The 112,156-nt window shown below is 70.5% G+C and carries 117 protein-coding genes (1 of these 117 running past the window's edge); 44 read left to right on the forward strand and 73 right to left on the reverse strand.

Features of this window, described 5'->3' with window-relative positions:
* Nucleotides 1–159: 159 nt before the first annotated feature.
* The 3 genes from EV186_RS17955 to rimO form a co-directional block, all read right to left on the reverse strand.
* Nucleotides 160–669, reverse strand: a complete 510-nt coding sequence (locus EV186_RS17955; RefSeq protein ID WP_424982882.1) for a CinA family protein — start codon at nt 667–669, stop codon at nt 160–162.
* Nucleotides 666–1,268: a CDP-diacylglycerol--glycerol-3-phosphate 3-phosphatidyltransferase gene (pgsA, locus tag EV186_RS17960; protein WP_133851322.1), complete on the reverse strand. Its 603-nt coding sequence runs from the start codon at nt 1,266–1,268 to the stop codon at nt 666–668. The genes EV186_RS17955 and pgsA overlap by 4 nt, the downstream gene beginning before the upstream one ends.
* Before the next feature lie 170 nt (nt 1,269–1,438).
* The gene (rimO, locus tag EV186_RS17965) at nt 1,439–2,857 is read right to left on the reverse strand and encodes a 30S ribosomal protein S12 methylthiotransferase RimO (RefSeq protein WP_133850484.1); all 1,419 of its coding nucleotides are present in this window, start codon (nt 2,855–2,857) and stop codon (nt 1,439–1,441) included.
* A gap of 41 nt (nt 2,858–2,898) precedes the next feature.
* Between rimO and EV186_RS17970 the strand changes: the two genes are divergently transcribed.
* Entirely contained in the window at nt 2,899–3,414 is a 516-nt protein-coding gene (locus tag EV186_RS17970; protein ID WP_133850485.1) for an amino-acid N-acetyltransferase, read from the forward strand.
* Nucleotides 3,415–3,568: 154 nt separating this feature from the next.
* Here the strand turns inward: EV186_RS17970 and EV186_RS17975 are convergent, their stop codons facing one another.
* Nucleotides 3,569–3,988 (reverse strand): hypothetical protein, encoded by a 420-nt coding sequence (locus EV186_RS17975; RefSeq protein WP_133850486.1) that lies wholly within the window; start codon nt 3,986–3,988, stop codon nt 3,569–3,571.
* Nucleotides 3,989–4,024: 36 nt separating this feature from the next.
* Complete coding sequence (locus EV186_RS17980) at nt 4,025–6,541, reverse strand: FtsK/SpoIIIE family DNA translocase (protein ID WP_133850487.1); 2,517 nt, start codon at nt 6,539–6,541, stop codon at nt 4,025–4,027.
* A 105-nt stretch (nt 6,542–6,646) separates the two neighbouring features.
* On the opposite strand from EV186_RS17980, the gene EV186_RS17985 reads away from it, so the two are divergent.
* Entirely contained in the window at nt 6,647–7,474 is an 828-nt protein-coding gene (locus EV186_RS17985; RefSeq protein WP_208115670.1) for a lysophospholipid acyltransferase family protein, read from the forward strand.
* Here the strand turns inward: EV186_RS17985 and EV186_RS17990 are convergent.
* Nucleotides 7,449–8,498 carry an ABC transporter substrate-binding protein gene (locus EV186_RS17990; protein ID WP_133850489.1) on the reverse strand — a complete coding sequence of 350 codons (1,050 nt, stop codon included), beginning with the start codon at nt 8,496–8,498 and terminating at the stop codon, nt 7,449–7,451. The genes EV186_RS17985 and EV186_RS17990 overlap by 26 nt on opposite strands.
* A 3-nt stretch (nt 8,499–8,501) precedes the next feature.
* On the reverse strand, nt 8,502–8,651 hold the full coding sequence (locus tag EV186_RS38960; RefSeq protein ID WP_166659224.1) for a hypothetical protein: 150 nt from the start codon (nt 8,649–8,651) through the stop codon (nt 8,502–8,504).
* Nucleotides 8,652–8,737: 86 nt separating this feature from the next.
* Here EV186_RS38960 and EV186_RS17995 point away from each other — a divergent pair, with 86 nt between their 5' ends.
* Nucleotides 8,738–9,685, forward strand: a complete 948-nt coding sequence (locus EV186_RS17995; protein ID WP_133850490.1) for a GlxA family transcriptional regulator — start codon at nt 8,738–8,740, stop codon at nt 9,683–9,685.
* A gap of 294 nt (nt 9,686–9,979) precedes the next feature.
* Here EV186_RS17995 and EV186_RS18000 read toward each other — a convergent pair whose 3' ends face one another.
* Nucleotides 9,980–10,798: an alpha/beta fold hydrolase gene (locus EV186_RS18000; RefSeq protein WP_133850491.1), complete on the reverse strand. Its 819-nt coding sequence runs from the start codon at nt 10,796–10,798 to the stop codon at nt 9,980–9,982.
* 63 nt (nt 10,799–10,861) lie between these two features.
* On the opposite strand from EV186_RS18000, the gene EV186_RS18005 reads away from it, so the two are divergent.
* Nucleotides 10,862–11,332 (forward strand): MarR family transcriptional regulator, encoded by a 471-nt coding sequence (locus EV186_RS18005; RefSeq protein WP_133850492.1) that lies wholly within the window; start codon nt 10,862–10,864, stop codon nt 11,330–11,332.
* The gene (locus tag EV186_RS18010; protein ID WP_424983165.1) at nt 11,295–12,233 is read left to right on the forward strand and encodes an EamA family transporter; all 939 of its coding nucleotides are present in this window, start codon (nt 11,295–11,297) and stop codon (nt 12,231–12,233) included. The genes EV186_RS18005 and EV186_RS18010 overlap by 38 nt, the downstream gene beginning before the upstream one ends.
* A 167-nt stretch (nt 12,234–12,400) precedes the next feature.
* Here EV186_RS18010 and EV186_RS18015 read toward each other — a convergent pair whose 3' ends face one another.
* The 6 genes from EV186_RS18015 to thyX form a co-directional block, all read right to left on the reverse strand.
* Nucleotides 12,401–14,035, reverse strand: a complete 1,635-nt coding sequence (locus EV186_RS18015) for a ribonuclease J (protein WP_133851323.1) — start codon at nt 14,033–14,035, stop codon at nt 12,401–12,403.
* 62 nt (nt 14,036–14,097) lie between these two features.
* Nucleotides 14,098–15,111 (reverse strand): 4-hydroxy-tetrahydrodipicolinate synthase, encoded by a 1,014-nt coding sequence (gene dapA / locus EV186_RS18020; protein WP_133850494.1) that lies wholly within the window; start codon nt 15,109–15,111, stop codon nt 14,098–14,100.
* Nucleotides 15,112–15,362: 251 nt separating this feature from the next.
* Nucleotides 15,363–15,989, reverse strand: a complete 627-nt coding sequence (locus EV186_RS18025; RefSeq protein WP_133850495.1) for a TIGR03085 family metal-binding protein — start codon at nt 15,987–15,989, stop codon at nt 15,363–15,365.
* Between the two features lie 20 nt (nt 15,990–16,009).
* Complete coding sequence (locus EV186_RS18030; protein ID WP_243754121.1) at nt 16,010–17,527, reverse strand: serine/threonine-protein kinase; 1,518 nt, start codon at nt 17,525–17,527, stop codon at nt 16,010–16,012.
* A gap of 63 nt (nt 17,528–17,590) precedes the next feature.
* On the reverse strand, nt 17,591–17,980 hold the full coding sequence (locus EV186_RS18035; protein WP_133850497.1) for an ACT domain-containing protein: 390 nt from the start codon (nt 17,978–17,980) through the stop codon (nt 17,591–17,593).
* A complete protein-coding gene (thyX, locus tag EV186_RS18040) occupies nt 17,977–18,729 on the reverse strand; it encodes an FAD-dependent thymidylate synthase (RefSeq protein ID WP_133850498.1) in 753 nt (250 codons plus the stop codon). The genes EV186_RS18035 and thyX overlap by 4 nt, the downstream gene beginning before the upstream one ends.
* Before the next feature lie 140 nt (nt 18,730–18,869).
* Here thyX and EV186_RS18045 point away from each other — a divergent pair, with 140 nt between their 5' ends.
* Nucleotides 18,870–19,424 carry a toxin-antitoxin system HicB family antitoxin gene (locus EV186_RS18045; protein ID WP_133850499.1) on the forward strand — a complete coding sequence of 185 codons (555 nt, stop codon included), beginning with the start codon at nt 18,870–18,872 and terminating at the stop codon, nt 19,422–19,424.
* A gap of 12 nt (nt 19,425–19,436) precedes the next feature.
* Nucleotides 19,437–20,384, forward strand: a complete 948-nt coding sequence (locus EV186_RS18050) for a DUF4097 family beta strand repeat-containing protein (protein ID WP_166659225.1) — start codon at nt 19,437–19,439, stop codon at nt 20,382–20,384.
* Nucleotides 20,385–20,576: 192 nt separating this feature from the next.
* Here the strand turns inward: EV186_RS18050 and EV186_RS18055 are convergent, their stop codons facing one another.
* Nucleotides 20,577–21,812, reverse strand: a complete 1,236-nt coding sequence (locus tag EV186_RS18055; protein ID WP_243754122.1) for a winged helix-turn-helix domain-containing protein — start codon at nt 21,810–21,812, stop codon at nt 20,577–20,579.
* 61 nt (nt 21,813–21,873) lie between these two features.
* Between EV186_RS18055 and EV186_RS18060 the strand changes: the two genes are divergently transcribed.
* Together EV186_RS18060 and EV186_RS18065 are read left to right on the forward strand one after the other, a co-directional pair.
* On the forward strand, nt 21,874–22,431 hold the full coding sequence (locus EV186_RS18060) for a GNAT family N-acetyltransferase (RefSeq protein WP_133850501.1): 558 nt from the start codon (nt 21,874–21,876) through the stop codon (nt 22,429–22,431).
* An 85-nt stretch (nt 22,432–22,516) separates the two neighbouring features.
* Complete coding sequence (locus tag EV186_RS18065; RefSeq protein ID WP_208115734.1) at nt 22,517–23,035, forward strand: hypothetical protein; 519 nt, start codon at nt 22,517–22,519, stop codon at nt 23,033–23,035.
* 37 nt (nt 23,036–23,072) lie between these two features.
* Here the strand turns inward: EV186_RS18065 and EV186_RS18070 are convergent, their stop codons facing one another.
* From EV186_RS18070 to EV186_RS18080, 3 genes are read right to left on the reverse strand one after another with little or no spacing between them, the layout of a single operon-like run.
* The gene (locus EV186_RS18070) at nt 23,073–23,879 is read right to left on the reverse strand and encodes a MauE/DoxX family redox-associated membrane protein (protein WP_208115671.1); all 807 of its coding nucleotides are present in this window, start codon (nt 23,877–23,879) and stop codon (nt 23,073–23,075) included.
* A 9-nt stretch (nt 23,880–23,888) separates the two neighbouring features.
* Nucleotides 23,889–24,494, reverse strand: a complete 606-nt coding sequence (locus EV186_RS18075; RefSeq protein ID WP_133850502.1) for a cell wall protein — start codon at nt 24,492–24,494, stop codon at nt 23,889–23,891.
* Between the two features lie 14 nt (nt 24,495–24,508).
* On the reverse strand, nt 24,509–24,940 hold the full coding sequence (locus EV186_RS18080; RefSeq protein ID WP_133850503.1) for an RlpA-like double-psi beta-barrel domain-containing protein: 432 nt from the start codon (nt 24,938–24,940) through the stop codon (nt 24,509–24,511).
* A 399-nt stretch (nt 24,941–25,339) separates the two neighbouring features.
* Between EV186_RS18080 and EV186_RS18085 the strand changes: the two genes are divergently transcribed.
* Entirely contained in the window at nt 25,340–25,846 is a 507-nt protein-coding gene (locus tag EV186_RS18085; protein WP_208115672.1) for a hypothetical protein, read from the forward strand.
* A gap of 3 nt (nt 25,847–25,849) precedes the next feature.
* Here the strand turns inward: EV186_RS18085 and EV186_RS18090 are convergent, their stop codons facing one another.
* The 14 genes from EV186_RS18090 to EV186_RS18155 form a co-directional block, all read right to left on the reverse strand.
* The gene (locus EV186_RS18090; RefSeq protein ID WP_133850504.1) at nt 25,850–27,097 is read right to left on the reverse strand and encodes a hypothetical protein; all 1,248 of its coding nucleotides are present in this window, start codon (nt 27,095–27,097) and stop codon (nt 25,850–25,852) included.
* Complete coding sequence (locus EV186_RS18095) at nt 27,094–27,687, reverse strand: RNA polymerase sigma factor (RefSeq protein WP_243754123.1); 594 nt, start codon at nt 27,685–27,687, stop codon at nt 27,094–27,096. Before EV186_RS18095 ends, EV186_RS18090 begins: the two co-directional genes overlap by 4 nt.
* A gap of 42 nt (nt 27,688–27,729) precedes the next feature.
* Entirely contained in the window at nt 27,730–28,161 is a 432-nt protein-coding gene (locus tag EV186_RS40020) for a cytidine/deoxycytidylate deaminase family protein (protein ID WP_133850506.1), read from the reverse strand.
* Nucleotides 28,154–28,792, reverse strand: a complete 639-nt coding sequence (locus EV186_RS40025; RefSeq protein ID WP_133850507.1) for a RibD family protein — start codon at nt 28,790–28,792, stop codon at nt 28,154–28,156. The genes EV186_RS40020 and EV186_RS40025 overlap by 8 nt, the downstream gene beginning before the upstream one ends.
* Complete coding sequence (gene dapB, locus EV186_RS18110) at nt 28,789–29,553, reverse strand: 4-hydroxy-tetrahydrodipicolinate reductase (protein ID WP_133850508.1); 765 nt, start codon at nt 29,551–29,553, stop codon at nt 28,789–28,791. The genes EV186_RS40025 and dapB overlap by 4 nt, the downstream gene beginning before the upstream one ends.
* A 16-nt stretch (nt 29,554–29,569) precedes the next feature.
* Complete coding sequence (locus EV186_RS18115) at nt 29,570–30,886, reverse strand: M16 family metallopeptidase (protein ID WP_133850509.1); 1,317 nt, start codon at nt 30,884–30,886, stop codon at nt 29,570–29,572.
* A gap of 107 nt (nt 30,887–30,993) precedes the next feature.
* Nucleotides 30,994–33,228: a polyribonucleotide nucleotidyltransferase gene (locus tag EV186_RS18120; protein WP_133850510.1), complete on the reverse strand. Its 2,235-nt coding sequence runs from the start codon at nt 33,226–33,228 to the stop codon at nt 30,994–30,996.
* A gap of 238 nt (nt 33,229–33,466) precedes the next feature.
* The gene (gene rpsO, locus EV186_RS18125) at nt 33,467–33,736 is read right to left on the reverse strand and encodes a 30S ribosomal protein S15 (protein ID WP_133850511.1); all 270 of its coding nucleotides are present in this window, start codon (nt 33,734–33,736) and stop codon (nt 33,467–33,469) included.
* A 138-nt stretch (nt 33,737–33,874) separates the two neighbouring features.
* On the reverse strand, nt 33,875–34,381 hold the full coding sequence (thpR, locus tag EV186_RS18130) for an RNA 2',3'-cyclic phosphodiesterase (protein WP_133850512.1): 507 nt from the start codon (nt 34,379–34,381) through the stop codon (nt 33,875–33,877).
* A complete protein-coding gene (locus EV186_RS18135; protein ID WP_133850513.1) occupies nt 34,382–34,861 on the reverse strand; it encodes an XRE family transcriptional regulator in 480 nt (159 codons plus the stop codon).
* A gap of 121 nt (nt 34,862–34,982) precedes the next feature.
* A complete protein-coding gene (locus EV186_RS18140) occupies nt 34,983–35,924 on the reverse strand; it encodes a bifunctional riboflavin kinase/FAD synthetase (protein ID WP_133850514.1) in 942 nt (313 codons plus the stop codon).
* Nucleotides 35,925–35,989: 65 nt separating this feature from the next.
* Nucleotides 35,990–36,835, reverse strand: a complete 846-nt coding sequence (gene truB, locus EV186_RS18145; protein ID WP_243754202.1) for a tRNA pseudouridine(55) synthase TruB — start codon at nt 36,833–36,835, stop codon at nt 35,990–35,992.
* 124 nt (nt 36,836–36,959) lie between these two features.
* Nucleotides 36,960–38,270: an MFS transporter gene (locus tag EV186_RS18150; RefSeq protein ID WP_243754124.1), complete on the reverse strand. Its 1,311-nt coding sequence runs from the start codon at nt 38,268–38,270 to the stop codon at nt 36,960–36,962.
* A gap of 62 nt (nt 38,271–38,332) precedes the next feature.
* Nucleotides 38,333–39,625, reverse strand: a complete 1,293-nt coding sequence (locus EV186_RS18155; RefSeq protein WP_243754125.1) for an MATE family efflux transporter — start codon at nt 39,623–39,625, stop codon at nt 38,333–38,335.
* Between the two features lie 71 nt (nt 39,626–39,696).
* Here EV186_RS18155 and EV186_RS18160 point away from each other — a divergent pair, with 71 nt between their 5' ends.
* Together EV186_RS18160 and EV186_RS18165 are read left to right on the forward strand one after the other, a co-directional pair.
* On the forward strand, nt 39,697–40,209 hold the full coding sequence (locus tag EV186_RS18160; protein WP_133850516.1) for a CGNR zinc finger domain-containing protein: 513 nt from the start codon (nt 39,697–39,699) through the stop codon (nt 40,207–40,209).
* 48 nt (nt 40,210–40,257) lie between these two features.
* On the forward strand, nt 40,258–40,827 hold the full coding sequence (locus EV186_RS18165; protein ID WP_133850517.1) for a Uma2 family endonuclease: 570 nt from the start codon (nt 40,258–40,260) through the stop codon (nt 40,825–40,827).
* Here the strand turns inward: EV186_RS18165 and EV186_RS18170 are convergent.
* The 3 genes from EV186_RS18170 to EV186_RS18180 are packed head-to-tail and all read right to left on the reverse strand — an operon-like array spanning nt 40,810 to nt 43,557.
* On the reverse strand, nt 40,810–41,772 hold the full coding sequence (locus tag EV186_RS18170) for a DHH family phosphoesterase (RefSeq protein ID WP_133850518.1): 963 nt from the start codon (nt 41,770–41,772) through the stop codon (nt 40,810–40,812). The two genes, EV186_RS18165 and EV186_RS18170, sit on opposite strands and share 18 nt — an antisense overlap.
* 1 nt (nt 41,773) lies before the next feature.
* Nucleotides 41,774–42,673 (reverse strand): alpha/beta hydrolase, encoded by a 900-nt coding sequence (locus tag EV186_RS18175; protein WP_133850519.1) that lies wholly within the window; start codon nt 42,671–42,673, stop codon nt 41,774–41,776.
* Between the two features lie 26 nt (nt 42,674–42,699).
* Nucleotides 42,700–43,557: an alpha/beta hydrolase gene (locus tag EV186_RS18180; RefSeq protein ID WP_133850520.1), complete on the reverse strand. Its 858-nt coding sequence runs from the start codon at nt 43,555–43,557 to the stop codon at nt 42,700–42,702.
* A 117-nt stretch (nt 43,558–43,674) separates the two neighbouring features.
* On the opposite strand from EV186_RS18180, the gene EV186_RS18185 reads away from it, so the two are divergent.
* The 3 genes from EV186_RS18185 (at nt 43,675) to EV186_RS18200 (ending at nt 46,951) form a co-directional block, all read left to right on the forward strand.
* Entirely contained in the window at nt 43,675–44,565 is an 891-nt protein-coding gene (locus EV186_RS18185; RefSeq protein WP_133850521.1) for a hypothetical protein, read from the forward strand.
* Nucleotides 44,565–46,310, forward strand: a complete 1,746-nt coding sequence (locus EV186_RS18190; protein ID WP_133850522.1) for a CocE/NonD family hydrolase — start codon at nt 44,565–44,567, stop codon at nt 46,308–46,310. The genes EV186_RS18185 and EV186_RS18190 overlap by 1 nt, the downstream gene beginning before the upstream one ends.
* A gap of 221 nt (nt 46,311–46,531) precedes the next feature.
* Complete coding sequence (locus EV186_RS18200; RefSeq protein ID WP_133850523.1) at nt 46,532–46,951, forward strand: NUDIX hydrolase; 420 nt, start codon at nt 46,532–46,534, stop codon at nt 46,949–46,951.
* Nucleotides 46,952–46,971: 20 nt separating this feature from the next.
* Here EV186_RS18200 and EV186_RS18205 read toward each other — a convergent pair whose 3' ends face one another.
* Both EV186_RS18205 and lpdA read right to left on the reverse strand, forming a co-directional pair.
* Complete coding sequence (locus EV186_RS18205; protein WP_166659226.1) at nt 46,972–47,709, reverse strand: restriction endonuclease; 738 nt, start codon at nt 47,707–47,709, stop codon at nt 46,972–46,974.
* Between the two features lie 577 nt (nt 47,710–48,286).
* Nucleotides 48,287–49,687 (reverse strand): dihydrolipoyl dehydrogenase, encoded by a 1,401-nt coding sequence (gene lpdA, locus EV186_RS18210; RefSeq protein WP_133850525.1) that lies wholly within the window; start codon nt 49,685–49,687, stop codon nt 48,287–48,289.
* 295 nt (nt 49,688–49,982) lie between these two features.
* Here lpdA and EV186_RS18215 point away from each other — a divergent pair, with 295 nt between their 5' ends.
* Nucleotides 49,983–50,300, forward strand: a complete 318-nt coding sequence (locus EV186_RS18215) for a hypothetical protein (protein WP_133850526.1) — start codon at nt 49,983–49,985, stop codon at nt 50,298–50,300.
* Between the two features lie 55 nt (nt 50,301–50,355).
* On the opposite strand, the gene rbfA is transcribed toward EV186_RS18215, so the two are convergent.
* The 6 genes from rbfA to rimP form a co-directional block, all read right to left on the reverse strand.
* The gene (gene rbfA / locus EV186_RS18220; RefSeq protein ID WP_133850527.1) at nt 50,356–50,805 is read right to left on the reverse strand and encodes a 30S ribosome-binding factor RbfA; all 450 of its coding nucleotides are present in this window, start codon (nt 50,803–50,805) and stop codon (nt 50,356–50,358) included.
* Between the two features lie 23 nt (nt 50,806–50,828).
* Nucleotides 50,829–51,125 carry a DUF503 domain-containing protein gene (locus EV186_RS18225; RefSeq protein WP_133850528.1) on the reverse strand — a complete coding sequence of 99 codons (297 nt, stop codon included), beginning with the start codon at nt 51,123–51,125 and terminating at the stop codon, nt 50,829–50,831.
* Nucleotides 51,126–51,204: 79 nt separating this feature from the next.
* Nucleotides 51,205–54,297 carry a translation initiation factor IF-2 gene (gene infB, locus EV186_RS18230; RefSeq protein ID WP_133850529.1) on the reverse strand — a complete coding sequence of 1,031 codons (3,093 nt, stop codon included), beginning with the start codon at nt 54,295–54,297 and terminating at the stop codon, nt 51,205–51,207.
* Between the two features lie 85 nt (nt 54,298–54,382).
* The gene (locus EV186_RS18235; RefSeq protein WP_243754126.1) at nt 54,383–54,742 is read right to left on the reverse strand and encodes a YlxR family protein; all 360 of its coding nucleotides are present in this window, start codon (nt 54,740–54,742) and stop codon (nt 54,383–54,385) included.
* A 21-nt stretch (nt 54,743–54,763) separates the two neighbouring features.
* The gene (nusA, locus tag EV186_RS18240; protein WP_133850531.1) at nt 54,764–55,789 is read right to left on the reverse strand and encodes a transcription termination factor NusA; all 1,026 of its coding nucleotides are present in this window, start codon (nt 55,787–55,789) and stop codon (nt 54,764–54,766) included.
* Nucleotides 55,786–56,328 carry a ribosome maturation factor RimP gene (gene rimP / locus EV186_RS18245; RefSeq protein ID WP_243754127.1) on the reverse strand — a complete coding sequence of 181 codons (543 nt, stop codon included), beginning with the start codon at nt 56,326–56,328 and terminating at the stop codon, nt 55,786–55,788. Before rimP ends, nusA begins: the two co-directional genes overlap by 4 nt.
* 154 nt (nt 56,329–56,482) lie before the next feature.
* On the opposite strand from rimP, the gene EV186_RS40030 reads away from it, so the two are divergent.
* Nucleotides 56,483–56,983 carry a hypothetical protein gene (locus EV186_RS40030; RefSeq protein ID WP_243754128.1) on the forward strand — a complete coding sequence of 167 codons (501 nt, stop codon included), beginning with the start codon at nt 56,483–56,485 and terminating at the stop codon, nt 56,981–56,983.
* Nucleotides 56,983–57,450 (forward strand): ferritin-like domain-containing protein, encoded by a 468-nt coding sequence (locus EV186_RS40035; RefSeq protein WP_243754129.1) that lies wholly within the window; start codon nt 56,983–56,985, stop codon nt 57,448–57,450. Before EV186_RS40030 ends, EV186_RS40035 begins: the two co-directional genes overlap by 1 nt.
* Nucleotides 57,451–57,469: 19 nt before the next feature.
* Here the strand turns inward: EV186_RS40035 and EV186_RS18255 are convergent, their stop codons facing one another.
* Both EV186_RS18255 and EV186_RS18260 read right to left on the reverse strand, forming a co-directional pair.
* On the reverse strand, nt 57,470–58,231 hold the full coding sequence (locus tag EV186_RS18255; protein WP_133850532.1) for a hypothetical protein: 762 nt from the start codon (nt 58,229–58,231) through the stop codon (nt 57,470–57,472).
* A 34-nt stretch (nt 58,232–58,265) separates the two neighbouring features.
* Nucleotides 58,266–59,285, reverse strand: coding sequence for an aminotransferase class V-fold PLP-dependent enzyme (locus EV186_RS18260; RefSeq protein ID WP_133850533.1), 1,020 nt, complete (start codon nt 59,283–59,285; stop codon nt 58,266–58,268).
* Between the two features lie 23 nt (nt 59,286–59,308).
* Here EV186_RS18260 and EV186_RS18265 point away from each other — a divergent pair, with 23 nt between their 5' ends.
* The 4 genes from EV186_RS18265 to EV186_RS18280 are packed head-to-tail and all read left to right on the forward strand — an operon-like array spanning nt 59,309 to nt 62,423.
* The gene (locus EV186_RS18265) at nt 59,309–59,719 is read left to right on the forward strand and encodes a secondary thiamine-phosphate synthase enzyme YjbQ (protein WP_133850534.1); all 411 of its coding nucleotides are present in this window, start codon (nt 59,309–59,311) and stop codon (nt 59,717–59,719) included.
* 31 nt (nt 59,720–59,750) lie between these two features.
* Nucleotides 59,751–60,455, forward strand: a complete 705-nt coding sequence (locus tag EV186_RS18270; protein WP_133850535.1) for an HAD hydrolase-like protein — start codon at nt 59,751–59,753, stop codon at nt 60,453–60,455.
* A 49-nt stretch (nt 60,456–60,504) separates the two neighbouring features.
* Complete coding sequence (locus EV186_RS18275) at nt 60,505–61,539, forward strand: DUF8017 domain-containing protein (RefSeq protein WP_133850536.1); 1,035 nt, start codon at nt 60,505–60,507, stop codon at nt 61,537–61,539.
* Nucleotides 61,536–62,423 carry a DUF8017 domain-containing protein gene (locus EV186_RS18280; protein WP_133850537.1) on the forward strand — a complete coding sequence of 296 codons (888 nt, stop codon included), beginning with the start codon at nt 61,536–61,538 and terminating at the stop codon, nt 62,421–62,423. Before EV186_RS18275 ends, EV186_RS18280 begins: the two co-directional genes overlap by 4 nt.
* 1 nt (nt 62,424) lies before the next feature.
* Here the strand turns inward: EV186_RS18280 and EV186_RS18285 are convergent, their stop codons facing one another.
* Nucleotides 62,425–64,182 (reverse strand): proline--tRNA ligase, encoded by a 1,758-nt coding sequence (locus EV186_RS18285; RefSeq protein WP_133850538.1) that lies wholly within the window; start codon nt 64,180–64,182, stop codon nt 62,425–62,427.
* A 127-nt stretch (nt 64,183–64,309) separates the two neighbouring features.
* On the opposite strand from EV186_RS18285, the gene EV186_RS18290 reads away from it, so the two are divergent.
* Nucleotides 64,310–64,675 (forward strand): VOC family protein, encoded by a 366-nt coding sequence (locus EV186_RS18290; protein ID WP_243754130.1) that lies wholly within the window; start codon nt 64,310–64,312, stop codon nt 64,673–64,675.
* Nucleotides 64,676–64,681: 6 nt separating this feature from the next.
* On the opposite strand, the gene EV186_RS18295 is transcribed toward EV186_RS18290, so the two are convergent.
* Nucleotides 64,682–65,641 carry a GNAT family N-acetyltransferase gene (locus EV186_RS18295; protein ID WP_133850539.1) on the reverse strand — a complete coding sequence of 320 codons (960 nt, stop codon included), beginning with the start codon at nt 65,639–65,641 and terminating at the stop codon, nt 64,682–64,684.
* Nucleotides 65,638–66,591 carry a GNAT family N-acetyltransferase gene (locus EV186_RS18300; RefSeq protein WP_133850540.1) on the reverse strand — a complete coding sequence of 318 codons (954 nt, stop codon included), beginning with the start codon at nt 66,589–66,591 and terminating at the stop codon, nt 65,638–65,640. The genes EV186_RS18295 and EV186_RS18300 overlap by 4 nt, the downstream gene beginning before the upstream one ends.
* A 68-nt stretch (nt 66,592–66,659) precedes the next feature.
* Between EV186_RS18300 and yaaA the strand changes: the two genes are divergently transcribed.
* The 4 genes from yaaA (at nt 66,660) to EV186_RS18320 (ending at nt 71,142) form a co-directional block, all read left to right on the forward strand.
* The gene (gene yaaA, locus EV186_RS18305) at nt 66,660–67,412 is read left to right on the forward strand and encodes a peroxide stress protein YaaA (protein WP_133850541.1); all 753 of its coding nucleotides are present in this window, start codon (nt 66,660–66,662) and stop codon (nt 67,410–67,412) included.
* Nucleotides 67,413–67,415: 3 nt separating this feature from the next.
* The gene (locus tag EV186_RS18310) at nt 67,416–68,228 is read left to right on the forward strand and encodes a J domain-containing protein (protein WP_133850542.1); all 813 of its coding nucleotides are present in this window, start codon (nt 67,416–67,418) and stop codon (nt 68,226–68,228) included.
* Nucleotides 68,229–68,445: 217 nt separating this feature from the next.
* Complete coding sequence (locus EV186_RS18315; RefSeq protein ID WP_133850543.1) at nt 68,446–69,417, forward strand: serine protein kinase RIO; 972 nt, start codon at nt 68,446–68,448, stop codon at nt 69,415–69,417.
* Between the two features lie 342 nt (nt 69,418–69,759).
* Nucleotides 69,760–71,142, forward strand: coding sequence for a DEAD/DEAH box helicase (locus EV186_RS18320; RefSeq protein ID WP_243754203.1), 1,383 nt, complete (start codon nt 69,760–69,762; stop codon nt 71,140–71,142).
* A gap of 248 nt (nt 71,143–71,390) precedes the next feature.
* Here the strand turns inward: EV186_RS18320 and cobA are convergent, their stop codons facing one another.
* The 3 genes from cobA to EV186_RS18335 all read right to left on the reverse strand — a co-directional run bounded on the left by cobA (nt 71,391) and on the right by EV186_RS18335 (nt 74,609).
* The gene (gene cobA, locus EV186_RS18325) at nt 71,391–72,611 is read right to left on the reverse strand and encodes a uroporphyrinogen-III C-methyltransferase (protein ID WP_133850544.1); all 1,221 of its coding nucleotides are present in this window, start codon (nt 72,609–72,611) and stop codon (nt 71,391–71,393) included.
* Between the two features lie 104 nt (nt 72,612–72,715).
* The gene (locus tag EV186_RS18330) at nt 72,716–73,504 is read right to left on the reverse strand and encodes a S1 family peptidase (RefSeq protein WP_133850545.1); all 789 of its coding nucleotides are present in this window, start codon (nt 73,502–73,504) and stop codon (nt 72,716–72,718) included.
* A gap of 298 nt (nt 73,505–73,802) precedes the next feature.
* A complete protein-coding gene (locus tag EV186_RS18335; RefSeq protein ID WP_133850546.1) occupies nt 73,803–74,609 on the reverse strand; it encodes an SAM-dependent methyltransferase in 807 nt (268 codons plus the stop codon).
* A gap of 73 nt (nt 74,610–74,682) precedes the next feature.
* On the opposite strand from EV186_RS18335, the gene EV186_RS18340 reads away from it, so the two are divergent.
* On the forward strand, nt 74,683–75,843 hold the full coding sequence (locus EV186_RS18340) for an 8-amino-7-oxononanoate synthase (protein ID WP_133850547.1): 1,161 nt from the start codon (nt 74,683–74,685) through the stop codon (nt 75,841–75,843).
* A 108-nt stretch (nt 75,844–75,951) separates the two neighbouring features.
* On the opposite strand, the gene EV186_RS18345 is transcribed toward EV186_RS18340, so the two are convergent.
* Both EV186_RS18345 and EV186_RS18350 read right to left on the reverse strand, forming a co-directional pair.
* Nucleotides 75,952–76,392: a GNAT family N-acetyltransferase gene (locus EV186_RS18345; protein ID WP_243754131.1), complete on the reverse strand. Its 441-nt coding sequence runs from the start codon at nt 76,390–76,392 to the stop codon at nt 75,952–75,954.
* Nucleotides 76,355–77,164: a S1 family peptidase gene (locus tag EV186_RS18350; RefSeq protein WP_133850549.1), complete on the reverse strand. Its 810-nt coding sequence runs from the start codon at nt 77,162–77,164 to the stop codon at nt 76,355–76,357. Before EV186_RS18350 ends, EV186_RS18345 begins: the two co-directional genes overlap by 38 nt.
* Nucleotides 77,165–77,291: 127 nt before the next feature.
* On the opposite strand from EV186_RS18350, the gene EV186_RS18355 reads away from it, so the two are divergent.
* Nucleotides 77,292–78,191, forward strand: coding sequence for a M15 family metallopeptidase (locus EV186_RS18355; protein WP_341815145.1), 900 nt, complete (start codon nt 77,292–77,294; stop codon nt 78,189–78,191).
* Between the two features lie 98 nt (nt 78,192–78,289).
* Here the strand turns inward: EV186_RS18355 and EV186_RS18360 are convergent, their stop codons facing one another.
* The gene (locus tag EV186_RS18360; RefSeq protein ID WP_133850550.1) at nt 78,290–79,318 is read right to left on the reverse strand and encodes a M48 family metallopeptidase; all 1,029 of its coding nucleotides are present in this window, start codon (nt 79,316–79,318) and stop codon (nt 78,290–78,292) included.
* 129 nt (nt 79,319–79,447) lie between these two features.
* Between EV186_RS18360 and EV186_RS18365 the strand changes: the two genes are divergently transcribed.
* The 6 genes from EV186_RS18365 to EV186_RS18390 all read left to right on the forward strand — a co-directional run bounded on the left by EV186_RS18365 (nt 79,448) and on the right by EV186_RS18390 (nt 85,389).
* Nucleotides 79,448–79,945: a GNAT family N-acetyltransferase gene (locus EV186_RS18365; protein ID WP_208115674.1), complete on the forward strand. Its 498-nt coding sequence runs from the start codon at nt 79,448–79,450 to the stop codon at nt 79,943–79,945.
* 29 nt (nt 79,946–79,974) lie between these two features.
* Nucleotides 79,975–81,087 carry a VanZ family protein gene (locus EV186_RS18370; RefSeq protein WP_133850551.1) on the forward strand — a complete coding sequence of 371 codons (1,113 nt, stop codon included), beginning with the start codon at nt 79,975–79,977 and terminating at the stop codon, nt 81,085–81,087.
* The gene (locus EV186_RS18375; protein ID WP_133850552.1) at nt 81,084–81,617 is read left to right on the forward strand and encodes a YbhB/YbcL family Raf kinase inhibitor-like protein; all 534 of its coding nucleotides are present in this window, start codon (nt 81,084–81,086) and stop codon (nt 81,615–81,617) included. The genes EV186_RS18370 and EV186_RS18375 overlap by 4 nt, the downstream gene beginning before the upstream one ends.
* 73 nt (nt 81,618–81,690) lie before the next feature.
* Nucleotides 81,691–83,067: a mycothione reductase gene (locus EV186_RS18380; RefSeq protein WP_133850553.1), complete on the forward strand. Its 1,377-nt coding sequence runs from the start codon at nt 81,691–81,693 to the stop codon at nt 83,065–83,067.
* Between the two features lie 64 nt (nt 83,068–83,131).
* Nucleotides 83,132–83,797: a FadR/GntR family transcriptional regulator gene (locus tag EV186_RS18385; protein WP_133850554.1), complete on the forward strand. Its 666-nt coding sequence runs from the start codon at nt 83,132–83,134 to the stop codon at nt 83,795–83,797.
* A 305-nt stretch (nt 83,798–84,102) separates the two neighbouring features.
* Nucleotides 84,103–85,389 carry a cytochrome P450 family protein gene (locus EV186_RS18390; protein WP_133850555.1) on the forward strand — a complete coding sequence of 429 codons (1,287 nt, stop codon included), beginning with the start codon at nt 84,103–84,105 and terminating at the stop codon, nt 85,387–85,389.
* Here the strand turns inward: EV186_RS18390 and EV186_RS18395 are convergent.
* Complete coding sequence (locus tag EV186_RS18395; RefSeq protein WP_243754132.1) at nt 85,346–86,914, reverse strand: cobyric acid synthase; 1,569 nt, start codon at nt 86,912–86,914, stop codon at nt 85,346–85,348. The two genes, EV186_RS18390 and EV186_RS18395, sit on opposite strands and share 44 nt — an antisense overlap.
* Before the next feature lie 49 nt (nt 86,915–86,963).
* Here EV186_RS18395 and EV186_RS18400 point away from each other — a divergent pair, with 49 nt between their 5' ends.
* On the forward strand, nt 86,964–87,671 hold the full coding sequence (locus EV186_RS18400; RefSeq protein WP_133850556.1) for a hypothetical protein: 708 nt from the start codon (nt 86,964–86,966) through the stop codon (nt 87,669–87,671).
* A gap of 47 nt (nt 87,672–87,718) precedes the next feature.
* Here the strand turns inward: EV186_RS18400 and map are convergent, their stop codons facing one another.
* From map to ispG, 4 genes are read right to left on the reverse strand one after another with little or no spacing between them, the layout of a single operon-like run.
* A complete protein-coding gene (map, locus tag EV186_RS18405; RefSeq protein WP_133850557.1) occupies nt 87,719–88,576 on the reverse strand; it encodes a type I methionyl aminopeptidase in 858 nt (285 codons plus the stop codon).
* 47 nt (nt 88,577–88,623) lie between these two features.
* Nucleotides 88,624–90,417, reverse strand: a complete 1,794-nt coding sequence (locus EV186_RS18410; RefSeq protein ID WP_133850558.1) for a penicillin-binding transpeptidase domain-containing protein — start codon at nt 90,415–90,417, stop codon at nt 88,624–88,626.
* A 19-nt stretch (nt 90,418–90,436) separates the two neighbouring features.
* On the reverse strand, nt 90,437–91,291 hold the full coding sequence (locus EV186_RS18415) for a GNAT family N-acetyltransferase (protein ID WP_133850559.1): 855 nt from the start codon (nt 91,289–91,291) through the stop codon (nt 90,437–90,439).
* Nucleotides 91,292–91,339: 48 nt separating this feature from the next.
* Nucleotides 91,340–92,500: a flavodoxin-dependent (E)-4-hydroxy-3-methylbut-2-enyl-diphosphate synthase gene (gene ispG / locus EV186_RS18420; RefSeq protein ID WP_133851336.1), complete on the reverse strand. Its 1,161-nt coding sequence runs from the start codon at nt 92,498–92,500 to the stop codon at nt 91,340–91,342.
* 838 nt (nt 92,501–93,338) lie between these two features.
* Between ispG and EV186_RS18425 the strand changes: the two genes are divergently transcribed.
* Nucleotides 93,339–93,695, forward strand: coding sequence for a hypothetical protein (locus EV186_RS18425; RefSeq protein ID WP_133850560.1), 357 nt, complete (start codon nt 93,339–93,341; stop codon nt 93,693–93,695).
* Nucleotides 93,696–93,735: 40 nt separating this feature from the next.
* On the opposite strand, the gene EV186_RS18430 is transcribed toward EV186_RS18425, so the two are convergent.
* On the reverse strand, nt 93,736–94,959 hold the full coding sequence (locus tag EV186_RS18430) for a M50 family metallopeptidase (protein WP_133850561.1): 1,224 nt from the start codon (nt 94,957–94,959) through the stop codon (nt 93,736–93,738).
* A 1-nt stretch (nt 94,960) separates the two neighbouring features.
* A complete protein-coding gene (dxr, locus tag EV186_RS18435; RefSeq protein WP_243754133.1) occupies nt 94,961–96,181 on the reverse strand; it encodes a 1-deoxy-D-xylulose-5-phosphate reductoisomerase in 1,221 nt (406 codons plus the stop codon).
* Between the two features lie 90 nt (nt 96,182–96,271).
* Here dxr and EV186_RS18440 point away from each other — a divergent pair, with 90 nt between their 5' ends.
* Entirely contained in the window at nt 96,272–96,538 is a 267-nt protein-coding gene (locus EV186_RS18440; protein WP_133850563.1) for a DUF2631 domain-containing protein, read from the forward strand.
* Nucleotides 96,539–96,729: 191 nt separating this feature from the next.
* Here EV186_RS18440 and EV186_RS18445 read toward each other — a convergent pair whose 3' ends face one another.
* The 6 genes from EV186_RS18445 to EV186_RS18470 all read right to left on the reverse strand — a co-directional run bounded on the left by EV186_RS18445 (nt 96,730) and on the right by EV186_RS18470 (nt 103,044).
* Entirely contained in the window at nt 96,730–97,902 is a 1,173-nt protein-coding gene (locus EV186_RS18445; protein ID WP_133850564.1) for a hypothetical protein, read from the reverse strand.
* A 26-nt stretch (nt 97,903–97,928) separates the two neighbouring features.
* Nucleotides 97,929–99,710 (reverse strand): hypothetical protein, encoded by a 1,782-nt coding sequence (locus EV186_RS18450; RefSeq protein ID WP_133850565.1) that lies wholly within the window; start codon nt 99,708–99,710, stop codon nt 97,929–97,931.
* 104 nt (nt 99,711–99,814) lie between these two features.
* A complete protein-coding gene (locus EV186_RS18455; protein WP_133850566.1) occupies nt 99,815–100,435 on the reverse strand; it encodes a toll/interleukin-1 receptor domain-containing protein in 621 nt (206 codons plus the stop codon).
* 133 nt (nt 100,436–100,568) lie between these two features.
* Nucleotides 100,569–101,642 (reverse strand): helix-turn-helix domain-containing protein, encoded by a 1,074-nt coding sequence (locus EV186_RS18460; RefSeq protein ID WP_133850567.1) that lies wholly within the window; start codon nt 101,640–101,642, stop codon nt 100,569–100,571.
* Nucleotides 101,639–102,430 carry a hypothetical protein gene (locus EV186_RS18465; protein WP_133850568.1) on the reverse strand — a complete coding sequence of 264 codons (792 nt, stop codon included), beginning with the start codon at nt 102,428–102,430 and terminating at the stop codon, nt 101,639–101,641. Before EV186_RS18465 ends, EV186_RS18460 begins: the two co-directional genes overlap by 4 nt.
* Nucleotides 102,431–102,450: 20 nt before the next feature.
* On the reverse strand, nt 102,451–103,044 hold the full coding sequence (locus EV186_RS18470) for a TetR/AcrR family transcriptional regulator (RefSeq protein WP_208115675.1): 594 nt from the start codon (nt 103,042–103,044) through the stop codon (nt 102,451–102,453).
* 72 nt (nt 103,045–103,116) lie between these two features.
* Between EV186_RS18470 and EV186_RS18475 the strand changes: the two genes are divergently transcribed.
* Together EV186_RS18475 and EV186_RS18480 are read left to right on the forward strand one after the other, a co-directional pair.
* Complete coding sequence (locus EV186_RS18475; protein WP_133850569.1) at nt 103,117–103,875, forward strand: SDR family NAD(P)-dependent oxidoreductase; 759 nt, start codon at nt 103,117–103,119, stop codon at nt 103,873–103,875.
* A 28-nt stretch (nt 103,876–103,903) separates the two neighbouring features.
* Nucleotides 103,904–104,515 carry a hypothetical protein gene (locus EV186_RS18480; protein WP_133850570.1) on the forward strand — a complete coding sequence of 204 codons (612 nt, stop codon included), beginning with the start codon at nt 103,904–103,906 and terminating at the stop codon, nt 104,513–104,515.
* Here the strand turns inward: EV186_RS18480 and EV186_RS18485 are convergent.
* Nucleotides 104,503–104,919, reverse strand: a complete 417-nt coding sequence (locus tag EV186_RS18485) for a nuclear transport factor 2 family protein (RefSeq protein ID WP_133850571.1) — start codon at nt 104,917–104,919, stop codon at nt 104,503–104,505. The two genes, EV186_RS18480 and EV186_RS18485, sit on opposite strands and share 13 nt — an antisense overlap.
* Nucleotides 104,920–104,972: 53 nt before the next feature.
* Here EV186_RS18485 and EV186_RS18490 point away from each other — a divergent pair, with 53 nt between their 5' ends.
* Complete coding sequence (locus tag EV186_RS18490; RefSeq protein WP_133850572.1) at nt 104,973–105,608, forward strand: TetR family transcriptional regulator; 636 nt, start codon at nt 104,973–104,975, stop codon at nt 105,606–105,608.
* A 249-nt stretch (nt 105,609–105,857) separates the two neighbouring features.
* On the opposite strand, the gene EV186_RS18495 is transcribed toward EV186_RS18490, so the two are convergent.
* Together EV186_RS18495 and rlmN are read right to left on the reverse strand one after the other, a co-directional pair.
* Entirely contained in the window at nt 105,858–106,103 is a 246-nt protein-coding gene (locus EV186_RS18495) for a FitA-like ribbon-helix-helix domain-containing protein (protein ID WP_133850573.1), read from the reverse strand.
* Nucleotides 106,104–106,151: 48 nt separating this feature from the next.
* Nucleotides 106,152–107,255, reverse strand: a complete 1,104-nt coding sequence (gene rlmN / locus EV186_RS18500) for a dual-specificity RNA methyltransferase RlmN (RefSeq protein WP_133850574.1) — start codon at nt 107,253–107,255, stop codon at nt 106,152–106,154.
* A gap of 109 nt (nt 107,256–107,364) precedes the next feature.
* On the opposite strand from rlmN, the gene EV186_RS18505 reads away from it, so the two are divergent.
* Complete coding sequence (locus EV186_RS18505) at nt 107,365–108,135, forward strand: PadR family transcriptional regulator (protein WP_133850575.1); 771 nt, start codon at nt 107,365–107,367, stop codon at nt 108,133–108,135.
* A 35-nt stretch (nt 108,136–108,170) separates the two neighbouring features.
* Here the strand turns inward: EV186_RS18505 and EV186_RS18510 are convergent, their stop codons facing one another.
* On the reverse strand, nt 108,171–108,920 hold the full coding sequence (locus EV186_RS18510; protein WP_243754134.1) for a class I SAM-dependent methyltransferase: 750 nt from the start codon (nt 108,918–108,920) through the stop codon (nt 108,171–108,173).
* Between the two features lie 92 nt (nt 108,921–109,012).
* Between EV186_RS18510 and EV186_RS18515 the strand changes: the two genes are divergently transcribed.
* A complete protein-coding gene (locus tag EV186_RS18515; RefSeq protein ID WP_133850577.1) occupies nt 109,013–109,864 on the forward strand; it encodes a VOC family protein in 852 nt (283 codons plus the stop codon).
* Here EV186_RS18515 and EV186_RS18520 read toward each other — a convergent pair.
* Nucleotides 109,861–110,436, reverse strand: a complete 576-nt coding sequence (locus EV186_RS18520) for a TetR/AcrR family transcriptional regulator (protein WP_133850578.1) — start codon at nt 110,434–110,436, stop codon at nt 109,861–109,863. The two genes, EV186_RS18515 and EV186_RS18520, sit on opposite strands and share 4 nt — an antisense overlap.
* Before the next feature lie 89 nt (nt 110,437–110,525).
* Here EV186_RS18520 and EV186_RS18525 point away from each other — a divergent pair, with 89 nt between their 5' ends.
* A complete protein-coding gene (locus EV186_RS18525) occupies nt 110,526–111,233 on the forward strand; it encodes an SDR family oxidoreductase (protein WP_133850579.1) in 708 nt (235 codons plus the stop codon).
* Nucleotides 111,234–111,277: 44 nt separating this feature from the next.
* On the opposite strand, the gene EV186_RS18530 is transcribed toward EV186_RS18525, so the two are convergent.
* Nucleotides 111,278–112,156, reverse strand: partial view of a phosphatidate cytidylyltransferase gene (locus tag EV186_RS18530; protein WP_133850580.1) — the 3' portion only. Its footprint extends 3 nt past the window's final position; 879 of the gene's 882 nt are visible here — the last part of the coding sequence; its start codon lies beyond the right edge, outside the window; its stop codon occupies nt 111,278–111,280.

Genomic DNA, 112,156 nt, shown 5'->3' on the forward strand with positions numbered 1-112,156 from the left:
TTCTCCGACGGGCCCATGAGCCAACGTTACCGACCGAGCACGTCCGATCGCAGCGACTTCGCCGCGCGTCCGCCAAGGGCGAACGAGCCCGGGGGCGCCGAAGTTCCCTGCTGACCTGATGCCCCCACCATGAACAGCCGGTCTGGACTCTCGCTGGAATCACCCTGTCGGCCCAATGATCACGCTGCTCAGGAGCATGATCGCCGCGTGCACGCAAGCTTGCCGTACCGCCTCTCGGCCCCCTGGTACGTGCAACGTTCGGCCGATCGTGGAATTCCCGTTCGGGCTCGGGCCGGTGACCGCTATGTGGACTGTTCCAGGCGCCACACCGTCCTGCGGGTCGGGTCCCGCGACCCCGGTCAGGCCGATCCCCCAGTCCGCGCCGCAGCGCTCCCGCGCGCCCCGGGCGAGCTGGCGGGCCACTTCGGGGTGCACGGCGCCGTGCTCGGCGAGCAGGTCGGGGTCCACGCCGGCGAGCCGGGCCTTGAGCTCGGTCGCGTACACGACGAGCCCGCCCCGCACGACGGCGCTGGCGCCCGGCACGCTGGTCAGCACGGCCGTCACGAGGCCCGCGGTGAGCGACTCGGCGGTGGCGACGGTCTGATCGCGTTCGCGCAGCAGCGCGATCAACGGAGCGGGATCGACTTCGGAAAGGTCGAGCAGGCTCACGAGGCGACCGCGCGCTTGCCCCGGGCACGCAACCGCACCGCCCGCACCACGTAGTCCAGCCCGGTCACGACGGTGAGCGCGACGGCGATCCCCATGATCACCACGGCCACGGGGTGGAACCAGGCCGGGAACGGCAGGATGTACGCGCCGATCGCGATGATCTGGACCAGCGTCTTGAGCTTGCCGCCCGGGCTCGCCGGGATCACGCCGTGGCGGATCACCCAGAACCGCAGCAGCGTCACGCCGATCTCGCGGACCGCGATCACGATCGTGACCCACCAGGCCAGCTCGCCGAGGACGGAGAGCCCGATCAACGCCGAGCCGGTGAGCGCCTTGTCGGCGATCGGGTCGGCGATCTTGCCGAAGTCGGTGATCAAGCCGTGCTTGCGGGCCAGCCGGCCGTCGACGTGGTCGGTGATCGAGGCGACGGCGAAGATGCCGGCAGCGATCAGCCGCCAGCCGGTGTCGTGCCCGTCCTGCACGAACAGGGCGAGCAGGAACACCGGGACCAGCACGAGCCGGGACACGGTGAGCAGGTTCGCGGCGTTGAGCAGCGGCACCGGCGTCGGCTCCGGCAGGACCGGCGGCCGGTCGGTCATCGCCTCCGCGGTCTCCGGGGCCTCCCGGGTCTCCGGCGGCAAACTCTCCGGCGCCAAACTCTCCAGCGGCGGACTCTCCAGGGGCGGACTCTCCAGCGGCGGACTCTCCAGCGGCGCCGGAACAGCGGGCTCGGCGGGAGGCCCGTTGAGGTCGTCCGCCGGGGCGGCACTCACCGGGTGCCTCGGGGGAGGACCTCCAGCGGCCGCACCACCAGGTCGACGCCCTCGGAGTCCTCGACGACACCGCGGACGAGCTCGCCCACCGCGATGCCCTCGGCGTCGAGCAGCACGCACTCGCCGTCGACCTCGGGGGCCTGGTGCGCGGCGCGGCCCACGCAGTCGGACTCGTCGTCCTCGGCGTGCTCGACCAGCACCACGACCTCGTCGCCGATGCGGTCCTCGGCGCGTTGCGTGGTCAGCTCCTCGACCAGCACCGACATCTTGGCCACCCGCTCGGCGATCAGGTCGGCGTCGAGCTTGCCGGGCAGCGACTCGGCCTCGGTGCCGTCCTCGTCGGAGTAGCCGAAGACGCCGACCGCGTCCAGGCGCGCGCCGGTGAGGAAGCGCTCCAGCTCGGCGAGGTCCTCGTCGGTCTCGCCGGGGAAGCCGACGATCACGTTGCTGCGGATGCCCGCGCGCGGCGCGAACGAGCGGATCTGCTCGACCAGCCCCAGGAAGGAGTCGGTGCTGCCGAACCGGCGCATCCGCCGCAGCACCGGCTCGGCCGAGTGCTGGAAGGACATGTCGAAGTAGTCGGCGACGCCTTCAGTGGTGGCGATGACCTTGACCAGCGTCGGCTTGGTCTCCGCGGGCTGCAGGTAGGACACCCGCACCCGGTCGACCCCGGGCACCGCGGCCAGCCGGGGCAGCAGCCGCTCGAGCCCGCCCAGCTCGCGCGGCAGGTCCTTGCCGTAGGACGTGGAGTTCTCGCTGACCAGGAAGAGCTCGCGGGCGCCCTGCTCGGCGAGCCAGGCGGCCTCGGCGACGATCTCGTCGGGGTGGCGGGAGACGAACGCGCCGCGGAAGGACGGGATCGCGCAGAACGAGCAGCGCCGGTCGCAGCCGGACGCGATCTTGAGCGCGGCCACCGGGCTGTCGTCGAGGCGCTTGCGCAGCGTGCGCGGGCCCCAGCCGTGGCCGGGCACCTGCCGGTCGGATTCCTGGCGCTCGACCGGCGTGATCGGCAGCAGCGTGCGGCGGTCGACCGGCACGTGCGACTCGATCTTGTGGCCCGACACGACGTCGCCGAGCCGCTCGGCGAGGTCCGGGTAGTGGTCGAAGCCGAGCACGGCGTCCGCCTCGGGCATGCTCTCGGCCAGCTCGGCGCCGTAACGCTCGGCCATGCAGCCGACGGCCACGACCTTCGCGCCGGTGTCGGACGCGGCGAGCAGGGTGTCCACCGAGTCTTTCTTGGCCGACTCGACGAAGCCGCAGGTGTTCACCACGACCACGTCGGCGGCGTCATCCGCGTCGACCAGCTGCCAGCCGCCGTCGGCGAGGCGCCCGGCGAGCTCCTCGGAGTCGACCTCGTTGCGGGCGCAGCCGAGCGTGAGCAGGGCAACACGTCGAGATGTGGTGGGAGAGGACACGATGCACAGGGTAACCGCCGGGGGAGGATAAGTTGCTTCGCATGGACACGGCCGCTGGTGAAGAACTGGTCGTGCGGCGGGCGCGCACCCGGGACGTGCGGGGCATCAAGGCCCTGATCGACGGGTATGCGGGCAAGGTGCTGCTGGCCAAGCCGCTGGTCACGCTGTACGAGGACATCCAGGAGTTCTGGGTGGCGTCGCTGGGTGAAGAGCTGGTCGGCTGTGGGGCACTGCACGTGCTGTGGGAGGACCTGGCCGAGATCCGAACGGTGGCGGTAGCCCCCGCGGCCACCGGGCGCGGGGTCGGCGCGGCCCTGGTCCGGCGGCTGGTCGAGGTCGCCCGGGAGCTGGGCCTGGTCCGGATCTTCGTGCTGACCTTCGAGACGGCGTTCTTCGCCCGCCTCGGGTTCCGCGAGATCCACGGCACGCCGGTGACGCCCGAGGTCTACGCCCAGATGCGCCGGTCGATGGACGAAGGCGTGGCCGAGTTCCTGGACCTGCCGTTCGTGAAACCGAACACGCTCGGCAACAGCCGCATGCTGCTGGAGCTTCAGTAGCCGCGCCCCACCACGCGTGTCCCCTCTTCCGGCAGGGTGTGTCCCCCGCTCCCGCCCGGCGTGTCCCCCGCTCCCGCACGGCGTGTCCCCCGCTCCCGCACGGCGTGTCCCCTGTTCCGGCGGGGTGTGTCCCACGTTTGGAACGCGCGTGAGGTCAGGCCTTGCTGACCACGATGGTCGCTTCCCCGCCGTCGGCCGACAGCGCCACCAACTGCACCCGGTACCCCGACGCCGTGGCGTCGTGCGGCTTCACGCGTTTGCTCGTGTGCAACGCGACCGCCTTGCCGCCGACGGTGAGGTTCACCGTCGCGTCGCCTTCCCAGACGCAGTGCTGGCCGGGCTTGCACCGCGAGTCGTCGGAGACGGAGTCGAAGGTGACGTGGACGTCGCTGCCGCTGATGGGCAGGTCCGAGTGCGCGGCCATCTCGAACTGCTTGCCCAGCTCGATCGCCGGGCCGCTGCCGGTGGGTGTCGAGCCGCCACCGCCCGGGGGCATCTCGGCCGCGGGCGTGCCGCACGCGACCGCGCAGAGCGCGACGACGGCCAGTGCTGGTCCGATCCGGTGGTTCCTCATGGTTCTAGGACGAACCGGACACCCGGGCCGGTTGCATCAGTCGTCGTCGCCGGAGTCGCCGAGATCGCCGGGGTCGCCGCCGCGGATGGACCACAGCAGCCCTTCGAGCTCGTCCGGCTTCACCAGCACGTCGCGGGCCTTCGAGCCCTCGGACGGGCCGACGACCCCGCGGGTCTCCAGCAGGTCCATCAGCCGGCCCGCCTTGGCGAACCCGACCCGCAGCTTGCGCTGCAGCATCGACGTCGACCCGAACTGCGAGGTCACCACCAGCTCGGCGGCCTGCAGCAGCACGTCGAGGTCGTCGCCGATGTCGGGGTCGATCTCCTTCTTCTCCCCCGCCTTCGCCGCGGTGACGCCCTCCGTGTAGTCGGGCTGCGCCTGCTCCTTGGTGTAGGCGACGACCGCCTGGATCTCCTCGTCGGAGACGAACGCGCCCTGCACGCGCACCGGCTTCGACGCGCCCATCGGCAGGTACAGCCCGTCACCCATGCCGATCAGCTTCTCGGCGCCGGGCTGGTCGAGGATGACCCGCGAGTCGGTCAGCGACGACGTCGCGAACGCCAGCCGCGACGGCACGTTGGTCTTGATCAGGCCGGTCACCACGTCCACCGACGGCCGCTGGGTGGCCAGCACCAGGTGGATGCCCGCGGCCCGCGCCTTCTGGGTGATCCGGACGATCGCGTCCTCGACGTCGCGTGGCGCGGTCATCATCAGGTCGGCCAGCTCGTCGACGATCGCCAGGATGTACGGGTACGGCCGGTATTCGCGCTCCGATCCGGGCGGCGCGGTGATCTCCCCCGACTTCACCTTCTTGTTGAAGTCGTCGATGTGGCGCACCCGGTTGGCCTGCATGTCCTGGTAGCGCTGCTCCATCTCCTCCACCAGCCAGGTCAGCGCGGCGGCCGCCTTCTTCGGCTGGGTGATGATGGGGGTGATCAAGTGCGGAATGCCCTCGTAGGGCGTCAGCTCGACCATCTTCGGGTCGATCAGGATCATCCGGACCTCGTCCGGGGTGGCCCGCGCGAGCAGCGACACCAGCATCGAGTTGACGAAGCTCGACTTGCCCGAACCGGTCGAGCCCGCACACAGCAGGTGCGGCATCTTCGCCAGGTTCGCGGTCACCATGTGACCTTCGATGTCCTTGCCGAGCCCGACCACCATCGGGTGGGTGTCCTTGATCGCGGTCTGCGAACGCAGCACGTCACCCAGGCGCACCATCTCGCGGTCGCTGTTGGGCACCTCGATGCCGACCGCGGACTTGCCGGGGATGGGCGCGAGCAGCCGCACGTTGTCGGTGGCGACGGCGTAGGCGATGTTCTTGGTCAGCGCGGTGATCTTCTCGACCTTCACGCCCGGGCCCAGCTCGACCTCGTAGCGGGTGACCGTCGGGCCGCGGGTGAAGCCGGTGACCTGCGCGTCGATGGAGAACTGGTCGAGCACGCCGGTGATCGCCTCGATCATGGCGTCGTTGGCCTTGCTGCGGGCCTTGGGCACGTCGCCGTCGGCGAGCAGGTTCGGCGGCGGGAGCTCGTAGTCGCCGTCCACGACCCGGGTGACGGTCAGCCCGTCACGCTTGGGTTCCTCGGCCGGCTTGTTGGCCTTGACCTGCGCGGGCTTGGGGCGCGGGGTGACCGGGACGACCGGCGCGTCGATCGGCAGCTCGGGCTGGTCGGGCTCGACCATGCTGCCCTGCCGGCGCCGCGGCGCACGCCGCGTGGGCGGCTCCTCGTCCTTCTCGTGGTCGTAGGGCTCGTCGGCAGCGGCCATCGCGCCGACCCTCGATGCCCGCGAACCACGCCGCTTCGGCGGCAGCGGGAGCTCCGGCTCGGTCTGCTCGGCGCCGTCCAGGCCGTCTTCTTCGTCCTCGAGGCCCATGGACCGCAGCCGGTTCGGCAGCTCGCGGATCGGCGTGCCGGTGAACACCAGGGCGCCGTACCCGATGGCGAGCACCAGCAGCGGTGCGGCGACCCACGGCGTGACGCCCTGAGACAGCAGGCCGCCGGAGACGTAGCCGAACGCGCCGCCCGCGTACATGCGGCCGTCGTTGTCGTCGGGCAGCCTGCTGATCACGTGCAGGATGCCGAGCAGGCCAAGGGTGATCAGCAACCCGCCGATGACGAACCGGGGCCGCTTCTGCGGCGTCGGGTCCGAGCGCATCAACGCGATGCCGATGACCAACAGCACGACCGGCAGCGCGACCGACGCGGCGCCGATCACCGAGCGCACCCCGATCTCCAGCCAGCGCCCGACGGGGCCGCCGGCCTTGAACCACGCGCTCGCGGCGACGATCACGCCGATGGCGATCAGGGCGAAACCGACGCCGTCGCGGCGGTGCGCGGGGTCGAGTTCCTTGGTGCGCCCGACCGCGCGGGCAATGCTCCCGACGCCCTTGGCCAGCAGGTTCCAGGTGCCCTTGACCACGCCGTTGGACTTCTTGGCCTGCGGCTTCTTCGCAGGTGCCTTGGCAGGTGCCTTCGCCGGCGCCCGCCCACCACCCGACCTCGGCTTGCTGGTCGAGCGCGTGGAACGCGACGTCGGGGTCCGGCTGGCCATACCCCACACGGTAGCGCCTCTCCAGCCCCAGCAGTCACTGGTGCACCTGCCGGTTTACCTGGCCTGCTAGCCGCCGCTGACCTGGGGCATGCCATGCTCCGCCCCATGGTTGCGCTGTACCGGGACCGTGACGAGGCGACACGCCGCAGGGCGCCGGCACCGGTGCCGTTGGTGTGGCGGGTGCTGAGCACGCTTGACCAGGGATTCGTCCGCATGATCGGGCGCCTGGAGATCACCGGCGAGTTCCCGGACGAGCTGCGCGGCCGTCCGGTCCTCGTCGCGGCCAACCACATCGGCATGCTCGACCCGTTCGTGCTCATCGCGGCGTGTCGCAAGCTCGGGGTGACGCCCCAGTTCATGTTGACCGCCGGTCTGCTCGACGCGCCGGTCATCGGGTTCTTCCTCAGCCGCAGCGGGCACCTGCGGGTCGATCGCGGCAAGAGCAACGTGGCCGAGGCCTTCCACCGGGCGACCGAGGCGCTGCGCACCGCCCGCGTCCCGCTGCTGGTCTACCCCGAGGGACGCATCAGCCACGATCCCGGCCTGTGGCCCGAACGCGGCAAGACCGGCGTGGCGCGGATGGCCCTGGACGGCGACATCCCCGTGATCACCATCAGCCAGTGGGGCGCGCACGAGGCCATGTACTGGGGAACGCCGTCGGTGACCGGCCCGGCCGACCTGAAGCCGCTCGTGACGTCGTTATTGAGCGCGATCCGCAAGCGGCCGACGTTCAAGGTCCACTTCGGCGGGCGGGTGGACCTGAGCGGGCTGAGCGCGGCCAAGCCGGGTGATGCGATGCGCGCGCACAAGCGGATCATGCAGGCGATCACCAAGGATCTCGTGCCGCTGCGGGCGGATCAGCCCGACGAGCCGACCTTCCACGACCCGACACGCCCACTCGACTCGGTCAGTCCGTGGAAGCCGCAGTCCTGACCCGGAAGCGCTCGGGATCGGCCGGATCGCGGTCCACCACCTGGACCGGCGCCCAAGCCCATTGCCACACGCCAATGCCGGGCATGCGGGCGAACCGGATAGGTCCGCGGGTGCCTTCGACGGCGACGTCCGCCCAGGATCCGGCCGAGCGCAACACCTCGGCCAGGACGGCGATGGTGTCGTAGCCCTCGAACGCCACGAACGACGGCGCTTCGGCCAACCGCACACGCAGGGCCGCCTCGACTCGGACACCGAGGGGCCCGAGCCGCGCCGGCAGGTAGCGCAGGAACGGGATCGCGGCGCCTTCGCCACCCAGCCGCGCAGCCCATCCGGGGAACTCCGGTTGCCCGGCCGGAGCACCGATCACGACCTCGGCCAGGCGGGGATCACGGCGGACCGCGCGGACGATCGACACCGCTGGTTCCGGGTACCCGGCCAGCAGGAGCAGGGCGGTCGCGCGGGTGGCGGCAAGTTCGTCGCACACGGCGTCCGGCGCGAGTTCGATCACCGTGCCGCCGCGCGGAGCGAGGTAATCCCGCAGGATCTTGGTTCCCGTGGCCCAGTACACGCTCGGCTCGGCCACGACGGCGATCCGGCGGTGTCCTGCGCCGAGGAGGAAGTCCGCGTAGATCCGCCAGCCGTGGGACTGCGCCGGGGCGAGGCGAGCCACCCGGTCGGTCGGTTGTTCGGTGAGCGTGTCGAACACGGCCGACGAGCAGAGGAACGGCAGGCCGAGCGCGTCGGCCCGGGCGGCAACGGCGCGCGCCACGACGCTGTGGTACTCCCCCGCCAAGGCGGCCACGCCCAGGCGAGCCAGGTCGTCCACCGCCGCCGCGGCCTTGCCCGGATCGGCCGCGGTGTCCCGCACCACCAGTTCGAGTGGCCGGCCAGTGATCCCGCCGGCGTCGTTGACTTCGTCGACGGCCAGTTCGAGCCCGGCGAGCAGGTGCCGGCCCGCCTCGACCCAGCCGGGCGGGCTCAGCGGGGCGAGCACACCGATGCGAACGGATGAGCTGTCAGTCATGGATCAGTATCGGGCGCGCAGTTCCATGCGCATGCGGTCGGCGTCGCGGTCTTCGACGTCGTGGGCGCCGGGCCAGCCGCCCTCTGGGCGGGTGTGGCGCAGGGCGAGGAGGGTGATGGCCAGGACCAGGAGGAGGATCGTCAAAGTCGTCATGGCAAGAAGTTTGCGCTCGTTCAATTGGTGACACGAGTGGCAGAACTGACCTTGTGCATCAAAATCCCGCCACGTACGGTGGGGTCATGCTCAAGACCGTCGCCATCGCGCTCATCGAGGACTTCGAGCCGTTCGAGTTCGGCGTCGTGTGCGAGGTGTTCGGGACCGACCGGCGCGACGACGGCGTGCCGCTGATCGAGTTCCGCATTTGCGCCGAGCGCCCCGGCGAACCCCTCAGCACGACCATCGGCATGCCGGTCATCCCGCCGCTGGGCCTCGACGCGCTCGAGGGCGCCGACCTCGTCGTGCTGCCCGCGCACCGCGAACGCGAGCACTACCCGCCGGCCGTCCTGCAGGCGGTGCGCGACGCCCACGCTCGCGGCGCCACCCTGCTGACGGTGTGCAGCGGTGCCTTCATGCTCGCCGAGACCGGCCTGCTCGACGGCCGCCGGTGCACCACCCATTGGCGCCACGCCGACGACTTGGCCGCTCGCTTCCCACTGGTCAAGGTCGACCCCGACGTCCTGTTCGTCGACGACGGCGACATCATCACCAGCGCCGGCACGGCCGCGGGCATCGACGCGTGCCTGCACATCGTGCGCCGCGAACTGGGCTCCGAGCCGGCCAACGCGATCGCGCGCCGCATGGTCGTCCCGCCGCAACGCGACGGCGGGCAGCGGCAGTACGTGGACCTGCCGGTGCCGGAGTGCTCGGCGGACAGCCTCACGCCGGTGCTGCAGTGGATGCAGGAGAACCTGGCGGACGAGCACTCCGTCGCCGAACTCGCCGCGCGGGCGATGTTGTCGGAACGCACCTTCGCCCGCCGCTTCGTCGCCGAAACCGGCACGACGCCGCACAAATGGCTGACCATGCAACGGGTCCTGCACGCCCGGCGACTGCTGGAGCAGACCGACCTCGCGGTCGAGGACGTGGCCGCCCGCAGCGGCTTCGGGACGGCCGCGTTGCTGCGCCACCACTTCCACAAGGTGATCGGCGTGTCCCCCGCCGACTACCGCAAGACTTTCGCCCACTGAGCCCACTGAGCTTGCCGCGCCTGGTCGAGTTCGGTTGCGGCACAAGCGGTCCAGCCTGCCGCTCGGTTGCGCCGCCTGCGAGCTGGCGCGCTCCCCAGCCGCACGGAGCCGGGGCTGAGCAGCTCACCGCCCTTGCCCACTGGTGGGGTTTTCCACAGGCGCCCGTTTGTCCACAGATGCCGCAACGCCCCGTTCCGCGCCCGTCGAATCGATAGAATGGACCTGGGGCGCCCCGGGACGGGTGAGGGTTTGGCTTACGCGAGGCGCGCCCGGATCGACGGCCCGGCAAGCGGTTCAGGGGTTGCCCACCAGGTGCTTGAAGCGGGCGGCGAATGCGCGGGGATGCGTCAGATTTCCGTTGTGGGCACCGGGAAACTCCGCCACCGGGACGCCGAGGGCCGAACCCAGCAGCACCGCACACCGGTGGTCGAACATCGACGGGTTCGTGGCGGCGCCGGCGGCCGGGATCACGCGGGTCGACAACCCGGCCAGGTCGGCGGCCGTCATGTCGTTGGCCAGCAACGAAGAGCAGTCCTGGGTGAAGAACCAGTCGAAGTTGGCGGCCCGGTGCCCGGCGAGCGGCGACTGCGGCGTCAGGTCCGGCTCCCGCTCCTGGCTCGCGGGGTCGATGTCGAGCAGTTCCTGCAGCAACGGCACCACTGCCTGCCACCCGGCTGCGCGGTGAACCTCTTGCAGCCCAACCAATCGAGCCTCGACCGCAGCCCGCTCGTCCGCGGGCAACAACCCCAGCACCGACGGCTCGTGCGCCACCAGCAACCGCACCGACGACGGGTGGTCGACCGCCACCCGCAGACCGATCATCGCGCCGAAGCTGCAGCCGAGCATCAGGGCCGGCTCGGCGGTCACGGCCGCCAGCACCGCGGCCGCGTCGCGATCGTGCTCGGCCACGCTGACCGGACGGGAAGGATCGTCGACCGTGCTGCGGGACAGGCCGCGCCGGTCGTAGGTCACCACCGTGAACGAGTCCACCAGGTGGCGCACCAGGTCCACGCTCCGATCGGCGTCCCCCTCGCCGCTCTGCGCGACGAGCAGCACCGGCCCCGCGCCCTCGACCTGGTAGTAGAGCTTCGCGCCGTCAACCTCGAGCCACATGACAACTCCATCCGTTTAGATACATCTGTATAGATACATCTGATCCGATGTAAAGTCCAGGGCGTGAACGGAGTGGAGTTGTTCCTGCTCGGCCGCACGCTGATGAAGCTCGGCGAGGACGCCCTGCCCACCGAGGGCCTCGGCCCGCAGCCCGGCAGCACCCGTACGGTCCTGATCGTGCTGGTCGACCTGGCCGAACACGGCGAGAGCTCGGTCGGCGACATCGTCAAGCGCACCGGCCTGCCACAGAGCCAGGTCTCCACGGCCGTGGCCCGGCTGCGCGAGGCCGAACGCGTCGACACCGAGCCCGACCCGGCCGACCGCAGGCGCACCCGGATCCGCCTGCGAGCCGAACCCTCACCCCGCGCCGTGGCGGTGGCGGAGAGCTCCATCGACGCCACCATCGCCGAAGCCCTGGGCGACGAGAATGAGGCAAAAGCCGTGGTCGCGAGCCTGGAGTCCCTGGCTGCCTGCCTTGTCGGTCCCATCCGGCAAACTGGACGCCGTGACCACCGAAGTCCAAACGCGGGTTAGCCCGCACCGCACCCGCGGCGTCCTGCTCGTGCTCGGCGCGGCCGTCGGGTTCGGCAGTTCGGGACCGTTGGCGAAGCCGGTCATGTCGGCCGGCTTCACCCCGCAGCAGGTCGCCGCCGTGCGCGTCGGGTTGGCGGCGCTGGTGCTGCTCGCCGGGGTCGCCGCGGTGCGGCCGCGGTTGCTGCGGGTGCGCAAGGACCAGCTCCCACTGCTGTTCGCGTACGGGCTGCTCGGCGTGGGCGGCGTGCAGCTCTGCTACTTCGCCGCGATCGGCCGGCTGCCGGTCGGCATCGCCATGGTGCTGGAGTTCACCTCACCGGTGCTGGTCGCGTTGTGGGTGCGGTTCGTCCGCGGCACGCGCATGCCCGGGCCCGCGTGGTTCGGCACGGCGATGGCGATGCTCGGGCTCGCCATGATCGCGCAGGTCTGGCAGGGCCTTCGGCTCGACGCGATCGGCCTGCTCGCCGGGCTCGGCGCCGCGGTCTGCTCGGCCGCCTACTTCCTGCTCGGCGAGCGCGGCGCGGGCGCGCACCACCCGCTCGGCCTGGTCACCTGGGGCATGGTGATCGGCGCGGTGTCGATCTTCGTGCTGGTGCCGCCGTGGACCTTGCCCGTCGGAGCGCTGGGGCACGGCACCGAGCTCGGCGTTCCCGTGTGGACCCTGCTGATCGCGGTCGCCCTGTTCAGCACCGCGATGGCCTACCTGCTCGGCATCACGGCACTGCGCTTCGTACCGTCCACTGTGGCCAGTGTGCTCGGCCTGGCCGAACCGGTGGTGGCCACGGCGCTGGCCTGGCTGGTGCTGCACGAGTCGCTGAGCCCGGTGCAACTGGTGGGAGCGGCGGTCCTGCTCAGCGGCGCGGCCGTCGTCGAACTCGGCGCCCGCGTCCCAGTGGCCTGAGCACGGGCGGCCGCCACGTGCTCGCAGCACACGCGACGACCGCCCGCTCTTCGCCGCCGGCAGCGCCGCTCGGGCGCGCGGAGCCCTTGAGAGGCGCCGACCGGCAACGGGAACTCCACCAAAGCCCGCTCAACGGACGCTGGAGGTGCCTTGGACGGATTGAGCGCTCAGACCGGGATGACCGTCGGCACGATCATGGGACGGCGGCGGTAGGTCGCCGCGACCCACCGGCCCACGACCCGGCGCACGGACTGCGCGATCCGGTGCGTGTCGGTGATCCCCTCGGCCTCCGTGCGGGAAAGTTCCATCTCCACCAAGGAAACCACGTCGTCCAGCGCCTTCGGGTCGTCGGAGAAACCGCGCCCGGACACGGCCGGCACGGACACCGCGCGCCCGGACTGCGAGTCCACGGCGACGGTGATCGCGATGAACCCACCCTCACCGAGCACCAGCCGGTCGGACAGGGTCGACTCGCCCACGTCGCCGACCGAAAGCCCGTCGACGTACACGTGCCCGACCTCGACCCGCCCGGAGATGCTTGCCTTGCCGTCCACCAGGTCCACGACGACGCCGTCCTCGGCGATCACCACGTGGTCGGCCGGAACCCCGGTCTGCACGGCCAAAGCGGCGTTCGCCCGCAGGTGCCGCCACTCGCCGTGCACCGGCATGACGTTGCTCGGCCGCACGGCGTTGTAGAGGAAGAGCAGCTCGCCCGCGGGCGCGTGCCCGGACACGTGCACCTTCGCGTTCCCTTGGTGCACAACGGCCGCACCCAGCCGCACGAGCCCGTTCACCACACCCCAGACCGCGGTTTCGTTGCCGGGGATGAGCGAACTGGCCAGCACCACGGTGTCGCCCTCGCGGATGCTGATCTGCCGGTGTTCGCCACGCGCCATCCGCGACAAGGCCGACAGCGGCTCGCCTTGCGACCCCGTCGACACGAAGAGCACTTCGCGCTCGGGCAGGTTCATGGCCTCGTCGAGGTCGACGAACAAGCCCTCGGGCACCTCGAGCAGCCCCAGCTCGGCGGCCACGCCCATGTTGCGCACCATCGACCGGCCGACCAGCGCGACCCGGCGGCCGTTGCGCTTGGCCACGTCGAGCACCTGCTGCACGCGGTGCACGTGGCTGGCGAAGCACGCGACGATCACGCGTTGCGTCGCGGCGCCGATCACCCGGTCCAGCACCGGCCCGATTTCCCGTTCGGGCACGACGAACCCGGGCACCTCGGCGTTGGTCGAGTCCACGAGGAACAGGTCGACGCCCTCGTCGCCGAGCCGGGAGAAGCCCGCGAGGTCGGTCAGCCGGCCGTCCAGCGGCAGCTGGTCGAGCTTGATGTCACCGGTGTGCAGCACGAGGCCGGCGCCGGTGCGGATGGCCACGGCGAGCGCGTCCGGGATGGAGTGGTTGACCGCGAAGAACTCGCAGTCGAACGGCCCGAACGTGCGCCGCTCACCCTCCACGACCTGCACCAGCGTCGGGTTCAGCCGGTGCTCACGGCACTTGGCGGCCAGCAGCGCGAGGGTGAACCGCGAGCCGACCACGGGCAGGTCCGGGCGCTGGCGCAGCAGGAACGGCACCGCGCCGATGTGGTCCTCGTGGCCGTGGGTCAGCACGAGCGCGTCGACCTCGTCGAGCCGGGACTCGATCGCCCGGAAGTCGGGCAGGATCAGGTCGACGCCGGGCTGCTGGTCCTCGGGGAAGAGCACCCCGCAGTCGACGATCAGCAGCCGGTCGTCGTGCTCGAAGACGGTCATGTTGCGGCCGACCTCACCCACTCCGCCGAGCGCGACCACACGCATGCCGCCTTCGGGCAGAGCGGGAGGCCGCGAGCGGGAGGGCTGCGCGGCGATGGGGGAATCGGTCACTGATGCACCTGTCCAGCACTGGTGTGGGTGGTCGGGTAAACGTAGGCGGCGGCCGCGTCGGCGTGCGCCACCCGGGCGGTGGCCACGTGCGACGCGGGCACGGTCGCGAGCGGGACGCCGGCTTCGGCGAGGTCGCCGGCGATGGCGGTCACCTGTTCGGCGGTGGCGGGCGGCAGCGGCAGCCTCGGGTCGCCGCAGTCGTGGCCACGCAACCGGAGCGCGGTCTTGGAGAACACCACGCCGCCGACCCGGCCGAACGCCCGCAGCACCGGCAGGAGTCCATTGTGGATCGTGCGGGCGGTGGTGACGTCGCCGCGCTCGTAGTTGTCGAGCATGCTGCGCAGCCGGCCGGCCACCACGTGGCCGATCACGCTGACGTAGCCGACGGCGCCGATGGACAGCCACGGCAGGTTCAGCCCGTCGTCGCCGGAGTAGTAGGCGAGGTCGGTGCTGGCGATCACCTGGCTGCCCGCGATCAGGTCGCCCTTGGCGTCCTTGACCGCGACGATGCGCGGGTGCTCGGCCAGCCGGCGCAGGGTGTCCACCTCGATCGGCACCACCGAGCGCGGCGGGATGTCGTAGAGCATCATCGGCAGCCCGGTCGCGTCGGCGACCGCGGTGAAGTGTGCGAGCAGCCCCGCCTGCGGCGGGCGCGAGTAGTACGGGGTGACCACGAGCAGCCCGTGCGCGCCCGCTTCCTCGGCCTGCTTGGCCAGCTGCACGGTGTGCGCGGTGTCGTAGGTGCCGACCGAGCCGATCACGGTCACGCCCTCGCCGACGGCCTCGCGCACGGCACGGATCAGGTCGGCCTTCTCCGCGTCGGTGGTGGTCGGCGACTCCCCGGTGGTCCCGTTGACCACCAGGCCGTCGTTGCCCAGCTCGACCAGGTGGGTGGCCAGTTCCTGGGCGCGGTCCAGGTCCAGTGCGCCCTCGGCGTCGAACGGCGTGACCATGGCGGTGAGCACGCGGCCGAACGGACGTCCCGGCGCGGCGGTAGGCGGAACGGTCATACGCTGACGCTACCTCGTGCGGTACCTGCGTGAATCGCCCGGTTCGCCGCCGCAGCGCCGATGGCGTGTCCCCCGTTCAAACCGGGTGTGTCCCCCGCTCAGGTCGGGTGTGTCCCACACTCGGAGCAGGTGAGTTCCACATTCGCCCCGTCTGGAGCGGGGGACACACCCGACGCGAACGTGGGACACACCCGACGCGAACGTGGGACACACCCCGCGCGAGTGTGGGACACGCCCGGGGTCGGGCAAGGTCAGATGCCGCGCTTGAGGCCCTGCACGCGGGCGATCGCGGCCTGGTCGCCCTCGAAGTCGAGCTTCGCCTCGTCGCGGCCGAAGGCGAACATGACCAGCTCCCCTGGTTCGCCGGTGACCGTCACCGTGTCGGGACCCCGCTTGGCGGCGATCTCCTCGCCGGACGGGCGGTGCAACGCGATGCCGACCGGGCTGGACCGGAACGACAGCTTGGCCATCCGCGACAGGACGCGCCACAGCGTGTCGTCGCGGGCCGGGTCCGGCTCGCGCGGCGTCCAGCCGGGCGCGCCGCGGCGGACGTCCTCGTGGTGTACGAAGAACTCCGCGCCGTTGACGAGCTCGTCGACCGCGCCGATCGAGGTCGGCGAGAGCCGCGGCGGACCCGTGCGCACGAGCTCCACCAGCTGCGGAAACGGCTTGGCCGCGTACTCGCGCAGCACCCGCTCGGTGTAGCCGGCCAGCGGCTTGACCACGATGCCCACCGCCGTGTCCGGCCGGCGTTCGCGGATCACCAGGTGCGCCGCCAGGTCCTTGGTGCGCCAGCCTTCGCACAACGTCGGGGCGTCCGGCCCGACCTCGGTGAACAGGTCGGCCAAGCGGGCGCGTTCGTCCCTCGCGAGTCCCATGGCACCAACCCTACCGAGGGTCAGTTCCCGGCGACCGACTCGCTCAGCTGCTTCCCGTCGGCGGGCAGGGCCAGGCAGTACGCCACCCGGTAGCGGTTCTCCTTGCCGCTCTCCTGCTGCTGGGTCCACCCCTGTTCGGTGGGGACGACCGCCCGGTAGTGCAGCGTCGCCTGGGCCTGGACGGGCACCCACGACTGGACGAACATCGCGCAGCGCGCGGTCGCGGCCGCGGCCAGCTGGTCGGCGCCCGGGAACCGCATGTCCGGGTCCTGGCTGCTCGGGTACGGCCGGGGGTAGATCTCCCAGGCGTTGAGCACCTCGAAGTCGTGTGGCTTGTCGCAGTCGGTCTGGCCGCTCTCGCTGGTCAGCGAGCGGCCCGCGGTGAGGTCGCCGACGCCGCAGTTGCCGTCGCCGATGTCGAACTCGGCGAGCGTGCCGCCCGGGCCGTAGGTCACCGCGGGCTCCTGCCCCGTCGGTGTGGCCGGCCCGGCCGACGAGGTGAACAGATCACGCCCGAAATAGCCGCCGACGAGGCCGAGCAGCAAAGCGACCACGACCAGGACCGGGGCGAGCCAGCCACGCTTGCGCGTGGCGCTCGGCCTGGTCGTGCCCGGGTTCGGCGCCTGGTACATCGCGGTGCCGTTGCCCGGGTAGCCCATGCCGCTGACCGGCGTCGTGAGGTCGGAGTTGGCGAACCCGGCGCTCGCCTGCTGGAAGAGCACGCGGGCCTGAGCGGCGGTCAGCCGGCCCTGCGGCGAGCCGACCATGAGCCCGTTGATGGCCGCGGCCAGGGCGCCGCCGACCTTGGTCAGGTACGGCACCTCGTTGAGCACGGCGTGCATGGTGGCCGCGGTGGTCTGGCGCTCGAAGGGCGTGTAGCCCTCGACGGCGTAGAACAGCACGGCGCCCAGCGCCCACAGGTCCGAGGACGCCGTGGCTTCCTCGCCGCGGATGCGTTCGGGCGCCATGTAGGTCGGGCTGCCGATGAGGATGCCGGTGGTGGTGAGCTTCGGGTCGTCCATCGTCTGCGCGATGCCGAAGTCGGTGAGCTTCACGTGCCCGTTGCGCAGCAACATGATGTTGGCCGGCTTGACGTCGCGGTGCACCACCCCGGCGGTGTGCGCGGCCTCCAGCGCCGAGAGCAGCTGCGTGGCCACCCGCAGCACCTGGTCGGGCGCCAACGCCCCCTGCTGGCGCACGACGTCGGAGAGCGTCGGCGCCTCCAGCAGCTCCATCACGATGAAGGTGCCGCCGTTTTCCTGCACGACGTCGTAGACGGTGACGATGCCCGGGTCGTTGAGCCGGCCCGCCGTGCGGGCCTCGCGCAGCACGCGCTGCTCGACCACCGAGCGCTCCTCGGCCGGCACGCCGTCGGGCAGGTGCAGTTCCTTGACCGCGACCTTGCGGCCGATCATCTGGTCCTCGGCGAGCCACACCACGCCCATGCCGCCACGGCCGATCTCGCGCTGCACCGCGTAGCGGTTCGCGATCACCCGGACCTGCTGTCCTGCGGCCTGCTCCTGCTGTTCTTGCGTCACCGGTGCACCTCCCTCGCGCGCGCACCCTAGTCGGACCGGCATCGCCGCGTGAGGGTTCCCCCGTTACGCCTCGTGGACGTCGTGGCCGGCCTCGCGCAGGGCCGCGGTGGCCCGCTCCAAGTCGGACTCCTTCACCAGGACGTGGTCGGTGTCGTAGGTGGACAACGCGAACATCGACACGCCCGCACCGGCCAGCGCGCCCGAGAGCGCGGCCATGATCCCGGTCAGCGTGAACTCCAGCGGCCCGCGCGCGGTGAGCACCCGCCAGCCGGCCTCGGACTGCTCGGCGGGCGGCAGGTCGGCCTCGCGGCACACCACCGACAGCTCCTCCTCGGTGCGGCTGACCGAGACGAGGCCGGACGCGTCGAGCAGGCCGGGCGGCACCGGGGTGTCCGCGGGATAGCGGCCGACGGCGTACCGGTCGGGCCGCACGTCGATGACGAGTCGCTTCATCCCTCGGTGACCAGGGGGCTCGCCGCTACCTCGGTGCCGTCGGGCAGCGTGGAGATGGTGAAGTCGTCGAAGGCGTTGGCGGCCGCTTTGTGCAGCTGCCGCAGGCATTCCACGGCCAGCGCGCGGATCTCGACGTCGGCGTGCTCACTCGCGCGCATGGCGATGAAGTGCCGCCACGCCCGGTAGTTGCCGGTGACCACGATCCGGGTCTCGGTGGCGTTGGGGAGCACGGCACGGGCCGCCTGGCGCGCCTGCTTGCGGCGCAGCGTCGCGTTCGGCACGTCGGCGAAGCGCTCCTCGAGCCCGGCGAGCAGGTCGGTGTAGGCGGCGACGCTGGCCTCGGCGGCGGCCAGGAACTTGGCGTGCAGCTCCGGGTCCTGCGCGATCACGTCCGGCTCGACCATCGCGGCGTTCTTCTCCGGCACGTAGCGCTGGGACAGCTGCGAGTACGAGAAGTGGCGGTGGCGGATCAGCTCGTGGGTCAGCGACCGGGAGATGCCCGTGATGTAGAAGGTGACGCTGCCGTGCTCGAGCACGGAGAGGTGCCCGACCTCGAGGATGTGGCGCAGGTAGCCGGCGTTGGTCGCGGTGGCCGGGTTCGGCTTCTTCCACGACTGGTAGCACGCGCGGCCCGCGAACTCGGCCAGCGCCTCGCCGCCCTCGGCGTCGGTGGACCAGGGCACGTCCTCCGGCGGGAAGAACTCCGTCTTGGCGATGAGCTGCACCTTCGGCGACACCGTCTCGGCCACGGCACGTCCCCTTTCTGCTGGTTGGCGTGCTGGTCGCAGCCTAACCGGCAGCCGCCGAGCTCCCAGCTCGACATCCCGTGACATCATCCGTGACACCACTTTTCCTTGCGTGACATCACCGGTGATGTCATAGTGGCGTCATGGATCTCACGCCGTACATCGCCTCGCTTCGCGAGGACCTGACGACCACCGCGTCGGCCGGGGACGAGAGCACCCGGCGCAGCGCCGCGGTGCTGGCCGCAGCGCTGGAACCAGCGGTGCGGCTCACCTTGATGACCGCGCTGTCCGACCTCGCCGCCGAGGTCACCGCCGCCCTGGAGGACCAGGTCGTGGAGGTGCGCCTGAACGGCCGGGAGGTGCAGGTGGTCGTCACCGACACCAGCCGGCCCCACAGCGAGGAGCAGTCGACACCGCCGCCACCGCCCCCGCCGCCGACCGGCGAGGGCAGCGAGAACATCAGCCGGATGACCGTGCGGCTGTTCGAGGAGCTCAAGGGCCGGGCCGAGCAGGCGGCGCAGGCGCAGGGCGTCTCGCTGAACACGTTCGTGCAGCAGGCGTTGCAGGGGGCCGTGCACAACCACCCGAAGTTCCGCGCGTGGACCGAGGGCCAGGGCTGGTCCACCGACACCGAGTCGGGTGGGCGCAAGCAGGACAAGGGCGGCGAAGGCCGCCTGCGTGGCTGGGTCACGGGCTGAGGGGGCGCGACGATGACCGAGGAGCAGGAGAACGTGACCGAGAACGCCGCTGGAGACGACACCGGAGACGCCGGCGAGGTGCAAGGGCCGCCGGTGCGCGTGGAGAACTTCACCGTGGACGGCCCGATCGACCTCGATGTGAGCGTCGGCGCGGGCAAGGTCTCGGTGCAGCTGACCAACGAGCCGGGCGCGAGCGTCGAGGTCCGGCACGACCCGGGTGAGCAGAGCCCGTGGGCGCAGGGCCTGTCGAGCCTGATGAACTGGGTCAACGACCAGTTCACCGAGGCGTCCGTGGAGACCTCGCCGACCGCCGCCGTGCACCAGACCCGCATCGACCTGACCGGCGGGCGACTGGTGGTCCGGACCCCGAAAGCGTTGCCACTGCGCGGGATCCCGCTCGCGGTGACCGTGCGGGCACCGGCCGGGTCGCACGTGACCGCGCGCAGCGGCACGGCCCCCGTGACGGTCACCGGCTCGGCCGGGCGGCTGGACGTGACGAGCGGGTCGGGCGACATCGCCGTCGACCGGGCCGACAGCAGCGCCGCCGTGTCGACGGGGTCCGGTTCCGTGCGGCTGGGCCCGATGCTGGGCGGCCTGCGGGCGCGCACCGGCAGTGGCGACATGGAGGTGTCGTCGCTCGCGGGGCCGACGTCACTGCACACCGGGTCCGGGGATGTGTGGCTGGGGGCCGTGGCCGGGGATGTCATGGCCCGCACCGGCAGCGGCGACCTGACGGTGGCCGACGCCGGCTCGGGGCGGATCGAGTTGATCACGGGGACCGGGGAGATCCGGGTCGGGATCCGCCAAGGGGTGACCGCGGAGGTCGATCTGACATCCGGCACCGGGAAGGCGACCAGTGAGCTGGAGGTGCAGCGGGACAAGCCATCTGGGGAGGTGGCGGTTCAGCTGCGCGGCCGGACCGGTGCGGGCATGGCGATCGTGACCGCCGCGGTGGAGTGAGGGGATAGGGGGTTCCTCCCACAGGGGGTGTGGGAGGAACCCTCCCCACCGGGCTGGCCGGCTTCGGTCTCTGGTCCGGGGATCTGTGGCGTGGGTTCGCTTGCCTGGCCTTGTCGACTGGCCGTTCGGTTGGGGGTTCGTGGCGATGAGTTGGCCGTGCCGGTGGGTGCGGGTGGCCTGCTGGATCGCGTGTCAGCCGCAGAGGGCCGAGAGCGCGGACGACAGGTCGCCCTTGTCACCGACGGCGACGCCGTCGAGTTCGAGCCAGTCGGCCATCAGCTTCAGCTCTTCGGACAGTTCCAGGGCCACGCGGGCGTGGTCGGTGCCCGGTTCGGCGAACGCGCCCGGCACCCGCAGCACCCCCGCGGCCCGGTCCGCCTTCACGTCCACGCGCGCGACCAGCTCCCCGTCCAGCAGGAACGGGAACACGTAGTAGCCGTGCACGCGCTTGGGCTCGGGCACGTAGATCTCGATGCGGTAGTGGAAGCCGAAGAGCCGCTCGGTGCGTTCGCGGAACCAGACCAGCGGGTCGAACGGGCACAGCAACGCCCTCCCCCGCACCGCCCTCGGCACGCGCGCCTCCGGGTGCACGTACGCGGGCAGGCGCCAGCCCCGCACGTGCACGGGTTCCAGCTCGCCCGCGTCCACCAGCTCCGCCAGGGCGGGCTTAGAACGCTCGGGCTTCAACCGGTAGTAGTCGCGCAGATCCGGCTCGGTGCCGATGCCGTGCGCCAGGGCGGAGCGGCGCACGAGTTCGCGCACCGCGGTTTCCGCGTCGGGCGCGGGCGCCGCGTAGATCTCCGGTGGCACAACGCGTTCGGGCAGGTCGTAGCGGCGCTCGAAGTTGACGCGCGCGCCGGTGGTGAGCACGCCGATCAGGAACAGCCACTCGCACACGACCTTGACCTGCGAGCGGTTCCACCAGCCGCCCTTGGGCTTGCCACGCCCGCCGCCGCTGCCACCGAGGACGTCCTCGAGCTTGCCCGCGCCGATCGGCCCGTACTCCTTGACCACCGACAGGATGTCCTCGACCAGCGCCGGGTTCGCGTCGGCGATGGCGGCCCAGTGCCCGCCCGAGCGCTCATAGTCCTGCATGCGCCAGCGCATCAACGGCCAGTCCTCGACCGGCAGCAACGCGGCCATGTGGGCCCAGTACTCCACGAGCAGCCGCGGCCGGCGCGTGGAGTGCGACCACGCCGCGTCGTCGACCAGCGCGCGGTCGTAGGCGCCGAGCCGGGAGAACACCGGCATGTAGTGCGCCCGGACCGCCACGTTCACCGAATCCAGCTGCAGCACCTGCACGCGGTCGAGCGTCTTGCGCAGGTGCCGGCGAGTGGGCGGCCCAGACGGCCGCTTGTCGGCGAAGCCCTGTGCGGCCAGCGCGATCCGCCGGGCCGTGGCCGGGGTCAGGGAGCGGGATTCGGTCACGCGAACACCTTGGCACAGGCCACCGACAATCCCGGACGCCCAGCACGTTAGGTTGCCGGACATGGCCCAGGCCGACGTCCGCGTCGCGGAACCCGCAGACGCCGCCGAGATCGCCCGCATCCAGCTCGACACGTGGCGCGCCGCGTACGCCGATCTCCTGCCGCCGGATGTGCTGGCCGGGCTCGACGCGTCGAATGCGGAGCAGAGCTGGCGCGCGGCGGTGGACGACGACGCGACCACCCTCTACGTCGCCACCGAGGGACCGTGGATCGTCGGGTTCTGCGTCGCGGGACCGGCCCCGGATGGCGAGATGGCCCTGGCCGACGGCTCGGTGCCCGAGGACGCGGCCACCGTCGGGATGATCGGCACCCTGATCGTGGAGCCGCGCTGGGGTAGGCGGGGGCACGGCGGCCGGTTGCTCGGCACGGCCGCGGACGGGCTGCGCAAAGCCGGGATGACCAGGGGGATCACCTGGGTTCCGGAGGCCGACGTGGTGTCCGGCGCGTTCTACCGGCGGGCGGGCTGGGCCCCCGACGGGACCCTGCGCACGCTGGACACCGGCGGCGGCACGATGCGTGAACTTCGGCTGACCGGGACCGTGGAGCTCACGGTGCGCTGAGGACGAGTTCGACCGAAGACGCAATGATCCGTCACCGGACTTCGATACCCTCGTGACGAAGTCGAGACCTTGGGAGAGCGGATCGGTGCTGGGTTGGTGCTGTCTGAGCGCGGGGATCGCGTTCGGCTCGGCACTGCTCCCGTTGCTCAGCGTCGAGATCTTCGTGCTGGGGCTCGTCACCCGCGAACCCGGTCTCCCGTGGCTGGCCATCGGCGTGGCCGTGGCGATCGGGCAACTCGCCGGGAAGCTGCCTTACTACCTGGCCGCACGCGGCTCGCTGCACCTGCCCGCGTTCCTGCACCGGCGCCCCAAGGACGAACCGGTGCTGACGCCGCGCCGGGAGCGGTGGCGCCGGCGGACCAAGCGGATGCGGTCGTGGGTCGAGGCCGTCACCGAGCGCTGCCACCGGCACCCGCACTGGATGTTCAGCACGTACGCGGTCAGCTCGGTGGTCGGGCTGCCGCCGTTCATGGCGACGTCGGTGCTGGCCGGGCTGGCCCGGATGTCGCTGGCCACGTTCCTGGCCACGGGCCTGATCGGGCGGTGCATCCGGTTCAGCATCCTGGCCGCGTCACCGGCGTTGATCAGCCACTGGGCGTTCTGACGAGACGGGCGGCCCGGGGTGGGCCGCCCGTCTCGACTCACGCGGCGACGGGTTCGTCCGCGGGTACCAGCACGGCCTTGATCTCGCCGTCGCCGGCGAGGGGTACCGCGAACACCGCCGTGCCGTGCTCGTCGCCGTTGCGGGCCGCGAAGGTGACGATCCGCCACGTCCCTTCGTCCCACCACTCGAGCACGTCGGAGCGGATCAACCCGACCGCGGAGCGGTACTCCGCGCTGCGGTACAGGATGTCCATGGTGGACTCCAGCGGGATGCCCGGAACGAACTTCCCGAGCGGGTGCGACAACCGCACCCGCAACCGCCGCAACGGAACCAGCCAGTAGCCGTCGAGCTCCGCGGAGAGCGCCGAGGCCAGCGCGAACCAGCCGGCCAGCAACCCGACCGTCGCAAGTGGACGGTCAGCGATCGCACCCAGCCAGTAGCCGGGTGCGCCGAGCGCGACGGCCGCGGTGACCAGCATCAGCGCCGCCCGCGCGAACGAACGCCACCGCACCGGGGCCACCTTCTCGCTTAGGCACCCGCACGACGAGTCCGGCGCCTTGAGCCGGGCGTAGCCGAGGTAACCCAGCAGCCCGGCGCACGCCGCCGTCGCCACCGCGGCCTCGACCACCGACGACGGGGGCAGCACCAGCAACGCGCCGAGCACCAGCTCACCGGCCCCGACCGCGCGGTAGGCACCCACCACGCGCTCGTCGCCGACCAGCTTGCGCAGGGCCGAGCGCCGGGCCACTTCCGGGGTGTTCTTGCCCAGCAGCTTCACGCGACTGGCCAGCAGCAGGAGCACACCGACCGGCAACGGCGCGAGCGCCGCGAGGGTCTGCAGCATTCCGACTCCTCAGGCCGCGGCCGCGTAGACGGTCGCTATGTCCACTTCGTTGGTGTCGGGCCGCCAGGCGCCGATGACCTGGGCGTGCTTGCCCACCTGCAGCATCGACAGGTCGCGGACGGCGGGCGTGCCGTTGTAGACCGCGGCCGTGGTGCCGGGCACGACGTGACCGACCAGCCGGTTGCCGTTGTGGTCCAGGTGCAGCACGTTCGTGCCCATCGAGACGATGTGCGCCTCGAGGTTCACGATGTTGAGCCACAACGCGTCCGCGGCGAGCACCCCGTCGGGCATCCGCACGCCGCGGGCGTAGAGGCCGTCGCCGACCTTCGCCTGGTCCATTGTGGTCGGACGCAGCTTCCACACCGACGTGGCCTTGGTCAGCTGGATGCGGTGGAACGAGCGGTCCGACGCGGTGACCATCAGCATGCTGCCGTTGATCGCCGTGATCCGGCCTTCGGCGAAGTTCGGGTCGATGCCGTTCTTGTCGAGCTTGGGCATCGGCGCCGCGACCGCTTCGGGTGCGAGGGATCCGAGTGCGGTGGCTCCGGCCACGACACCGGCCGAGCCGAGCACGGCCGAGGTCAGGAACCGGCGCCGGTCGAGGGGGTTGTTCATGATCGTCGCCTCCTTCAGCTGTGCACGGAGATGGGCATGATGCCGCTGGACAGGTTGCCGATCGCGCTGTACGCGGCCGGGGTCAGGTCGAGCAGCCGGTCGGTGGCGCAGTTGCCGCTGCAGCAGGACCGCTCGCCGCACCAGTAGTTCGTGTGCGGGCCGCAGTCGGCGATCCGCACGGCGATCTCGTTGGCACCGCAGAGGTTGCGGACGTAGAAGGTGTGCCCGCAACCCCAGCGCAGCAGGTTGTCGCCGCACTGGTCGGGCCTGGTGATGTTGAAGCAGGCGTCGGAGGTGTTGGGCCACGCACACATGTACGAGCCCGACTGGCAGTTGCCGCACGCGCCGCCACCGGCGCTGCCGCACGGACCCCAGCCGCCACCACAGCAGAACCAGCTGGTTTCCGCAGTGGTGGCCGACTGGACGGAATTCGTCTCATTGCCCACGGTGTCGCTCCCTTCGGGGCGCCACCGACGATGGCTTCTCGGGGCACGAGCGCATGCGGGCAAGGCCGATCCGCACCGCGGGGGATTCGGTGCGGGTCGTCCTCGGTTCTCCCCGGTGCCCTCGGGTCGCGGATCGTCGGTAGCAGGGGTTGGACTTTCACGCGATCAGACGGAGATTGGTAACGAACCGACAATCTCGCACGGTACTTGGCGCAGGTCACCATCGGCATCCAGCCGAACGGATCAACTTCACTGCCCCGAAGAGCGCAGTTCTCACTCGGATGCCGTAGCCACGAAGTGGCCGTTGCGCCAAGCGGGCGCAGGGGTGGGGCTAGCCCCACCTCGATCCGGGTCCTGACCCCGCTGTGCCGGGCGCTCACCGTCCGTAGCGTCGACACCGTGATCGCGACGGTGCTTCTGACGGTAGCGGTGGCGGCGGGGTCGGCCCTGCTGCCACTGGTCAGCGTCGAGGTGTTCGTGGTCGGGCTGATGGCCCTGCACCCGGCGCTGCCGGTGCTCGCGATCGGTGCGGCCGCCGGGATCGGCCAGCTGCTGGGCAAGGTGCCGTTCTTCCTGGCCGCGCGCGGCTCGATCCGGCTGCCCCGGCTGTTCCGCCGCGAGCGGCCGCTGTCGGCGCGCCGCCACCGGATGCAGTTGCTGCGCAAGCGCATCCGATCGGCCGTGGACGGGGTGCGGGAGCGGTGCCTGCAGCACCCGAAGTGGCTCTTCGGCAGCTACGCGGTCAGCTCGGTGACCGGGCTGCCGCCGCTGCTGGCCACCACCGTGCTGGCCGGGGCCGGCCGGATGCCGGTCGCCCTGTTCCTGACGACCGGCATCCTGGGGCGCACCATCCGGTTCACGCTGCTCGCGGCCGCCCCCGCCCTGCTCGCCGGCTGGTGGAGCTAGTGCCTAGCCACGGACCACGACCGGCGGCCCGTCGTAGATGACCACGCCCGCCGCGTCCTTGACCATGACCGACTTGACCGTCGACGGGACCTGCGCGGGGGCTTGGTCGGGATCCGTCGCGGGCAACACCACGGCCCACAGACCGTCGTGCACGACCGCCGGGTGAGCGGTGCCGTCGTTGGTCGTCACCGTCACCGCCTGGGCACCGGTCGGTGCGGTGCCGACCGCGAATTGGTGGAAGCCGTGCCCGACGGCGTAGGTGCTGCGGTCGAGCAACAGGTACCGGGGCTTCGTCGTCGCCGGGACCGGGGCCAGCGGGCTGAAGTCGAACTGCCCCTGCCGGCCCGCGTGCTCGGTGTGCACGCACAGCCCGAACTGGTCCTTGCTGGTGGCCAGCTCGGCGTACCACTGGCCGTCCTCGACGGACACACCCGGCTGCCACTGGTCGGCGTACGCCTTGGTCCAGCCCGTGTTGGCAAGGCAGTTGCCGAGCCGCTTGCCGTCGGCGGACGTGCGATCAGGCGCGGGCAGCGGCCGGTCCACGAGTTCGACCGCGGGGGCGGGCACCGGCGGGATCTTCTTGGGCACGTCGTACTCGACCCGGTTGTCACCCACGAACCGGGCGTTGGCTTCGAGGTCGCGTCGCGGTTCCACCTGGATGACCAACATGCCGTCCACGGCCGGGGCGCCGACTTCGTAACCCTGCCCGGTGCTGACCATCACGCCGGTCGCGTTCGGGTCGATCCCGACGGCGAGGATCCAGCCGTTGTCGTCGACGAGCGCGACCCGGGTCCGCGTACCCGGCACGACGGCGACCTTCGCGTTCGGGTCGGTCACCGTGACCGTGGCCTTGGTGGTCATGCAGAAGAACGTCTTGCCACCAGCGCGCAGGGCGGTGACGTTGGCGCTGGTGCTCGGCTGCCGTTGCACGGTCGTCCACGTCGACCGGGCCGGGAAGGCCCCCTGCTTCCCCTCGGCGACGACGGCCTTCCAGCAGCGGTCGAGCTCGTCGGCGGCTTCCGTCTTGGCGGTCGGGGTGGAACTGGCGGGCCCGGCCGGGAGTTGCTCGGCGCGGTTGTGCACTGTCAACGCCGTCACCACGCCGGCCACGGCGAGCACCGCGACCGCCGCGGCGACAGCCAGCGGCATCCGCAGGCCACGCCGGGTGGGCTCCGCCATCCCGCGGTGGACGGTGTCGGTGATGCGATCGCGGACGTCCGCGGGGACGTCGCGCTCATCGAAGTCGATCATGATTGCACCCCCAGGATGGTGCGCAGCCGGGATTTCGCCCGGGACAGACGGGAACGGATGCTCGCCTCGGCGCGGCCGAGCACGACCGACGCCTCGGCGGCGGTGAGCCCCGCGAGCAGGCACAACTCGACGGCCTCGCGCTCGGCGGCCGGCAGCCGCGGCAACGCCTCCCGCACCCGGCGGACCTGGCGGTCGTCGTCGATGCGGGCGCTCACCTCGTCGGCGTGGTCGCGCTCGTCGTCCGGCTCGGCCAGCAAGGGCAGCGCCTTGAGGAAACGCCGGCGGCCGCGGTGGTGGGTGCGAGCCATGTTGCGGGCCACGGTGTAGAGCCACGGCAACGCGCTGTCGTTGACGACGCGGAACTGGTCACGGCGGCGCCACGCGGTCAGGAACGTCGCCGAGGTCAGGTCCTCGGCTTCGCTCCACGACCCGGTCAGCCGGTGCGCGTAGTTCCAGATGGCCTTCATGTGCCGCTGGAACAGCACCTCGAACGCGGCCTGGTCGCCCGCGGCGATCCCCTGGCACAGCGCCGGGTCCGGATCGCTCGGCAACACGCCGCGGCGCCGCGCCGCGTTGGGAGTGGTCCTCACACCCTGCTCCTTGCCGCGGCGGCGCGGGTGTTGCATCGAGTTTCAGCCGAGCAGGTGGGCGTTGGTCCGCCGCACCCCGTCCGCCAGGTCGGGCAGCTCCACCACCGCGCACCCCGCCGCCCGCAGCAGGTTGGCGCCGGTGGCTTCGACGAACGTGGCCGGCTCGCGCATCGCGAACACGACGCGGCGGATCGGCGAGGCCAGGATCAGCTCCGCGCACGTGTGCGGCCGCGACGCCCGCCGGCCGCAGGGCTCGAGCGAGCTGTAGATCGTCGCACCCGCGAGGTCGGCGTCCACCTGCGCGAGCGCCGCTTCCTCGGCGTGGTCGAGCGAGTCGTGCTGGCGGGAGTAGCCGGTGGCCAGCACGGTGCCGTCGGGGGCGGCGATGATCGCGCCCACCGAGAACGCCGTCATCGACGGCGGGCACTGCTCGGCGAGGGCGACCGCCGCGGCCAGCAGTTCGCGGTCATCCACCGGAGCCGCCTTCGCTGCCGAGCAGGTAGCGCAGCACCGCCATGTCCCCCACCTTCGCCACGTCGACGAGTTGCATCCGTCCCTTTGGGAACGCGCCGGGCCCGACGAACCTGGGGGCGTTCGCGTCGCCGACGAACAGCGGCGCGACCGCCAGCTGGATCTCGTCGACGAGACCCGCCGTGAGCAACTGCGTGTGCAGCGTGCCGCCGCCCTCCACCATGAGCCGGCGCACGCCGCGCTCGAAGAGGTCGTCGAGCAGCCACGGCCAGTCCACGGGATCCCCGGCGGGCACGACCGTCGCCAGCTCGGCCAGCGCGGCGACCTTGGCGGGATCGGCGGCGTAGACGAGCTTTTCCGTGGCACCCAACGTGAAGAAGCGCGCGTCGGGGTCGAGGTCACCGCTCGCGGTGACCGTCACCTTCTTCGGGCCGCCCTTGGCGCCGACCACCAGGCGCGGGTTGTCGGCACGGATCGTCTGTGCGCCAACCATGATCGCGTCGACCGACGCCCGCAGGCGAGCCACGCGCGCCCAGTCGGCGTCGTCGGAGAGGACCAGCCGCTGGGGCGAGGCGTCATCGAGGTAGCCGTCCACGGAACAGGCGGCCGACAACAGGACGTAGGGACGGCTCAATCGTCGAGCAGGTTCTCGAGACCGACCACGAGTCCGTTGCGCTGCACCATTTTCCGCACACCGAGCAGCACCCCGGGCATGAACGAACACCGGTCGAGGGAGTCGTGGCGGATGGTGAGCGTCTCGCCGTCACCGCCGAAGAGGACCTCTTGGTGGGCGACGAGCCCGGACAGGCGTACCGAGTGCACGCGCACGTCGTCCATGGAGGCGCCGCGGGCACCGTCGGCCGCCGACGTCGTCGCGTCGGGGATCTCGCCGAGCCCCGCGTCCTTGCGCGCGGCGGCGATCATCCGCGCGGTGTGCGCGGCCGTGCCGGACGGCGCGTCGGCCTTGCGGTTGTGGTGCAGCTCGATGATCTCGACGGTCGGGTAGTACCGGGCCGCGAGCTGCGCGAAGCGCATGGTCAGCACGGCCCCGAGCGCGAAGTTCGGCGCGATCAGCACGCCCAGCTCCGGCTCGTCGCCGAGCCACTGCCGCACCTGGTCGATGCGGGCGGTGTCGAAGCCGCTGGTGCCGACCACGCACCGGACGCCGTTGGCCAGGCAGAACTCGAGGTTCGCCATCACGACGTCGGGGTGCGTGAAGTCGACGACGACCTCGGCGTGCGCGTCGACGACCTCGCCGATCTTGTCGCCGTCGTCCACCTTGGCCACGAGCACCATGTCGGGCGCGCAGTCGACGGCGCGGCACACCTCGTCGCCCATGCGGCCGCGGGCACCCAGCACGCCGACCCGGATCGGATCGTCAGCAGTTCGTGTCATCTCTGCCCTCCTCCGATCAGCCGACCACATCGGTCAGTTCGGCCGGCACGTCACCCAGGTCAGCGTAGGGTCCCACGACCGACCCGGCGAGCGGCCGGGTGAGCAGTTCGCCGGCCAGCGCGGCGACCTGACCGGCCTCGACGGCGTCGATGCGGTCCAGGGTCTGCTCGACGGTGAGGTAGTCGCCGTAGGCGAGCTCGCCCTTGCCGATGCGCGACATCCGCGAGCTGGTGTCCTCCAGACCCAGCACGAGCCCGCCACGCAGCTGGCCCTTGGCCCGCGCGATCTCGGCGTCGGTCAGGCCGTGCGCGGCCACCTCGGTGAACACCTCACGGACCACTTTGGACACTTCGCCGAGCCGGTCGGGCTGGCAGCCCGTGTAGACCGACAGGTGCCCGGTGTCCGCATAGGACGCGACGGAGGTGTAGACCTGGTAGGCGAGTCCGCGCCGTTCCCGCACTTCCTGGAACAGCCGCGAGCTCATCCCGCCGCCGAGCGCCGCGTTGAGCACGCTCAACGTCCAGCGCCGCGGGTCGTGCCGGTCGAGGGCACGCACGCCCACCATCAGGTGGGCCTGCTCGGTGTCGTCGCTGTGCAGCACCAACCGCGGCCCGCGTGGCATCCGGGCCCGGCCGGCACGCACCGGCTCGGGCGCGCCGGAACCGGCGAGGCGATCACCCAAAGCCTTGCGCGCCAACCGGAGCACGTCGGTGTGGGTGATGTTGCCGGCCACCGCGAGCACCATCTTCGGCAGCGTGTAGCGGCGCCGGTAGAAGCCGTTCAACGCCGTGCGGGTCATGCCGGTGATGGACTCCTCGGTGCCCAGCACCGGCCGGCCCAGCGCGTGCTCGCCCATCAACGCCGTGCAGAACGCGTCGTGCAGCAGGTCCTCGGGGTCGTCGTCGCGCATGGCGATCTCCTCGAGCACGACGCCGCGCTCGATCTCCATGTCGCGCTCGGTGAGCAGCGCGTCGAACACCACGTCGCACACCAGGTCCACCGCGAGCGGCAGGTCCTCGTCGAGGACGTGCGCGTAGTAGCAGGTGTGTTCCTTGGCGGTGAACGCGTTCAGCTCGCCGCCGACCGCGTCGATCTCCTCGGCGATCCGGGCCGCGTCGCGCTTCTTGGTGCCCTTGAACAGCAGGTGTTCCAGGTAGTGCGCGGCTCCGGCGACCTTGGCCGGCTCGTCGCGCGAGCCGATGCCCACCCAGATGCCGACCGACGCCGAACGCACGCCCGGCACCTGCTCGGTGATCACCCGCAGCCCGCCGGGCAGCACCGTGCGCTTGACCACGCCGCCTTCGGCCCGTTCCAGGACCGTTGTCTTGTTCATGAGCCCGTTGTCTTGTTCATGTCCCCGTGCCCCGCTAAGCGAGACGCGGCCGCGGGACGTGCCCGCGACCGCGCTCGAACCTGCTTGTCACACCTGGATCGTGCTCGTCACGCCTCGGCGGGTGCCTCGGCCGGGGCGTCGGCCGGCTTCTCGGCTTCGTCTTCCTTCACCGGGACGAGGCTGATCTTGCCGCGCTGGTCGATGTCGGCGATCTCGACGCGGAGCTTGTCGCCGACCTTCACCACGTCCTCGACCTTGCCGATGCGCTTGCCGTTGCCCAGCTTCGAGATGTGGACGAGGCCGTCCTTGCCGGGCAGCAGCGAGACGAACGCGCCGAACGCCGCGGTCTTGACCACGGTGCCCAGGAAGCGCTCGCCGATCTTCGGCAGCTGCGGGTTGGCGATCGCGTTGATCATGTCGATCGCCGCGTCGGCCGAGGGGCCGTCGGAGGCGCCGACGTAGATCGTGCCGTCGTCCTCGATGGAGATGTCGGCACCGGTCTGCTCGGTGATCGAGTTGATCATCTTGCCCTTCGGGCCGATGACCTCGCCGATCTTGTCGACCGGGATCTTCACGCTGGTGACGCGCGGCGCGAACGGGCTCATCTCGTCGGGGCTGTCGATCGCCTCGGCGATGACCTCGAGGATGGTGAACCGGGCGTCGCGGGCCTGCGACAGCGCGGCCGCGAGCACCTCGGACGGGATGCCGTCCAGCTTGGTGTCCAGCTGCAGCGCGGTCACGAACTCCTTGGTGCCGGCAACCTTGAAGTCCATGTCACCGAACGCGTCCTCGGCGCCGAGGATGTCGGTCAGCGCGACGTAGCGCATCTCGCCGTCGACCTCGTCGGAGACCAGGCCCATCGCGATGCCCGCGACCGGCGCCTTCAGCGGCACACCGGCGTTGAGCAGCGACAGGGTGGACGCGCAGACCGAGCCCATCGACGTCGAGCCGTTGGAGCCCAGCGCCTCGGAGACCTGCCGGATCGCGTAGGGGAACTCGTCGCGCTTGGGCAGCACCGGCACCAGGGCACGCTCGGCGAGCGCGCCGTGGCCGATCTCGCGCCGCTTCGGCGAGCCGACGCGGCCGGTCTCACCGGTGGAGAACGGCGGGAAGTTGTAGTGGTGCAGGTAGCGCTTGTGCGTCTCCGGCGACAGCGAGTCGATCTGCTGCTCCATGCGCAGCATGTTCAGCGTGGTGACACCCAGGATCTGGGTCTCGCCGCGCTCGAACAACGCCGAGCCGTGCGCGCGGGGCACCGTGGCGACCTCGGCGGACAGCGCCCGGATGTCGGTCAGGCCGCGGCCGTCGATGCGCACCTTGTCCCGCAGGATGCGCTGGCGGACCAGCTTCTTGTTCAGCGAGCGGAAGGCCGCGCCCAGCTCCTTCTCGCGGTCCGTGAACTCCTCGCGGGCGCCGAGGGTCTCGAGCACGCCGGCCTTGATCTCGTCGATGCGCGACTCGCGCTCCTGCTTGCCGGCGATGGCCAGGGCCGCCGCCAGGTCGGCCGACGCGACCTCGGTGACCGCGGCCAGGGCATCGTCCTGGTAGGCCGGGTACACCGGGAACTCGCGGGTCTCCTTGGCCGCCGCGGCGGCCAGCTGCGACTGCGCCTCGCACAGCACCTTGATGAACGGCTTCGCGGCCTCCAGGCCGGACGCCACGACCTCCTCGGTGGGCGCCTGCGCGCCGGCACCGACCAGCTCGATGACGTTCTCGGTGGCCTCGGCCTCGACCATCATGATCGCGACGTCGCCGGAGGGGACGACACGGCCCGCGACGACCATGTCGAACACGGCCTTCTCGAGCTGCTCGTGGGTCGGGAACGCCACCCACTGGCCCTCGATGAGGGCGACACGGACGCCGCCGACCGGGCCGGAGAACGGCAGGCCGGAGATCTGGGTGGACGCCGACGCGGCGTTGATCGCCACGACGTCGTACAGGTCCTGCGGGTTCAGGCTCTGCACGGTGATCACGACCTGGATCTCGTTGCGCAGGCCGTCCACGAAGGACGGGCGCAGCGGGCGGTCGATGAGCCGGCAGGTCAGGATCGCGTCCGTGGACGGACGGCCTTCACGGCGGAAGAACGCGCCGGGGATGCGACCCACGGCGTACATGCGCTCCTCGACGTCCACGGTCAGGGGGAAGAAGTCGAAGTGCTCCTTCGGGTGCTTCGACGCCGTGGTGGCGCTCAGCAGCATGGTCTCCTCGTCGAGGTAGGCCACGACGCTGCCGGCGGCCTGCTTGGCCAGGCGCCCGGTCTCGAAGCGGATGGTACGAGTGCCGAACCGGCCGTTGTCGATGACGGCGGTCGTCTCGTGCACCGTGGATTCGGTGCTTGTCATGCAGTAACTCCTCGTTTGGCGGGCAGCGCGGTGCCATGCGGTGTGTGGGTTCCGCTCGCCTGCGACGAGGCCGGTCTTCGATCGAAGTCCCCGGGGTTTTGTCTCTCCCGGGAACCACTACCGAGGACCGGCGGAAGTCGTTCCCCGCGGCATGGCGGCGCGCGCCCTGTGTTTCGGTCTTAGGTCTTGTCGATTATGCGATGAGGGGGAGCGACCCGCTGGCCACTCCCCCTCCAAGTCATCGGCGCAGGCCGAGCCGCTGGATCAGCGACCGGTAACGCTCGATGTCCACCTTCTTCAGGTAGTCCAGCAGCCGGCGGCGACGGCCGACCAGCAGCAGGAGGCCCCGTCGCGAGTGGTGGTCGTGCTTGTGCTCACGGAGGTGCTCGGTCAGGCCGCTGATCCGCTTGGTCAGCAGCGCCACCTGCGCCTCCGGCGAGCCGGTGTCCTTCTCGTGGACGCCGTACTCGGTGAGGATGCTCTTCTTCTCGTCGAGGGACAGTGCCACCCGTTGTTCTCCTCTTGTTGATGTTCCGTGCGGCCCCTCACGGGCGGTTGCCGGAGGGAAGACGGTATCGGCCGCCACGGACCGCAGCCGAACCCAAACACCGAGGGTAGCAGGCGTGTGATCGCCCGTTCACAGCGGTCAGACGCCACTGAGGACACACCGGGCGACCGGCGTGTACACCGCCCCCTCGGCGGTGCGCGTGCTCGCCATGAGCACCACCTCGGTGGCCACCCACCACGGACTGGAGTAACCCTCCAGTGACTCCAACGCGGCGCGACCCCGTTCTTGTTCCTCCTGCTTCCAGCGGGCCAGCGTCAGGTGCGGTTTGTACGGCCGCTCGACGCCCGCGCCGGCTGCCCGCGCGAGCCGGTCCAGGGCGTCGTCGGCCTCGACGCCGGCCCAGCCGACCTTGGGGAACGTGCCGAACCCGTGCAGGCGCAGCCGCGGCGCGGCCAGGCCGTCGACCGCCTGGACGAGCCACTTGGTGCGGGCGACGGGATCGTCGCCGTCGCCGTAGAAACCGAGGGTGATGTGCCAGCCTGCGCGGGATTCCGCACGCAGGGGCGAGTCGAGCGGGCCCAGGGCCGCGGCCAGGTCGTCGAGGACCGGCTCGGGCGGCACCAGGGCGGTGAAAAGACGCGCCATTCAGGGGGTCTTCGCGGCGCGGCGGACCAGGTCGGCGATCTCGGGGAACCGGTCGTCGAGCAGTTCGGCGGCCTCGGTCAGCTCGGCCGGGTCGGAGATCCGGCGCAGGGCCAGGATGGCGGCGCGGTCGGAACGGCCGGCGTCGAGCGGGAACGAGTCCCGGCCCACCGTCGGGCGCGACTCGCGCACCTCGTCCAGCGCCTTCTGCAGTTCCTCCTTGCGCCCGGACGCGACGGCGGGGGTGAGCACCTTGCGCTCGAGCATGATCAGCCGGGCCAGCACGGCCGGGTTGCCGATCTTGGCGCGGCGACCGCTCATGACCTGGCTCAGCATGGGTGCGCTGATGCCCAGCACCTCGGCAAGGTTCGCCTGCGACACGTCGAACGCGACGACCAACCTGCGGACCCGGTCACCAAGCGGCTCGCCGTACCACTCGCGCTGCAGCGCGAGGTTCCGCTGGACGATCTTGTGTTCCTCCACGGTGCGCCTCTCCCCTGAGCGGGCCTGGTCGTGGGCCGCTGGATTCGCATCTTGCCAGTAACCGGCGGGAGCGTCGGGCGATTCGGGCACGTGTTCGCATCTGCACCGGGTGACCCGCGGTTCACCGACCGCGTTCGGCCAGCAGCGCCCTGGTCCGCGCCACGTCGTCGTGCATCTTCTCGACCAGGGCGGCGCTGTCCGGGAACTTCTCCATGCCACGCAGCCGGGCCACGAAGTCCAGGGCCACCCGCTGACCGTAGAAGTCCTCGTCGACGTCGAGCACGTAGGCCTCGACGCGGCGCTCGCGACCGGAGAAGGTCGGGTTGGTGCCGACCGAGACGGCGGCCTCGCGTTCCTTCCCGTCCGGCACCACGAACTTGCACGCGTAGACGCCGTCGGCCGGGACGGCCGCGTAGCGGGGCATGGAGAGGTTGGCCGTCGGGAAGCCCAGCTCGTGGCCGCGCCCGTCGCCCCGGACCACGATGCCTTCGAGCCGGTGCGGCCGGCCGAGCGCCGCCTCGGCGGCGACGACGTCGCCCGCGTCGATGCACGCCCGGATGTAGGTGGACGAGAACGTGATGCCCGCGTCCGCGGTGACCAGCGGCGCTCCCTGCGACACGAACCCGAACCGGCTGCCGAGGGTGCCCAGCAGCTCGACCGTGCCGGCCGCCTTGTGGCCGAACGTGAAGTTCTCGCCCACCACGACCGCGGAGATGTGGAGCTTGTCCACGAGGAACTCGTGCACGAACTCGTCGGCGGGCACCTTGGACAGCTCGGCGGTGAATGGCAGCACGCAGAACACGTCCACGCCGAGTTGCTCGACGAGCTCCGCCTTGCGCCGCAAGGTGGTCAGCTGCGCCGGGTGGCTGCCCGGGCGGACCACTTCGGACGGGTGCGGGTCGAAGGTGACCAGCACGCTCGGCAGGCCGCGCTCCTGCGCCAACTGCACCGCGCGGCCGATCAAGGCCTGGTGACCGCGGTGCACCCCGTCGAAAACGCCGATGGTGGCGACACAGCGCCCCCAGCCACCGGGCAGGTTGTCGAGCCCACGCCATCGCTGCACGAGATTGACCTTATTACGCCGGGCCGTGGTCGGGCGTGTGGGCGCGACCACGGCCACCGAGCCGCTCAGCCCGCGGGGGCCAGCACCACGCGGGTCTTGGCCGTGCGGCCCTCGTCGACCATGAGCGCGACGACGGTGCCGGTCGGGGCGAAGGCGCCGTAGACGCCGCCGATCCCCGCGGCCGGCAGCACCTTGCCGTGCGCCACCGCGACCGTCTCCAGCTGGTCGAGCTCGCGGCGCGGGAACGCCGCCGCCACCGCCGCGTCCAGGTCGTAGGACAGCTCCGGCTTCGCCTCGAGCTGCTCCAGCGTGCGTGCGGCGCGCAGGTCGAACGGGCCGACGGTGGTCCGGCGCAGGGCGGCGAGGTGCCCGCCGACGCCCAGCGCGCCACCGAGGTCACGCGCCAAGGCCCGCACGTACGTGCCCGACGAGCACTCCACGACGGCGTCCAGCTCGATCGCGTCCTCGGTGCGGCGCACGCCCAGCACGTCGAAGCGGTAGACCGTCACCGGCCGCGGCGGCAGCTCCACCTGCTCACCCGCGCGAACCCGCGCGTAGGCTCGCTTGCCGTCGACCTTGACCGCGCTGACCGCGCTCGGCACCTGCAGGATGTCGCCGGTGAGCTTGGCCACCTCGGCCGACACGGCGTCGTCGGGCACGGCGTCCAGCGCGGCTTTGTCCGCTGTGGACAGGACCTCGCCCTCGGCGTCGTCGGTGGTGGTCGAGGCGCCCAGCCGGATCGAGGCCAGGTAGGTCTTGCGGTCCAGGGCCAGGTGGCCGAGCAGCTTGGTCGCGCGCTCGATGCCGAGCACCAGCACGCCGGTCGCCATCGGATCCAGCGTGCCCGCGTGCCCGACCTTGCGGGTGCCCATGATCCGGCGCACCCGCGCGACGACGTCGTGCGAGGTCATCCCCTCGGGCTTGTCGACGACGACGAGGCCCGGCGGCACAGCTGTCCGCTTCGGGGTTTCCAGGCGTTCCGGGGTTCGGGGTGGCCGATGCTGAGGCACGACCGCGAATCCTGCCATGTGCCGGTCAGGCGCAAGCAGGCACGGGCGCGTCGAAGCGGGTGCGGTGGATCCGCACCGGGACCTGCTCGCCACGCGACTCCGCCGCGAACACCTCGGCCCGCGCCCGCCGCCACCACACCAGGCAGCGCCAGGAACCCAGCAGCAGCAACACGACCACCGACAGCAACGCCACCCGGTAGGACCCCGACGCCTGCAGCAGCACGCCGATCGCGAACGCCGACACGGTGATGGCGAGGAAGCCGCCCTGGTTCACCACGCCGGTCGCGGTGCCGACGCGGTGCATCGGGTTGTAGTCCCGTGCCAGCGCGAAGCCGATGCCGGACATCGGGCCGCCGAAGGCCAGCACGCTGAACGCCACGGTGAGCACCGGCACCGGCAGGTGCCCGCCCGGCCAGCCGAGCAGCACCGCCCAGGTGACGGCGGCGATCCCGAGGTAGCCGACCACCATCGGGATGCGGTGGTGCGGGTTGCGGGTGATCAGCTGCCCGATCACCGGGCTGCCGACGACGGTGGTCAGCACGAGCACGCCGAGCACCGAACTGGCCGCGGTCTTGGACAGGCCCTGGGCCTCGACGAGGTACGGGAAGCCCCAGAGCAGCCCGAGCACGGTCGGCGCGAACATCGTGGTGAAGTGCACCCAGAAGCCCAGCCGGGTGCCGGGCACGCGCCAGGTGCCCCGCACCGTCGCGGGCACCGCGCGCAGCGGCCCGGACGAGCGCTCCACCGGCTGGCCGTGCGGCACGTCCCGCACCCGCAGCAGCACCACCAGCGCGTAGCCCGCGGTCAGCGCGCCGGTGAGGGCGAACGTCGTGGTCCAGCCGACGGTGCCGAGCAGGCCGGTCAGCGGCAGCGTCGCAACCAGGTTGCCGCCGGCGCCGAGCGCGGCGGTGAGGAGTGCGACCAGGGAGTACCGCGCGGCCGGGAAGTGCGCGGCCACCAGGCGCAGCACGCTGACGAACGTCATCGCGTCGCCGACGCCGAGGACCGCGCGGGCGGCCAGGGCGAGCGGGTAGCTGGTGGCGACGGCGAAGAGGATCTGACCGGCACCCATCAACACGGCGGCGACGGTGAGCACGGCGCGCGGGCCGAACCGGTCGACGAGCAGCCCGGTCGGGACCTGCATCACCGCGTAGACGCCGATCTGCAGCACCGTGAAGACGCTGAGCGCGGTCGGCCCGAGGTGGAAGCGTTCGCCGGCTTGCAAGCCCGCGACGCCGAGGGAGGTGCGGTGGAACACGGCCAGCACGTAGACGGTGACGGCCGCTGCCCAGATGACCCATGGGCGACGAATGATGACGATCCTTTCCCTCGACACTTCTCCGCTACGGGCATCGATGGCCGCGGCATGATCGTTAGCAACGCTAAGCGTGTCCTCGGTCACCGCACGGCGCCGACGACCGCCCAGCGGCCGGATCGCGTGCGGGACACCACCGCAGCGAAGCGCAACACCATGAACGCCGCCAACCCCGTCCAAATTCCGGGCAGGCCCCAGTCGAACGCCAGCGACAGCCACACCAACGGCAGGAAGCCGAGCAGCGCCGAGCCGATGGTCGCCGTGCGCAGGAACGCCGCGTCCCCCGCGCCCAGCAGCACCCCGTCCAACGCGAACACCACGCCCGCGATCGGTTGCAGCAGAACGAAGAACCACCAGGCTTGCGGGATCTCGGCGAGCACGCCACCGTCCGAAGTGAACAGTCCGGGTAGGACACCGGCGAGCGCGCCGAACACCACGCCGAGCGCGATGCCGAACCACAACCCGTACCGCGTGATCTGCCACGCGAGCGCCTTGGCCGACCGGTCGTCCCCGCCGCCGAGCGCCGCGCCGACCAACGACTGCGCGGCGATGGCCAGCGAGTCGAGCACCAGCGCGAGGAACGACCAGAGCTGCCACACGACCTGGTGCGCGCCGACCGCCGCGGTCGAGGTGTGCGCCGCGGCCGCGGTCGCGGAGATCAGGCAGGCCTGGAAGGCCAGGCTGCGCAACACCAGGTCGCGACCGAGGCCGAGCTGGGCCAGCATCGTGCGCCCATTGGGCCGCAACGAGACACCCTCGGCGAGCAAGGCCCGCACGAAAAAGCCCGCCGAGATCACCTGCGCGGTCACGTTGGCGATGGCCGAGCCGGTCAGGCCCCAGCTCAGGCCGTGCACCAGGACCGGGCACAGGATCGCGGAGATCCCGTTGCCGGCGAGCACGTAGCGCAGTGGGCGCACGGTGTCCTGCACGCCGCGCATCCAGCCGTTGCCGGCCATGGTCATGAGGATCATCGGGATGCCGAGCACCGCGATGCGCAGCCAGCTCACCGCCGCGGCGGCGACCTCCTCGCTGCCGGCCAGCAGGCGCGCGACCGGCCAGGCGAGCAGTTCGCCCGCGACCAGGAGCACCAGGCCGACGGACAAGGCGAGCCACGTGGCCTGCACACCCTCGGCGACCGCGTCCGATCGCCGGCCCGCGCCGTGCAGCCGGGCCGCCCGGGCGGTGGTGCCGTAGGACAGGAAGGTCAGCTGCGTGGAGATCTGCGCGAGGACGACGGCGCCCACCGCGAGCCCGCCGAGCGCGAGCCCCCCGACGTGCCCGACCACGGCCGTGTCGACGAGCAGGTAGAGCGGCTCGGCGGCCAGCACGCCCAGCGCGGGCACGGCGAGCCCGAGCACGGTGCGGACCGGCGTCACAGCAACTCCCAGTAAGGTGCACTCAGGGCATGCGCCCCTGACAGGCACCACTGTATGGGTAAGGACCGACAATGGACAACGCCGATTACCTGGATGTCGCGCTCCGGTTGGCGAACGTCACAACGGTCGACATGCCGGCGCTGGCCGAGGCCCTGCACGACGAGCCGTGGTGGGCGACCCGCCTGACGCCGGCGGACGTGCGTGCCCTGCAACCGGTGGCCGACGGCCTGCGCCGCGCCCTGGCTGCCGCCGTCGCTTCGGATGCCGACGGCGTCCTGCGCGAGACGAACGCGCTGCTGGCCGCGCACCCGTTGCGCCCTAGGCTTTCCGGCCACGGCGACCGGTGGCACGTGCACGTCGCGGACCCGGACGAGGCGCCCGCGGGCGAGGTAGCAGCGGCGGCCTCGTGGGGCTTGGCGCAGGCGGTCGTGCACCACGGGCTGACCCGTTTCGGCGCGTGCGCGGCGCCGGAGTGCGGCAAGTACTTCCTGGACACGTCGACCAACCGCGCGAAGCGGTTCTGCTCGGCCAGGTGCGCCAACCGGGTGCACGTAGCCGCCTTTCGCTCACGGCAACGCGACTGACCTCGTGTCATCTGATCGTGGCGGTAGCCGAGCGGATACAGTCGAGGCATGACCGCGGAGCCGATCGACTTCCGCCGCCAATACACGGTGGCCGAGTTCGCTGCGCTGCCCGAGGACAACAGCGCCCGCTACGAGCTTGAGGAAGGCCACCTCGTCGTGTCGCCACGACCGTCAAATGCGCACACAAAGGTGATCTTCAGGCTGTGCGAGCAGATCGAGGCTCAACTCCCGGCGGATCTGACGACGATGTCCGAGGTCGATGTTGATCTTCAACTTTCCGTTCCCGTGGTGCGCATACCCGACATCGTCGTCGTGCCGGCAATCCTTGAAGACGCGAAACGAATGGTCACAGCCGCCGACGTTGTTCTGGTGATCGAGGTCATCTCGCCGGGTTCGGTGCGCACGGACACGAAGGTCAAACCCTTGGAGTATGCCGACGCCGGCATCCCGAGCATGTGGCTGATCGATCAGGATCGACCCGTCAGCGCAACCATCCTTACCTCGATCGACGGTGAGTACGAGGAATCCCAGCGGGCCGAGCACCGCTTCTCCGTCCTCGAGCCGTTGCCGTTGACCATCGATCTGGACAAGCTGCGGCGATCACCCGATCGCGGCTAGCACCTCGGCGACGGCTTCCGCTTCCGTCCCGGCCACGCTGAACCCGGCGGCCAACCGGTGCCCGCCACCCCCACGCGACACCGCGATCTCCCGCACGTCCACCGCCCCTACGGCACGCAGCGACACCGCCCACTGCCCTGGCCGCAGCTCCTTCAACACCGCGCACACCTCGGCTTCCCGCGCCGTGCGCACGATGTCCACAACGGACTCCGCCTCGTCCGGTCCGATACCGGCGACGTCGTCGTTGCGCACCACCGTGTAAACCAATCCGCGCCCACCCGCGGCCTCGGGCAGCAACACCGCGCGGCCCAGCACCGACGACAGCATTCCCAGCCAGGCAAACGAATGCGAGCCGGTCAACGACCGGGTCAGCGACGCCGTGTCCACCCCGGCTTCGACGAGCCGGGCCGCTCGCAGGTGCGTCGAAGGTGTGGCCCGTTGGAAGCCGCTCGTGTCCGTGACCAGCCCGGCGTACAGGCACCGCGCCACCGCGGCATCCACCGGCTCGCCGAGGCGGTCCAGCAAGTCCAGCACCAGCACGACGGTCGCCTCGGCGCTCCCGTCGACGAGGTGGTGCGTGCCGAAGAACGTGTTGGACACGTGGTGGTCGATGACCAGGGTCGCCCGCGCCGTCGCCATGTGCTCGGCCAGCGACCCGAGCCGGTCCAGGCTCGAGGTGTCCAGCGCGACCACCAGGTCGGCCGCCGAAACGCGCGAAGGCGGCACCAGCAAGCCCTCGGTGTCCAAGCCGGCCAACGATTCCGGCACCGAAGCGGGCTCGGCGAACGACACCGCCACCCGAACGCCACGACGCCGCAACACCATCCCCAACGCGAGCGCGCTACCGATCGTGTCGGCGTCGGGGTTGATGTGGGCGATCAGCAACGCGTCCTGCGTGGCGTTCAGCAGGTCCACCGCGGCGGTCCACTCGGCTTCGGTCGGCATCTCACCCACCGGCCGGTGTCCTGGTCGCCGGCGAGCCCAGGTGCGTGCCGACGAACCGCAACGCGTCCGGCAGCACCCGCAGCCAGTACGCGGCCTCGTGCGCGCCGCTGCTGATCGCGGCCACGGCCGGGTGCGCGGCGTCGATCAGGGAACGGGTCGAGGTGATGAACGAGTCCTCCGTGCCACACCACACACCCAGCGGCACGCCCTTGATCTCGTTGATGTGCCGCAACGGTTCCTTGGCCTCCCACAACCCCGAATCCGGGAACACGCCGCGGGAACCGGCCTCCGCCCAGGTGCGGAACAACGCCGGGCTGAGCAGGGCCGCCACCGGGGTCCCCCGTTGCCGCCGGACGTAGTTCAGCGCCCCGAAGCCACCCATCGAGACGCCGAGCACCCCGCACGGCGACTTGCGCAGCCCGCGCTTCGCCAGCCAGCCGGGCACTTCCTCGGTGAGCATGCGCTGCGGGTCGTCACCTGATCGACTGGCCACCCAATAGGAGTCCTTGCCGCCGTCGACCGCGAGCACCGCGAACGGCGGCACGCCGGACTGGTGCGCCGCGGTGAGGAACCGGGGCAGGCCGAGGTCGAGCCACGACCGGGCGTTGCCGCCCCTGCCGTGCAGGACAAGGCAAACCGGCAGCCCCTTCGGGTCGACCCCCTCCGGCGTCATCGTGATCACGTCGACGTCGGTGTCGCGGGCCGCGGAGTGCTCGCGGCCGGTGTGCACGGGGCCGGCGGGTACGTCGGGCACGGTGCCGTCCGGGCCGGTCATGCCCAGGGCGCGGCGCAGGCTCGGACCGCCCGGCAGCACGTCGGTCACCACACCGGCGCCGATCCCGGCCACGCCGAGTCCGGCGCCGAGCCCACCGAGCAACAAGGCCCGGCGCTTGACGGTCATCGTCACCCCCACCTCAGCTGTCCGGCTTATCTGATCACACCGCCGAGGAACCGCAGTGCGTCGGGCAGCACGCTGCGCCAGTAGGCCGGATCGTGTCCACCGCTGGTGAACTCGTCGACGCTGGTACGACCGCCGGCGACCAGCTCCTTCGCCGCGGGCAGGAACGGATCGCTTGTGCCGCACCAGACTCCGAGCGCGCCCTGCAGGTCGTCGAGGTGGCGCAGTGGCTCGGTGGCCGCCCACTGGCCCTCGCTCGCGAACACGTGGCGCGCGCGGGCTTGTGCCCAGTCGGTGAACAACGCGGGGCTCAGCACCGCCGCGCTCGGCGGACCGGGCACCGCGCGCACGTAGTTGAGCGCGCCGTAGGCCCCCATGGAGATGCCGAACGCACCGGACGGGCTCTCGATCAGCCCGAACTCGGCCAGCCAGCCGGGCACCTCGTCGGCCAGCATCTTCTGCGGGTCGTCACCCGGATCGCCTGCGACCCAGTAGGAATCGCCGCCGTCGACCGCCAGCACCGCGAACGGCGCGACCCCGTCCTCGACCGCGGCCGCCAGCATCGCGGGCACGCCGAGGTCGAGGAAGAACCCCGCGGTGGCACCGCGGCCGTGCAGGGCGAGGACCACCGGCAGCCGCTCGACCCGGTCGCCCGGGAACATGGCGATGACCCGCACCCCGCGCCCGCGCGCGGCCGATTGGCGTTGCACGTCGATCACCAGCGGTTCGCCCGCGCGTGCGGGTGGCATGGACGTGGACTTGGTCGTGGACCTGGTTGAGGACGCGACCGGGGTCGACGGTCGCGGTCGGGCCGGATCGCCGGTGCACGCGGCGACGCCCAGCCCGGCCCCGCCGAACAAGAGCGCCCGCCGCGAGGTTGCTCCCATCAGACCAATCTAGTCCGCCAGGCGGTCCGGAGTCGGGCTGTTGCGCCCTTTGTCGGTCTTTCGCGATATACGGTCCCTCCAGGTGGATCTCTGACAGTTCCTCGGGAGGACTGTGCGATGACGAAGAAGATCAGCAGGCGCGCGGCGCTGGGGTTGGCGGGCGGGGTCGCGGTGGGGGCCGCGACGATCGGCCTGAGCACGGCGGACGCGGCACGCCGGGGCAAAGGCGACGGCAAGGGCGACGGCAAGGGTGACGGCGCGGGCGGTGCGCAGCCGCGGGCGGCCGGGCCGTGGGTGCGGTTGGCGGTCGTGACCGCGAACATCGGGCGCAAGCACCTCGACCAGCGCGAAGCCGCGATCACCGCGGTCCGCCACCAATCCGACGGCACGCCGCCGATGGTCGGCTGGCAGGAGATCGGCGAAGGCCCGAACGACACCGGCGAGCCGTCGATGATCCGGCAGCACTTCGGCGACCAGTACACCCACATGTTCCTCAACGACCCGCAGTCGCCGCGCGAGCCGATCTCGGTTCCGCGGCCGTGGACGGTCGTCGGGCACACCAACGTGTTCGTGCACGAGGGCATCGCCGACATCACGCCGCCGCGGTGGATCAACGAGGTGGTCGTGCAGCACGAGACGATGCCGGACCTGCAGTTCGTCATCATGAACACCCACTACATCGCGCGCGCCTACGTCGGCCCGCAGCGCGACGACCTCAAGCCGTACTGGAACCACCACCACGACGTGCACGCCCAGCGCGTCCTGGAGCGCCACCAGAACCAGCACCTGCCGGTGATCTGGACCGCGGACACCAACCGCAACGACTACGGCACGGCCACCGGCTGGCAGGCCGAGGGCGCCGCCTTCGGCAGCGGCCTGGACCGCGTCGACTGGCTGACCACCAACAAGGTCGACATCGAGCTGCTCAACACCAACATCGTCCCGATGCACGTGGACGACGACCACAACGCGAAGGTCGCCATCTTCCGCATCCGTCTGGCGGCCTGATGAGAGCGCTGGCCGCGGCGGTCGTCACCCTCGCCGCCCTGGTGGTGGCCGTGCCGGGCACAGCCGCCGCGGCCGGCAGCCGACCCGTCTACTCCTACGCCGACGCCATCCGCGAGACCGTGTGGGTGGACACCGGCGCCGACGAGGACCGCGACGGCGTGCCCGATCGCGTGGCCGCCGACATCATCCGGCCGTCCGAACCGGCGGCGCGCGGCGATCGGGTGCCGGTGATCATGGACACCAGCCCGTACTACGCGTGCTGCGGCCGGGGCAACGAGGCGCAAAAGAAGACCTACGCCCCCGACGGTTCGCCGCTGGGTTTCCCGCTCTACTACGACAACTACTTCGTGCCACGCGGCTACGCCGTCGTGCTGGTCGACGAAGCGGGCACCAACCGGTCGTCGGGTTGTCCCAACGGCGCGGACGTGGCCGGCAGTTCGGTGGCGGTGATCAACTGGCTCAACGGGCGGGGTTCGGCGTACCGCAGCCTGACCGGCTCGTCGCGCGTGTCCGCCGACTGGTCCACCGGCGCCGTCGGCATGATCGGCAAGTCGGACGACGCGGCCCTGGCCATCGACGCGGCGGTCACCGGGGTGCCCGGCCTTCGCACCGTCGTGTCGATCGCGGGCGTGGGCAGCTACTACAACGTGTTCAATTCGGACGGTGCCTGGTACGGCTTCCCGCCCAACAACGGCAACCCGCCGGGGTTGCTGAACGAGCGAGCCGCCCAGTTGTGCAAACCCGTGCAGGCCGAGGAAAACGCGGCCGCCGGCACCACGGGTGACTTCAACCGCTACTGGCGCGGCGTCGACTCGGACCTCGACGCGAACCGCATCCGCGCAAGCGTTTTCGCGGTCCAGGGCTTCGGTGACCTCGCAGTCTCACCCCGCCAGTTCGGCGACTTCTGGTCGCGGCTTTCGGTGCCGCGCAAGGCCTGGGTGCACCAGGCGGGGCACGTCGACCCGTTCGACCTGCGCCGCGCCGAGTGGGTGGAGACCCTGCACCGGTGGTTCGACCACTGGCTGCTCGGGGTGGACAACGGCATCGACCGCGAGCCGGCGGTGAAGGTGGAGACGAGCGTCGACCACTGGGTCGACCTGCCCACGTGGCCGCCGCCGGGCACCCGTGACACGCGGTGGGAGCTGGGCGCGGGCCAGGTGACGATCACCGACGATCCATCGCTCGACCGGTACCAGTGGGCGGCCGACCCGGACCAGCCATCACCTGCTCGGGCCGTCGTGATGGGTGCGCCGTTGACCGCACCGCTGCACCTGGCCGGAACCGGGTCGATCAGTTTGACCGTCCGCTCCAGCAAGCCGGTGGCGCGCCTGGGTGCGGAGCTCGTCGACTACGGCCCCGCCACCGTCCGCGACGACCTCGGCCAGGGCGCCGGCATCCGGACCCTGAGCACCCGGTCCTGCTGGGGCGCGAGTGCACCCGGCGACAGTGCTTGCTACCTGGACACCACCACCGCGACGGTCCCGGTGGACCACGAGGTGGTGTCGGCGGGCTGGGCGGACCTCGGCCACTGGCGAACCCTGCGCCGTGGCGAGCCGCTGGCCCCGGATCGCTTCTACACCATGCGTTTCACACTGACCACTGTGGACCACACGGTGGCTACCGGACACCGGTTGGCAATCGTGGTCGGCGGCACGGATGCGTGGCAGTTCCTGGCCCCCATCGACCCGCCCACGCTGACCATCGATCTGGCCCGCAGCTCGATCACGTTCCCGACCACCCGCTGAGCACACGGCTGCACGGCCCCAACCGGGACCGTGCAGCCGACGAGCACACCGCTTCTCACATGTTGATCCTGCGCCGCCTCTCGGCCGGGGACTTGTCCGGGACGTACTCGGAGAGCTTCGAGAGCGTGTGGAACGCGGCCAAGCCGCCGACCTGGTAGGGAGGAAGCCAGGGCCACCGCACCGACTACTACCACGACCCGAGCGCCCCGAAGGCGAACGGCATCGTCGTCGCGGTCACCGCGTTCGTCCAAGACGAGCAGGGCCGCATCCTTATGATCCGTCGCACTGACAACGACCTCTACGCCATCCCCGGCGGAGGCCAAGAGATCGGCGAGACGATCACGCAGACCGTGGTGCGCGAGGTCAAGGAAGAGACCGGGATCGACGTCGAAGTCATCGGCCTCATCGGCATCTACTCCGACCCGGGCCACGTTATCGAGTTCAGCGACGGCGAGGTGCGCCAGGAGTTCTCAATTTGCTTCCGAGCCCGACAGGTCGGCGGTGAGCTGGCGACAAGCAACGAGAGCAAGGAAGTCATCTGGGTGGAGCCAGGCGCCATTGGTCAGCTTAAAGTTCATCCGTCGATTCATTTGCGAATCGAGCATGGTCTATCGATTACTAACACTCCATACTTCAAGTAACCATGGTTTTGCGCATCATTTCAATGGTTGTCCGATGAGCTCCCCAGCTCGGCTCGCCTCAAACGCTCCTCTATCTCAGTGACTATCGGGTCAAGCTTATTTGCGAGCTCAATGGATGTTGAAGCCTTTATATCGATATCCACATATCGATATTGAAGGTATACCGTCGGAGGTGCATCGTCGAACACTATCGGGTACTTTCCACCTGCGTGCTGCCCGAGGGCGTAGCGGACCACCTCCAACGTCTGAACAGTCGAGAACCCTGGGCTCGCTAACGGAGGCCGCAGACGGAAAGCGATCCGCACCTCCTTTTCGAGGTCCCAGTACCGCTTGAGGCACTCGTCCACGCGGAGGTGTATCTCTCTGAGGCGCGCATTACCGACTTCTTCAGTTGCAAGTTCTCCCAGTTCAGCGATTGAGGACAACTGGATATTTGTCTTGGTTGCAGCGTCAATCGCGCCGCTTTGAAATCCACTCTCCGACAGAAGTATTCCTCTTTCCACTCCTGTATCAGTGACGATCTGCCGAAATGCCAATACGTGGAGCTTTGAAACTCGCTCCCGCCAAAGCTTACACTCGACAAACCATGTGAATGTGAGCCCTCCCGCTCGACCTTTTACAAGCACATCAACATCATGAGTGCTTCGCACACCTTGTACCCGCACATTCGTATCGGCCTCTAGGCCGGTTTCCCTGAAAAGGTTGGCAACCTGCTCTTGATAATCATACCAAGCGGCCCGTGACAAGCGTTCCTCCATTTTGTGCGATCGATCTCGGCTCTCCATCATGTGCCTATTACTACTGAACGTCTAGCGCTAGTGGTCGGCGTGTCGTGCGATCGCCAAGGCTTGTCTCTTCCCGACAGTTACGGCACACCGACGCCTGCCGAACTTGGCTCTAGGGGATCAAGGCGCGCCGCCTGCGGCGGCGCGCTGGTGCAGCTGCGTTCGGTCGGCCGCGCACTGCGCGGCACGGATCGGCCTACCGCTCCGCTCCCGGCCGCCCGGCCACGCGGCGCGCCGACCGTAGCCACCAGCTCCGTTCGCCGCCCCAGGCGACGCGCAGAGAACCAACATGCCCTCGCCGGGCGGGCAGGCCTCCAGGGAAGCTCACGAGCCAGCGAGGGCGGCGGTTCGTCTGGCTCCGTGCGGTGGCTTCCCCATCGGGAACCAGACTTGTGTGGGGTCACATATACAGACGCCTGCCCGGCCTCGCAGGCCGTCTACAGGCCGTATGAGGTCGGGCAGGCGTGAGAGCACGTGAGAACTGTCGAGAACGGATCCGCAGGTCAGCGGCTGGGCATGAACCGCGAGCCGAGGTCGACGACTCCTCTGATCACATGTTGATCATGTGGCCGGCGAGGCCGTGGATGGCTTCCTTGACGGCCTCGCTCAGCGTCGGGTGGGCGTGGATGTTGCGGCCCACCTCGTGCACCGTCAGGTCCCACTGCTGCGCCAGGGTCAGCTCCGGCAGCAGCTCGGTCACGTCCGGGCCGATCAGGTGCGCGCCCAGGATCTCCCCGTACTTCTTGTCGCTGAGGATCTTGACGAAGCCGTTCGGGTCGGCGAGGCCGTGGGCCTTGCCGTTCGCCGTGAAGGGGAACTTCTGGACCTGGACGTCGAAGCCCTTCTCGCGGGCCTGCTCCTCGGTCCAGCCGAAGCTCGCGACCTGCGGCTGGCAGTACGTCGCGCGCGGGACCATGACGAAGTCGATCTCCATGGTCTCGTGGTCGGCGATCGTCTCGGCGGCGACGACGGCCTGCGCTTCGGCCGCGTGCGCGAGCATCAGCTTGGCCGTCACGTCGCCGATGGCGAAGATGTGCGGCACGTTGGTGCGCCCGCGCCCGTCGATCGCGATGGCCTTGCGCTCGGTCAGCTGGACACCGGTGTTCTCCAGGCCGTAGCCCTCCACCCGCGGCTGGAAACCGATGGCGGACAACACCTTGTCCGCCTCGAGCACCTGCTGCTGCCCGTCCTTCGACACGGTCACGCGGACGCCCTCGCCGGACTCGTCGATCGACTCGACCTTGGTGCCCACCAGCACGTCGATGCCCAGCTTGCGGTAGCGGCGCTGCAGTTCCTTGGACACCTCGGCGTCCTCGAGCGGCACCATCCGGTCGAGGAACTCGACAATGGTCACCTTCACGCCGTAGTTGTGCAGCACGTAGGCGAACTCGACGCCGATCGCGCCCGCGCCGGCGATCACGATGCTGCCGGGCAGGTCCTCGCTCAGGATCTGCTCCTCGTAGGTCACGACCTTGTCGCTGACCTTCGTGCCGGGCAGCATCCGGGTGGTCGCGCCCGCGGCGATGATGCAGTGGTCGAACGTCACCGTCTCGGTGCCGCCGTCGGTCAGGCTCACCTCGATGGTGTGGTCGTCGGTGAACGAGCCGCGGCCGTTGAGCTCGGTGATCTTGTTCTTCTTCATCAGGAAGTGCACGCCCTTGACGCGCCCCTCGGCCACGGTGCGGCTGCGCCGGAACGCGGCGCCGTAGTCGAAGCTCACGGTGCCGTCGACCTTGATGCCGAACGTGTCCTGCTCCTGGGTGAAGACGTGCGCGAGCTCCGCGTTGCGCAGCAGCGCCTTCGACGGGATGCAGCCCACGTTCAGGCAGACCCCGCCCCAGTACTTCTCCTCGATGACCGCGGTCTTCTTGCCCAGCTGCGCGGCCCGGACCGCGGCGGTGTAGCCGCCAGGACCCGCCCCCAGCACGACGACGTCGAAGTGTGTGCTCATAACGCCCAATCTATGCGTTCACCCTCGAGTGACGCCCGTCGCATCTCCTGTGGACGACCCGTGTCGGGTTGGTCACGCGGAGGGTGGCCGGGGCCGGCGGCATCGTCGCCATGAACGCCCCGCGCACCCAATTACAACGCCCTGGACACGACATTCATTTCGGGAACGCCTCTTGTCAACCAACCGTGCCGGCGTGATCACCGGACGCACCTGCCGCATACCCGAGTGGACGTAGAAAGCGGTGGTGGGACGGGAAGACGATGGGCTGCCCCATCGTCAGGCAAAGGAGAACGACATGCGTCGCACAGTGGCGATCGCCGCCATGATGATCTTCGCCGGGCTCGGGCTGGCCGTGCCGGCCAGCGCGTACACCCCGTACCCGCCGGACTGCAGCGTCGCGCACCCGGTGGTCAACGGCTCCCCCGTGGCCAAGACCGACGTGATGACCTGCACCGGCAGAGAGGCGACCCAACACTGGCACCTGTACGTGGAGTGCTTCGGCCCTTGGCTCGACTCGGACGCCACCGGCAACTCCGTGGTCGGGAACGGTTCGTCGACGGCTTCGTGCCCGTGGGGCTACGCCCAGGGCCCGACGTTCGTCCCTGAGCCCTAGTAGCCGAACGCAGCGGGATCAGGTGAGTGGGCCGCATGACCCACTCACCGCCGCGTCAGTCCTCGTCGGACTCTTCGCGCGGCGCCTTGTACGGGTCCGGGTCGCCCGCGGGCTGGGCCTTCGCGGCCAGGGCGGCGACCTCCGCGTCCGCGGCGCGGGCGCGGGCGAGCAGGTCGTCCACCTGCTTCGCCGTCTCCGGGATGGTGTCCGCGACGAAGGTCAGCGTCGGGGTGAACCGGACGCCGGTGCCCTGGCCGACCTTGGTGCGCAGCACGCCGGTCGCAGCCGCCAACGCCGCCGCCACCCCCTGGAAGTCCGGCGCCACGTCGGGCTTGTCGCCGAAGACCGTGTAGAACACCGTCGCGTCGTGCAGGTCGCCGGTCACCTTCGTGTCCGTGACGGTGACGCCGTTGAGCCGCGGATCCTTGATCTCGTGCTCGATGGCGGTGGCCACGATCTGCGAAATGCGCTTGGCGAGCTTGCGGGCGCGGGCTGGGTCAGCCACGACGCACCCCTTTCCTTCTTGATCTATTCGTCGTCGGGGCCCAGCAGACGGTGCCGGGCCGAGAGCAACTGCAACTCGGGACGTGCGGCCACCAGGCGCTCGCACGAGTCGAGCACCGTGCGCACGTGACCGGCTTCGGCGGCGACCGCGGCGACGCCGATGAGGGCACGCCGGTGCAGGTCCTGGTGACCGGCTTCGGCGACGCTGACCTCGTACTTGCGCCGCAGTTCGGCGACCACCGGCCGCACGACGGATCGCTTTTCCTTCAACGAATGGACGTCGCCGAGCAGGACGTCCAGTTCCAGGGCACCCACGTACACGCCTGCATCACCGGGGATCGCTCGTAGTGGAAACCGGACCGGGACCGCCCACAGTGGACGGTCCCGGCCGGTTCGACCATCAGGTGCGGGGCTTCTCCCGCATCTCGTAGGTCTCGATCACGTCATCCACCCGGATGTCGTTGTAGTTGCCCAAGGTCATACCGCACTCGAAGCCCTCGCGGACCTCGGTCACGTCGTCCTTGAACCGGCGCAGCGTGCCGACGTTCAGGTTCTCCTGGACCACGACACCGTCGCGGATCAGGCGAGCCTTGGTGTTGCGGCGGATCTCGCCGGACATCACCAGGCAACCGGCGATCGTGCCGACCTTCGAGGAGCGGAACACGTCGCGGACCTCGGCCCGGCCGAGCTCCACCTCCTCGTAGATGGGCTTGAGCATGCCCTTGAGGGCCTGCTCGATCTCGTCGATGGCCTGGTAGATCACCGAGTAGTAGCGAACGTCGATGCCTTCGCGGTTGGCCTGCTCGGTGACCTTGCCCTCGGCGCGGACGTTGAACCCGAGGATGATCGCGTCGGACGCGATCGCCAAGTCCACGTTGGCCTTGGTGATGCCACCGACACCGCGGTCGATGACCCGCAGCTCGACCTCGTCGCCCACGTCGATCTTCGTGAGCGCGTCCTCCAGGGCCTCGACGGTACCGGAGTTGTCGCCCTTGATGATCAGGTTGAGCTGGCTGGTCTCCTTCAGCGCGGAGTCCAGGTCCTCGAGGCTGACCCGCTTGCGCCGCGAGGCGTTCGCGGCGTTGCGCATCCGGGCCGCGCGCCGCTCGGCGATCTGCCGTGCGGTGCGGTCCTCCTCGACCACCAGGAAGGTGTCACCGGCACCCGGGACCGACGTGAACCCGATGACCTGCACCGGTCGCGACGGGGTCGCCTCGGTGATGTCCTCGTTGTACTCGTCGACCATCCGGCGCACACGGCCGTAGGCGTCGCCGGCGACGATCGAGTCGCCGACGCGCAGCGTGCCGCGCTGCACCAGCACCGTGGCCACCGGGCCGCGACCGCGGTCCAGGTGTGCCTCGATCGCCACGCCCTGGGCCTCCATGTCCGGGTTGGCCCGCAGGTCCAACGCGGCATCGGCGGTCAGCGCGATCGCCTCCAGCAGGCCGTCGATGTTGATGCCCTGCTTGGCGGAGATGTCGACGAACATCGTGTCGCCGCCGTACTCCTCGGCGACCAGCCCGTACTCGGTGAGCTGCTGGCGGATCTTCTGAGGGTTCGCACCCTCCTTGTCGATCTTGTTGACCGCGACCACGATAGGCAGGTTCGCCGCCTGGGCGTGGTTGATCGCCTCCACCGTCTGCGGCATGACGCCGTCGTCGGCGGCCACCACGATCACCGCGATGTCCGTGGAGTTCGCACCACGGGCACGCATGGCGGTGAACGCCTCGTGACCCGGGGTGTCGATGAAGGTGATCAGCCGCTCGCGGCCGTCCACGATCGCCGGCACCTGGTAGGCACCGATGTGCTGGGTGATGCCACCGGCCTCGCCCTCGTGGACGTTGGCCTTGCGGATCGTGTCCAGCAGTCGCGTCTTACCGTGGTCGACGTGACCCATGACGGTCACGACCGGCGGCCGCGCCTCGAGGTCCTCTTCCTCACCGGCGTCCTCGCCGTAGGTGATGTCGAAGGAGTCGAGCAGCTCGCGGTCTTCCTCCTCCGGGCTGACGACCTGGACCTGGTAGTTCATCTCGCCGCCGAGGAGCTCGAGCACCTCGTCGGAGACGGACTGGGTCGCGGTCACCATCTCGCCGAGGTGGAACAGCACCTGCACCAGCGAAGCCGGGTTGGCGTTGATCTTGTCGGCGAAGTCGGTCAGCGAAGCACCGCGCGGCAGGCGAATGGTCTCGCCGCTGCCCTTGGGCAGACGCACGCCGCCAACCGACGGCGCCTGCATGTTCTCCATGTACTCCTGGCGCTTCTGGCGCTTGGACTTGCGGCCGCGCTTGCTCGGGCCGCCGGGACGCCCGAAGGCACCCGCCGCGCCACCACGGCCACCGCCGCCGCCACGGCCGCGGAAACCACCGCCGCCGCCGGCCGGGGCGCCGCCGCCACCGCCACCGGGACCGCCGCGGAAGCCGCCGCCTCCGCCGCCGCCACCACCGGGACGGAAGCCGCCACCGCCGCCACCGCCACCGCCACCGGGACCGCCGCGGAAGCCGCCGCCTCCGCCGCCACCACCGCGACCGCCGCCGGGGCCACCACGGGCACCGCCAGGACCGCCACCGGGGCCACCGCGACCGCCACCCGCGGGACGGGCGGGCCGGGGCGGCATCATGCCGGGGTTGGGCCGGGGCGGCATGTTGCCCGGGCTCGGGCGGGGACCGGCCGGAGCCGAACCGCCACGCGGGCCACCGGCGGGACGACCCTCACCGGGACGTCCGCCGCGCTCGCCACCAGGACCGCCACCGGGACGCGGGGCCGAGGGCCGCGGCGCGGCCGCGCCGCCACCACCGACGCCGAACGGGTTGTTGCCGACGCGCGGGGCACCCGGCCTCGGCTTGTGCCCCTGCGGCTTCGGCGGCACGACCGACGAACCGCCGCCGGTGCCACCACCCTGACCGGGCTTGGCCCCCGGCTTCGCTTGCGCGGCCGGGCGTTCCTCACGGGTCTGCGGACGCGGACCGGGCCGGACGCCGCCGGGCTTCGGGCCCGACTTGGTCGGGGCCTCGGCGGCCGCCGGGATCTCGGGAACCGCGGGGGTTTCCGCTGGTGCCTGGGTCTGGGCAGCCGCCGCGGGCGCCTGCTCGGCGACCGGTTCGGCGGCCGGCTTCGGCGCGGGCTTGGGGCCCGGACGCGGTCCGGGAGCCGGAGCCTGCCGGGCCGGGGCCGCGGAGTCGGCGGTGCCGGCCGTGCTGGTGGTGTTCGCGGAATCCGCGGGGCTCGCCGTGCTGGCGGTCGCCTGGGCGGCCGGAGCGGTCGCCGCTGCCGCGGTCTGCTTGCGTGGTGCGCCTGGCTTGGGGCCACCCTTAGCGGGGGACTTGCCGTTGCCGTCCGCGGCGTACGTCTCCTTCAGCCGCCGGGCGACGGGCGCCTCGACGGTGGACGACGCCGACTTGACGAACTCGCCCATGTCCTTCAACCGGGCCAAAAGTTCCTTGCTGGTAACGCCGAACTCCTTGGCGAGTTCGTGTACTCGAGCCTTGCCTGCCACTGCTCTCCTCGTCTGGGGAGGCCGGCGGCAAGACCGTCGACCTCGTTTATCGTCGCGCGTTCATGTCTTCAGCTTCACGGCTGACTCATGACGGGTCGACCTGCCTTCTGTGTTCCTGCTCAGTCCGGGTAGGTCCCGGACCGACTTGCGCGCTGAGCACCCGCGCCAGCCCTTCGGCCACAGCGGTGACGTCGAGCGGGCCGGGCACGCGCAACGCCCGGGGAAACGCTCGCCGTCGCTCAGCCATTCCGAGGCAGTCCGGATCCGGGTGGATCCAGGCGCCCCGGCCGTGGATGCGGCGCCGAAGATCGAGAACCAGGTTCCCGTCCACGACGGCCACGCGCAACAGCTCACCGGCCCGCGCCCGCGCTCGGCAACCGACACAAGTGCGCACCGGGCCGGAGCCGGGCGGGCATGCGGGAACCGTTCGTTGACGCTTGACCACGTCAAGTCTATCTCGTCGCGCTCACTCAGCCGAACCGGATACCGGTGCGGCGTCGGGAGCGTCCTCGGGCTCGGGTGCGGCATCGCTGCGGATGTCGATCCGCCACCCGGTCAGGCGGGCGGCGAGGCGCGCGTTCTGCCCCTCCTTGCCGATGGCCAGGGAGAGCTGGAAGTCCGGCACCACGACCCGCGCGGTCTTCGCGCGCTCGTCCACGACCTGCACGGAGATGACCTTGGCGGGCGAGAGCGCGTTGCCCACGAAGGTCGCCGCGTCCTCGGAGTAGTCGATGATGTCGATCTTCTCGCCGGCCAGTTCGCTCATCACGTTGCGCACGCGCGCGCCGACCGGGCCGATGCACGCGCCCTTGGCGTTCACGCCGGCCACGGTGGACCGGACCGCGATCTTCGACCTGTGACCGGCTTCACGGGCCACCGCGGGGATCTCCACGGTGCCGTCGGCGATCTCGGGCACCTCCAGGGCGAAGAGCCGGCGCACGAGGTTGGGGTGCGTGCGGGACAACGTGATCTGCGGGCCGCGCGCGCCGCGGGTCACGCCGACGACGTAGCACTTGATCCGCGTGCCGTGCTCGTAGCGCTCGCCGGGCACCTGCTCGGCGGCGGGCAGTACGCCCTCGGTGTCGCCGACCTGGACCACGACCATGCCGCGGGCGTTGGCCCGCGCGTCGCGCTGGACGACCCCGGCGACGATCTCGCCCTCCTTGGCGGAGAACTCACCGAAGGTCTTCTCGTGCTCGGCGTCGCGCAGCCGCTGCAGGATGACCTGGCGCGCGGTGGTCGCGGCGATCCGGCCGAAACCCTCCGGCGTGTCGTCCCACTCCTCGTCGACCTCGCCCTCGGCGCCGAGGGAGAACGCGATCACCCGGACCAGGCCGGTGCGCCGGTCGATGTCGATGCGCGCGTGCGGCTGGTGGCCCTCGGTGTGCTTGTACGCGGTGAGCAAGGCCGTCTCGATGGCCTCCAGCACCGTCTCGAACGGGATGTCCTTGTCGCGCTCGATGGCGCGCAACGCCGCGATGTCGACGTTCACCTCGACCCCTCCCGCTCAGCCTGCTCCAGCAGCGCCGTCTCGGCGGCGGGCGGCTGCTTGAACTCGATCTCCACCACTGCCTTGGCCACGTCGGCGTAGGCAAGCTCGTGCAACGCGCCGTCGACCAGCACCTGCACCGAGCCGTCGGGCTCGGGGTCGGCGGCGCCGACCCGGACGGTCAACTCCGTGTCGTCCGTTTTGCGGACCTTCACCAGGCGGAGCCTGGCACGCCGCCAATGCCGCGGCATGGTCAGCGGCCGGTCCACGCCGGGCGAGGTCACCTCGAGGGTGTACGGCCCACCCAGCAGGTGGTCGTGCTCGTCGAGCACACCGGACACCGCGCGGCTGATCTGGGCGACCTCGTCCAGCCCCACGCCGTCCTCGCCGTCCACGACGACCTTCACCAGGCGTCGCCTGCCCGCCTGTTGCACGTCGAGCGTCTCCAGTTCGAATCCCGCGGCGCCCACCGCGTCGGCCACGACCGACCGCAGCGCCTCCGCCGGCGCTGGCTTGCGGTCACCTTGCTCCTTGTCGGGCACCTCGGCCGCTCCCTGTCTGCTCCATGCGTGCATGTCCGATCCCCGGTCGGCGCACTCTTCACCGATCGTGGTTGCCAAGCGTATCTCGTCACGGCCGATGGGCTCGGCGGACGCGATCACCTGCTCGGCGCCGCGCCTGGCAGGATGACGGACCGTGACGCGTTATGCGAGCGGGTTCAGCAGGCGAGCGGTGCTCCGCGCGGGGCTGCGTGTGAGCCTGGGCGCCCTGGTCGCCGTGCCGCTGACCGCCGTGGCCGGGTGCACGAGCGATCCCGGGCAGAAGGCCCCGGACCCGCTGGAACCACTGGCCAGGCAGGCTCGCCAGGACGCCGCGGACGCCAACGCCATCGCCGCCGCGCTGCCCGACCTGGCCGGGCCGGCGACCGCGATCGCCAAGGGCCGCACCGAGCACGCGACCGCGTTGCAGGCCGAGATCGACCGGCTCAACCCGCCGCCGTCGGGGCAGAAGCCGCCCGCGGCCGCGCCGGCGGCAGCACCGAAGTCCACGTCGGCGGCGAAGAAGAAGCTGCAGGCGGCCATGACCAAGGGCCGGCAACAAGCCGCTGCGCTGGTGGCGTCGGTGCCACGCAACCGGGCCGGGCTGCTCGGGTCCGTGTCGGCGGGCTGCGCGAGCTTGCACGAGGTGATCAGCTGATGCAGACCGAGCCGGGCGGCGCCGCGCTGCCGCAGGAGACCGTGGACGCCCTGCAGCAGGCGTTGTCCGCCGAACACGCCGCTGTGTGGGTGTACGGGCTGGTGAGCGCGTTCCTGCCGGATTCCTACGACAAGGCCGTGGACAAGGGCATGTCCGCGCACCGCGACCGCCGGGACGCGACCGAGCGGCTGCTGGCCGCGGCCGCGGTCACCCCGATCACGCCGGAACCGGCCTACACGACGCCGAAACCGGTCACCGACAAGGAATCCGCGGTCGCCGTGCTGGTCGTGGCCGAGGACGACGCGACCGTCGCCTGGCGGGCCGTGCTCGACCGGGCCGACGACCCGGGCGTGCGGCAGGCGGCGCTGGACTCGCTGACCGAGGCCGCCGTGCGCGGCACGCACTGGCGCCAGGACGCGGGCACCGAGCCCGCCGCCGTCCCGATGCCCGGCCAGCCGCAGGCCTGACACGGCCCAGCCGCAGCGGCTAGTTCAGACCCTGGCCCAGGCGCAGGGCGTCCGCGCAGATGTCGTCGAGCACCGGCTCGTCCTTGTCGGACGCGTCGGTGCTGAAGTCGGCCTCGATGATGATCAGCTTCGCGTCGACCCGCTGTGAGGCGTAGCCGCCGTGGGCGTCGAGCCTCGTCAGACCCGGCACGGTCGCCTTGCCGTCCAGGAGCAGGTCCTTGACGTTGCCGGTGCCGTCGGCCTTGGTCAGGTTCTCCAGCGCGGTCGCGTCTTGGGCGCTGGCCATCTGCACCGACGACACCGACGCGTAGGCGGTGCGCCCGTCGGCCGTGGTCACGGTGAAGAGCTGGCGGGTCAGGCCGTGGCACTGGTGGGCCTGCAGGAACTCCTGCACCTTGCCCTTCGAGTGCTCGACGCAGTTGCTGTCGCGCACCGGCTGGGGCAGTTGCGGGGCCGCCACGAAGTTGTACTTGCCCTGCTTGGCGGGCTGATCGGCCTGCTGGGACGGCGCCGGCTTGTTGTCGTTGGTGATGTAGTACCAGACGAGCCCGGAGATCACCGCGACCGCGACGAGACCGAGCGCGCGCAAGGTCCAGACCAGGACCGGCGAGCCCGCGAACAACCCCATCGGCTGGCCGGGCGGGGGATCCGCCTGGTAGTCGAACGCCGGCAGCTGAGTGGTTTCCTCCAGCTCAGGGCGGTATGACGGGTAGCCGGGACGGCCGGCTGGCGGCTGCCCCGCGTATGGCCCCGGTCTGCCGGGATACCTCGGATCCGACACGGTGGGTCACCGTAACCGGTATCCCCCGGTCGTGTCATGGCCGGGCACCCAATGCGGTCAACACGAGGTCGACGTCGCTCTGGTCGGAGTAGAGGTGGAAGGCCAACCGGACGCGGCCCGCCCGCATGCTGTGCGCTACCCCCGCCGCGCGCAGGGCCGGTCCCGCGTCGGGCCGGTCCAGCGAGACGATCGCGGACCCGCGGGGCGCCTCGCCGAGCGCGGCGAGCAGGCCGTCGGCCAGGCCGACGCAGTGGTCGCGGACGGCGGCCAGGTCGAGCGAGGCCAGCCAGGGCACCGAAACCGCGGCGCCGACGTGGGCCAGCCAGATCGGCGACGTGTCGAGGCGGCGGGCGTCGCCCGCGAGGCGCAACGGCAAGCCGTAGACGGTGTCCCAGGGGTCCTCGCCCGCGTACCAGTTGGCGTGCAGCGCCCGGGTCGCGCCGGCCTGGCGTTCGGCCAGCCAGGCGACCCCACGCGGGGCGAGCAGCCACTTGTAGGCCGAGCCGACCACCCAGTCCGCCCAGCCGAGGTCCAGCGGCAGCCAGCCGGCCGCCTGCGTCACGTCGAGCAGCACGGGCGTGCCTGCGGCGCGCAAGGCATCGAGGTCGGCGATCGCCCCGTCCGCGGACTGCACCACGCTCACCGCGACCAGGTCGTGCTCGCGGGCGGCGTCGGCCAGCTCCTCGTCGGGCACCTCGGTGACCGTGACGCCCCGCTCGGCGTGCGCCGCGAACGGGAAGCTCACGCTGGTGAACTCGCGGCGCACGGTCAGCACCCTGGTCCCGTCCGGCACCGAACCGGCGACCAGGCCGGCCAGCTGCGACACGGTCGCGCCGATCGCCACCGACTCGGCCGGCACGCCGACCAGCTGCGCCCACGCGGCCCGAGCCTTGGTCACGTCGACGTCGAAGTCGGGCGGCGACGTGGCGCCCCGCCGCCACGCGTCGACGGACTCGGCGACCGCCCGGCCCGCGGACTCGGACGGCACCCCGATCGAGGCGGTGTTCAGGTACCCGGCAGGAACTGCGAACGACTCTCCGAAGGCTTCACGCACGCCTTCGACACTACGGTGGAGGCGTGCAGACCGAGGAGATCGAAATCCGCACCGGCGACCGGGAGCAGGTCGCGGACCTGACCCGGCAGTGCCAGGCGTTCCTGAACGACACGGGCGCCACGGACGGGTTGTTGCACGTCTGGGTGCCGCACGCGACCGCAGGCCTCGCGATCATCGAGACCGGGTCCGGCAGCGACGACGACCTGTTGCGTGCCTTGCGCGACGTCCTGCCCGCGAATCACAACTGGCAGCACAAGCACGGCCACCACGGGCACGGCCGCGACCACGTGCTGCCCGCGTTCCTGCCGCCGTACGCGACGATCCCGGTGCTCGGCGGCGAGCTGGCGCTGGGCACGTGGCAGTCGATCTGCCTCGTGGACACCAACACCGACAACCCCGTGCGCAAGGTCCGGCTGAGCTTTCTCACCGGCTGAACGTGTCGGTGGCCCGTGCCACCATGGCCTGGTGACGGCACACCGCACCCTCGTCCTCTGGGACGTCGACCTGACCCTGGTCGACTTCACCGGCACCGGCCGCGACTGGTACGGCGTCGCGCTGGCCAAGGCGCACGGCATCGAACTGCGGCACATGCCGAGCTTCCCCGGCCGCACCGAGCTCGCGATCACCCGCGAGCTGTTGCGCGTGCACGGCCACGACACCGGCGACGACCACGTCGCCAAGGTGTTCGCCGAGCTGATCGCCGCCGCCAACGCCGACGTGACGCTGGCCGAGCGCGGTCGCGCGCTGCCCGGCGTCGAGACCCTGCTCGCGGAGCTCGCCAACCGCGACGACGTGGTGCAGTCCCTCGTCACGGGCAACCTCGTGGAGCTCGCCGAGTGCAAGCTCAGCCCCTTCGGGCTCGACAAGCACATCGACTTCGGCATCGGCGGCTACGGCTCGCTCTCCGAGCACCGCCACGACCTGGTGGCCGACGCGATCGCCCGCGCGGAACGCAAGCACGGCGGGCCGTTCCCGGTCGACCGGGTGGTCGTCGTCGGTGACACCCCGCGTGACGTGGCGGGCGCGTTGCACCACGGCGCCGTCGCGATCGCCGTGGCCACCGGCCGCAGCAGCGCGCGGGAACTGGCCGATTCCGGGGCGCACGCGGTGCTGCCGGACCTCGCCGACCTGGACCTGGCCCTGGACGCGTTGCTGGCAACGCGGGCCTAATGCCGGGTTTCCGGCTCACGACGACGCATGGCCAGATAAATTCTCGGGCATGAGTACACCCGGGGGATATGGCGGGTACGGCCAGGACCCCAACCAGCAGTACGACCCGCTGACCGGTCAGCCGCTGCCCCACCCCGGTCACCCCGCGCCCGACAGCGGCGGTTTCCCGAACCCCGCGCAGACGGCCGCCTATCCCACGGGCCCCGACACGGGGGGCTACCAGGGCCTCGGTCAATACCCCCAGGGCCAATATCCCCAGGGCCAATATCCACAGACCAGCGCGTTCCCGAACAACTTCCCCACCGGCGGCTTCCAGCAGTTGCCGCCACCCAAGCCCAAGCGCACCGGGCTGATCGTCGGCATCATCGCGGCGGTCGTCGTGGTCGCGGTGGGCGCGACTCTCGCAGTTGTGCTGCTCAACAAGAAGGGCGACGACCAGGCGGGCGGCGGCAACCCGACGACCACGACCACCACGACGAGCGCCCCGCACACCTCGGCGAGCAGCGGAACGCTCACGGCGCCGCCCAGCAGCGGTGGCAGCAACACCCCGCAGGTCCCGGGCTGGCAGACGGTGAGCGTGCCCAACGAGCACGTGCAGTTCGACGTGCCGCCGGACTGGAAGATCGAGTCGGGCAGCAACACCACGGTCACCATCCCGAACTCGCGGGCGGTCATGGAAGGCGTCGCGACGTTCAAGACCGGTGCGTGCCCGGGCAGCCCGACGTCGTTCCGCGCCAAGATCGGCGTCGGCCCCGAGTCGAGCGACGACCCGGCCAAGGCCGCGAAGGCGGTGGCGACGACCTGGGCGAACGGGCTGGCCGCGGCCTACGGCGGCAAGACGGCGGTGCCGACGAGCAGCCCGCAGAAGGTCAACAACGCCAGGACCGACGCCACGCTCGCGGTCGTGCGCATCACCACCAAGAAGGACTCGTGCAACCCGCCGGCGATGCTGGTCGCCGTCGTGTCCTTCAAGAGCGGCTCGGGGACGGAGTCGGTGATCCTCTTCGGCGACCAGGAGGTGCCGGACGCGATCACCACCGACCTCGCCGCCCAGGTCCTCGTCACCGCCCGGCCCACGCAGTGACGGGCTCCTTCGACCCGGTCAGCGGACGGCCGACCGGGTCCGCGAGCACGGAACCGTCCCGGCGCGGCACGTCCTTGCCGACCGGCTCCACGCCGGGCAAGCGCCCGGCCAGGACCGCGCGGCGCGACAAGCGCGACTCCAAGGGCGGCGGCGGGACGTGGCTCGTGGTCGTCGGGCTCGTCGTCGGGCTCGGGCTGATCGGTGTGGCCCTGATCCCCCACGGCACCAACGGTTCCGAGGCGGCTGCCGCACCCACCACCACCACTGAGACGACTGCGGCCACGCCCACGACCACAACGACATCGACCACCACGACCACAACCACAACAAAGGCGCCGGCGGGCCAGTGGCAGGCCGTTCCCGTGCGGGGCAACCTCGAGTACGAGGTGCCACCGGACTGGACGCTCGTGCCGCAGGTCGCCATCACCTACGGGTCTTCGGAGTACGCGGACTACTCGGTCCTGCGCTACGGCGCCACGTACACGACGACGGCCTGCACGACGTGGCCGGTGGCCGCCGGGATCTACCTCGACGAGTCGGCCGGCCCGTCGGCTGCCCAGGCCAGCAAGTACGCCAAAGGGCTGGCCACCGTCGCGTTCGGCCGACCGTTCGGGGACATCCCGACCATGACGGTGACCTCGTCACGCCACCTCGATGGTGACGGCTGGTTGGGCCGCGAGATCGTCGTGCACGTGGTGCCGACCACCGCGGACTGCGACCTGAGCGCAGGCGTGGTCGTCTTGCTCGCCCTGTCCACCGACGACCAGCCCGGCCGAACGGTCATGATCGCCGCGTACTCGGGCACGGATTCGCCGGACGGCCCGCAGGGCGCGGACGAGGCCACGCTGCGCAAGATCGTGGAAAGCGTCAGCGTGGCCTCGTAGCTCAGCCGCGGACGATCTCGGTGAGGCGGGCGACCGCCTCATCCACCGGCACCTCGACGCGCTCGCCGCTGGCCCGGTCCTTGACCTCGACGACGCCGTTGGCCAGCCCGCGCCCGACGACGACGATCGTCGGCACGCCGACGAGTTCGGCGTCGGCGAACTTCACGCCCGGCGACGCGGCCCGGTCGTCGAACAGCACGTCGAGCCCGGCCGCGGACAGCTCCTCGGCCAGCTTCTCGCCGCCCGCCTTGATCTCCTCGGCCGCGTTCTTGCCGCCCGCGACCACCAGGTGCACGTCGAACGGCGACACCGCGCGGGGCCACACGAGGCCGTGCTCGTCGAAGCTCTGCTCGGCGATGCACGCCACGAGCCGGGACACGCCGATGCCGTAGGACCCCATGGTGATCCGGATCGGCTTGCCGTCGGCGCCCAGCGCGTCGAGTTCGAAGGCGTTGGCGTACTTGCGGCCCAGCTGGAAGATGTGGCCGATCTCGATGCCGCGCGCGGCGACCAGCGTGCCCTTGCCGTCGGGCGAGGGGTCGCCCTCGCGCACCTCGGCGGCCTCGATCGTGCCGTCCGGGGTGAAGTCGCGGCCGGCGACGAGGTCGATGACGTGGTGGTCGGCCTTGTCCGCGCCGGTCACCCACGCCGTGCCGGTGACCACGCGGGGGTCGACCAGATAGCGAACCTTGTTGTCCAGCAACGCCTTCGGGCCGATGTAGCCCTTGACGAGGTAGGGGTGCTTGGCGAAGTCGGCCTCTTCGAGGATGGCCACCTCGGCGGGGTCGAGCGCCGCTTCAAGCCGCTTGAAATCGACCTCACGGTCGCCGGGCAGGCCGACGGCCAGGAGTTCCCACTCCTGCGTACCGGGCTGGCGGACCTTGAGCATGACGTTCTTCAGCGTGTCCGCCGCGGTGAACGTGCGGCCCAGGTTCGCCGCGTTCAGGAAGTCCACAAGGGACTCGATGGTGGGCGTGCCCGGCGTGTGGTGCACCTGCGCGTCGGGCAGCCCGTCGACCGAGCGCGCGGGCGGCGAGGTGGTGGTCACGGCCTCGACGTTGGCCGCGTAGCCGGACTCCGTGCTGCGCACGAACGTGTCCTCACCGGTCTCGGCCTCGGCGAGGAACTCCTCCGACGCCGACCCGCCCATGGCGCCCGACATCGCGGACACGATCACGTACTTCAGGCCCAGCCGGTCGAAGATCTTGATGTAGGCGTCGCGGTGCTTCTGGTAGGACTGCGAGAGCCCCTCGTCGTCCAGGTCGAACGAGTAGCTGTCCTTCATCAGGAACTCGCGCCCGCGCAGGATGCCCGCGCGGGGCCGCGCCTCGTCGCGGTACTTGGTCTGGATCTGGTAGAGGATGACCGGGTAGTCCTTGTACGAGGTGTACTCACCCTTCACGGTCAGGGTGAAGATCTCCTCGTGCGTGGGGCCGAGCAGGTAGTCGGCGCCCTTGCGGTCCTTGAGCCGGAAGATGTTGGGGCCGTACTCGGTCCACCGGTTCGTGGCCTCGTAGGGATCGCGGGGCAGCAGCGCGGGCAGCTGGATCTCCTGCGCGCCCATCGCGTCCATCTCCTCGCGCACCACCTGCTCGATCTTGCGCAGCACGCGCAGGCCCAGCGGCAGCCACGAATAACCACCCGGGGCGACGCGGCGGACATAGCCTGCGCGCACCAGCAACTTGTGGCTGGGCACCTCGGCGTCCGCCGGATCCTCACGCAGCGTGCGCAGGAACAACGACGACATCCTGGTGATCACGGTGGCTCTCCTCGATCGGATCCGCCGGTGGTGGCGGTGCCTGGCAGCGTAGTGAACGGCGTCACGACCACTCCACCCGGTTACCGCTGGTCAGGTTTTGTCGGTGGGCTGGTTTAGCGTCCGCGCCATGACGACTCCGACGATGACAATGGTGACGGTCACGATCGACTGCGCCGACCCGCGCGCGCTCGTCGAGTTCTGGACCAAGGCGCTCGACTACGAGGTCAAGGCCGACATGGACGGTTTCTTCGTGCTGCTCGGCCCGAAGGAGGGCACGGGGACCGGAATCGGGCTGCAGAAGGTCGAGGAACCCAAGGCGGGCAAGAACCGCGTGCACATCGACTTCAGCACCGAGGACCGCAAGGCGGAGGTGGCGCGCCTGGTCGGGCTCGGCGCCAAGGAGCAGGAGGAGCACGCGGTTCCCGGGCTCACGTGGACGGTGCTGACCGATCCCGTGGGCAACGAGTTCTGCGTGGGCTCGACCAACGGCTGAGGGGGCTCACCGCTCAGGCCGTTTCCCGTAACTGGTCCAGCGGCTCGTCACGCCGAACCCGACCCGTTCGTAGACCCCGAGCGCGCCGGTCGCGTTGTCCGCGTCCACGGACAGCGCGGCCCGCTCGAACCCGGCCGCCCGCGCCGCGCGCATCGCGTGGACCAGCAACGCGGTGGCCAACCCCTTGCCCCGCAAGGATTTGCGCGTGCCGACATGCGGGATCCACAACTCCTTCACGCCGCTCTGCTCGTGATCGGCGGGGAAGTAGTGGGAGATCACGAACGCGGCGATCTCCCCCGCTTGGTCGTGGAGCAGGAACGACAGGTCCGGCCGGGCCGCGTGACCGTGCGTGGTGTGGTGCCAGGCCGCCGCGGTGGCGTCCGCGTGTCCCCAGTGCTCGGCGAAGAACTCGTTGAACGCCACCCGCACCGGCTCGTCGTCCACCGGGTACGGCACGAGGCGCACACCGTCCGGCACCGGCACCGCCGCCGGCTCGTCGGTCAGCTCGCGGCGCATGTCGAAGAACCACCGCTGCGGCGCATAACCGGCCGCGGCCAGCATCACGGCTTTGCCCGGGTTCCCGTCGTGGCACAACACGGTCAGCACCAGCGGCAGACCGGGCACCGTCGCGGCGTGCCGCGCGTGGCCGAGCCGCTCCAGCTCGGTGAGCAGCCTGTGGCCGAGACCCGCCCGCCGCGCGTCCGGGTGCACGACACCGTCGAGGCTGACCCGGTGCGGGCCGCGCGCGCCCGGCTCGATCCAGGCGACCCCGCCGGCGACCAACTCGTCACCGCGGAACACGCCGACCGAGCCGGTGGCCAGGTCCATCCGCGCCGAGTGCGCCAGTTCGGCGAAGTCGTCGGCGTCGGCGTGCTCGCCGGTCCGGTCGACCGCCTCGGCCGCCTGGACCAGGCGAACCCACTCCTTTGCGTCGGCCTCCGTGAGCGGTCGCCACTGCTCGGTCACGCCGTTTTCCCGTAGACCGTCCAGCGGGTCGACACGGTGAACCCGATGCGCTCGTACACGCCGAGCGCGCCGGTCGGGTTGCCGGTGTCCACGTCCAGCCCGGCCCGCTCGAAGCCGGCGGCCCGCGCCCGTCGCAGCGTGTGGGTCAGCAATGCCGTGGCCAACCCCTTGCCCCGCAACGACTTGCGCGTGCCGACATCGGCGATCCACAGCTCCTTCACGCCGGTCTGCGCGTGATCGGCCGGGTAGTGGTCCGAGAGCACCAGCGCCGCGATCTCCCCCGCGTCGTCGTGGAGCAGGAAGGACAGGTCGGGGCGGTAGGCATGCCCGGTGGTGATCTCCTTCCAGGTCTCTGGCGTGAAGTCCTGGTGGCCCCAGTGCTCGGCGAAGAACTCGTTGAGCGCCACCCGCACCGGCTCGTCGTCCTCCGGGTACGGCCTGAGGTGCAAGCCGTCCGGCACCGGTACCTCGGCCAGATCGCCGGTGAGGTCGCAGCGCATGTCGAAGAACCACCGGCGTGGCTCGTAGCCCGCGGCGCTCAGCATCACGGCCATGCCCGCGTTCGCGTCGTGGCACGGCGCGGTCAGCTCGAGCGGCAACCCCGGCGCGATCGCGGCGTGCCGTTCCCGGCCCAGCCGTTCCAGCTCGGCGAGCAACCGGGCGCCGAGGCCGGTGCGCCGCGCGTCCGGGTGCACGACGCCGTCGAGGCTGACCCGGTGGCTGCCCCGCGCCCCCGGCTGCGTCCACACCACGCCACTGGCGATCAGCCGGTCCCCGCGGAAGACACCCACCGACCCGGTGGCCAGGTCGGCGCGCGTCGCGGTCGCCAGCTCGGCGAAGTCGTCGGCGTCGAGGTTCTCGCCGGTCCGGTCCACGGCCTCGGCCGCCTGGACCAGCCGGACCCACTCGTTCGCGTCCGTCTCCGTGAGCGGGCGCCACACATCGGTCATAGCGGGCGAAGCTACGCCGGGAGAACCGCCACAACGACCGAATTACGCTGCCGCTACCCTCGCCGTTCGTGCTGGTGTTGCTGCCTCCGTCGGAGACCAAGGCGTCCGGCGGGCGCGGCCGACCGCTGGACCTGACCACGCTCGGCCACCCGGAGCTGAACCCGGTGCGCGAGCGGCTGCTGAGCGCGTTGACCGACCTCGCGGGCGACGTGCCCGCCAGCCTCGAAGTGCTCGGGCTCTCCGAGCGGCAGAAGGACGAGGTCGCGCGCAACGCCGAACTGCGCACCGCGCCGACGACGCCCGCGCTGCGCCGCTACACCGGCGTGCTCTACGAGGCACTGGACGTGCCGTCGTTCACCCGCGCCACGATGGCCAAGGCGGCCAGGCGGCTGGTGGTCGCGTCCGCGTTGTTCGGGCTGGTGCGGGCCACCGACTCGATTCCCGCGTACCGGCTCTCCGGCGACACGGTGCTGCCGGGCGTCGGCAGCCTGCGCACCGCGTGGAAGCCGTCCCTGCCCGACGCCCTCGCCGCGGTCGACGACCTGGTGGTGGACCTGCGCTCGGGCAGCTACGCGGCGCTCGCGACCGTGCCCGGCGCGGTCTCGGTCCGGGTGGTCACCGAGGTCGCCCCCGGCAAGCGGGTCGTCGTCAGCCACTTCAACAAGGCGGCGAAGGGCAGGCTCGCGGGCGCCCTCGCCGCCACCCGCCGCGAACCGGCCACCGTCGACGCGCTCGCCAAGACGATCAACGCCGCGGGCTTCACCGTCGACCAGGCCGGCCCGCGCATGCTGGAAATCCTCACCGACCACCTGGGACGCTGACCGATGGCCACCGAGTTCGCCGAACTGCGCGGCCACGACGCCTACTCGCTGCTGGGCGTGGCGCCGGACGCGTCGTCGGAGCAGATCCAGCGCAGCTACCGCCGGCTGATGAAGGGCGTGCACCCCGACCTGAACGCCGGCGACGACGACGTGACCAGCCACGCCGCGTTGCTCAACGCCGCGCGCCAGGTGCTGCTCACCCGGAGGGCCGCCTACGACGAGTTCCGTCGTCGTCCGGTCGCCCCGCCCGTGGCCGAGCCGCCGCCGGAACCGGTACCCGCACCGGTGCGCGAACCGGAGACGTTCCCCTACGCCGCGCGGCCACCCCGTCGCCGGCCCGCGCCCCCGCGGTGGTCGTCGCCGCGCCGGGTGACACCGCCCCGGCGCAGACCCCGCCGCCGGATCCGCGTGGTGCCGCTCGTGCTGGCGGTGCTCGCCATCGCCGCCGCGATCACGTTCTTCGTCCGCAACGCCGAGGACCAGCCGGAGCCGACACCGAGCGCGGCCGTGCCGGCGAAGCTCGCCGGCACGTGGAAGGGCACGCTCAAGAGCCCGGCCGACAAGGGTTTCCAGGTCGAGCTGACCCTGACCGCGGGCAAGACCAACGGCAAGGTCCACTACGCCACGGGCGAGGGCTGCGACGGCGCCGCGGTGCCGACCACGACGTGGAAGCAGGCGCTCGTGTTCGACACCGCCTTCGACCAGGACGGCTGCGACCTGGGCAACCTGTACGTCACGTCGGTGTCCTCGACCAAGGTGGCGGTCGAACTGCACGAGCAGGACAAGACGCTGACCGGCACGCTCACGAAGTCCTGAGACCGCTCCCGATAAATCAGTTGCGCGACGACGCGTCGGTTGTGGATGCTTGCCCGCGTCGAACGAGCCGGGCTTTCCGGCGGAAGTGAGGAGGTGCGTTGTGCCTAAGACCGTCCCTGTGGGCGCGGCACCGACCCGTCCGCTCGCCCCGCACGCGCGCTGAGCCGCTGACGCCGCGCCGGTGGGGCGCTTTCCCAGCACCTAGGAGAACCCCACCGTGCAAGAGCACGATTTCGACGCGTACCTCGATTTCGAAGACCAGGCCGAACGATCCGCGCCACGGCGGCGCAGGCGTGCCCGTGCGCGCATCGACGACGAACTCCAGCCGACCCGCTCCGGGCGCCTCACCGAGGCCGAACGCGAGCGGCTCGCCCGCGTCCGCGACGACGCGGAAGCCGCTCCGGAGCTGCCACCGGGCGCGGCCCGCTGGTCCACGTGGGACGGCGCCGAGCACGGCCCGCGACCGCGGCCCGACTGGGTGATCACCGCGCTCGCCGCGGCCGACACCGAGCTCGGGATCCTCAAGACCGGCAAGGAAGCCGACGTCTACCTGCTGGAGCGGGCGATCCCGGGCCAGCCGGGGTGCCTGCTCGCGGCCAAGCGCTACCGCGCGGGCGAGCACCGCATGTTCCACCGTGACGCCGGTTACCTGGAAGGCAGGCGGATGCGCCGCTCGCGTGAGATGCGCGCGATCGCCAACCGCACGTCGTTCGGCCGCAACCTGATCGCCGAGCAGTGGGCGGTGGCGGAGTTCAACGCGCTGTCCCGGCTGTGGACCATCGGCGCTCCGGTGCCCTACCCCGTGCAACGGGAAGGCACCGAGTTGCTGATGGAGTACCTCGGCACCGAGGACGGTGACGCGGCCCCGCGCCTGGCCCAGCAACGCCCGGAGCCCGACGAACTGGTCGCCCTGTGGCACCAGCTCACCGCGGCGCTGGAGCTGATGGCCATCGAGGGCCTCACCCACGGCGACCTCTCGGCGTTCAACGTGCTGGTGCAGGACGGTCAGCTGATGCTGATCGACCTGCCGCAGGTGGTCGACGTGGTGGCCAACCCGCGGGGCGTGGAGTACCTGCGGCGCGACGTGCGCAACATCACCGAGTGGTTCGTCGCCCGTGGCCTGCCAGCCCACCTCGCCGACGAAGAGCTGCTCGTGGAGGAGCTCTTGGCGGCGGCGGGCGCGAGGTGATCTCCGAGTCCGGTAGACTCGATGTCGCATCGTGAGTCCATCCTGCTCGGACGGACATCGTCCCGCCGGAACCCGATGCCCCCGAGAAAGATTTGACGGCGTCACCGTGGCGCCGGGCTCGTCCGCGTGATTGTGCGCCACCGTCAGGGTGGTCTCTCCGCCAGACGTGCCAATGCGGAGAGGAAACACTTGTCGTACGCACAAACCTCGGCCTCGCACGCTCGCAAGCCGCGCCACCGCGCGTCGGGCAAGGGCAGGTACACCCCTGCCGCCCGGCGTCCGGTGGAGCAGTCGCGAGGGGGCTGGGCCGAGGAGCAGCTCACCCCGGCACCGACCACGAACCTGCCGAGCTTCGCCGAGCTCGGCCTGTCCGCCCCGCTGATGCGGGCGCTCACCGAGGCCGGGATCACCGAACCCTTCCCCATCCAGGCAGCGACCCTGCCCGACGCGCTCGCCGGCCGTGACGTGCTCGGCCGCGCGCAGACCGGCTCCGGCAAGACGCTGGCCTTCGGCCTCGCGCTGCTGGCCCGCCTCGCCGACGGCACCCCGAAGCCCAAGCACCCGCGCGGCCTGATCCTGGTTCCCACCAGGGAGCTGGCCATGCAGGTCAGCGACGTGCTGATGCCGCTGGCCAAGGCCATGGGCCTCTGGTGCCGCACCGCCGTCGGCGGCATGTCCTTCCCCCGCCAGGCCGAGGCGCTCAAGCGGGGCGTGGACCTGCTGATCGCCACGCCGGGCCGGCTGTCCGACCACGTCCGCCAGGGCACCTGCGACCTGTCCGAGGTCGCGTTCACGGCCATCGACGAGGCCGACCAGATGGCCGACATGGGCTTCCTGCCCCAGGTCCGGGCCATCATGGACCTCGTCGACCCGAACGGTCAGCGGATGCTCTTCTCGGCCACGCTGGACGGCGACGTCGACCAGCTGATCCGTGCGTACCTGCACGACCCGGTCGCCCACTCGGTGTCCCCGGCGACCGCGAGCATCGACACCATGGAGCACCACGTGCTGCTGGTGTCCAATGCGGACAAGCAGGCCGTCGTGACCGAGATGGCCGCCCGCGAGGGCCGAACCATCCTGTTCGTCCGCACCAAGCACCACGTGGACCGGCTGACCGAGAAGCTGCGGGCCGCAGGCGTTAACGCCGGCGCCCTGCACGGCGGCAAGACCCAAGGTGCCCGCACCCGCGTGCTGGCCGACTTCAAGGAAGGCCGCATCCCGGTGCTCGTGGCCACCGACGTCGCCGCTCGCGGCATCCACGTCGACAACGTGAGCCTCGTCGTGCACGTCGACCCGCCGGCCGACCCGAAGGACTACCTGCACCGCGCCGGTCGCACGGCACGCGCGGGCGAGTCGGGCACCGTGGTGACGGTCGTGACCTACGACCAGCGCCGCACCGTCCGGCGGCTGACCGACCAGGCGGGCGTCCGCCCGGAGAACACGAAGGTCCACCCGGGCCACGTCGAGCTGGCCCGGATCACCGGTGCCCGCGAGCCCAGCGGCATCCCGGTGGTCGACCAGCCGCGACCCGCCGCCGCCCGCCGGCCGTCGGGTCCCGGCCGCGGCTTCCGCCGCGAAGGCGGCCGTGACCACGCCCGTGGCCGCGAGCGCAACCGCGACAACAGCCGTGACCGCGACCGCGGCCGTGAGTGGGGCCGCACCGGCTCCGACCACGGCCGGGGTGAGGTCCGCGGTGTCCGCCGCGGCCGCGCCTACCAGGGCTGAGCCACACACACGAAAGGCCGTCGGGTCCACTGGACCCGGCGGCCTTTCGCCTTGTCCGGGGGTTGTCCACAGGCAGCCACTTGTCCACAGATCGGCTCACCACCCCACCCAGCCCACCAACCCCGATAAATTGGACAGCGGGGGTGCCCCCAGAGAAGGGCGGGGGCTGCGCACGCTGTTTTCTTTGCGCGCCAAGGGTTTTCGCGGGTGGGCGTTCGCGCGTGGGGCTTTGCGCATAGGCTTTTGGCTCAGTGCGGCTGGGCCAGCAGCTCCCCGGCAAGCCCCGCGACCGGTCCCACGACGATCACCGCGGGCGGCCGGATTCCTTCCGCCACAACGTCTTCGGCCACGCGATCCAACCGCGACACCAGGCTCCGCTGGTTGCGCGTGGTGCCCTCCTGCACCACGGCGACCGGCGTGTCCGCGGCTCGCCCGCCGGCCATCAACACCGTGGCGAACTCCGCGATCCGCTCCACCCCCATCATGATCACGATGGTCCCGCGCAGCCGCCCCAGTGCTTCCCAGTCCACAAGAGACGATTCCGCGCCCGGCGACACGTGGCCGGACACCACAACGACTTCGTGCGTCACGCCCCGGTGCGTGACCGGCACCTGCGCCGCGCCGGGCGCCGCGAACGCGCTGGTCACCCCCGGCACCACCGTGACCGGCACCCCGGCGGCGACACAGGCGGCCAGCTCCTCGAACCCCCGCCCGAACACGTAGGGATCCCCGCCCTTCAACCGCACCACGAACCGGCCGGCCCTGGCGTGTTCGATCAGCGTCGCGTTGATGGCGTCCTGCGAAGCCGCGCGCCCGTAGGGGATCTTGGCCGCGTCGACCACGGTCACGTGCGGGCCCAGTTCGTCGAGCAACTCCCGCGGCGCCAGCCGATCGGCCACGACGACGTCCGCGAGCCCCAGCAACCGCCGCCCGCGCACGGTGATCAGTTCGGCATCCCCCGGCCCGCCGCCGACCAGCGCGACGCCCGTGGGTTTGGTCTCCCCGGCCACGCCGCCGACCCGCAGCGACTCCAGCAACCCGTCGCGCACGGCCGCCGACCGCCGCGGCTGCCCGCCCGACAACACACCCACGAGCAACCCGTCGTGCGAGCCCACGGCCGGAGTCACCGCGGTGCCCCGAGTCCCGGCATCGGCCCGCACGCAGAAGATCCGCTCCCGCTCGGCGTCGGCCACCACGGCCGCGTTCACGTTCGGGTCGGAGGTGCACGCCACCGCGTACCAAGCCCCGGACAGGTCACCGGAGGTGTAGGGCCGCTCGTGCCAGACGATCTCCCCGGCGTCGACCATGGCCTGCACCGAGGGCGTCACGTGCAACGACACCACTTCGACGCGGGCGCCGGAGGACACCAGCCGAGGCAACCGCCGTTGCGCGACCGAGCCACCGCCGACGACGACGACGCGGCGCCCGGCCAGGTCCAGCCCGACGAGGTAGTGCTGCTCTGAAGCCATGCGGACAAGCATGGCACGACACGGGAAACGGCCGGGCGGGTCCGATGTGGACCAGCCCGGCCGCGCCGTCGTTCAGCCGTTCAGCGATTCAGTTGTTCAGCGGTTCAGGAACCGATCTGCGCCTGGATGTCCGAGGCGTAGGTGGCGACCCGGGTGTAGACGCCCGGGAAGTTCGGCTCCGCGCAACCCTGGCCCCACGACACGATGCCGGCCAGCTTGCCGTCGATCACCAGCGGACCACCGGAGTCGCCCTGGCACGAGTCCTTGCCGCCCTCCGGCAGACCCGCGCAGACCATGGCGTCCGCGTTGTACTCCTGGTAGGCGCTCTGGCAGGTGGCGTCCGAGGTGATCGGCACGTCGACCTGGTTCAGGGTGTCCGAGGTGGAGCCGCCGCCCTCGCTGGTCAGGCCCCAACCGAGCACCGTGGAGTTGGTGCCCTCGGCGTACGCGGCGGCGTCGGTGTTGATGGCGATCGGCGTTTCGCTGAGGTTGGTGGACAGCGTCAGCACCGAGACGTCGGACCCGACGGTGGCGTCCTGGTAGTCCGGGTGCACCCAGATGTTGCTGACCGCGGAGGTCTCGCCGCCGCCGCCGGAGAGCGACGTGCGGCCCGCGACCACCACGATGTCCGACGGCGAGGTGCCGACGGTGCAGTGGGCGGCGGTGACCACCTTGTTGGCGGCGACGAGGGTGCCGCCGCAGAACTGGAACCCGTCCGGCTGCGTCAGCGCCACGGTGAACGGGAAGTCCTCGATGTTCGCCGGCTGCCCACCGACGATCTTCGGCGACGCCGTCGGCGCGGCCTGGGAGACGGTCACGACGGTCACGACGGCTGCTGCCGCGACGCCGATGACCGCTCCGATCTTGCTGAGGCGGCGCAGGGATCCCGCCATATGAACTCCTTCAATCCGGCCCGGTGGTCACCGGGCGCCCCGACATGCTCACTTATGGCTACAGACGCCGCTCACCAGCCACAACGGCCAAAGGGATTGGTCCGAACGGGTGAAACTGTCGGTGAATTTCGGGCTCACCTGCGAAAACAGAGAACGGGAAGCAAGCCTTAAGCGGGAAAAAGATTCCCAAACCGGGCGTGGACACCGGTCGTTGTCGATCTTGGATTTCATTCCGCCGGGCGACGCCGACAACCCAGAACGGCGGACACAGCCCGGCCGACCGAGGCAGCCGGCAGCGTCAGCGCTTGGCGGTCTTGCGGCGCTTGGTCGTGCGCCGGGCCGTGGTCGTGCGGACGGGCTTGGGCTCCGGCTCCTTGGCGCGTTGCACGGGCTCCGGCGCGCGCGGGGCCACGCGGGTCCGGCTCGGCCGCACCGCCGTGCCGATCAGGAACAGCGCCGAGCGCCAGACCTTGTGCTGCTTCACCGTGGCGGGCAGGTCACGCAACGTCGTGCGCACGACCGTCATCTCCCGGTCGGTGCCCTGGTAGGCCAGGGCGACCGGGGTGTCCTCGGGCAGGCCGCCCGCGGTGAGCGCGGCGACCAGGTCGTCGGCGCGGGCGGCGGGGGCGTGCACGGCGAGCGTGCTGGACTTCGTGGCGAGGTCCTTGACCCTCGTCAGGTCCTGGCCGGAGACCACCACCGTGTCCGCGTGGGCGGGCTCGACGAGCGCGACGCCGAGCGACGCGGCCACCGCCGACTCCTGCGACACGCCGGGCACGACCTCGACGTCGATGCCGAGCCGGGTGCAGGTCTCGCGCTGCGCCCGCAGCTCCGGCCACGCCGCCGGGTCGCCGGGGTGCAGGCGCACCACGGCGAGCTTGTCGCGCACCGCCCGGCGCAGCACGTCCAGCACGTCCTCACCGGCGGGCACACCGAGGTCGATCAGCTCGGCCTCGTCCTTGGTTTGGGTGCGCAGCCACGAAAGCGGGGCCGCCGCAGGCGTGTAGAGCACGATGTCGGCGGCGGCGATGCGGCGGGCGGCTCGGACGGTGATCAGGTCGTCCGCGCCGGGACCGGCGCCCACGATGGTGAGGCTTGCGGGCATTGCCTGACCGTATCGCTCCCGGCTCCGCGGGTCGGCAAGTGGGGCTCGACCGCGCGGTGTCAGACTCGGACGCGTGACTGCCGACTCCGCCCAACCCGGTGACCGGGTCTTCGACTGGCTGGACCGCCGCGCCGAGGACCGGCGCAAGGCGGGGCTGACCCGCAGGCTGACGCCCCGGCGGGCCGACGCCGATCACCTGGACCTGGCCGGCAACGACTACCTCGGCCTGGCCCGGGACAAGCGGGTCGCCGGTGCGGCCGCCGCGGCCGCGCTGCGCTGGGGTTCGGGGTCGACCGGGTCGCGGTTGGTCACCGGCAGCACGGAGTTGCACGCGGAGCTCGAGTTCGAGCTGGCCAAGTTCTGCGGCGCGCAGGCCGCGCTGGTGTTCTCCAGCGGGTTCGCCGCGAACCTCGGCGCGGTCACGGCCTTGGCCGGGGACGGCGCCATCGTGTCCGACGCCTACATCCACGCCTCGCTGATCGACGGCTGCCGGCTCTCCCGCGCCAACGTCGCCGTCGCCGGTCACGCCGACCCGGTGGCGATCAAGCACGCGCTCGCCACCCGCCGCACCGAGCAGGCCCTCGTGGTCACCGACTCGGTGTTCTCCGTGGACGGTGATCTCGCCCCGTTGCCCGCGCTCGCGCAAGCGTGCCGCGCGCACGACGCGGGCCTGCTCATCGACGACGCGCACGGCTTCGGTGTCCTCGGCGAGGGTGGCCGCGGTGCCGTGGCCGACGCCGGGCTGATCGGCGACCCGGACGTGGTGACCACGGTGACGTTGTCGAAAGCCCTTGGCGCACAAGGCGGAGCGGTGCTCGGCCCGCGCCGGGTGATCCGGCACCTGGTCGAGTCGGCGCGCTCGTTCATCTTCGACACCGGGCTGGCCCCGGCGAGCGCCGCGGCCGCACTGGCGGCATTGCACGTGCTGGCCGACGAACCGGAGCGGCCGCAACGGGTGCGCGAGGTGGCGACCACGCTGTCGCAGCGGCTCAAGGACGCGGGGCTGACCGTCAGCACGCCCGACGCCGCGGTGATCTCGGTGCGGGCGCCGTCGCCGGAGGCCGCCGTCGAGTGGGCCGGCCAGTGCCGCGCGGCCGGCGTGTGGGTGGGCTGCTTCCGGCCGCCGTCGGTGCCGGACAAGGTGTCGCGCCTGAGGATCACCGTGCGCGCCGATCTCACCGATGGCGAGGTCGACCGAGCCGTCTCGGTGATCACGCAGCACGCGCCCCGCTAGGCAGCGCGTCGATAGGCCTGGCGCGGCCCGGCGCGGCCCGTCCGAGACCGGCCGAGACCGGCCGTTCGGTGCCGTCGGCGAGCGCAGCGCGGCTGAGAGCGGGCGGTGTCAGGGTTTGCGGCGCATGGGGATGTGCGGGATGCCGTCCTCGAGGAATTCGGGGCCGTCGTCGATGTAGCCGAACTTGGCGTAGAAGCCCTGCGCGTAGGTCTGGGCGTCCAGGACCGACTCCGTGTCGCCGATCGCGGCGACGGCGTCGGTCATCAGCATGGCGCCCATGCCGGTGCCACGCGCCGACAGCGACGAGCAGACGCGGCCGATGCGCTTGGTGCCGTCCGGTTCGGACAGGACGCGGAGGTAGCCGATCAGCGCGCCGTCTTCCTCGGCGAGGATGTGGAGGGTTTCCGGCGCCAGGTCACGGCCGTCGATGTCTTGATACGGGCAGTCCTGTTCGACGACGAACACCGCCGCGCGCAAGGCGAGGACCTTGTACAGCGCGGCGGCGTCCAGTTCATTGCCCAGGTAGCGGCGCAGGGTCACCGGACTCATGGCCACTGGATAGCACATGGTCGACGATGTCCTGCGCATACGCCGACACCCGCGTGTAGACGCCCGGCTTGCCCGGCGCCGCACAACCCTCGCCCCAGGACGCGATCCCGGCGAGCCGGCCGTCGATCACGAGCGGTCCGCCCGAGTCGCCCTGGCACGTGTCGATGCCGCCCTGGGGCAGGCCCGCGCACACCATGGCGCCGGCGTTGTAGGCCTTGTACGCCGTCTTGCAATCCTTGTCCGCCATCACCGGAACCGACGCGGCCAGCAGGTACCGCGACTGCTCGCCACCGTCCTTGGTGCGACCCCAGCCGAGGACCGTCGTCTTCGTGCCTTCCTTGTACGGCTCGTCGGTGGCGATCGGGATGGTGCCGTAGCCGAGGTCGGAGCCGAGGGTCAGCACGGCGACGTCGTAGCCCGCCAACGCATTCGTGTACTCCGGGTGCACCCAGATGTCCTTCACCTCGGCCACCGTGCCATCGTCGGACTGCTTGTCCTCGCGGCCGCCGACGACGCGGATGGCGCTCGGCTCCTGGTCGGCGGCGCAGTGCGCGGCGGTGACCACCTTGTCCGGTGCGACGAGCGTGCCGCCGCAGAACTGGAAGCCGTCGGTGGTGGTCAGGTAGACCGCGAACGGGTAGTCGTTGATGCTCACGCGCTCGCCCCCCACGACGTCGGCCGAGGCCCCGGCGGGCGGCCCCGAAGCGGCGGCGAAGGCGGTGGTCAGCGCCAGCGCGCCCAGCAGGATGCGGGCGCGTGGAATGTCCCCCATGGGTGGATTCTCCCTGATAGTGGTGAAATGTCGAGCACGATCCGTGCTCGATGATCTACGTTAGGTCAGCAGAAGCGTCGCGTCTGTCGCTGAATCGGGTGGAGTCGCCGTCAGGCATGCTGGGGGCGTGCGAGCGGTACGCCGGGCAGCGATGGCATTGGTGTGTGCCAGCGCCATGGCGGCGTGCACGATCCCGCAGACGGACCCGGTCGCGTTACCGCAGACCACAACGACACCGGCGGTCCCCACCACCGCCGCGCCGAAGCCGACGACCACCGCGAAGCCGAAGCCCACCACGACGAGCAAGGCGGCGACCAAGGCGCCGGTCAGGCCGGTGTGGACGGTCGGCGCGCACCCGTTGCCGCGCCGGGCCGACGGCTACGGCGAGATCCAGCCGACACCCGCGGTGCTGCGTACGCGTTCGCTGCCGACGACCGACTACTTGCCGCCACCGTCCGACGGCCGGTACCACGCGACCGTGTCCGCGATCCCCGCGAAGGTCCTCACGCGCAGTACGTGGCAGCCGGGCTGCCCGGTCGCCAAGGCCGACCTCCGCTACCTCACGATGTCGTTCCGCGGCTTCGACGGGCGCGTGCACACCGGCGAGATGATCGTGAACGCCGCGGTGGCGACCAAGGTGACCACGGTCTTCGGACAGCTCTTCGACCGGCGGTTCCCGATCGAGGAGATGCGGGTGACCACCAGGGCCGAGTTGAGCGCGCCACCCACGGGCGACGGCAACAACACCGGTTCGTTCGTGTGCCGCCCGATGGTCGGCCAGACGACCTGGTCGGCACACGCGTATGGGCTCGCGGTCGACCTGAATCCGTTCATCAACCCGTACGTCAACGGTGATCTGGTGTTGCCCGAGCTTGCTTCCTCCTATCTGGACCGCTCCTGGGTCCGGCCGGGCATGGTCCGCTCCGGCGACGCCGTGGTGCGCGCGTTCGCCGCGCAAGGGTTTGCGTGGGGTGGGTACTGGACGCGGCCGAAGGACTTGCAGCACTTCACCGCCAATGGGCACTGACCGTCCTCTGTGGACGACCTGACGACCAACTCGCCGTCAGCACCGCGTGCGTAATCGCCGGACGAGTCCGGCCCGGTGCAGCACCGCACCGCCCGCGGTCATTGGCCGTCCTCCTTGGACGAGAACTTGTTGAGCACCTTGTCCGCGACGCCTGAGACCGCTTCGCCGACGGTGCCGAGCACCTTCGCCAAGGGATCGGCCGACGCCGACCACGACTCCTTGTACGAGCGCGCCGCGCCCTTCACGTCCGCCGACCAGGTCGACGTCGGCTCGTCCTCGTCGCGGCGCGGGTAGTCACCGGCCAGGATCGCCCGGTACTCCTCCGACGCCGCCCACTTCTGCAGTTGCGCGGCCCGCACCACGGCCAGCGGGTGGCTCATGTCGGTGACGTACTTGAGCTTGAGCAGGCTGTCGCGGATGTCCTCCACGGACTCGTACTCACGGGCTTGCTGCAGGAACGACGGGATGTCCACTTGGGACGGATCGATCCCGCCGGCCAGCATGAGGTGCACACGCAGGGCCGCGGACGGATCCTGCCCGCAAAGCAACCCCGCACGGTCGCACGAGAGCTCGGCCTTGCGGAACCACTCCAGCAGAGCGGCGATGATCGCCCGGATACCCCAGTAGCCGACCGGGAGCCAGCCCATCGAGTTCTGGATGTTGATCAGCCGTAACAACATCGTGCGGTAGACGGCGTGACCGGACAGCACGTGCCCCATCTCGTGCCCGATGGCGAACCGTAGCCCCTCCTCGTCCAGCGCTTCGACCAACCCGGTGTTGAGCACGATGAACGGTTCGTCCATGCCGATGGTCACCGCGCCGAGGGCCGGGTTGTTCGCCACGAACACCGACGGCACGGTGTCGAGGTCGAGCGTCTCGGCGCAGTCGGTGCGGATCCGGTCCAGCGCCGGGTACTGGCTGGGCCCGACGCGGATCGCCGACGCGAGTGCCATCAGCCGCTCCCCGCGTTCGCTCCACGCCCCGGCCACGGCCTTCAGCACCGCGGGGAAGCCCGGCACGGTGCGCAACGTCGCGAGCGCACCCCGGTCGACCGGGTGCTCGTAGGCCCGGGGGCTGATCTCCGGGAACCGCACCCTTGAGCTGGAACGCCGCACATCTTCGGACACCTGAACCACTCCCCTCGTTCTGCCGCCAGCCTAGGGGCGGATCGGAGCAGGTCAGCCGATCACGACGCGATCTGTGGACAACCCACCGCCTGTGGATAACTCCGGCGAAGGTGCTGGACACTGACCCGCGTGCGTGAAGCTCACCTGACCGCCCCGGACCTGCGCTACCACCGGTCCTTCCTCGGCGCGCTGCGCGAGTACCACGAGGACGAACTGCGCGAGAACCTGCGAGACCCGGCCGATTTCGCGCGGTGGCTCGACGACATGCGCGAAGCCGGGAGCCACGGCACGGCAGCCATCGAACGGGACCGGGTCCGGCACCGGATCCTCTGGTGGGTGCGAGACGACGACTACCTCGGCCGCGTGCGGATCAACCTCGAGCTCAACGACGAGCTCACCGAGTTCGGTGGCCACATCGGCTACGACATCAGGCCGTCGGCACGCGGGCAGGGACATGCCACGGCACTGCTCCGGGAAGCGATCGGTGTCGCCAAGGAACACGGCATCGTGCGCGCCCTGCTCACCTGCGCCCCCGACAACCACGCCTCCCGCCGGGTGATCGAACGCAACGGTGGCGTGCTCCACGACCTCAGCGCCGCCGGACGCCTGCGGTACTGGGTGGGGTAGGCCGAACACCGCACGGCTAACGTTTGGCGGTGACCGATCACCGGATGCCGGCCCTGGTCGCGTTCATCGGCGGGGCCATCGTCGCGCTGTTGTTCGCGGTGCCGTACCTGGCCTGGACCTACCGCAGGCGCGGTGAGTTCGGCTGGGGCCACGCCCTGCTGGCGTTCGTGTTCGTCGTCTACCTCTTCGCGATCTGGACCTACGCGCTGCTCCCGGCGCCGGACACCACCGCGCAGTGGTGCGCCCAGCACGCCACCGGCGATCCGCAGTGGAAACCGTTCCAGTTCATCGACGACATCCGCACCCAGCGCGAGCGCGGCATCACCGCGCTGCTCCACAACCGCGCGCTGCCGCAGGTCGTCTTCAACGTCGCGCTCTTCGTGCCGTTCGGCATGTTCGGCAGGCACCTGTTGCGCCGCGGTCCGGTCACGGTGGTGCTCGGCGGGTTCCTGATGTCGCTCTTCGTCGAGTTCACGCAGTTGACGGGGGTCTTCGGCCTCTTCCGCTGCCCCTATCGGATCTTCGACGTCGACGACCTCATCACCAACACGCTCGGCACGCTGGTCGGCGTCCTGATCGCGCCCCTGCTGCGCCTGTTCCCCGGTCAGCAGACGTCGGCGCCCGCGGGCGTCGCGCGCCCGATCACCGGGCGGCGGCGGATCCTCGGCATGGCGATCGACGTCGCGCTCGTCCTGCTGCTCGGCGCGGCGCTGCAGGTCCTCGCGAACCGCACCGGCAACGAGCTCAAGCCGCTGCTGGCCATCGCCACGCCCGCGGTGGTGGTGCTGCTGCTCGTCCCGCTGCTCGGCAACGGCGCGACCGTCGGCCAGTGGGTGGTGTTGCTGCGACCGGTCGACCCGTTGGGCCGCAAGCCATCCGTGGCACGGGTGATCGTCCGGTGCGTCACCGGGTCCGGCGGGTTCTTCGCGCTCGTCTGCTGGGCCTTGCTGCACGAGAGCAACACCCCGCTGGCCGCGGCCGGTGCGATGCTCGTGGTGAGCGGCCTGGTCGCGTTGTGGCCGAAGGACCACCGCGGGCTCTCCGGACTGCTGTCCGGCCTCGGCTTGGTCGACACGCGGGTGACCGAAGCCGGTACTAGCCTTGCGGCGAAAGATCACCCTGTCGCAGAGGAGCGACGATGAGTCTCGATCGTCCCGTGTCGCCCGACCCCTACGAGCTGCTGCCCGCCGTCGGCTCGTTCACCGTGACCTCCACCGACGTGCAGGACGGCACCAAGCTGGACCTGGCGCAGGTGCACGACAGCGCGGGCGGCGCCAACACCTCCCCACAGCTGAGCTGGAGCGGCTTCCCGGAGGAGACCAAGGCGTTCGTGGTCACCTGCTTCGACCCGGACGCGCCGACCCCGTCGGGGTTCTGGCACTGGACCGTGGTGAACCTGCCGGCCTCGGTCACCGAGCTGCCCACGGGCGCGGGTGCGGGCGACGACTCGCTGCCCGGGGGCGCCTTCCACGTGCGCAACGACTTCGGCAACAACGGCTACGACGGCGCCGCGCCGCCGGAGGGCGACCAGAACCACCGCTACTACTTCGTGGTGCACGCCCTGGACGAGGCGCTGCCCATCGACGGCAGCGCGACGCCGACGTTCGCGTCGTTCAACACGATGTTCCACACGCTGGCCCGGGCGATCATCACCCCCACCTACCAGCACTGACCAATTCCTTACCGATGCCCGCTCCGGCCGCCCGGGGCGGGCATCGGCGTGGTGGTTGGGGTTTGATGAACTCGTGCGGCACTTCGATCTCGTCATCATCGGTACCGGTTCGGGCAACACGATCCCGAACGCGCGGTTCTCCGGCTGGGACATCGCCATCGTCGAGCACGGCAAGTTCGGCGGCACGTGTCTCAACGTCGGCTGCATCCCGACCAAGATGTTCGTGCACACCGCCGACGTCGCCGAGACGCCCGCGAAGTCGTCGCGCCTCGGCGTCGACGAGCAACTGCTCGGCGTGCGGTGGCCGGACATCCGCGACCGCGTGTTCGGCCGGATCGACCCGATCGCCGCGGGCGGGCGCGACTACCGCGAGAACCACCCGGACAACGCCAAGGTCACCATCTACGACCAGGTCGCGAAGTTCGTCGGGCACAAGCAGCTCGACACGGGCACCGGCGAGACCATCACCGCCGACCGGTTCGTGATCGCGGCGGGCGGGCGGCCGATGATCCCGGACATCCCCGGGCTGGCCGAGACCGGCTTCCACACCAGCGACACGGTCATGCGCCTGGAGAAGCTGCCCAAGCGCCTCGCGATCCTCGGCGGCGGGTTCATCGCGGCCGAGTTCGCGCACGTCTTCTCGTCCTTCGGCGTGCGGGTGACGTTGATCAACCGGTCCGGCCGGCTGCTGCGCGGGCACGACTCCGACATCTGCTCGCGGTTCACCGAGCTCGCCACCAAGCGCTGGGACGTCCGTCTCGACACCACGGTCGCACGCGCCGAACGGCAGAACGGCGCCGTCCGCCTGCATCTGGACGACGGCGACGTGGTCGAGGCCGACGAGCTGCTGGTCGCCACCGGCCGCACCCCGAACAGCGACCGGCTGGCCGTCGAAGCCACCGGGGTCGAGGTCGACGAGAACGGCAAGGTCGTCGTCGACGCCTACCAGCGCACGTCGGTCGACGGCATCTACGCGCTGGGCGACATCAGCTCCCCGTACGAGCTCAAGCACGTGGCCAACCACGAAGCCCGGGTCGTGCGGCACAACCTGCTGGACCCCGACCACCCGCTCGAGGTCAACCACCGGTTCGTCCCGCACGCCGTGTTCACCGAGCCGCAGATCGCCACCGTCGGGCTGACCGAAGAGCAGGCCCGCGAGCAGGGGGTGCGGTACGTGACCGCGCACGAGGACTACTCGTCCATCGCCTACGGCTGGGCCATGGAGGACACCACCGGCTTCGCCAAGATCCTCGCCGACCCGGACACCGGGCTCCTGCTCGGCGCGCACATCATCGGCCCGCAGGCGTCCACGCTGATCCAGCCGCTCGTGCAGGCCATGAGCTTCGGCCAGCACGCCCGCACGGTGGCCACCGACCAGTACTGGATCCACCCGGCGCTGCCCGAACTGATCGAGAACGCGCTGCTCAAGCTGCCGCTGACCGCGGGCTGAAGCCACCAGTGGATACTGGTGGGCGCGCAATTTCCCGAGAAGACCCGTGACGGAAGGACTTGCCGTGCCACTCGCCACCACCCGGCGCACCGGGCTCGTCGACCAGGTCATCGAGCAGATGCGCGGCGCCATCACCAACGGGGAGTGGCGGGTCGGCGAGCGCATTCCGACCGAGCCCGAGCTGGTGGCGGCGCTGGGGGTCGGGCGCAACACCGTGCGCGAGGCGGTGCGCGCCCTGTCGCACGCCGGGCTGCTGGACGTGCGCCAGGGCGACGGCACGTTCGTGCGCGCGACGAGCGAGATCTCCGGTGCGGTGCACCGGTTGTGCGGGGCGGAACTGCGTGACGTGCTCGAGGTGCGGCGCAGCCTCGAAATGGAGGGCGCCCGAATGGCGGCATCCCGCCGGACGGACGAGGAGCTCGCCGAACTCGCCACGCTGCTGGCCGAGCGCGACGCGGCCATGACCGCCAAGGACTGGACGCGTGGTGTGGCGGCCGACATCCGCTTCCACCTCGCGGTGGTGCGCTGCGCCCACAACACCCTGCTCACCGAGCTCTACCAGGGGCTCACCGAGGTCATCGGGGCCAGCGTGGCCAGCACGGTCGAGCCGTCGGGCGACATGCAGATCAGCCACGGCGGGCTGCTCGAGGCCATCCGCGACCGCGACCCGGACCGCGCCGTGGCCGAGGCACGCGGCTTCCTCGACGAGTTGATCGCCGGCCTGGCCTAGTCCGCCATCGCACAATAGCCCGTCGTTGTCAATTACGACGTTCGGCCGCTGGGCTCTGGAATTGCTCCGTATTCCTTTGAACGCGGGGTGTCACCAGGTGAATAGTTGGCGTTTCCACGCGCCCGAATGATGTATTGCCAGGCTCCGGCCCTGGGCATACTGTGCTGTCACTGAGCAGCGACGCCGCTCACTCGGATGGCCTAGTCAGCCGATTCTTGTCGTCGGCGAAACAAACGTTAATCGTCACGCGCTGGAATTTTTCCACTCCAGTGCGGGAGAAAGCTGTGCCCGACCGGAGGAACTTGATGAGCCAGGAAACGGTCACGCCGATCGAGAAACTCGCCGAAGACTTCATGCACGACCCGTGGGAGCTCTACGCGCGGTTCCGTGAGGACGGCCCGGCCCGCGAAGTCGTGATGCCACACGGGGTCAAGGTGTGGCTGGTGACCCGCTACGACGATGTGCGCATGCTGCTCGCCGATCCGAGGATCAGCAAGGACGGCCACCGGGTGAACGAGATGTTCGCCAAGCATTCCGGTGCGCCCGCGCCGGAACCAGCCACGGCGGAAACGGCGGAAACCGGCGAAAAGCCGGAAGAACCGGAAGAGCCGAGCGGCGGCGGATTCGACGACGACCTGACCGCGCACATGCTCAACACCGACCCGCCCGTGCACACCCGGTTGCGCAAACTGGTCGGCGCGGCGTTCACCACCCAGCGGGTCGAACGGCTCAAGCCCCGCATCCGCCAAATCGCCGACGAGCTGCTCGCCCGAATGGCCGGACGCGACAAGGTCGAACTGGTCGACGAGTACGCGGCGCCGCTGTCGAGCACCGTGATCGCCGAGCTGATCGGCGTGCCGGAATCGGACCGCACGCCGTTCCGCGACTGGGTGAACACCCTCGTCGGCTCCGGGCACAGCGCCGAAGAGGTGGAGAACGCGTCCGCCCAGGTGATCGCCTACAGCGAGAAGCTGATCGCCATGAAGCGCGAGTCGCCGGGCGAGGACCTGCTGAGCGCGCTCGTGCAGGCCAGCGACGACGGCGACCGGCTGACCAAGGGCGAACTGGTCGCGATGATGTTCATCCTCGTGGTCGCCGGCCACGAGACGACCATGAACATGCTGGGCAACGGGACGTACTCGCTGCTCAAGCACCCCGACCAGCTGCACCTGCTGCTGAGCGAGCCGAGCCTGATGCACGACGCGGTCGAGGAGCTGCTGCGCTACGACGGCGCGGTCAGCCTCGGCACGTTCCGGTTCACCACCGAGGAGATCGCGCTCGACGGCCTGACCATCCCGGCCGGTGAGATCCTGGCGCTGTCGCTCGGTTCGGCCAACCGCGACCCGGCCAAGTTCCCCGACCCGGATCGGCTGGACATCGCCCGCAAGCTCACCGGCAACCTCGCCTTCGGGCACGGTGTCCACCGCTGCGTCGGTGCGCCGCTGGGGCGCGTGCTCGTGGAGATCGGGCTGGACCGGCTGCTGCGGACCTACCCGCGGCTGGAGCTGGCCGGGACGCCGCAGGAACTGGCCTGGAAGAACAGCACCCTCATGCACGGGCTGGTGACGCTCCCCCTGCGGATGAACGACTGAGGGGCTCCCGCGGCGCCCCCGGTGGAACCCCACCCAAGCCGCCGGGGGCGCCGCGGGCGAGCAGCCGCAGCACGGCGTCGGTGTCGAGGTCCTCGGCGACGAGCGCGGCGAGCAGGTCCAGCTGGGCGGCACGGACCTCGGCGAACGCGACCGTGCCGGCGACGGTGAACTGCCGGCCCGCGAGGTCCGCCGCCCAGCGCAACACCTCCTTGCGCACGGCGTCGTTCTCGAGCAGGCCGTGCCAGTGCGTGGCCGCGATCGGGCCGTGGCGCGCACCTTCGTCGCCGTCGTCGGTGGTGATCAACGGGTCGAGCTCCCCACGCCTGGTGACCTGACCGTGGTGGATCTCGTAGCCGGTCGCCGCGTGCCCGAACGCGGTGCCGACCGGGTTGGCCAGTGTCTTGGTCTTGGCGAACGTGATGTCCACGTCGAGCAGGCCGAGGCCGGGCACGGCCCCGGCGCCCGACTCCACCTCGTCGGTGATGGTCCCGGCCAGCATCTGGTAGCCGCCGCAGATGCCGAGCAGGGGCCGGCCCGCTCGCACGTGGGCGTGGATGGCCTCGGCGAGACCGTTCTCCCGCAACCACCTCAGATCGTCCACTGTGGACTTCGAGCCGGGCAGGACGACCAGGTCGGCGTCCTCGACGCGGGACGGGTCGGTGACGAAGCGGACGCTCACGCCCGGTTCGCAGGCGAGCGCTTCCACGTCCGTCGCGTTGGAGATCCTGGGCAGGCGCACGACCGCGACCCGCAGCCACTGCGCCCCGACCGGTGGCGCCGGCCGGCCGATGACGCCGTCGGCCGCGTAGGAGAGCGAATCCTCGGCGTCCAGCCAGAGTTCCTCGCGCCACGGCAGGACGCCGAGCACGGGCCGTCCGGTGAGCGCTCGCAACTGGTCGAGGCCCGGAGCCAGCAGGGAGCGGTCGCCGCGGAACTTGTTGATCACGAATCCGGAGACCAGTGCTTGATCCGCCGCGTCCAGAAGGGCCAGGGTGCCGTAGAGGTGGGCGAAGACGCCGCCGCGGTCGATGTCGCCGACCACCAGGACCGGCAGGTTCGCGGCGCGGGCCAGCCCCATGTTGGCGATGTCGTTCTTGCGCAGGTTGATCTCGGCCGGTGACCCGGCGCCCTCGCAGATGACCGCGTCGTACTCGGCGCGCAGCCCGGCGAGGGTGTCGAGCACGACGTCCATGAGCGCGGTCTTGCGTTCGGCGTAGGAAAGCGCGCTGACCGTGCCCGTGGGTTTGCCCAGGACCACGACCTGCGCGTCGTTGCCCGCGCTGGGTTTGAGCAGCACGGGGTTGAAGCGGACGCTGGGCTCCAGGCCGGCCGCGGCCGCCTGCATCGCCTGTGCGCGGCCGATCTCGCCGCCATCCGGGGTGACGACGGAGTTGTTGGACATGTTCTGGGCCTTGAACGGGGCCACCCGCACCCCGCGTTGCGCCAGCCACCGGCACAGGCCCGCGACCAGGACGCTCTTGCCCGCGTCCGACGACGTCCCGGCGATCAGAAGCGCGCCTGCCACCCGTGTCACCTCTCGCCGACCACACCCTTGGGCTGCCATCATCCCCGTCATGAGTGCGCCCATCACCACGCTCCTGGTGCACAGCCCGTTCCTCGGGCCGTCGAGCCTGCGCCCGCTCGCGGACGCGCTCGCCGGGCTCGGGCACCCCGCGGTGCTGCTCGACCTGCGGCCCAGTGTGGTGGCCCCGCCGGTGCACCAGCGGCTGATCGGCGCGTTCGACGACGCGATCGGGGATGCCCAGCTGGCCGGCCCGGTCGTGCTCGCCGGGCACAGTGCCGCCGGACCGTTGCTGCCCGCCTTCGCCGACGCGCTCGACGACCTCGAGCTCGCGGTCAGCGCGCTGGTGTTCGTCGATGCCGGGCTACCGACGCCCGGCCGCACGTGGCGCGAGACCGTGCCTGCCGCGCTGTACAAGCAGATGCGCGAGCTGGCCCACGAAGGGCAACTGCCCCGCTGGCCGCAGTGGTGGGACCCCGCGGAACTGGCGGCGCTGCTACCCGACGAGGAGCTGCGCGCGGAGATCGTCGACGAGGCACCCGAGGTGCCGTTGGCGTTCCTGAAGGAGCCGCGGCCGGAGGTCCCGTGGCCAGGTCCCGCGGGATACGTGGCGTTGTCGGAGGCCTACGCCAAGGACGCCGACGAGGCGAGCGCGCTCGGCTGGCCGGTGCGGCGCCTGGCGTTGGACCACCTGGCCACCGCCACCGCGCCGGACCCCGTCGCGGTGGCCGTCCTGGAGGTCCTCACCGAACTGCGCTGAATGTCCCATTGAGGACGCTCAGCGCCCCGAATGGGACATTCAGGGCTTCACGGCAAGGTCAGGATCTCCGCGCCGTCGTCGGTGACGACCAGGGTGTGTTCGAACTGGGCGGTCCACTTCTTGTCCTTGGTGGTAACCGTCCAGTTGTCGTCCCAGATGTCGTAGTCGATGGTGCCCAGGGTGATCATGGGCTCGATGGTGAACGTCATGCCGGGCTGGATGACCTCGGTGACGTTGGGCTGGTCGTAGTGCAGGATGACCAGGCCGCTGTGGAACGACCGGCCGATGCCGTGGCCGGTGAAGTCGCGGACCACCCCGTAGCCGAAGCGCTTCGCGTAGGCCTCGATCACCCGGCCGATCACGCTCAGCGAGCGGCCCGGCTTCACCGCCTTGATCGCGCGCATCGTCGCCTCGTGGGTGCGCTCGACCAGCAGCTTGTTCTCCTCGGCCACGTCACCGGCCAGGAACGTCGCGTTGCAGTCGCCGTGGACACCGCCGATGTACGCCGTGACGTCGATGTTGACGATGTCGCCGTCCTCGATCGGCGTCGAGTCGGGGATGCCGTGGCAGATGACCTCGTTCAACGACGTGCAGCACGACTTGGGGAAGCCCCGGTAGCCCAGCGTCGAGGGGTAGGCGCCGTTGTCGATCAGGAACTCGTGCACGACCGCGTCGATGTCGTCCGTCGTCGCGCCCGGCTTCACGGCTTCGCCGCCGGCCTGCAGGGCCTGCGCGGCGATGCGGCTCGCGACGCGCATCGCCTCGATGACCTCCGGCGGCTGCACCCACGGATCGGTGTTGCGTGCCGGCGCCGGCTTGTCGACGTACTCGGGGCGCGGGATGGACGCGGGAACCGGCCGGCGCGGGGTCTGCACACCGGCAGTCAGTGGGGCACGAACGGACATGACCCCCACCGTACTTGGCCGTCCGACCGCGTCGCGGCCGGATGCCGTCAGCCCTTGGCCGCCTTGACGAACAGCGCCGCCGCGTTCGCCGCCTTGCCCGACGTGCCGGAGTCGACCAGGAGCGTGGCGAACGCCATGTCGCCGACATAGCCGACGAACCAGCCGTGCGCGTGCGAGCCGTCGCCGAACTGGGCCGTGCCGGTCTTGCCGTAGGAGTTCGGGATGTCCTTCATCGTCGCGCCGTGGCCGCTGGTGACCACCTCGCGCATCATCGAGCGCATCGCGGCGAGGACCTTGGGATCCACCGGCTGCACCGGCACGTTCTGAGTGGTCCTGGTGTCGCGCACCAGGATCGGCAGCGGCAGCTTGCCCGACTCGACGGTGGCCGCGACCAGGGCCATGCCGAACGGCGAGGCCAGGACCTTGCCCTGGCCGAAGCCGTCCTCGGCGCGTTCGGTCTCGTCGGTCGCGGGCGGCACCGACCCGGTGATCGTCGTCGCGCCCGACATGACGTAGTCGACGCCGAGGCCGAACTTCAACGCCGTGTCGGACAACAGGTTCGGGGGCATCTTCGACGCGAGGTTGGCGAAGGTCGTGTTGCAGGACACGGCGAACGCCTCGTGCAGCGGGATCGTGCCCTTGTCGAACTCGTTGTTGTTCGGGATCTCGCGGGTGCCGATGGTCATCTTGCCGGGGCACGGCTGCTTGCTGTTGGCAGTGGCCATGCCGCTGCCCAGCGCCGCGCTGCCAGTGATGATCTTGAACGTGGAACCCGGCGGGTAGCGGCCGGACAGCGCCGGGAGCCCGTCCTTGTCGGCCTTGGTGTTCTGCGCGACGGCCAGCACCTCACCGGTGGAGGGCTGAATGGCGACGATCATGCCCTTCTGCGGCTGCTTGGCCAGAGCCGCCTCGGCCGCCTTCTGGTACTTGGTGCTGATCGTCAGCGTCATCGCCTGCGCGGGCTGCACAGGCTTGCTGAACAGCTCCTGCACCTCCGTGCCGGTGCTGTTGTTGATGGTGACGCGCCAGCCGGCCTGCCCGGTCAGTTGCTTGTCGACGAGCGCGCGGATCTGGCCCAGCAGCACCGGCGCGAGCTTCTTGTCCACGGCCAGCAGCCGGGTCGAGGAGGGGAACACCACCCCCGGCAGGTCGTAGATGCGTGACTTGACCGACTTGTAGTCGTTGTCCCGCAACGAGATCACCTGGTAGTGGCCGCCGGACTTCTTCACTCCATCCACAATGGACTTCTGGGTGATGGTCTTGTCGAACCGCTTGAGCACGCTGGCCAGACCGCCGGCCACCTTGTTCAGGTCACCCGCGGCCTTGCCGTCCACCACCACCGACACCACGCGCATCGGCTCGATCAACACCTTGCCGTCGCGGTCGAGCACCGGGGCCGCCTCGGGCTGCTCGTCGTGCAACGTGATCGTCTGCTGCGCGCCGAGCTGCGGGTGCAGCACGGTCGGCGCCCAGTGCACCTGCCACGCGTCGCCGTTCTTGGCCAGGTCGAAGTGGCCGTCGTAGGTCCACAGGCGGCCGCTGCCGAGGTCCCAGGTGACGGTGAACGTCGCCGAGGCCGACGAGCCGCCGTCGGCCGTGTCCACCTGGCCGAGCTTCGTGGTGATCTTGGCCGGTTTCAGGCTGGCCCGGACCGAATCCATCAGCCTGCGTGCCGAATCGCCGCCGTCGGTCAGCTTCGCCGCGCCCGCGTCGTCACCGGCGGCGAACGTGGTCAGGAACTTGTTCGCGGCATCCTGGGCGCCGGAATCGTCGGAGAACAGCCCGCAACCCGCGAGCGGCAGAACCAGGGCGACAGCGACAAGACCGCGGGTGAGACGCACCGCGCGAGTATGCCCGACCTCAGAACAGCACCGTTGCGTACTTGCCGACCTGGGTGAAGCCCACGCGGTCGTACACGGCGCGCGCCACGGCGTTGTAACCGTTGACGTAGAGGCTCGCCGTGCGGCCCATGCCGCTCACCAGCCGCTCGACCACGGCAGCCGTCCCGGTGGCACCCAGCCCCTGCCCGCGCCGGTCCGGGTGCACCCACACGCCCTGGATCTGGCCGACGGTGGTGGAAAGCGAGCCGACCTCGGCCTTGAACACCACCTCGCCGCGGTCGAAGCGTGCGAACGCCCGTCCACTGGCGATCAGTTCGGCCACCCGCGCCCGGTACCCGGCACCGCCGTCGCCGGTGCGCGGGTCGATGCCGACCTCTTCGATGAACATGGCCACCGCGGCCGGCAGGTAGCGGTCGAGCTCTTCCGGGCGGACCTGGCGCACGTGCGGGTCGGGCCGGACGAGCGGCGGCTTGCCCGCGGCCATCAGCGGCTGGTCCTCGCGCACCTCGCGGGCCGGGCCCCAGTCGCCGCGCAGTTCCTCCCACAGGCCGAGCACCTGCTCGGCCGGGCCGACCAGCGACGAGCAGGACCGGCGCTTGCGCAGCGCGCGGTCGGCGAACGAACGCAGTGCGGCTCGCCCACCCGTCAACGGGATGAGGTTCGGTCCGGCGAAGCACAGGGCGTCCAGACGGGCCCAGCGGCCCGGCCGTTCGTCGTAGCCCCAGAGCTCACCACCGAGCCGCCAGGGGTCGACCCCCGCGGCCTCAACGCGTGCGGCGACCATGCAGGACGCGACAGGGTCGGCGGCGAGGACAGCCGCCACCGCCTGACGATCCCGATCATCGAGCAGCCGCGCTCCGGCAAGGCGCAACACATGCACAGCGTGCCAGATTACGGCCACGCAGCGCCAAATGCGATGCGGTCAGGAGACGGTAACGGTTGGCTTCGCCGTGCCATTCGTGCCATTCGTGCCGTCGGCGTCGACCGGCTCGCCCATCTCCTCGGCGATGCGCATCGCCTCTTCGATCAGGGTCTCGACGATCTGCGCCTCGGGGACGGTCTTGACGACCTGGCCCTTGACGAAGATCTGGCCCTTGCCGTTGCCCGACGCCACACCCAGGTCGGCCTCGCGGGCCTCGCCGGGGCCGTTGACGACGCAGCCCATCACGGCCACGCGCAGCGGCACGGTGAGCCCGTCCAGACCGGCGGTGACCTCGTCGGCGAGCTTGTAGACGTCGACCTGGGCGCGCCCGCAGGACGGGCAGGAGACGATCTCGAGCTTGCGCGGGCGCAGGTTCAGCGACTGCAGGATCTGCGCGCCGACCTTGACCTCTTCGACCGGCGGCGCGGACAGCGACACGCGGATCGTGTCGCCGATGCCCTGCCGGAGCAGGGCGCCGAAGGCGACGGCGGACTTGATCGTGCCCTGGAACGCCGGGCCGGCCTCGGTCACGCCGAGGTGCAGCGGGTAGTCGCACTGCTCGGCGAGCAGTTCGTAGGCGCGGATCATCACGACCGGGTCGTTGTGCTTGACCGAGATCTTGAGGTCGTGGAAGTCGTGCTCGGCGAACAGCGACGCCTCCCACAGCGCCGACTCGGCCAGCGCCTCCGGGGTGGCCTTGCCGTACTTCTCCAGCAGGCGCTTGTCCAGCGAGCCGGCGTTGACCCCGATCCGGATCGGCGTGCCGTGGTCCTTCGCGGCCTGCGCGATCTCTTTGACCTGGTCGTCGAACTTGCGGATGTTGCCCGGGTTCACGCGCACCGCGGCGCAGCCGGCCTCGATCGCGGCGAAGACGTACTTGGGCTGGAAGTGGATGTCGGCGATCACCGGGATCTGCGACTTGCGGGCGATCGCGGGCAGCGCCTCGGCGTCGTCGGCCGACGGGCACGCGACGCGCACGATGTCGCAGCCGGCCGCGGTCAGCTCCGCGATCTGCTGCAGGGTCGCGTTCACGTCCGAGGTCAGCGTCGTCGTCATCGACTGCACCGAGATCGGGTGATCGCTGCCGACGCCGACCGGGCCGACCATCAGCTGGCGGGTCTTGCGCCTGGGCGCAAGGACCGGCGGGGGCGTGGCGGGCATACCGAGCAGGACGCCATCACTCATGGCGCCAACGCTACCCGCCGAAGCCATCCCCTTCGCGGGTGACCCGTGCTCAGTGTGACCAGGATCAAGACGGTTGCCCACATTCGTGTGAAGTTCATACAGAACCAGTGACGGTCCGTAGCCGGGCCGCCGGACGGTCTGACCATCAGTTTCCACATCGCATTGACGATAAACACCGTGGGGCTCAGCAGGCATCCTCAGCAGTCGGGCCGGAGAGCATGCGCTAAATCCGCCTCACAGATCGTAGCAATGAAGAGTGCAAGGGCATTACAATTTGTAACAGAAATTAGTTTCGATTGATCGTGCAGACATCACCTCGGCTAGTCCTGTACGGTGAAAGTGCTGTCACATCTTGAAGAAGCGGCCCGCAGGTGAGAACCTGAGTGAATGTTTCGACGACTTATAGTTGCACTTTTTTGCTTAACGCTACTGGCCGGGGCCCCAGCTGAAATCGCGTTAGCCAGCCCTGCGAGTACGCAGACGTTGTACGACACCTGGGCAGACATTAAATGCAAGTCCCCTGGAGACAGTTATGGACCATACATTATCTATAAGACCTGGGCGGTCGAATACCCTCGAAGCACGGCCATCGATATCAGGCTAGCGATCTATAGAGATGGCAACTTTTGGAAGGCCAGCAACACGACCCTGAATACAAGCTCGACCGGCAGTTGGAGCAGTTCGACGTACACTGATCACACAGGGTGGTCATACAACAGATACGAGGTGGTTGTCACAGTGCTACGTCACTCCGACGGCAGGCAGCTCGGCAACGGCGACGCCGCATGCCTCATGAACCCACCGGCTTGACCTGATGAGCGCCTTCGTATTCAATCCCGCGGCCGATCCGACAAGGAAGTGGGTCCGAAATCTACATAAGGCGCCAAGCGCGGATCCGGTTGTCATCGATGCCGAGATATTGATACGAAGCCTTCCCAAACCGGGGGAAGCCACTGTGAAGGTGCTCGCGCGGCACGACAAGCCATGTAATGAGCAAGATCTAGCCGATGAGCTTGGTGGCACAACCGCTCACGAAGTTCAGCACGCCTTGTTTCGCGCCAATCAGTTCGCTGAAGCATTTGGATATGTGCCGCTGATTCAACGGGACAAAGACGGCTACCATCTCAACCCAGAAGCGCGACTGGTGGTGGCGGCTACCGAAGAAGTGTGAGTAATGATCCTACTTTCCGGTCCGGCTGGCATGGTAGAACCTACTGTGGTAGTCGGATCGGGTTCACGATGTCCGCCGTGACCGTGAGCAGCACAACCGCGCCGCCCAGGAAGACGACGACCATCGTTATCGTGGTCAGCTTCGTGTAGTCGACCGGACCGCCCGCGGGCAGGCCGCGCAGCTTGCGCAACCAGTTGCGGACCTTCTCGTACAACGTGATCGCGATGTGCCCGCCGTCCAGCGGCAGCAGCGGCAGCAGGTTGAACAGGCCCATGAAGAAGTTCAGGCTGGCCAGGAGCAGCAGGAACAGCGACCAGATCCCCGCTTCGACCGCCTCGCCGCCGATGCGGCTGGCGCCGACCACGCTGACCGGACGCTCGGGGTCGTTGGTCTCGCCACCGATCGCGCGCACCACCGCGGGGATCTTCTTCGGGAAGTTGATCAAGCCTTGCCACGTTCGGACCAGCATGTCACCCGTAAATGTGGCGGTGCCGCCGATGCCGCTCACGACGCCGTAGTGGAACGTCGGCGTGCTCTTCACGCCGATCGCGCCCACCTCGGCCAGCTTGTTGCCGTCCGCCCCGTACTTGGCGTCCGAGGTGACCCGCTGCACGGTCGCGACGTTGACCTGCAGGGTCAGCTGCTGGCCGTCCCGGTCGACCACGAACGGGACCGTGCCGCGCAGGTCCTGCGTGGTGGTGACCACGTCGGTCCACGCGGGGGTCGGCTTGCCGTTGACCGAGACGATCGTGTCGCCGGGCTTCATGCCCGCCTGCGCGGCGGGCGACGGATCGGCTGCGGTGCAGGGCGAGTAGTCGAAGTACTTCGGGTTCTGGCTGGCCGCGGCGCAGTCGGTGCCGCTGATGGTGGGTTTGCCGGTGAGGTTCGGCAGCCCCATGGTCACGGCCATCAAGTACAGGATGATCAGGCCGAGGATGAACTGGGTGACGATGCCCGCCACCATCACCACGACCCGCTTCCACGCGGGGAACCGGTACATCGCGCGCGGCAGCTCTTCCGGCGTGACCTCGTCCATGGCGGTCATGCCGACGATGTCGCAGAACCCGCCGAGCGGGATGGCCTTGAGGCCGTACTCGGTCTCACCGCGCTTGAACGACCAGATCTTCGGCCCGAAGCCGATGAAGTAGCGCCGCACCTTCATGCCGAAGGCCTTGGCGGCGAACATGTGGCCCGCCTCGTGCAACGCCACCGACAAGCAGATGCCGATCGCGAACAGCACGACCCCGAAGATGTAGGCGACCACGTCAGTCCTTTCCCGCCACGACCAGGTACTCGTGCGCTTTCGCCCGTGCCCACCGCTCGGCTTCGAGCACCTCGGCGACGCTGCCCGGGGCGGTCCGCCATTCGTCCGCCGCTTCGAGCACCTGCGCAACAGTGTCCACGATGTCGGTAAAGGTGGTGTTCGAAGCGACGAACGAGGCCAGCGCCTCCTCGTTGGCGGCGTTGTAGATCGCCGGCAGGCACCCGCCGACCGACCCGGCGTGCCGCGCCAGCTCGACGGCCGGGAACGTCTCGTTGTCCACCGGTTCGAAGGTCCAGGCCGACGGGGTGTTCCAGCGGCACGCGGCGGCGGCGCCGGGCACGCGGTGGGGCCAGTTCATGGCCAGGGCGATCGGCAGCCGCATGTCCGGCGGGCTCGCCTGGGCCAGCGTCGAGCCGTCGACGAAGGTGACCATCGAGTGCACGATCGACTGCGGGTGCACGACGACGTCGATGCGGTCGTACGGCGTGCCGTAGAGCAGGTGCGCCTCGATCAGCTCGAGCCCCTTGTTGACCAGGGTCGCCGAGTTGATCGTGATGACGTTGCCCATGTCCCAGTTGGGGTGCGCGAGCGCCTGCGCGACGGTGACACCGGCCAGTTCGGCTCGCTTCCGCCCGCGGAACGGGCCGCCGGACGCGGTCAGCACGAGCCGGTCGACCTCGTCGGCGCGGCCGCCGCGCAGGCACTGCGCCATCGCGGAGTGCTCGGAGTCGACGGCGATCAACTGGCCGGGCTTGGCGGCGTCGAGCACGAGCGCGCCCCCGGCGATCAGCGACTCCTTGTTGGCCAGGGCCAGCAAGGCGCCGGTCTGCAGGGCACGCAGGGTAGGCGCAAGCCCGACCGAGCCGGTGATGCCGTTGAGCACCATGTCGACCGGGACGTTGTCGATCAGCTCGAGCACCGCGTCCGGGCCGGTGTAGAGGCGCGGCAGGCGGAACTCGCCGCGGTCGTATCCGGCCTTCTGGGCTTGGGCGTAGAGCGCGAGCTGCACGTCCTCGGCGGCGGTCGCCTTGGCGATGGCGATCGCGTCCACGCCGAACTCGAGCGCCTGCGCGGCGATCGTCGCGGGGTCGGAACCGCCCGCCGCGAGCCCTTTGACGCGGAACTTGTCGGGGTTGGCACGCACCACGTCGAGTGCCTGGACCCCGATCGAGCCGGTCGAGCCGAGCAGCAGCAGGGAGCGTTGCGAGCTGTCGTGTGTCATCACCCGCATTCTTCCAGCCCGTGCTGTCGGCGTTCGCGCGCTGTGACACCATGGGCGCCGCAGGATCGGTGTTGCGTTCAGGAGGAGTCCGTGGCGAGCTCGGAGATCGAGAAGCGCAAGGCGAACGTGCCTGCCGTGGACCCGGAGGAAGAGCCGTCGGTCGACTGGGGCTGGCACGGTTCGTTCCCCAAGGCCACCGCCGGCGCCGGCATCTTCGTCGGCCTCGTCATGTTCGCGTTCCTGATCGGCAACCACCGCGGGCACACCGAGAACGCCTACCTGATCCTCATCGGCGTGCTCCTGCTGCTCGGCGTCGGCTGGTTCATCCACCGCCGCCGCACCTCCTGGCGCCGATAGCGCCCGCGCCCCGTGCGGAACGCGGGCGGCCTGCACACCAGCCGTCTGCTGTTACCCCTCGACACAGCAGCGCACTTGTGAGTGAACACCCGGATGGGCCGCTCGAGCGCTGATGTCCAGCTTCTGACCTGACCTTGACCAGGCCACGCCCAATAGTGAGCAGTCCCAACCCGGTCTAGCTCTCGGTACGGCTAACCTTCGTCCTCGGCAGGCCAGGACGACGGCGGACGACCTTCCGGTGGCGCTGGCGCGGTCGTGAGCGGTACCGCCGCGACGACCCTCGCTTCGTTGACGTCGCCGCCACCGTTCTCCGTCGTGCCGTCATCTGCGTCGGGCGGGGTCCACTGTGGTGGCTCCGGCGCCAGCAGGTCGAACCTCTCTTGCAGGCGATCAGCTTCCTCGACCTTGCCCGCCGCTCGCATGTACCGAACGAGACGATCGACGAAGGGAGTCCGCGCGTCGCTGTCCGGTGTCAGGCCGATGATGTCCATCAGGCGTTCTGTCGCACCGACCACGTCTTCGGCCGCTGCCGGAGCGTGGTTCCCGTTGACACCGTTCGACTGCGACAGCAGGAATCCCTCGTTCTTCGCTGCCGCTGCCAACTCGGCGAGCGCCTGCATGTCATCCACGGTCCGGCGGACGTTGTCATCCTGCTTGATCAGCCACCAGACCACCGCTGAACCCGCATCGTGGAACACGTTCTCGTGGTAGTAGCGGCGCTTGTCCTCCGTGTGGCTGCGCTCGTACTGCCAAACCTCGGAATCCTTGCGGGTGTCCGAGAACGACGCCAACCGAGCGGCGTCCTTGGCGTCCAACTTGAGGCTGACGTCCGCCGCTGACACCTCCACCACGCCTGCCGGATCCTGGTGGAACTCGCCGAGCTGATCGGCGAGGCGGTAGCGCACCACCGGCCAATCCTCAGGCCGTTCACGAGCAACGATGGGGAGCGCGCGCTCAACCAGCGCTGCCATCGCTTTGGCAGGCAGATTCGCTCTTGGCGCCGTCGCCGCACGCGGACCTGGACGCCACCACACGGTGGCGGAGAAGAGAAAGTCATAGTCGGGAGTAGCGCTTGGCAGCTGGGTTTCTGGCAGCGGGCACTGCTCGAAGTGCGCTGGTTGCTCAAGGGGCAGCGGGGGCGGCGCCTCGGGACGTCGTGCGGCAGCGAGATCGCGGTACAGCCCCTGCTCGCGGGCCGCCCGTACCGCGAGCATGTTGTGCAGCATGACCAGCGCGCCCACGAGCGCCGCACCAGGCAGGATCCACAGCCATCCCGGCCAGCCGAACAGCGCGCCAAGCAAGATCGTCAACGCGAAGGCGCAGACGGTCACCAATGTCAGCTGTGCCCGCTCCGACGATGTCATCAGACCGTCCCTCCCCTGATACATGGTCACCAACTGATGCCTTGCGCGTGGTCGACGATGTCGGTCAGCACTCTCGCCAACCGGACGCGGGCGGCTTGATCGGCGCCCGACTTCGCCCAGGTCATGGCCAGCCGGTACACCTCACCCACGCGCCCTGCTGCCACGGCCGCCTCGGCCGGGATGCTGAGCAATGCCGCTGGGTCTGCCGCTTCCCCACCAGCCCCCAGCCACTCGCACAAGGTCTCTTGCCACGGCACGTCAGACCTGGACATCGCATCGGACCAGCCGTTGGTCACGGCGCGCCGCAGGTCCTGATCGGTCAACCGGTCCTCGGTGAGCCGGGCAGGCGCCGCAGCCTCGAAGAACAACAGGAACTCTGCACGCCACCGCGAGCCGGCCGGGTGGTAGCGCAACCGGTCGAACAAGTGGCGCAGCAGCCGGTCGTCGCTTTCGGTCAGCGCCAGCAGTTGCGCAGTTGCCACTGGGTCAAGCTCTTGCCGCGCGCGCTTGGCCAGGCGGTGCAACCGAACAAGAGCCTGTTCTGGGCGGGTGGGCGCCAGCACCTCTATGCACAGTTTGGTGAGCACGGCCGCAAACCGGTCGCTCAATGACCGGACCGCCGCCCAGTCGTAGAGCAGGCGACGAAACTGCGGGCCCCAACGCTCGTTCAGCAGGCCGGTCTGCAGCAGCCGGTACAGCTGGCGGGACAGGTCGCGGCCGGGCGTGCGCAACCAGTGTTGCGCGAGCACCACGAGGTCTTCGGGCCGATCGACTCGAAGGCATTGCTCGGCTACCCGCTCAACGACGTCATCACGCTCCACTGCGCTCAGCTCCGGCAACACGGCCATGCGCTCTGCCCAGTCCCGCAGGGCGAAGCGCATGTCGATCCGGTTGTCCCAGAAATAGCGGATCACGGCGGTGCTGTAGCCCAGTTTGGTGAACCAGACCTGACCGGTGGGTTCGACCGTGGCGCCGAGCTGCCGCAGTTGCACCGGCACAGGTTCACGCTCCAACACAGGCGTTTCGTCCGGCGGGTGCTCCGCCAACTCCACCAGGATCTCCGTCGCCCGGTGGACCGCGGGTAGCCGCGAACCCTCCAGCATGGCGGCGGCGAACAACAGCGCTCGGCGCCGCCCATCCGGACTATCTGAGATCGCCGCTTCGACCTCCGCGGCCCGGTCTCCTGATGCCTCGACCGCGGCCTTGAGCCGTCCGCCGAGGGTCACGTCCCGCGCCGTGCTCACCAGCTCGGCCAGGCCCTCGATGTCTCGCATGGACGCCGTGCGGAGAAACTCCTCCAGCCCGGCAACGCTCGGCCAATCCCCCGTGAGCCAGGTGATGCCGTTGGCGACCAGGTGGCGGCGCAACACGAACAACGGATCAGGCCTGCCGAGCTCGACCCGGAACTGCCGCAAGTGCACGTCGAGCTGGTCGCGAACCCCGTGGCGCTCGACGATCACAAGCTTGGCGCCCACGTCCCGCACCGTCGCACGGAACGCCGACAACACCCGCTGGATCTGCCGGTACCCCTCAATGTCGACCGCGGTGAGGTCGAGCAACAGAAGATCGCCCTTGGCGACCGATGCGTTGTCCAAGGAGACAGGCCCACTGTCAGTCGACAGCTCCTGGAAGCGATGTGCCCGGTCGGCGTGGGCCCTCAGCAGCATGGTGGCCGCCGTGCGCCTGCCGGTCCCGGGCACGCCGTCCACTACGACGATGTCGTGCTCGGTCAGCATGGCCAGCGCCGTGGTGTGACCTGGCGGGGGTTCGAACCGGCGGAACAGCCAAGCGAGGTCACCGACGTGCATGTGCCGAGACGCTCGCCGCGGCGATGACTCGCTCACGGCGTAGAAGTGGTAATTGAACTGATCGCCGGCCAGGGCCGGTTCCGGCGGGCGAATGTCTTCTTCGATCACTGCCGGTCGCCCCGGGTGACCATCCCTGCCACGGTTCCCCCGCCGTTGTTGTGCACGGGCCCGAAGAAGTTGGCGCCGATGGTCCCCGAATTCTCGACTGAGATGGCTTGCCCGGTGTCGGTCGTCTCGTCCGGAGCCTCCCGGTCGACAAGCCCCGGGATGAGAGCCAACAGATCGGCCACGATCCGATCGATCGAGGCGTCGACCTCACGAGCGCGGTATGTCCTGTACTGCAGCAGAGCCAGCCGCGCCAGCGGCGCAGGCAGGTCCTCGGCCCGCAAAGGTTGGGCCGCTCGCTCGTCGATCACCGGGATGACGTGCACGCCGTGCTGAAAAGCCAGCACGAGCTCCCTGTGAATCCAATCGTTGCCGTCGAAAATCTTCGGCTTGCCGTTGTCATCGGAGTCGGTCAGCCAGTCCGGCCCGATCACACACAACAGGACCGTGCTGCTCCAGACACCCTTGTCCAGCACTTCCGCGAACTCCGCCCCTGCAGGGATCGCGTTGTGGTCCAGGAAGACGTGCTCATCGCCGAATCGAGCACGCAGCTTCTGATCCAGGATCGTTGCAAGGTGGTGACCATCGCCGGTGCGGTAGTTGATGAAGATTTCGGGCATGCCGAGCGGGCCCCTTCCGGCGGCGACGAGGTTTGATCTCCCCCAGTGAACACCTCGGCGGCGGCTCTCAGGCGCTTTGTCCTGCTTCTGACCCGATGGTGACCAGATTTGATCACCGGTGTCCGTTCTGGATTTACGCCGCGGGTGTGCGGGCGACGATCGTGCGGAAGAGGCGCAGGGGGGCCTGGCACTGCGTGGCCAGGTCGAGTTCGTCCACGTTGGCCTCGTCGTGCAGGAGGCGGACGGCGGTCGGCAGCAGCGACGGGCCTTCGAGCAGGGGCATCGGGCCGGGCTCGCGGCGGCGCCACCCGCGGTTGGACACGGTCGTCATCGCGTTGCGGTAGGTGACGTCGCTCATCACCTTCAGGGTGCGTGCGCGGTAGAGCAGCGCCTGCAGGCTCACGTTCCAGTGCTGCTTCAACTCGCCGAACCGCTTCCAGTCGGCCTTGGCGGGCAACTGGTCGGCGATCGCGTCGGCGGGCATCAGGAACTCCGCGGCGAACCGGTGGGCCTGGTCCTCCACCGCCTTCCCGCCCGGCTCCGCATCGCCGTGCATCACCAGGTGGCCGAGTTCGTGCGCCACGTCGAAGCGCTGGCGGTAGTAGTCGTCCTTCAACGGGTTCAGCACGATGACCGGCCGGTCGGCGGTGTCGAAGGAGTACGCGTCCACTGTGGCGCTGCCGGGCGGGCTGAACACCACCAGCACGCCGTGGTTCTCGGCCAGCCGCACCAGGTGGCCGACCGGCCCGGCCGGCAGACCCCAGTGCGCACGCAACATCGCGGCCGCCTCCTCGGGACCGCAGCCGGCGGCGTCGATAGCGACCGGGTGCGCGGGCAGGTCCCGCGCCGGGAACTCGACGTGCCGCTCGATGGCGCTCGCCACGTCGATGGCGAGGTGGCCGTAGGCGCTCGCCTGGTCGCGGGCGACCTGGCTGGTGGAACGCAACGACCGGAAGTGCGGTTGGGCCAGGCGCACGGCCTCACGGCGCACCAGGAAGAACTCCGGCTCGACCTCCAGGGCCAGGGCGAGCGCGCCAACCGTTGCGGCGCTTGGGTTCTTGACGCCGTTCTCGTACCCGGCGATCGCCGTCGGCGTCTTGCCGACGGCGGTCGCCAGGGCGTTCTTGCGCAGCCCGGCCAGCTGCCGGGCCAGCGTGAGCCTGCCGCCGTCGAAGAACGTGGCCGCATCGCCCAACCGGTCGCTCATGTGTCACCAATAGCACGCGGTGCTTCGCCGCGCTGCGCTGGGATCCGCATCCGGACGGTCTCGTTGACCGTGTCGCTGTCGGCCGCGCGCTGGACGTCCACAGTGGACTGCGGCGCGATCGCCGTGTCGGACAAGGAAAGCAGGTCGACCTTCCACGCCCAGGCCGGGCCGTGGTCGTCATTGGACCGCGCGCGGCCGAGGTAGAGCTGGGTCGCGCCGTTGTCCGGGTCCATGGCGTGCGCGAGCACGATCGTGTTGCGCAGCAGGCGCTGGTCCTCGGTCAGCGACTCGGCCGGCGGCAGCAGCTCCATGAGCTTGAACAGCCCGATCTCGTCGTCCAGGTGGGGCTGGCGGGCCACCCGGTCCTTGGTCTCGCTGCGGTGCGACCAGACGATCTCGTCGACCCGGCCGTACTCGCACGACACCATCAACCAGCGCACGTCGCCGAAGCGCCAGCCCGGCGAGCCGTTGAGGTCGCTGCGCTCGACGACACCTGGCCGCAGCAACGGCATGCTGCGGAAGTCCTCGTCCCGCATGCCCGCGGCCAGCACGTCGCGGCCGACGCCGTCGGCGCCGGGCGGGACCGCGTAGGCCTGGCACTGGAACACCCGATCCTGCCGGTTGACCAGGTACTTGTGCGCGGTGAGCCCGACCCATTGCTGGTCGAGCCCGCCCTCGGGGTTGAAGTCCTGCCAGAGCTGGCCGTGCGCGGACCGGTGGGCCCACCGGATCGCGGCCAGCACCCCGGCGTCGGCAAGGTCGTCGATGACGCGCTCACGCTCACCCATGCTTGAAAAGATACCCGGGATCAGTAATCGATGCGTGGAACTGAACCGCGTGTCGCGAGACCGGTCAGCACGAGGTCGAGCCTGGCCGCCAGCGCGGCCCCGAGGTCGAACGGCGGCGGGCCGTCGACCAGCCAGCGGGTGAGGGTGTCGAAGTAGACCGCGGTGACGACCTCGGCGGCGGCCCGCGCGTCCAGGTCCGCGGCGAACTCGCCGTCCTCGATCCCCCGCTCGACCGCCGCGACCACGGCGTCGGCCACCGGCCACTGGTAGACGCGTGCTTCGTCGGCGCGCGGGCCGATGTGCAGGGCGCGGGTCAGTTCGCGTTCGTCCTCGTTCATGCGGGCGAACGCGGCGAAGAAGCGGTGCAGGTTCGCGGCGGCCGGGCCGTCCAGCCGCGCCTGCTCGGCGATCCGGTCGCGGCGACTCGCGCCCCACGCCAGGACGAAGTCGCGTTTGTGCGGGTAGTGGTTGAGCACGGTCTGGCGCGCGACGTCGGCCCGCTCGGCGATGTCGGTGATCGTGGTGGCCTCGTAGCCGCGTTCGGCGAACAGCGCCAGCGCGGCCTCGAGCAGGCGGGTGCGCATGCGTTCCCGGTTGGCTTCGCGCCGTCCCACGATCGTCCTCGCAAACTTTAGGCTGCGTGCTAAGTTTGGTCTGTAACCCAATCTTACTCGGCGGGGTGGAGCATGCAGATCGACATCAAGGACAAGGTCATCGTGGTCACCGGCGCCGCCCGCGGGATCGGTCGCGCCCTCGCTCTCGGCCTGGCCGCCGAGGGCGCGCGGATGGGCGTGCTGGCGCGGTCGCCGGAGAAGGCGCAGGCCACGGTCGACGAGATCCGGGCCGACGGCGGCGAGGCGATCCCGCTGGTCGCCGACGTGTCGTCCGAGGACGACGTCCGCGTCGCGGCAGCTGCCGTGGACGCCCACTGGGGCCAGGTCGACGGTCTGATCAACAACGCCGGGTGGATGCCGCACGGCCGCCCGACCAAGGTGCTCGACCTCGACACCGCCGACCTTCGCCGTGTCCTGGACACCAACCTGATCGGGTGCTTCCTCACCACGAAGCACTTCGCGCCGCTCATGATCCGCGGCGGGGGCGGGCGGATCATCTACATGAGCAGCATCGGCGGCGTGCTGGACGCGGCGCGGGCGGGCAGCGGGCCGTACGGCGCCTCGAAGGCGGGTGTGAACATCCTCAACGCCGCCGTGCACCACGAACTGGGCAACCAGGGCATCCGCACGACGGCCATCGCGCCCGGCCTGACCGACACCCCGGGCATGCGCGACGGGATGACCGAGGAACACCTGGCCCGCGTCGCGGGCAACTACCCGGGCGGTCGCGTCGGCCGGCCCGAGGACGTCGTGCCGTTCGCGGCGTTCCTGTGCAGCACGGCCGCCGACCACCTGTCCGGCACGGTGCTCACGATCCGCCCGCTGACGTGACCGAAAGTGATCATGACATCCTTCGGTCGTGACCTACCCGCAGCAGGCACTCCCCCGTGAGTTCCGGATGGCCGGCGGCGGCTTCGGCCGGATCGCGGCTCCGTGGATCGCGGCGCTCGTGTTCTTCACGTTGATCATGCTGGTGCTCGGCTCGGTGGTCGGCGGGATCGCGGGCGGCATCATCGCGGCGGTCGTCGGCGACGCGATCCTGCTCGGGATCCTCTACAGCAAGTACAACCGGCTCCGGCAGGGCACCGTCGTCCAGTTCTCCGAGCACGGCGTGCAGCTCTCCGACCACCTCGGCTTCCACATGAGCCTGCTCTGGCAGGACATCGACGCGATCGGGCCGGTCGCCACGCAGATGGGCGACCCGCGCTCGGTGGGGGTGCGCGGCGGCGCGCAGGTCTCGGTCGGCGCGGTCCACTCGCTCGGGCTCATCGGCTGGGGCCACCGGATCGTGCCGCCGAACGCACCGCGCTGGATGCGCGAGCTCCTCGCGACCGCGCCCCGCCACCCGGTCGACGGCCGCCAGCAGGTGGCCATCCCGCTGGGCGGCATCGACCCGAACTGGACCCAGGGGCCGATGGGCCAATGGGTGCTGCTCTACCGCCCGGACCTGTTCGGGCGTCAGGCTTCCTGATCCGACGGCACGTAGTCGCCGTGGCGGTGGACGATCTTCCACTCGCCGTTCTCGCGGCGGTAGATGTGGGTGGCCCGCAGCGTGTACGTCGTTTCCTCGCCGTGCACGCGCACGGTCTTGTGCTCGAAGCCGATCGTGTAGGCGAGGTCGCCGTCCGCCTCGGCCGCCACGAGTTCGAAGCGGTAGTCGGTGAGGTCGGAGAAGCGGGAGGCGACCCAGCCGAAGGTCCGGTCGACGTCCGCCCAGCCGCTGCGCACCGGCACGGCCGCCCCGAAGAGGGTCACGGGGTCGTGCTTGGTCCAGAGCGCTCTGCGCACCTCGGCGTCGCCGTTGAGCATCGCGCGTTCGGCGACCTCCTGCCTGGGCAGCATGTCGGCGAGGAAGGCGTCGGTTTGTGAGGTCATGACACGCACTCCAATACAGTCGGCCTGCATTAAATACAGTTAGACTGTGCTCGATGAGTGACGCAGTCAAGAGGACTTACGACTCCAGCCGGCGGCGCGCGCAGGCCAGGCAGAACCAGCAGCGCATCCTGGCCGCCGCTACCCGGTTGTTCGCCGAGCGCGGCTACGGTCGGACCACCCTCGCTGACGTCGCCGACGCCGCCGGAGTGGCCGTCGAGACGATCTACGCCACGTTCAAGAACAAGCCCACGCTGCTGCACCGCGCGTGGGACGTGGCCGTGGGCGGCGACGAGCAGGACGTGCCGTTGCTCGAGCGCCCGGAGTTGCGTGCCCTGTTCGCCGAGCCGGACCTCATCCGGCGGCTGGCAGGGTTCGCGGCCGTCAACACGGCGATCATGCGCCGCACCGCGGAACTGCACCTCGCCGTGCGCGGGGCAGCGAGCACCGACGAGGCCGCGGCGACCCTGCTCGCCGAGATCGACGACCAGCGCCTCGCCGCCATGACCGTCCACGCACGCGCGGCCAAGGCCACCGGTCAGCTCGCGGTGTCCGAACAGGACTGCCGCGACATCCTGTGGTCCACCACCGACGGGACGCTCTGGTACCGGCTGGTCCGCCAACGCGGCTGGACCGACGAGCGCTACGCCGGCTGGCTGAGCCAGCTGTGGGCCGCTCAGCTGGTCGCCTAGCTTGATCGTGATCACCGGCCGCGGGCACGCAGACGTGCTCAACATCCGCCGCTACGGGCCCGGCTCACCCGGCGACCTGCCCTTGCCGGCTGTGATGGGCAGCTGCCACTTGGGCGGGCGAACGCCAAGATCTGATCTTGGAACTCGTACGTCAGAAGCCCAGAAATCCCTGGCCTCGAGGGCGGCTTTGCGTTGGCCACCCAGAAGCCGGGCCACACCGTAGGCGAGCTCAGCGGCCGTCGCGGACGATCACTCAGGGAACTCCACCGCTCGAGCCTGTTCCACTCGCTGGGGCGGGTCGAACGATCCGTCTTCCCCATCCGCGAACCGCTGCCGCGTCCTCGACCCCATGCCCAGGCCGGAGGTCGGCTTGGTCAGCACAGAGGTGAGGATCGCGCGCGCCTCGGCCTCCATCGAGCGACCATGCGCCGCGGCCCGGGCCCTGAGCTTGGCCGTCAAACCTTCGTCGAAGTCGCGAATCGTCAAAATCGCCACGCTTCACCCCGGCGCTGTCACTGCAGTCAATGCTGGCACGAGGGAGGGTCAGCCTTCGGCGGCGAGCTGACCGCAGGCGGCGGCGATCTCCTGGCCACGCGTGTCGCGCACGGTGCAGGACACGCCCGCTTCGTTGACCCGGCGGACGAACTCGCGCTCGACAGGCTTCGGCGACGCGTCCCACTTGCTGCCCGGCGTCGGGTTGAGCGGGATGACGTTCACGTGCGCGAGCTGGTTCAAGTGCTTGCGCAGCAACGAACCCAGCAGATCGGCGCGCCACGGCTGATCGTTGATGTCCCGGATCAGCGCGTACTCGATCGATACCCGCCGGCCGGTCTTGTCCGCGTAGTAGCGCGCGGCGCGAAGCACCTCGTCCACCGGCCAGCGGTTGTTCACCGGCACCAGGGTGTCGCGCAGCTCGTCGTCCGGGGTGTGCAGGGACACGGCCAGCCGGACCTGCAGGTTCTCGTCGGCCAGCTTGCGGATGGCCGGCGCGAGCCCGACCGTCGACACCGTGACCGAGCGCTGCGAGATGCCGAGGCCGCCCGGCGCCGGGTCGCAGATGCGGTGCACGGCCGCGAGAACGCGCTTGTAGTTGGCGAGCGGTTCGCCCATGCCCATGAACACGATGTTGGAGAGGCGTCCGGGCTCGCCCACCTCGCCGTCGCGCATGGCGGCGGCCGCGGCGCGGACCTGGTCGACGATCTCCGCGGTCGACAGGTTGCGGGTCAGCCCGCCCTGACCGGTCGCGCAGAACGGGCACGCCATGCCGCAGCCCGCCTGGCTGGACACGCACAGCGTGGTCCGGTCCGGGTACCGCATGAGCACGCTCTCCAGCAGCGTGCCGTCGTGCGCGCGCCAGAGCGTCTTGCGTGTGGTCCCGTCGTCGCACTGGATGTGCCGGACCACGGTCAGCAGGGTCGGCAGCAGCTCGGCGCCGAGCCGGTCGCGCGCGGCGGCCGGCAGGTCGGTCATCGACCCGGCGTCGGCGGACAGCTTGCCGAAGTAGTGGGTGGAGAGCTGGTTGGCCCGGAAGGGCTTCTCCCCCAGCTCAGCGACCACGTCGCGGCGCTCGTCGATGGAGAGGTCGGCGAGGTGCCGCGGCGGCAGGCCACGGCGAGGAGCATCGAAGACAAGGGGGAGGGCAGTCATAACCCGTTCATTGTCCCACGACATGAGTTGAGTCTCAGACGTTGCATCGCGATACGTTCCGATATATCGTTGACCTATCGCGATAGTCCAAACGTAAGGAGACAAGATCATGCGATCCCCATTCGGAAACCAGAACAGCCCGTTCGGCGACCCGCGCTCGTTCGGTCACCCGGGCGCCCAGATGCGCGAGTTCCTGCACGAGCACCGCGGTGCGCCCCACGGGGGCGATCCGCGGGAGGCAGGCCACCCGTTCCCGCCGCCGCCCCCGTTCCCCCCGCCGCCCGGCCCCGGGTGGGGCGGCTTTCCGGGCGTCGGCGGGCCGTTCGGTGCTGGACGCGGTCGTGGCCGCCCTGGTGCGCGCCGCGGCGGCCGCGGGCACGGCGGACCGGGCCGCCGCCAGCGTCGCGGTGACGTCCGCGCCGCCATCCTCGCCCTGCTCGCCGAGCGACCCATGCACGGCTACGAAATGATCCAGGAGATCAACGAGCGCAGCGGCGGCTTCTGGAAGCCGAGCCCCGGCTCGGTCTACCCGACCCTGCAGATGCTCACCGACGAAGGCCTGATCAAGGCCACCGAGGACGCGAGCAACAAGCGCCTGTTCCAGCTGACCGACGACGGCCGCGCCGAAGCCGAGAAGCAGGACAGCCCGCCGTGGGAGCAGGTCACCCAGGACGTCGACCCGCACGACGTCGACCTGCGCAGCGCGATGGGCCTGCTCGTGCCGGCCATCTTCCAGGTGGCGCAGGCCGGCAGCGGCGCGCAGAAGCAGCGGGCCGTCGAGGTCATGAACGAGGCCCGGCGCCAGCTCTACGCGATCCTCGGCGAGGTCGAGCCCGACCTGGCCGACGACGATGCCGAGGACGGCGCCGACGACGAGTAAGCGGTACCGGTTGGTGCCCGGCTGATCACGGCAGATCAGCCGGGCACCACCAGCCCGGAAGGCTTGCGACGCACGCGCACCACGTAGGCCACGGGGAAGCTCAGCCCGGTCATCTGGGCCAGCGCCCGCTTGGCCACGGCCTTCGAGAACTCGATGCGCAGCACCGATTCCAGGGCCGCGCGATCCTCGAACCGCCACGTGGTGTCCACCGCGTGACGGTCGAATCCCTTGATGTCGAAGAACTTCTCGATCTCGTGCGGGCTGACGTTCGGCAGGTCCGCGCGCAGCCAGCCGCCGTAGGGCGAGCGGGCCAGGTCGAGGTCCACCACGGCGAGCACGCCGCCGGGCCGCAGCACGCGGTCGGCCTCGGCGAGCCCCGGTTCGCAGCCCGGGCCGAAGAAGTAGGCCGTGCGGGCGTGCACCACGTCGATCGACGCGTCCGGGAGCGGCAGCCGTTGCGCGCTGCCCGCCACCACCTCGATGCGGTCGCCCACCCGTGCCTGCGCCCGGGCCACCAGCGGCGGGTGCGGCTCGACACCGGTCACGCTGCGCGCGCTCTCGGCGAACCGCGGCAGGTGGAAGCCGTCGCCGCAGCCGACGTCCAGCACGTCCTTGCCTTGCCACGGCGCGTGTTCGGCGAGCACCCGCCAGATGTCGCCGTGCACGTCCTGCGCGCGGTTCTCGATCTCGTAGGTCTCGGGCCAGTGCCAGATGTTCGGGCTCGGCACCGCGTCGCCACGAGCGGACGCGGCGAGCCGTCGTCCCGCGCGCGACACCAAACCCACCCCGACAGGTAACCACATCTGCGACCAATGCCTGCTGACTTCCCGGCTCCGGCCACGTAACGTCGCAAGTTCACCAGCCGGGGAGGGGTGCGATGACCACAGAGCTCGACCCGCACGAGGACACCGAGACGATCATCCCCGGCACGCCGATCTGGGTCGACCTCGCGACCCCGGATCCAGTGGCGAGCAAGGAGTTCTACGCCGAGCTGTTCGGCTGGACCTACGAGGTCGACCCCGTCAGCGGCTACATCATCGCCTCGGCGGATGCGCTGCCATGCGGCGGGATCTTCGGGTTCACCGACCGGTACCTGCCGCCCGGCTGGACCGTGCACCTGGCCACGGGCAACGCCGCCAACACCGTCGACCGCGTGCGTGCGTCGGGTGGCGGGGTGGCGCTGGAGCCGGTTTTCATTGCCGGGCAAGGGTCGCTGGCCGTCGCGATCGACCCGACCGGCGCGGCCGTCGGCTTCCTGGAGCCGGTGCCCGAGTGGCGCTTCGGCACCATGTTCCCGAACACGTTCAACTGGGCCGAGCTGAACACCCACGACGGCGAGACCGCCGACAAGTTCTACCAGCACTTGTTCGGCTTCGAGCTCGAGCAGATCGGCGACGGCGTCGACTACGACTACACGACCTGGGCGCTGCGTGGTGACCAAGTCCTCGGGCGGCTCAAGATGGGCCCCGAGTTCGCACCCGACCACCCGTCGCACTGGATGGTGTACTTCGGCGTCGACCCCGAGATGGGCACCGACCTCGTCGCCAACCGCGCGATCCGATTAGGCGCGCGGGTCACCGTCGAGCCGTTCGACTCCCCGTTCGGCCGGCTCGCGGTGATCGAGGACGTGACCGGCGCGGTCAGCACCCTGATCGACCCGTCCCGCACCACGACCGTGGTGCCGGAAGAGGTCATCGGCGCCGAGGTCGACGACCCCTACGACGACTAGCTGAGCAACCGCTGGAGTGCGGCGATGTCCTGGTCGGTGAGCTTCGGCTCGGTCGCCAGCACCCGGTACCAGATCAACCCGAAGATCAGATCCGCGCACAGGTCGGCGCTGAGGAACGCCGGTTTGTCCCCGCGCCGCGCGGCCCGCGTGACGAGGACGTCGATCGCGCCGCGGCGCTTGTGCAGGAACTCCCGTTGGAATCGGTCGCGGAAGTCCTGGTCGCGTTGCGCTTCGCTCATCAGCGAGCGCAACACGGCGACCACGCCCGGGCGGGCCAGCAGGACCGCGGAGTCGCGCAGGAACGCGCCCACGTCGTCGGCGAAGGATCCCTGGTCCGCCGTGGTGACGCTCAGGTCGGCCTTCAACGCCAACGCTTCCAGCAGCACGTCGGCCTTGGTCGACCACCAGCGGTAGACGGTCTGCTTGCCCGAGCCGGCCCGCGCCGCGATGCCCTCGATCGTGAGGTCCTGGTAGCCGACCTCGGTGGTCAGCTCGTACGCGGCAGTGAGGATCGCGAGCCTGGTCTGCTCACTGCGCTTGCGGCCGCGCGTCTGCTCCGGCGGTGTGCCCATGACCGGACCCTACTTTATTTCGAGACGCGGCGACTCGAAACGGTGCTACCTTTGTCGAGACGTCACGTCTCGAAATTCAAGGAGCGCCCATGCCCACCACGCTCGTCATCGGGGGAACGTCCGGCATTGGCCTGGCCGTCGCCCAGCAGTTGTCGCTTCGCGGTGACGACCTCCACCTCGCAAGCCGCGGCCAGGACCGGCTGGCGAAGGCCACCGTCGCCGTCGAGGGCTCGCGCGGGCACGTCCTCGACGCGGGCCAACCGGACGCGGTGCGCGCGCTCGCCGCGAGCATCGCGCCGGTCCACCGGCTGGTGATCACCCTCGCCGGGAACGGCGGGGCGGGACCGCTCGCGGACCTCACCGTCGACGAACTGCGTCGCGCGTTCGAGGAGAAGTACTGGCCGACCGTGACGGCGTTGAAGGCGGTGCTGCCGAGCCTCGCCCCGGACGCCTCCGTCACCCTCGTCGGCGCGATCACGGCACGGGCGGCGATGCCCGGCACGGCCGGGATCGGGTCGCTCAACGCCGCGATCGAGGGGCTCGTCCGGCCGCTCGCGGCCGAGCTCGCCCCGATCCGGGTCAACGCCGTCTCCCCCGGCTACGTGGACACGCCGTGGTGGGACAGCTTCCCGCCGGACGCCCGTGCGGCCTTCTTCGCACAAGCCGCGGAAACCTTGCCGACCAAGCGGATCGCCACCGCCGCCGACGTCGCCGAGGCGATCGTCCTGCTGGCCACCAACCCCAACATCACGGGGACGGTCATCGAAACCGACGGCGGCGCACGCCTGGCCGCCTGAGCACCGGACGAGCCGTCGACTCCGTGGGGCCGGCGGCTCGTCGCTCAGACCGGGACGAACCAGGTCAGCAGCAGGAACGCCACGACGGCCGAGGGCAGCAGGGAGTCCAGGCGATCCATCAGGCCGCCGTGCCCGGGCAGCAGGTTACCCATGTCCTTGATGCCGAGGTCGCGCTTGATCAGCGACTCGATCAGGTCGCCGACGGTCGCGGTGAGCACCAGGGCCGCCCCGAGCGCCGCGCCGAGCAGCCAGTGCCCGTCGAGCAGCAGCCACACCGACAACGCGCCGCCGACCATGCCGGTGAGCATCGACCCCGCGAAGCCCTCCCAGGACTTCTTCGGGCTGATGGTCGGCGACATGGGGTGCTTGCCGAAGAGCACGCCGGCGATGTAGCCCCCGGTGTCCGAGCAGACCACCAGGATCATGAAGCACAGCACGCGCTGCGCGCCGTCGTGCGGCATCACCAGCAGCGCGGCGAACGACGCGAAGAGCGGCACGTAGACCGCGGTGAGCATGGACGCGCTGACATCACGCAGGTAGCCGTCGATGCCACCGCGGAAACGCCACACGAAGCACACCAGCACGGTGACCACGAGCGCCGCGATGGTGCCGTCCCGGCCGAACGGCCACGACAGCCACACGATCGCCTGACCGCCGACCAGCAACGGGATCAACGCGACGTTGATGCCGGCGCCCCGCTTGAGCGCGCCCGCCAGTTCGAACGTGCCGACGGCGACGGCCACGGCGACGATGCCGATGAACACGTGCCGCACGAGGAGCAGCGACACCAGCACGGCCGCGCCCAGCACCACGCCCACGCCGATGGCGGCGGGCAAGTTGCGGCCGGCCTTGGACGCCTTGGCCGCGGGCGGCTTCTCCGTCGTCGGCGGGTCGGCCGGGCCGTCCTGCGTCACTTCGTCTTC

Source organism: Labedaea rhizosphaerae, from assembly GCF_004362825.1.
Lineage (GTDB): Bacteria > Actinomycetota > Actinomycetes > Mycobacteriales > Pseudonocardiaceae > Labedaea > Labedaea rhizosphaerae.

Bases quoted from the DNA above. Each gene is read 5' to 3' on its own strand.
- pgsA (WP_133851322.1), bottom strand. From the start codon at position 1,268: ATGACCGACCGGCCGCCGGTCCTGCCGGAGCCGACGCCGGTGCCGCTG.
- EV186_RS17970 (WP_133850485.1), top strand. From the start codon at position 2,899: ATGGACACGGCCGCTGGTGAAGAACTGGTCGTGCGGCGGGCGCGCACC.
- EV186_RS17975 (WP_133850486.1), bottom strand. From the start codon at position 3,988: ATGAGGAACCACCGGATCGGACCAGCACTGGCCGTCGTCGCGCTCTGC.
- EV186_RS17980 (WP_133850487.1), bottom strand. From the start codon at position 6,541: ATGGCCAGCCGGACCCCGACGTCGCGTTCCACGCGCTCGACCAGCAAG.
- EV186_RS17985 (WP_208115670.1), top strand. From the start codon at position 6,647: ATGGTTGCGCTGTACCGGGACCGTGACGAGGCGACACGCCGCAGGGCG.
- EV186_RS17990 (WP_133850489.1), bottom strand. From the start codon at position 8,498: ATGACTGACAGCTCATCCGTTCGCATCGGTGTGCTCGCCCCGCTGAGC.
- EV186_RS38960 (WP_166659224.1), bottom strand. From the start codon at position 8,651: ATGACGACTTTGACGATCCTCCTCCTGGTCCTGGCCATCACCCTCCTC.
- EV186_RS17995 (WP_133850490.1), top strand. From the start codon at position 8,738: ATGCTCAAGACCGTCGCCATCGCGCTCATCGAGGACTTCGAGCCGTTC.
- EV186_RS18000 (WP_133850491.1), bottom strand. From the start codon at position 10,798: ATGTGGCTCGAGGTTGACGGCGCGAAGCTCTACTACCAGGTCGAGGGC.
- EV186_RS18015 (WP_133851323.1), bottom strand. From the start codon at position 14,035: ATGCGTGTGGTCGCGCTCGGCGGAGTGGGTGAGGTCGGCCGCAACATG.
- dapA (WP_133850494.1), bottom strand. From the start codon at position 15,111: ATGACCGTTCCGCCTACCGCCGCGCCGGGACGTCCGTTCGGCCGCGTG.
- EV186_RS18025 (WP_133850495.1), bottom strand. From the start codon at position 15,989: ATGGGACTCGCGAGGGACGAACGCGCCCGCTTGGCCGACCTGTTCACC.
- EV186_RS18035 (WP_133850497.1), bottom strand. From the start codon at position 17,980: ATGAAGCGACTCGTCATCGACGTGCGGCCCGACCGGTACGCCGTCGGC.
- EV186_RS18045 (WP_133850499.1), top strand. From the start codon at position 18,870: ATGGATCTCACGCCGTACATCGCCTCGCTTCGCGAGGACCTGACGACC.
- EV186_RS18050 (WP_166659225.1), top strand. From the start codon at position 19,437: ATGACCGAGGAGCAGGAGAACGTGACCGAGAACGCCGCTGGAGACGAC.
- EV186_RS18060 (WP_133850501.1), top strand. From the start codon at position 21,874: ATGGCCCAGGCCGACGTCCGCGTCGCGGAACCCGCAGACGCCGCCGAG.
- EV186_RS18070 (WP_208115671.1), bottom strand. From the start codon at position 23,879: ATGCTGCAGACCCTCGCGGCGCTCGCGCCGTTGCCGGTCGGTGTGCTC.
- EV186_RS18075 (WP_133850502.1), bottom strand. From the start codon at position 24,494: ATGAACAACCCCCTCGACCGGCGCCGGTTCCTGACCTCGGCCGTGCTC.
- EV186_RS18090 (WP_133850504.1), bottom strand. From the start codon at position 27,097: ATGATCGACTTCGATGAGCGCGACGTCCCCGCGGACGTCCGCGATCGC.
- dapB (WP_133850508.1), bottom strand. From the start codon at position 29,553: ATGACACGAACTGCTGACGATCCGATCCGGGTCGGCGTGCTGGGTGCC.
- EV186_RS18115 (WP_133850509.1), bottom strand. From the start codon at position 30,886: ATGAACAAGACAACGGTCCTGGAACGGGCCGAAGGCGGCGTGGTCAAG.
- EV186_RS18120 (WP_133850510.1), bottom strand. From the start codon at position 33,228: ATGACAAGCACCGAATCCACGGTGCACGAGACGACCGCCGTCATCGAC.
- thpR (WP_133850512.1), bottom strand. From the start codon at position 34,381: ATGGCGCGTCTTTTCACCGCCCTGGTGCCGCCCGAGCCGGTCCTCGAC.
- truB (WP_243754202.1), bottom strand. From the start codon at position 36,835: ATGACCTCGCACGACGTCGTCGCGCGGGTGCGCCGGATCATGGGCACC.
- EV186_RS18160 (WP_133850516.1), top strand. From the start codon at position 39,697: ATGGACAACGCCGATTACCTGGATGTCGCGCTCCGGTTGGCGAACGTC.
- EV186_RS18165 (WP_133850517.1), top strand. From the start codon at position 40,258: ATGACCGCGGAGCCGATCGACTTCCGCCGCCAATACACGGTGGCCGAG.
- EV186_RS18170 (WP_133850518.1), bottom strand. From the start codon at position 41,772: ATGCCGACCGAAGCCGAGTGGACCGCCGCGGTGGACCTGCTGAACGCC.
- EV186_RS18175 (WP_133850519.1), bottom strand. From the start codon at position 42,673: ATGACCGTCAAGCGCCGGGCCTTGTTGCTCGGTGGGCTCGGCGCCGGA.
- EV186_RS18180 (WP_133850520.1), bottom strand. From the start codon at position 43,557: ATGGGAGCAACCTCGCGGCGGGCGCTCTTGTTCGGCGGGGCCGGGCTG.
- EV186_RS18185 (WP_133850521.1), top strand. From the start codon at position 43,675: ATGACGAAGAAGATCAGCAGGCGCGCGGCGCTGGGGTTGGCGGGCGGG.
- EV186_RS18190 (WP_133850522.1), top strand. From the start codon at position 44,565: ATGAGAGCGCTGGCCGCGGCGGTCGTCACCCTCGCCGCCCTGGTGGTG.
- EV186_RS18205 (WP_166659226.1), bottom strand. From the start codon at position 47,709: ATGGAGGAACGCTTGTCACGGGCCGCTTGGTATGATTATCAAGAGCAG.
- lpdA (WP_133850525.1), bottom strand. From the start codon at position 49,687: ATGAGCACACACTTCGACGTCGTCGTGCTGGGGGCGGGTCCTGGCGGC.
- EV186_RS18215 (WP_133850526.1), top strand. From the start codon at position 49,983: ATGCGTCGCACAGTGGCGATCGCCGCCATGATGATCTTCGCCGGGCTC.
- EV186_RS40035 (WP_243754129.1), top strand. From the start codon at position 56,983: ATGCAGACCGAGCCGGGCGGCGCCGCGCTGCCGCAGGAGACCGTGGAC.
- EV186_RS18275 (WP_133850536.1), top strand. From the start codon at position 60,505: ATGAGTACACCCGGGGGATATGGCGGGTACGGCCAGGACCCCAACCAG.
- EV186_RS18290 (WP_243754130.1), top strand. From the start codon at position 64,310: ATGACGACTCCGACGATGACAATGGTGACGGTCACGATCGACTGCGCC.
- EV186_RS18300 (WP_133850540.1), bottom strand. From the start codon at position 66,591: ATGACCGATGTGTGGCGCCCGCTCACGGAGACGGACGCGAACGAGTGG.
- EV186_RS18310 (WP_133850542.1), top strand. From the start codon at position 67,416: ATGGCCACCGAGTTCGCCGAACTGCGCGGCCACGACGCCTACTCGCTG.
- cobA (WP_133850544.1), bottom strand. From the start codon at position 72,611: ATGGCTTCAGAGCAGCACTACCTCGTCGGGCTGGACCTGGCCGGGCGC.
- EV186_RS18330 (WP_133850545.1), bottom strand. From the start codon at position 73,504: ATGGCGGGATCCCTGCGCCGCCTCAGCAAGATCGGAGCGGTCATCGGC.
- EV186_RS18335 (WP_133850546.1), bottom strand. From the start codon at position 74,609: ATGCCCGCAAGCCTCACCATCGTGGGCGCCGGTCCCGGCGCGGACGAC.
- EV186_RS18345 (WP_243754131.1), bottom strand. From the start codon at position 76,392: ATGAGTCCGGTGACCCTGCGCCGCTACCTGGGCAATGAACTGGACGCC.
- EV186_RS18350 (WP_133850549.1), bottom strand. From the start codon at position 77,164: ATGGGGGACATTCCACGCGCCCGCATCCTGCTGGGCGCGCTGGCGCTG.
- EV186_RS18375 (WP_133850552.1), top strand. From the start codon at position 81,084: ATGAGTCTCGATCGTCCCGTGTCGCCCGACCCCTACGAGCTGCTGCCC.
- EV186_RS18390 (WP_133850555.1), top strand. From the start codon at position 84,103: ATGAGCCAGGAAACGGTCACGCCGATCGAGAAACTCGCCGAAGACTTC.
- EV186_RS18400 (WP_133850556.1), top strand. From the start codon at position 86,964: ATGAGTGCGCCCATCACCACGCTCCTGGTGCACAGCCCGTTCCTCGGG.
- map (WP_133850557.1), bottom strand. From the start codon at position 88,576: ATGTCCGTTCGTGCCCCACTGACTGCCGGTGTGCAGACCCCGCGCCGG.
- ispG (WP_133851336.1), bottom strand. From the start codon at position 92,500: ATGCCCGCCACGCCCCCGCCGGTCCTTGCGCCCAGGCGCAAGACCCGC.
- EV186_RS18425 (WP_133850560.1), top strand. From the start codon at position 93,339: ATGAGCGCCTTCGTATTCAATCCCGCGGCCGATCCGACAAGGAAGTGG.
- dxr (WP_243754133.1), bottom strand. From the start codon at position 96,181: ATGACACACGACAGCTCGCAACGCTCCCTGCTGCTGCTCGGCTCGACC.
- EV186_RS18445 (WP_133850564.1), bottom strand. From the start codon at position 97,902: ATGACATCGTCGGAGCGGGCACAGCTGACATTGGTGACCGTCTGCGCC.
- EV186_RS18450 (WP_133850565.1), bottom strand. From the start codon at position 99,710: ATGCACGTCGGTGACCTCGCTTGGCTGTTCCGCCGGTTCGAACCCCCG.
- EV186_RS18455 (WP_133850566.1), bottom strand. From the start codon at position 100,435: ATGCCCGAAATCTTCATCAACTACCGCACCGGCGATGGTCACCACCTT.
- EV186_RS18460 (WP_133850567.1), bottom strand. From the start codon at position 101,642: ATGAGCGACCGGTTGGGCGATGCGGCCACGTTCTTCGACGGCGGCAGG.
- EV186_RS18465 (WP_133850568.1), bottom strand. From the start codon at position 102,430: ATGGGTGAGCGTGAGCGCGTCATCGACGACCTTGCCGACGCCGGGGTG.
- EV186_RS18475 (WP_133850569.1), top strand. From the start codon at position 103,117: ATGCAGATCGACATCAAGGACAAGGTCATCGTGGTCACCGGCGCCGCC.
- EV186_RS18485 (WP_133850571.1), bottom strand. From the start codon at position 104,919: ATGACCTCACAAACCGACGCCTTCCTCGCCGACATGCTGCCCAGGCAG.
- EV186_RS18490 (WP_133850572.1), top strand. From the start codon at position 104,973: ATGAGTGACGCAGTCAAGAGGACTTACGACTCCAGCCGGCGGCGCGCG.
- rlmN (WP_133850574.1), bottom strand. From the start codon at position 107,255: ATGACTGCCCTCCCCCTTGTCTTCGATGCTCCTCGCCGTGGCCTGCCG.
- EV186_RS18505 (WP_133850575.1), top strand. From the start codon at position 107,365: ATGCGATCCCCATTCGGAAACCAGAACAGCCCGTTCGGCGACCCGCGC.
- EV186_RS18515 (WP_133850577.1), top strand. From the start codon at position 109,013: ATGACCACAGAGCTCGACCCGCACGAGGACACCGAGACGATCATCCCC.
- EV186_RS18520 (WP_133850578.1), bottom strand. From the start codon at position 110,436: ATGGGCACACCGCCGGAGCAGACGCGCGGCCGCAAGCGCAGTGAGCAG.
- EV186_RS18525 (WP_133850579.1), top strand. From the start codon at position 110,526: ATGCCCACCACGCTCGTCATCGGGGGAACGTCCGGCATTGGCCTGGCC.